The sequence below is a fragment of the Paraburkholderia dioscoreae genome (assembly GCF_902459535.1).
GTDB lineage: Bacteria > Pseudomonadota > Gammaproteobacteria > Burkholderiales > Burkholderiaceae > Paraburkholderia > Paraburkholderia dioscoreae.
Window position 1 is genome coordinate 626,048 of the sequence record NZ_LR699553.1, and the last position, 113,004, is coordinate 739,051.

Annotated in this window: 102 protein-coding genes, 1 tRNA gene, 1 pseudogene and 1 riboswitch (2 of these 105 only partly in view); of the genes and pseudogenes, 54 read left to right on the forward strand and 50 right to left on the reverse strand. The window is 62.1% G+C overall.

The window, feature by feature from the left end:
• From PDMSB3_RS02865 to PDMSB3_RS02910, 10 genes are all read right to left on the reverse strand, one after another.
• Positions 1-429: the 5' end (the start) of a porin gene (locus PDMSB3_RS02865; RefSeq protein ID WP_165184463.1), read on the reverse strand. Its footprint begins 621 nt before the window's first position; only the first 429 of its 1,050 coding nucleotides appear in the window; its start codon is at positions 427-429; the stop codon falls past the left edge of the window.
• Positions 430-496: 67 nt separating this feature from the next.
• The gene (locus PDMSB3_RS02870) at positions 497-1,633 is read right to left on the reverse strand and encodes a branched-chain amino acid ABC transporter substrate-binding protein (protein ID WP_165184466.1); all 1,137 of its coding nucleotides are present in this window, start codon (positions 1,631-1,633) and stop codon (positions 497-499) included.
• Positions 1,634-1,689: 56 nt separating this feature from the next.
• On the reverse strand, positions 1,690-2,448 hold the full coding sequence (locus PDMSB3_RS02875; protein WP_165184468.1) for a maleate cis-trans isomerase family protein: 759 nt from the start codon (positions 2,446-2,448) through the stop codon (positions 1,690-1,692).
• A gap of 12 nt (positions 2,449-2,460) precedes the next feature.
• Positions 2,461-3,375: a fumarylacetoacetate hydrolase family protein gene (locus PDMSB3_RS02880; protein WP_165184470.1), complete on the reverse strand. Its 915-nt coding sequence runs from the start codon at positions 3,373-3,375 to the stop codon at positions 2,461-2,463.
• 20 nt (positions 3,376-3,395) lie between these two features.
• Positions 3,396-4,496 (reverse strand): cupin domain-containing protein, encoded by a 1,101-nt coding sequence (locus PDMSB3_RS02885; protein WP_165184472.1) that lies wholly within the window; start codon positions 4,494-4,496, stop codon positions 3,396-3,398.
• On the reverse strand, positions 4,489-5,556 hold the full coding sequence (locus PDMSB3_RS02890; RefSeq protein ID WP_165184475.1) for a carbon-nitrogen hydrolase family protein: 1,068 nt from the start codon (positions 5,554-5,556) through the stop codon (positions 4,489-4,491). The genes PDMSB3_RS02885 and PDMSB3_RS02890 overlap by 8 nt, the downstream gene beginning before the upstream one ends.
• Entirely contained in the window at positions 5,553-6,956 is a 1,404-nt protein-coding gene (locus PDMSB3_RS02895; protein ID WP_165184477.1) for an amino acid permease, read from the reverse strand. The genes PDMSB3_RS02890 and PDMSB3_RS02895 overlap by 4 nt, the downstream gene beginning before the upstream one ends.
• A gap of 59 nt (positions 6,957-7,015) precedes the next feature.
• A complete protein-coding gene (gene kynU, locus PDMSB3_RS02900; protein WP_232064091.1) occupies positions 7,016-8,278 on the reverse strand; it encodes a kynureninase in 1,263 nt (420 codons plus the stop codon).
• Complete coding sequence (locus tag PDMSB3_RS02905; protein ID WP_165184480.1) at positions 8,248-9,189, reverse strand: tryptophan 2,3-dioxygenase; 942 nt, start codon at positions 9,187-9,189, stop codon at positions 8,248-8,250. The genes kynU and PDMSB3_RS02905 overlap by 31 nt, the downstream gene beginning before the upstream one ends.
• Complete coding sequence (locus PDMSB3_RS02910) at positions 9,186-10,028, reverse strand: alpha/beta hydrolase (RefSeq protein WP_165184482.1); 843 nt, start codon at positions 10,026-10,028, stop codon at positions 9,186-9,188. The genes PDMSB3_RS02905 and PDMSB3_RS02910 overlap by 4 nt, the downstream gene beginning before the upstream one ends.
• A gap of 177 nt (positions 10,029-10,205) precedes the next feature.
• Here PDMSB3_RS02910 and PDMSB3_RS02915 point away from each other — a divergent pair, with 177 nt between their 5' ends.
• Positions 10,206-10,676, forward strand: a complete 471-nt coding sequence (locus PDMSB3_RS02915; protein ID WP_165184485.1) for an Lrp/AsnC family transcriptional regulator — start codon at positions 10,206-10,208, stop codon at positions 10,674-10,676.
• 510 nt (positions 10,677-11,186) lie between these two features.
• Here the strand turns inward: PDMSB3_RS02915 and PDMSB3_RS02920 are convergent.
• The 9 genes from PDMSB3_RS02920 to ydfG form a co-directional block, all read right to left on the reverse strand.
• A tRNA-Lys gene (locus PDMSB3_RS02920) sits at positions 11,187-11,262 on the reverse strand.
• 182 nt (positions 11,263-11,444) lie between these two features.
• Entirely contained in the window at positions 11,445-12,194 is a 750-nt protein-coding gene (gene ybgF / locus PDMSB3_RS02925) for a tol-pal system protein YbgF (protein ID WP_007179124.1), read from the reverse strand.
• A 19-nt stretch (positions 12,195-12,213) separates the two neighbouring features.
• A complete protein-coding gene (gene pal / locus PDMSB3_RS02930; protein ID WP_007179123.1) occupies positions 12,214-12,723 on the reverse strand; it encodes a peptidoglycan-associated lipoprotein Pal in 510 nt (169 codons plus the stop codon).
• A gap of 32 nt (positions 12,724-12,755) precedes the next feature.
• Positions 12,756-14,048, reverse strand: a complete 1,293-nt coding sequence (tolB, locus tag PDMSB3_RS02935) for a Tol-Pal system beta propeller repeat protein TolB (protein ID WP_007179122.1) — start codon at positions 14,046-14,048, stop codon at positions 12,756-12,758.
• Between the two features lie 139 nt (positions 14,049-14,187).
• Positions 14,188-15,207, reverse strand: coding sequence for a cell envelope integrity protein TolA (gene tolA, locus PDMSB3_RS02940; RefSeq protein WP_165184487.1), 1,020 nt, complete (start codon positions 15,205-15,207; stop codon positions 14,188-14,190).
• Complete coding sequence (gene tolR / locus PDMSB3_RS02945) at positions 15,204-15,650, reverse strand: protein TolR (RefSeq protein WP_007179120.1); 447 nt, start codon at positions 15,648-15,650, stop codon at positions 15,204-15,206. The genes tolA and tolR overlap by 4 nt, the downstream gene beginning before the upstream one ends.
• Positions 15,651-15,660: 10 nt before the next feature.
• A complete protein-coding gene (tolQ, locus tag PDMSB3_RS02950; RefSeq protein WP_007179119.1) occupies positions 15,661-16,338 on the reverse strand; it encodes a protein TolQ in 678 nt (225 codons plus the stop codon).
• A gap of 156 nt (positions 16,339-16,494) precedes the next feature.
• On the reverse strand, positions 16,495-16,974 hold the full coding sequence (gene ybgC, locus PDMSB3_RS02955) for a tol-pal system-associated acyl-CoA thioesterase (RefSeq protein WP_165187320.1): 480 nt from the start codon (positions 16,972-16,974) through the stop codon (positions 16,495-16,497).
• A 58-nt stretch (positions 16,975-17,032) separates the two neighbouring features.
• Positions 17,033-17,779: a bifunctional NADP-dependent 3-hydroxy acid dehydrogenase/3-hydroxypropionate dehydrogenase YdfG gene (gene ydfG / locus PDMSB3_RS02960; protein WP_007179117.1), complete on the reverse strand. Its 747-nt coding sequence runs from the start codon at positions 17,777-17,779 to the stop codon at positions 17,033-17,035.
• 241 nt (positions 17,780-18,020) lie between these two features.
• Positions 18,021-18,129, forward strand: a riboswitch (ZMP/ZTP riboswitch).
• A 166-nt stretch (positions 18,130-18,295) separates the two neighbouring features.
• Here ydfG and glyA point away from each other — a divergent pair.
• The 7 genes from glyA to PDMSB3_RS02995 all read left to right on the forward strand — a co-directional run bounded on the left by glyA (position 18,296) and on the right by PDMSB3_RS02995 (position 23,179).
• The gene (gene glyA / locus PDMSB3_RS02965; RefSeq protein WP_165184490.1) at positions 18,296-19,543 is read left to right on the forward strand and encodes a serine hydroxymethyltransferase; all 1,248 of its coding nucleotides are present in this window, start codon (positions 18,296-18,298) and stop codon (positions 19,541-19,543) included.
• Between the two features lie 6 nt (positions 19,544-19,549).
• Positions 19,550-20,032 (forward strand): transcriptional regulator NrdR, encoded by a 483-nt coding sequence (nrdR, locus tag PDMSB3_RS02970; RefSeq protein WP_007179115.1) that lies wholly within the window; start codon positions 19,550-19,552, stop codon positions 20,030-20,032.
• A 197-nt stretch (positions 20,033-20,229) separates the two neighbouring features.
• Entirely contained in the window at positions 20,230-20,796 is a 567-nt protein-coding gene (locus PDMSB3_RS02975) for a GspH/FimT family pseudopilin (protein ID WP_165184492.1), read from the forward strand.
• Positions 20,793-21,239, forward strand: coding sequence for a type IV pilus modification PilV family protein (locus tag PDMSB3_RS02980; RefSeq protein ID WP_165184495.1), 447 nt, complete (start codon positions 20,793-20,795; stop codon positions 21,237-21,239). The genes PDMSB3_RS02975 and PDMSB3_RS02980 overlap by 4 nt, the downstream gene beginning before the upstream one ends.
• The gene (locus PDMSB3_RS02985; RefSeq protein ID WP_197740200.1) at positions 21,236-22,045 is read left to right on the forward strand and encodes a PilW family protein; all 810 of its coding nucleotides are present in this window, start codon (positions 21,236-21,238) and stop codon (positions 22,043-22,045) included. The genes PDMSB3_RS02980 and PDMSB3_RS02985 overlap by 4 nt, the downstream gene beginning before the upstream one ends.
• Entirely contained in the window at positions 22,042-22,659 is a 618-nt protein-coding gene (locus tag PDMSB3_RS02990) for a pilus assembly PilX family protein (RefSeq protein WP_007179112.1), read from the forward strand. Before PDMSB3_RS02985 ends, PDMSB3_RS02990 begins: the two co-directional genes overlap by 4 nt.
• Positions 22,660-22,669: 10 nt before the next feature.
• The gene (locus PDMSB3_RS02995; protein WP_165184497.1) at positions 22,670-23,179 is read left to right on the forward strand and encodes a type IV pilin protein; all 510 of its coding nucleotides are present in this window, start codon (positions 22,670-22,672) and stop codon (positions 23,177-23,179) included.
• Here the strand turns inward: PDMSB3_RS02995 and PDMSB3_RS03000 are convergent.
• From PDMSB3_RS03000 to PDMSB3_RS03010, 3 genes are all read right to left on the reverse strand, one after another.
• Positions 23,173-23,652, reverse strand: a complete 480-nt coding sequence (locus PDMSB3_RS03000; RefSeq protein WP_007179110.1) for a DUF3318 domain-containing protein — start codon at positions 23,650-23,652, stop codon at positions 23,173-23,175. The two genes, PDMSB3_RS02995 and PDMSB3_RS03000, sit on opposite strands and share 7 nt — an antisense overlap.
• Before the next feature lie 99 nt (positions 23,653-23,751).
• Complete coding sequence (locus PDMSB3_RS03005; RefSeq protein ID WP_007179109.1) at positions 23,752-24,138, reverse strand: phage holin family protein; 387 nt, start codon at positions 24,136-24,138, stop codon at positions 23,752-23,754.
• A 132-nt stretch (positions 24,139-24,270) separates the two neighbouring features.
• Positions 24,271-24,573 (reverse strand): DUF883 family protein, encoded by a 303-nt coding sequence (locus tag PDMSB3_RS03010; protein WP_007179108.1) that lies wholly within the window; start codon positions 24,571-24,573, stop codon positions 24,271-24,273.
• Positions 24,574-24,915: 342 nt separating this feature from the next.
• On the opposite strand from PDMSB3_RS03010, the gene PDMSB3_RS03015 reads away from it, so the two are divergent.
• Positions 24,916-25,554, forward strand: a complete 639-nt coding sequence (locus PDMSB3_RS03015) for a peroxiredoxin (protein WP_007179107.1) — start codon at positions 24,916-24,918, stop codon at positions 25,552-25,554.
• A gap of 140 nt (positions 25,555-25,694) precedes the next feature.
• On the opposite strand, the gene PDMSB3_RS03020 is transcribed toward PDMSB3_RS03015, so the two are convergent.
• A complete protein-coding gene (locus PDMSB3_RS03020) occupies positions 25,695-26,885 on the reverse strand; it encodes an acyl-CoA dehydrogenase (RefSeq protein WP_007179106.1) in 1,191 nt (396 codons plus the stop codon).
• 103 nt (positions 26,886-26,988) lie between these two features.
• Here PDMSB3_RS03020 and PDMSB3_RS03025 point away from each other — a divergent pair, with 103 nt between their 5' ends.
• Entirely contained in the window at positions 26,989-27,774 is a 786-nt protein-coding gene (locus PDMSB3_RS03025; protein ID WP_165184499.1) for an IclR family transcriptional regulator, read from the forward strand.
• 48 nt (positions 27,775-27,822) lie between these two features.
• Here PDMSB3_RS03025 and PDMSB3_RS03030 read toward each other — a convergent pair whose 3' ends face one another.
• Positions 27,823-28,656: an EAL domain-containing protein gene (locus PDMSB3_RS03030; RefSeq protein ID WP_007179104.1), complete on the reverse strand. Its 834-nt coding sequence runs from the start codon at positions 28,654-28,656 to the stop codon at positions 27,823-27,825.
• 337 nt (positions 28,657-28,993) lie between these two features.
• On the opposite strand from PDMSB3_RS03030, the gene PDMSB3_RS03035 reads away from it, so the two are divergent.
• The 3 genes from PDMSB3_RS03035 to fahA are packed head-to-tail and all read left to right on the forward strand — an operon-like array spanning position 28,994 to position 33,046.
• Positions 28,994-30,358 carry an MFS transporter gene (locus PDMSB3_RS03035; protein WP_007179103.1) on the forward strand — a complete coding sequence of 455 codons (1,365 nt, stop codon included), beginning with the start codon at positions 28,994-28,996 and terminating at the stop codon, positions 30,356-30,358.
• A 34-nt stretch (positions 30,359-30,392) separates the two neighbouring features.
• Positions 30,393-31,739, forward strand: a complete 1,347-nt coding sequence (hmgA, locus tag PDMSB3_RS03040; protein ID WP_165184502.1) for a homogentisate 1,2-dioxygenase — start codon at positions 30,393-30,395, stop codon at positions 31,737-31,739.
• Positions 31,736-33,046 carry a fumarylacetoacetase gene (gene fahA / locus PDMSB3_RS03045; RefSeq protein ID WP_007179101.1) on the forward strand — a complete coding sequence of 437 codons (1,311 nt, stop codon included), beginning with the start codon at positions 31,736-31,738 and terminating at the stop codon, positions 33,044-33,046. The genes hmgA and fahA overlap by 4 nt, the downstream gene beginning before the upstream one ends.
• Positions 33,047-33,175: 129 nt before the next feature.
• On the opposite strand, the gene PDMSB3_RS03050 is transcribed toward fahA, so the two are convergent.
• The 3 genes from PDMSB3_RS03050 to PDMSB3_RS03060 form a co-directional block, all read right to left on the reverse strand.
• Positions 33,176-34,336: an MFS transporter gene (locus tag PDMSB3_RS03050; protein ID WP_165184504.1), complete on the reverse strand. Its 1,161-nt coding sequence runs from the start codon at positions 34,334-34,336 to the stop codon at positions 33,176-33,178.
• A gap of 64 nt (positions 34,337-34,400) precedes the next feature.
• Positions 34,401-35,567: an MFS transporter gene (locus tag PDMSB3_RS03055; RefSeq protein ID WP_007179099.1), complete on the reverse strand. Its 1,167-nt coding sequence runs from the start codon at positions 35,565-35,567 to the stop codon at positions 34,401-34,403.
• A 191-nt stretch (positions 35,568-35,758) separates the two neighbouring features.
• Entirely contained in the window at positions 35,759-36,583 is an 825-nt protein-coding gene (locus tag PDMSB3_RS03060; protein ID WP_007179098.1) for a crotonase/enoyl-CoA hydratase family protein, read from the reverse strand.
• Positions 36,584-36,671: 88 nt separating this feature from the next.
• Between PDMSB3_RS03060 and PDMSB3_RS03065 the strand changes: the two genes are divergently transcribed.
• Positions 36,672-37,286 (forward strand): plasmid fertility inhibition factor family protein, encoded by a 615-nt coding sequence (locus PDMSB3_RS03065; protein ID WP_007179097.1) that lies wholly within the window; start codon positions 36,672-36,674, stop codon positions 37,284-37,286.
• Here PDMSB3_RS03065 and PDMSB3_RS03070 read toward each other — a convergent pair.
• Positions 37,283-38,281 (reverse strand): 2-hydroxyacid dehydrogenase, encoded by a 999-nt coding sequence (locus tag PDMSB3_RS03070; RefSeq protein WP_007179096.1) that lies wholly within the window; start codon positions 38,279-38,281, stop codon positions 37,283-37,285. The genes PDMSB3_RS03065 and PDMSB3_RS03070 overlap by 4 nt on opposite strands.
• Before the next feature lie 431 nt (positions 38,282-38,712).
• On the opposite strand from PDMSB3_RS03070, the gene aspT (PDMSB3_RS03075) reads away from it, so the two are divergent.
• The 5 genes from aspT (PDMSB3_RS03075) (at position 38,713) to PDMSB3_RS03095 (ending at position 46,329) form a co-directional block, all read left to right on the forward strand.
• Positions 38,713-40,395, forward strand: coding sequence for an aspartate-alanine antiporter (gene aspT / locus PDMSB3_RS03075; protein WP_007179095.1), 1,683 nt, complete (start codon positions 38,713-38,715; stop codon positions 40,393-40,395).
• A 141-nt stretch (positions 40,396-40,536) separates the two neighbouring features.
• Positions 40,537-42,219 (forward strand): aspartate-alanine antiporter, encoded by a 1,683-nt coding sequence (gene aspT / locus PDMSB3_RS03080; RefSeq protein WP_007179094.1) that lies wholly within the window; start codon positions 40,537-40,539, stop codon positions 42,217-42,219.
• A gap of 89 nt (positions 42,220-42,308) precedes the next feature.
• Positions 42,309-43,973: a bifunctional aspartate transaminase/aspartate 4-decarboxylase gene (locus PDMSB3_RS03085; protein WP_165184507.1), complete on the forward strand. Its 1,665-nt coding sequence runs from the start codon at positions 42,309-42,311 to the stop codon at positions 43,971-43,973.
• A gap of 275 nt (positions 43,974-44,248) precedes the next feature.
• A complete protein-coding gene (locus PDMSB3_RS03090) occupies positions 44,249-44,560 on the forward strand; it encodes a hypothetical protein (RefSeq protein ID WP_165184509.1) in 312 nt (103 codons plus the stop codon).
• Positions 44,561-44,664: 104 nt separating this feature from the next.
• Positions 44,665-46,329, forward strand: coding sequence for a P-loop NTPase fold protein (locus tag PDMSB3_RS03095; protein ID WP_165184512.1), 1,665 nt, complete (start codon positions 44,665-44,667; stop codon positions 46,327-46,329).
• A gap of 346 nt (positions 46,330-46,675) precedes the next feature.
• Here PDMSB3_RS03095 and PDMSB3_RS37735 read toward each other — a convergent pair whose 3' ends face one another.
• Positions 46,676-46,975 carry a hypothetical protein gene (locus PDMSB3_RS37735; RefSeq protein WP_232064093.1) on the reverse strand — a complete coding sequence of 100 codons (300 nt, stop codon included), beginning with the start codon at positions 46,973-46,975 and terminating at the stop codon, positions 46,676-46,678.
• A gap of 8 nt (positions 46,976-46,983) precedes the next feature.
• Here PDMSB3_RS37735 and PDMSB3_RS37740 point away from each other — a divergent pair, with 8 nt between their 5' ends.
• The 4 genes from PDMSB3_RS37740 to PDMSB3_RS03120 all read left to right on the forward strand — a co-directional run bounded on the left by PDMSB3_RS37740 (position 46,984) and on the right by PDMSB3_RS03120 (position 49,440).
• A complete protein-coding gene (locus tag PDMSB3_RS37740) occupies positions 46,984-47,307 on the forward strand; it encodes a hypothetical protein (protein WP_165184123.1) in 324 nt (107 codons plus the stop codon).
• A gap of 531 nt (positions 47,308-47,838) precedes the next feature.
• Positions 47,839-48,288 carry a hypothetical protein gene (locus tag PDMSB3_RS03110; protein WP_165184514.1) on the forward strand — a complete coding sequence of 150 codons (450 nt, stop codon included), beginning with the start codon at positions 47,839-47,841 and terminating at the stop codon, positions 48,286-48,288.
• Position 48,289: 1 nt separating this feature from the next.
• A complete protein-coding gene (locus PDMSB3_RS03115) occupies positions 48,290-49,045 on the forward strand; it encodes a hypothetical protein (RefSeq protein ID WP_165184517.1) in 756 nt (251 codons plus the stop codon).
• Entirely contained in the window at positions 49,021-49,440 is a 420-nt protein-coding gene (locus PDMSB3_RS03120) for a hypothetical protein (RefSeq protein WP_165184519.1), read from the forward strand. Before PDMSB3_RS03115 ends, PDMSB3_RS03120 begins: the two co-directional genes overlap by 25 nt.
• A 96-nt stretch (positions 49,441-49,536) precedes the next feature.
• On the opposite strand, the gene PDMSB3_RS03125 is transcribed toward PDMSB3_RS03120, so the two are convergent.
• Positions 49,537-49,998, reverse strand: a complete 462-nt coding sequence (locus PDMSB3_RS03125; RefSeq protein WP_165184522.1) for a hypothetical protein — start codon at positions 49,996-49,998, stop codon at positions 49,537-49,539.
• 848 nt (positions 49,999-50,846) lie between these two features.
• On the opposite strand from PDMSB3_RS03125, the gene PDMSB3_RS03130 reads away from it, so the two are divergent.
• Positions 50,847-51,299 (forward strand): hypothetical protein, encoded by a 453-nt coding sequence (locus PDMSB3_RS03130; protein ID WP_165184525.1) that lies wholly within the window; start codon positions 50,847-50,849, stop codon positions 51,297-51,299.
• 589 nt (positions 51,300-51,888) lie between these two features.
• Here PDMSB3_RS03130 and PDMSB3_RS03135 read toward each other — a convergent pair.
• Positions 51,889-53,100, reverse strand: a complete 1,212-nt coding sequence (locus PDMSB3_RS03135; RefSeq protein WP_165184527.1) for an MFS transporter — start codon at positions 53,098-53,100, stop codon at positions 51,889-51,891.
• A gap of 390 nt (positions 53,101-53,490) precedes the next feature.
• Here PDMSB3_RS03135 and xdhA point away from each other — a divergent pair, with 390 nt between their 5' ends.
• The 3 genes from xdhA to xdhC all read left to right on the forward strand — a co-directional run bounded on the left by xdhA (position 53,491) and on the right by xdhC (position 58,052).
• Positions 53,491-55,014 carry a xanthine dehydrogenase small subunit gene (gene xdhA, locus PDMSB3_RS03140; protein ID WP_165184530.1) on the forward strand — a complete coding sequence of 508 codons (1,524 nt, stop codon included), beginning with the start codon at positions 53,491-53,493 and terminating at the stop codon, positions 55,012-55,014.
• A gap of 29 nt (positions 55,015-55,043) precedes the next feature.
• Positions 55,044-57,416 (forward strand): xanthine dehydrogenase molybdopterin binding subunit, encoded by a 2,373-nt coding sequence (xdhB, locus tag PDMSB3_RS03145; RefSeq protein ID WP_165184532.1) that lies wholly within the window; start codon positions 55,044-55,046, stop codon positions 57,414-57,416.
• Between the two features lie 69 nt (positions 57,417-57,485).
• Positions 57,486-58,052: a xanthine dehydrogenase accessory protein XdhC gene (xdhC, locus tag PDMSB3_RS03150; protein ID WP_165184535.1), complete on the forward strand. Its 567-nt coding sequence runs from the start codon at positions 57,486-57,488 to the stop codon at positions 58,050-58,052.
• Positions 58,053-58,133: 81 nt separating this feature from the next.
• Here xdhC and PDMSB3_RS03155 read toward each other — a convergent pair whose 3' ends face one another.
• The 3 genes from PDMSB3_RS03155 to PDMSB3_RS03165 all read right to left on the reverse strand — a co-directional run bounded on the left by PDMSB3_RS03155 (position 58,134) and on the right by PDMSB3_RS03165 (position 61,597).
• A complete protein-coding gene (locus PDMSB3_RS03155) occupies positions 58,134-59,114 on the reverse strand; it encodes a LysR substrate-binding domain-containing protein (protein WP_007179082.1) in 981 nt (326 codons plus the stop codon).
• 243 nt (positions 59,115-59,357) lie between these two features.
• On the reverse strand, positions 59,358-60,008 hold the full coding sequence (locus tag PDMSB3_RS03160) for a 2-hydroxychromene-2-carboxylate isomerase (RefSeq protein WP_165184537.1): 651 nt from the start codon (positions 60,006-60,008) through the stop codon (positions 59,358-59,360).
• A gap of 92 nt (positions 60,009-60,100) precedes the next feature.
• Complete coding sequence (locus PDMSB3_RS03165) at positions 60,101-61,597, reverse strand: TAXI family TRAP transporter solute-binding subunit (RefSeq protein WP_007179080.1); 1,497 nt, start codon at positions 61,595-61,597, stop codon at positions 60,101-60,103.
• A 585-nt stretch (positions 61,598-62,182) separates the two neighbouring features.
• Between PDMSB3_RS03165 and PDMSB3_RS03170 the strand changes: the two genes are divergently transcribed.
• Together PDMSB3_RS03170 and PDMSB3_RS03175 are read left to right on the forward strand one after the other, a co-directional pair.
• Positions 62,183-62,536 carry a BON domain-containing protein gene (locus tag PDMSB3_RS03170; RefSeq protein WP_165184540.1) on the forward strand — a complete coding sequence of 118 codons (354 nt, stop codon included), beginning with the start codon at positions 62,183-62,185 and terminating at the stop codon, positions 62,534-62,536.
• Positions 62,537-62,786: 250 nt separating this feature from the next.
• Complete coding sequence (locus PDMSB3_RS03175) at positions 62,787-63,035, forward strand: hypothetical protein (RefSeq protein WP_165184542.1); 249 nt, start codon at positions 62,787-62,789, stop codon at positions 63,033-63,035.
• Between the two features lie 45 nt (positions 63,036-63,080).
• Here PDMSB3_RS03175 and PDMSB3_RS03180 read toward each other — a convergent pair whose 3' ends face one another.
• A complete protein-coding gene (locus PDMSB3_RS03180; protein ID WP_165184545.1) occupies positions 63,081-63,869 on the reverse strand; it encodes a sulfite exporter TauE/SafE family protein in 789 nt (262 codons plus the stop codon).
• 203 nt (positions 63,870-64,072) lie between these two features.
• Positions 64,073-64,732 (reverse strand): LysE family translocator, encoded by a 660-nt coding sequence (locus PDMSB3_RS03185; RefSeq protein ID WP_165184548.1) that lies wholly within the window; start codon positions 64,730-64,732, stop codon positions 64,073-64,075.
• Positions 64,733-64,920: 188 nt separating this feature from the next.
• Here PDMSB3_RS03185 and PDMSB3_RS03190 point away from each other — a divergent pair, with 188 nt between their 5' ends.
• A complete protein-coding gene (locus tag PDMSB3_RS03190; protein ID WP_165184551.1) occupies positions 64,921-65,193 on the forward strand; it encodes a hypothetical protein in 273 nt (90 codons plus the stop codon).
• A gap of 40 nt (positions 65,194-65,233) precedes the next feature.
• Here PDMSB3_RS03190 and PDMSB3_RS03195 read toward each other — a convergent pair whose 3' ends face one another.
• The gene (locus PDMSB3_RS03195; protein WP_007179074.1) at positions 65,234-65,374 is read right to left on the reverse strand and encodes a hypothetical protein; all 141 of its coding nucleotides are present in this window, start codon (positions 65,372-65,374) and stop codon (positions 65,234-65,236) included.
• Positions 65,375-65,458: 84 nt separating this feature from the next.
• Positions 65,459-66,436, reverse strand: coding sequence for a helix-turn-helix domain-containing protein (locus tag PDMSB3_RS03200; RefSeq protein ID WP_165184553.1), 978 nt, complete (start codon positions 66,434-66,436; stop codon positions 65,459-65,461).
• A gap of 251 nt (positions 66,437-66,687) precedes the next feature.
• On the opposite strand from PDMSB3_RS03200, the gene PDMSB3_RS03205 reads away from it, so the two are divergent.
• Together PDMSB3_RS03205 and PDMSB3_RS03210 are read left to right on the forward strand one after the other, a co-directional pair.
• Complete coding sequence (locus tag PDMSB3_RS03205; RefSeq protein ID WP_007179072.1) at positions 66,688-67,464, forward strand: SDR family NAD(P)-dependent oxidoreductase; 777 nt, start codon at positions 66,688-66,690, stop codon at positions 67,462-67,464.
• Between the two features lie 85 nt (positions 67,465-67,549).
• The gene (locus tag PDMSB3_RS03210) at positions 67,550-69,088 is read left to right on the forward strand and encodes an amino acid permease (RefSeq protein WP_165184556.1); all 1,539 of its coding nucleotides are present in this window, start codon (positions 67,550-67,552) and stop codon (positions 69,086-69,088) included.
• A gap of 141 nt (positions 69,089-69,229) precedes the next feature.
• Here the strand turns inward: PDMSB3_RS03210 and PDMSB3_RS03215 are convergent, their stop codons facing one another.
• Positions 69,230-71,191, reverse strand: a complete 1,962-nt coding sequence (locus PDMSB3_RS03215; protein ID WP_232064094.1) for a glycoside hydrolase family protein — start codon at positions 71,189-71,191, stop codon at positions 69,230-69,232.
• An 847-nt stretch (positions 71,192-72,038) separates the two neighbouring features.
• Between PDMSB3_RS03215 and PDMSB3_RS03220 the strand changes: the two genes are divergently transcribed.
• Positions 72,039-73,124, forward strand: a complete 1,086-nt coding sequence (locus PDMSB3_RS03220) for a glycosyltransferase family 4 protein (protein ID WP_007179069.1) — start codon at positions 72,039-72,041, stop codon at positions 73,122-73,124.
• Between the two features lie 27 nt (positions 73,125-73,151).
• Here the strand turns inward: PDMSB3_RS03220 and PDMSB3_RS03225 are convergent, their stop codons facing one another.
• The 4 genes from PDMSB3_RS03225 to PDMSB3_RS03240 form a co-directional block, all read right to left on the reverse strand.
• Entirely contained in the window at positions 73,152-75,542 is a 2,391-nt protein-coding gene (locus PDMSB3_RS03225) for a PIG-L family deacetylase (RefSeq protein WP_007179068.1), read from the reverse strand.
• A gap of 131 nt (positions 75,543-75,673) precedes the next feature.
• Entirely contained in the window at positions 75,674-76,126 is a 453-nt protein-coding gene (locus PDMSB3_RS03230; protein WP_007179067.1) for a GDP-mannose mannosyl hydrolase, read from the reverse strand.
• Positions 76,127-76,209: 83 nt separating this feature from the next.
• Complete coding sequence (locus tag PDMSB3_RS03235; protein ID WP_007179066.1) at positions 76,210-76,359, reverse strand: hypothetical protein; 150 nt, start codon at positions 76,357-76,359, stop codon at positions 76,210-76,212.
• A gap of 113 nt (positions 76,360-76,472) precedes the next feature.
• Positions 76,473-78,764, reverse strand: a complete 2,292-nt coding sequence (locus tag PDMSB3_RS03240; RefSeq protein ID WP_165184559.1) for a hypothetical protein — start codon at positions 78,762-78,764, stop codon at positions 76,473-76,475.
• A gap of 804 nt (positions 78,765-79,568) precedes the next feature.
• Here PDMSB3_RS03240 and PDMSB3_RS03245 point away from each other — a divergent pair.
• The 9 genes from PDMSB3_RS03245 (at position 79,569) to PDMSB3_RS03285 (ending at position 91,983) form a co-directional block, all read left to right on the forward strand.
• On the forward strand, positions 79,569-80,552 hold the full coding sequence (locus tag PDMSB3_RS03245; protein ID WP_165187327.1) for a helix-turn-helix domain-containing protein: 984 nt from the start codon (positions 79,569-79,571) through the stop codon (positions 80,550-80,552).
• Positions 80,553-80,640: 88 nt separating this feature from the next.
• A complete protein-coding gene (locus tag PDMSB3_RS03250) occupies positions 80,641-82,209 on the forward strand; it encodes a sugar phosphate nucleotidyltransferase (RefSeq protein ID WP_165184562.1) in 1,569 nt (522 codons plus the stop codon).
• A gap of 53 nt (positions 82,210-82,262) precedes the next feature.
• Complete coding sequence (locus PDMSB3_RS03255; RefSeq protein WP_165184564.1) at positions 82,263-83,648, forward strand: undecaprenyl-phosphate glucose phosphotransferase; 1,386 nt, start codon at positions 82,263-82,265, stop codon at positions 83,646-83,648.
• A 67-nt stretch (positions 83,649-83,715) separates the two neighbouring features.
• Positions 83,716-84,855 carry a polysaccharide biosynthesis/export family protein gene (locus PDMSB3_RS03260; protein WP_197740201.1) on the forward strand — a complete coding sequence of 380 codons (1,140 nt, stop codon included), beginning with the start codon at positions 83,716-83,718 and terminating at the stop codon, positions 84,853-84,855.
• A 50-nt stretch (positions 84,856-84,905) separates the two neighbouring features.
• The gene (locus PDMSB3_RS03265; RefSeq protein ID WP_165184567.1) at positions 84,906-87,140 is read left to right on the forward strand and encodes a polysaccharide biosynthesis tyrosine autokinase; all 2,235 of its coding nucleotides are present in this window, start codon (positions 84,906-84,908) and stop codon (positions 87,138-87,140) included.
• A gap of 83 nt (positions 87,141-87,223) precedes the next feature.
• Positions 87,224-88,342: a GDP-mannose 4,6-dehydratase gene (gene gmd, locus PDMSB3_RS03270; RefSeq protein WP_165184570.1), complete on the forward strand. Its 1,119-nt coding sequence runs from the start codon at positions 87,224-87,226 to the stop codon at positions 88,340-88,342.
• A 6-nt stretch (positions 88,343-88,348) separates the two neighbouring features.
• Entirely contained in the window at positions 88,349-89,308 is a 960-nt protein-coding gene (locus PDMSB3_RS03275; protein ID WP_165184572.1) for a GDP-L-fucose synthase family protein, read from the forward strand.
• Between the two features lie 113 nt (positions 89,309-89,421).
• Complete coding sequence (locus PDMSB3_RS03280; RefSeq protein WP_165184575.1) at positions 89,422-90,564, forward strand: glycosyltransferase family 4 protein; 1,143 nt, start codon at positions 89,422-89,424, stop codon at positions 90,562-90,564.
• A 57-nt stretch (positions 90,565-90,621) separates the two neighbouring features.
• Positions 90,622-91,983, forward strand: a complete 1,362-nt coding sequence (locus PDMSB3_RS03285) for a glycosyltransferase WbuB (RefSeq protein ID WP_165184578.1) — start codon at positions 90,622-90,624, stop codon at positions 91,981-91,983.
• Between the two features lie 31 nt (positions 91,984-92,014).
• Here PDMSB3_RS03285 and PDMSB3_RS03290 read toward each other — a convergent pair whose 3' ends face one another.
• On the reverse strand, positions 92,015-92,515 hold the full coding sequence (locus PDMSB3_RS03290) for a hypothetical protein (RefSeq protein WP_165184580.1): 501 nt from the start codon (positions 92,513-92,515) through the stop codon (positions 92,015-92,017).
• A 185-nt stretch (positions 92,516-92,700) separates the two neighbouring features.
• On the opposite strand from PDMSB3_RS03290, the gene PDMSB3_RS03295 reads away from it, so the two are divergent.
• Positions 92,701-93,321 (forward strand): DapH/DapD/GlmU-related protein, encoded by a 621-nt coding sequence (locus PDMSB3_RS03295; RefSeq protein ID WP_165184583.1) that lies wholly within the window; start codon positions 92,701-92,703, stop codon positions 93,319-93,321.
• A 222-nt stretch (positions 93,322-93,543) separates the two neighbouring features.
• A complete protein-coding gene (locus tag PDMSB3_RS03300) occupies positions 93,544-95,283 on the forward strand; it encodes an FAD-dependent oxidoreductase (RefSeq protein WP_165184585.1) in 1,740 nt (579 codons plus the stop codon).
• 121 nt (positions 95,284-95,404) lie between these two features.
• Here PDMSB3_RS03300 and PDMSB3_RS03305 read toward each other — a convergent pair whose 3' ends face one another.
• Together PDMSB3_RS03305 and PDMSB3_RS03310 are read right to left on the reverse strand one after the other, a co-directional pair.
• Complete coding sequence (locus PDMSB3_RS03305; protein WP_165184587.1) at positions 95,405-96,619, reverse strand: glycosyltransferase; 1,215 nt, start codon at positions 96,617-96,619, stop codon at positions 95,405-95,407.
• On the reverse strand, positions 96,616-98,109 hold the full coding sequence (locus PDMSB3_RS03310) for an O-antigen ligase family protein (protein WP_165184590.1): 1,494 nt from the start codon (positions 98,107-98,109) through the stop codon (positions 96,616-96,618). The genes PDMSB3_RS03305 and PDMSB3_RS03310 overlap by 4 nt, the downstream gene beginning before the upstream one ends.
• 378 nt (positions 98,110-98,487) lie before the next feature.
• Between PDMSB3_RS03310 and PDMSB3_RS03315 the strand changes: the two genes are divergently transcribed.
• A complete protein-coding gene (locus PDMSB3_RS03315) occupies positions 98,488-99,639 on the forward strand; it encodes an acyltransferase family protein (protein WP_165184593.1) in 1,152 nt (383 codons plus the stop codon).
• A 120-nt stretch (positions 99,640-99,759) separates the two neighbouring features.
• On the opposite strand, the gene PDMSB3_RS03320 is transcribed toward PDMSB3_RS03315, so the two are convergent.
• Positions 99,760-100,950, reverse strand: coding sequence for a glycosyltransferase (locus PDMSB3_RS03320; protein WP_405044835.1), 1,191 nt, complete (start codon positions 100,948-100,950; stop codon positions 99,760-99,762).
• A 341-nt stretch (positions 100,951-101,291) separates the two neighbouring features.
• On the opposite strand from PDMSB3_RS03320, the gene PDMSB3_RS03325 reads away from it, so the two are divergent.
• Positions 101,292-102,545 (forward strand): oligosaccharide flippase family protein, encoded by a 1,254-nt coding sequence (locus PDMSB3_RS03325; protein ID WP_165184599.1) that lies wholly within the window; start codon positions 101,292-101,294, stop codon positions 102,543-102,545.
• Positions 102,545-103,618 (forward strand): glycosyltransferase family 4 protein, encoded by a 1,074-nt coding sequence (locus PDMSB3_RS03330; RefSeq protein ID WP_165187331.1) that lies wholly within the window; start codon positions 102,545-102,547, stop codon positions 103,616-103,618. Before PDMSB3_RS03325 ends, PDMSB3_RS03330 begins: the two co-directional genes overlap by 1 nt.
• Positions 103,619-103,673: 55 nt before the next feature.
• On the opposite strand, the gene PDMSB3_RS03335 is transcribed toward PDMSB3_RS03330, so the two are convergent.
• The 3 genes from PDMSB3_RS03335 to PDMSB3_RS03345 all read right to left on the reverse strand — a co-directional run bounded on the left by PDMSB3_RS03335 (position 103,674) and on the right by PDMSB3_RS03345 (position 106,092).
• Complete coding sequence (locus tag PDMSB3_RS03335; protein ID WP_165184601.1) at positions 103,674-104,801, reverse strand: hypothetical protein; 1,128 nt, start codon at positions 104,799-104,801, stop codon at positions 103,674-103,676.
• A 79-nt stretch (positions 104,802-104,880) separates the two neighbouring features.
• The gene (locus PDMSB3_RS03340) at positions 104,881-105,483 is read right to left on the reverse strand and encodes a hypothetical protein (RefSeq protein WP_165184604.1); all 603 of its coding nucleotides are present in this window, start codon (positions 105,481-105,483) and stop codon (positions 104,881-104,883) included.
• 261 nt (positions 105,484-105,744) lie between these two features.
• Positions 105,745-106,092 carry a DUF6566 family protein gene (locus PDMSB3_RS03345; RefSeq protein WP_232064095.1) on the reverse strand — a complete coding sequence of 116 codons (348 nt, stop codon included), beginning with the start codon at positions 106,090-106,092 and terminating at the stop codon, positions 105,745-105,747.
• A gap of 255 nt (positions 106,093-106,347) precedes the next feature.
• Here PDMSB3_RS03345 and PDMSB3_RS03350 point away from each other — a divergent pair, with 255 nt between their 5' ends.
• From PDMSB3_RS03350 to PDMSB3_RS03380, 7 genes and pseudogenes are all read left to right on the forward strand, one after another.
• The gene (locus tag PDMSB3_RS03350) at positions 106,348-106,545 is read left to right on the forward strand and encodes a hypothetical protein (protein ID WP_165184607.1); all 198 of its coding nucleotides are present in this window, start codon (positions 106,348-106,350) and stop codon (positions 106,543-106,545) included.
• A 48-nt stretch (positions 106,546-106,593) separates the two neighbouring features.
• On the forward strand, positions 106,594-106,974 hold the full coding sequence (locus tag PDMSB3_RS03355; protein ID WP_165184610.1) for a TraR/DksA family transcriptional regulator: 381 nt from the start codon (positions 106,594-106,596) through the stop codon (positions 106,972-106,974).
• Positions 106,975-107,158: 184 nt separating this feature from the next.
• Positions 107,159-109,441: an FdhF/YdeP family oxidoreductase gene (locus tag PDMSB3_RS03360; RefSeq protein ID WP_165184613.1), complete on the forward strand. Its 2,283-nt coding sequence runs from the start codon at positions 107,159-107,161 to the stop codon at positions 109,439-109,441.
• A 44-nt stretch (positions 109,442-109,485) separates the two neighbouring features.
• Positions 109,486-110,874: a cytochrome ubiquinol oxidase subunit I gene (locus PDMSB3_RS03365; protein WP_165184616.1), complete on the forward strand. Its 1,389-nt coding sequence runs from the start codon at positions 109,486-109,488 to the stop codon at positions 110,872-110,874.
• A gap of 4 nt (positions 110,875-110,878) precedes the next feature.
• Positions 110,879-111,886: a cytochrome d ubiquinol oxidase subunit II gene (gene cydB, locus PDMSB3_RS03370; RefSeq protein WP_165184619.1), complete on the forward strand. Its 1,008-nt coding sequence runs from the start codon at positions 110,879-110,881 to the stop codon at positions 111,884-111,886.
• Positions 111,887-111,923: 37 nt separating this feature from the next.
• The gene (locus tag PDMSB3_RS03375) at positions 111,924-112,835 is read left to right on the forward strand and encodes a bestrophin family protein (protein ID WP_165184622.1); all 912 of its coding nucleotides are present in this window, start codon (positions 111,924-111,926) and stop codon (positions 112,833-112,835) included.
• 85 nt (positions 112,836-112,920) lie between these two features.
• A pseudogene (locus tag PDMSB3_RS03380) lies at positions 112,921-113,004 on the forward strand (GTP 3',8-cyclase MoaA) (its annotated part continues 132 nt past the right edge of the window); the annotation flags it as partial.

Here is a 113,004-nt window from a genome sequence, read left to right on the forward strand (position 1 = left end):
CAGACTCCATGCGAGAAGACCCGCCGGCGTATTCGACGCGACGGCATAGGCGGGCATCTGGTCGCCGATGAAGTCGTATTGCCGGCCAAGCGTCAATGCGCCCCACGGCCCCGACAATCCTACATAGGCCTGTCTGCCAAATTCCAGGCCACCTTGACCGAGTGCCCCATTTGACAGCTGGAAACCATTTTCCAGCACGAAGTCGACATGCTGTTGTCCGCCGATATCCTCCGTACCTTTCATGCCCCACCGGTCGCCCTGGGCGGATCCAGACACGAACTGCACGTTCGCGCCGTGCGAGCTACCGCTCTGGACGTTGTTGGTGTAGGTGACGCCGGCGTCCACCAGACCATACAAGGTCACGGATGACTGGGCAAAAGCCAGGCCGGAGACTGACGAGAAAAAAAAGATTGTCGCGGTCTTTTTCATAGTATGCCTAAATAAATAGTGCGATTAACGTAATGCGAAATTACCAATACCAATTGGTCGAAGTCGGTTACATCCTTTCGGCTTCAATAAGGGACCGCTTGCTGTCCTTATAACCGTAAAGAGATATCACGCCATGTTTCAGATCGCCCCTTGAGTCGAAGCTGGTTTCCCCTACGACTCCGCGATAGACGACTGACGGCATCGCTGCAACGATTTTGGCCGCATCAACGGAGTTGGCACGCTTCATTGCGTCGACGATGATGTAGACGGCGTCGTAAGTAAACGGGGCGTATAGCTGAATAGGCTGGCCGAAGCGCTTCTGGAACTTCGCCTGGAACGCGCTGCCGCCCGGCATACTCTCGAGGGCGGTGCCGGCTTCCGAACAGATCACGTTATTGACCGCGGCACCGGCGAGATCGGCGAGTTTCTCGCTACAAAGGCCGTCGCCGCCGAGCACTTTGGCCCGCACGCTCAAGTCCTTCGCCTGTTTTGTAAATGGACCGCCAGTCGCGTCCATGCCGCCGTACATCACGGCATCCGGGTTTTCGCCCTTGATTTTTGTCAGGATTGCCCGGAAGTCGATCGCTTTGTCGTTTGTGGCGTCATGCGACAGGACCGTCATACCGGCGGCCTTTGCGGCCTTTTCGAATTCGTTCGCAAGACCTTGACCGTAAGCGGTGCTGTCGTCAACGATCGCCACCGTTGAAACCTTCAGTTTGTTGCGGGCGTACGCTGCGAGCGCCGGACCTTGCTGCGCGTCAGTAGCCACCATCCGATAAGTCGTTTTGAAACCCTGGAGCGTGTAAGTCGGATTGGTTGCCGACGGCGAGATCTGGACAATATTTGCGTCGCTGTAGATCTTCGAAGCCGGGATCGAAGTGCCGGAGTTCATGTGGCCGACAACGGCGACAACGCGATCGTCCACGAGTCGCTGGGCAACCTGTGTTGCGGTACGCGGATCGGCTGCATCGTCTTGCGGATCCAGCTCAAGACGGACAGTCTCGCCGTTGATACGCAGCCCCTTCGCGTTGATCTCTTCGATGGCGAGGCGCGCGCCATTTTCATTGTCTTTTCCAAGATGAGCGATGGCACCGGTGAGCGGGGCAACGTGTCCGATCTTGACGGCGGTGTCCGCGCTAGCGGAGGCTGAGAAGGCAAAAGTGAGCAGGCAGGGGATGCCCGATGCCAGTAAAGGCTTTTTCATGACGTGTCTCCAGATGATATGAATGAGGGGCGTACCGGCCGCCCCTTCAGGTTCTTCTAGTAACGTCCCGACAACAATTCACCTGCGTTAGGGACATATGTGCGCAGGCCAAGCTTCTTCAACATTGCATAGGTAGTGCACACCGACGCTGAAACAACCGGCTTGCCGCATTCCTCCTGTACGGCCTGAATCGCGGCGAGGGAAGGCATTTGCACACACGCGGAAAGAACTACCGCGTCTGCATCTGACAGATCGAGCTGCCTGTAGATGGCCCGTAGTGCGTTCGGGTCGCGGGCTCCAACCTCGAGGTTGTCGGGAATCTCAAGTGCAAGATGGCTCATGACCCGGATGCCTTCCCGTTCGAGATAGTCGACAACCATTTGTGTCAGTGGCTTCATGTACGGCGCGATGAGCGCGATACGCTGAACGCCGAGTGTGCGCAGACCATCCACCAATGCTCCCGCGCTCGTCACGACCGGCGCGTAGCACCCGTTCTTCTCGACGACGCTGGTCAGTCTCTCTTCGGAAACGCGATGGTATCCGTGGCCCATGCTCATGATGGCCACGAGGCAGGCATATCCGAGCACATCGACCTGGGCGTCCGCGAGCTCTGCCGCGCATCGGTCTGAGTCGCGATCCATCGATTCGAGCTCTTCCTTCGTCACCTGCTTCATGCGCATGCGGCTTGAGTGGAACGTGAAGCGTTCTGGTTCGACCAGTTCCCGCGAATGCAGCATGGCCGGAATTTCCCGCTCCATTGTCACGTTCGAACTTGGGACGATCTGGCCAATGCGAAATATTCTGTTTGTTTCCATGAGATCCGGTCCTTAAATCGCCACAACTGGATTGCGGAGCGTGCCGATCCCTTCGACGTAGGCCTCCAGCACGTCACCCGGTACCATCCACTCCTGAGGGGTGCGTCCCGCGCCGACGCCGGCAGGCGTTCCCGTCGCAATGATGTCGCCGGGTTCCAGCGTCATCGCGGATGCAATGTCGGCGATCAGCGCGGGAATCCTGAAATACATCTGGGAGGTGTTGGCCTGCTGCATGACGCGTCCGTTCTTCGTGAGCGACAGCGCAAGGCCATGGGGGTCGGGGATCTCGTCGGCGGTCACAATGCACGGTCCCATCGGACAGTAGGTATCCTGACCTTTCGAGAATATCCATTGCCCCGCGCGACGATTGTCCCGCGCGCTGATGTCGTTAATCACCGTGTAGCCGAAAACGTGCGACATCGCCTGCGCTTCATCGATGCGTTTTGCGCTGCGTCCGATCACCACGGCGAGTTCAACCTCCCAATCCAGCTGCTGGGTAATCCGGCTATCGTGTTCGATCGCATCCCCCTGGCCGATGACACTGGTTGGCGGCTTGCTGAAAACGACCGGTTTGCCGGGCATTTCCCTGGCGGTGTCCAGGCTGCGGCTCGACTCTGCGACATGGTCCACGTAATTCAGTCCGATGCCGAAGATGTTCTTGCGCGGCTTTGGGATAGGAGCCAAAAGCCTCACATTGTCGATCAAGGTGGCGACTCCGACCGGCCACGCGTACCTGTGCATGTCGCAAAGACTTCGGAGAAGCTGGAGCGCGGGCGGCCCTGCGTCGATCAGATCGAGCATGGTCGCCGGAAGATCGGCGTGATCATGGGCGGCGAGTCTGGCAATATCGACGACGTACTCATCGATCAGTACGCCCGCCCGTGCGGCCTGCTCACGAGCTCGATCCTGATAGGTTACTAAACGCATTTGATGTCCTTGCTTGCGGTTTAAATGATCTGGTGCCCGTCGTTTGGAACGTAAGCCTCCTCGCGATAGATCGCGAGTGAGTTCATGACGGGGAAATCGTTAAAGGAGAAGAGACAGGCGTCATCGGAGGAGGACGCGTTCGCGTGTTCGTGCCACGCCCAGGAGGGAACGCAAAAGATGTCGTGCTCCTTCCAGTCGAACCGCTGGCCGCCGATGATCGAATGACCGCGGCCCTTGGCTACGTGGTAGATCACGTTGCCGGTATGCCGGTGAGCGCGCGTTGCTTCTCCGGCCCGAAGCATCTGCATCTGTGCGCCCATTGTCGGCATGACGGCACCACCGGTGAGCGGGTTGATGTATTCCATGACGAGGCCATCGAAAGGAGAGCCCTCCGTTGCCGTCGCATAAAGACGCAGCGCCTCGTAGGTGCTCTCCCAGGTGAATTTGAGCAGTGGCGAATACGATTTGGACCAGTCGGGCTCGAGCGGCTTGAGGGCGATATTGCCGTATTTGAAGTTGGACGCGTTCACTGGCCGCGCGACTTCCTGGTGCAGGTCGGGGTGCACCTGATAGAAATTTGCCTCAAGCGCGTTGATCAAGGGGATGTCTAGCCCATCCTGCCAGATGCATGGGGAGTGTCCGCCGTCGTTGCCGTGCTCGTGCCAGGTTCCATTTGGCGTGATGACAAAGTCGTTCGCCCGTAATGTAAGGCGTTCTCCATCGACGATGGTGTATGCACCGCTGCCCTCGATGATGAAGCGCAGCGCCGAAGCCATGTGGCGATGCGCCGACGCCGCCTCGCCCGGCTTCATCACCTGGATGCCGGTATAGAGCCAGCCAACGGCCGCGCTGACATCGCGACGTTTGGGGTTGGTCAGCATCACCACGCGGCGACCGGCATCCTCGGGTTTCACCAGTTCGAGCGATTTCAGGACGAGGGGTCTCAGGGCCTCGTAGCTCCAATGCATCGGCACTGCGTGCGACCTGGGCTCCCACGGTTCAATATCGTTTGCTACTGTCCACAGTGCGCCGGCTTCGTGCCTGGCCAGCTCGGCGTAGTAAGCGGTAAGTTCCGGCGTGTCGACAACACGGGCGCGGCCGGCAACGTTGTCGTCATGCATGGCGTTCCTCGCGAGTTTGAACGGGTGAGCTGACGTCCGTGAGCGGCGCCGACAGGTCGGCGGTCTCCGCGGCGGCGGTCTTTCGCGAGCCGGCGAGTTCCCGGATATCAATCGGCTGCTTCGGGCGCTTGTCCACGGCGAGATTGAACACGTCAAACCGGTTGTAGTGACCAAGAATGTCATGCATCTGCTTGGGCTGGATGCACCGCATGAGGTCGATTTCCGCGTAGGCAATTCCTTCCCGGTCGATCAGGGGCTCGGTTAGCAACCGCCCGTCCGGTCCGAAGATTCCCGAGAATGCGCTGTGCTCGCGTTCCAGGAGTTCGCGCGCGTGGGCATCGTCTCCGGCAACGCAATCGATGATCTCTTCGGACATGCTGGAGCAGGACACAATGGAGAAGAGCTTTCCCTCGAACGAGTGTGCCGCTGTTCGAACCTTGATTGCTTCGACCATGTCGTAATCCTTCGGGGCAACGGGCAACCCGATGTAGTTGGCGACATGGATCAGTTCACCCTGTGCAAGCAGCGAAAAGCGTGCAAGCGTATTGGTGTTCTCGCCGCAGGCCAGCGCGCCGAGGGGACCAATCTCGGTGTCGTACACGTTGAGCGAACTTCCGTCGCCACCTGTCCATGTCAGCTTTTCCGCCCACGTGGGCACCAGCTTGCGATGGCGGCCCAGCAGGCGTCCATCGGCGCCGATAAACAGAACAGTGTTGTAGAGTGTCCCGTAGCTGTGAGCTCCCCGTTCGTTCACGCCGATCACGACAAAGCAGTTGGCGGCGCGGGCGGCAGCGCACAGCCGGTCGGTGTGGGGGCCCGGAACATCGATTGAGTTCACGTAAAGCCGCTCATACCAGGCGCTCCCCTCGACAGGAGTCATCGTCCAGTTCCAGTACGGGTAACCCGCCACGAAGGCTTCCGGAAAGGCAACGAGGCGAGTTCCTTCTCTCGCCACTTCGGCGATCAGCGAGCATGCAAGCTCGACAGTTGCATCCGCATTGAGAAAAACCGGGGCGGACTGCACGGCTGCCGCGACGAATTTGTTCGGGTAGATTTTCATACGGTATCCTTTGCGAGATTGCGGGAGACGGCGCGTCCTTTAACGAACGGGAACACCACGCTCAGGACGACGAGAAGAGGTATGCCGGTGAGCAACGTCATGCGGAACGCGGGCAGGAGCAGTGTTGTTGCCATCACGCAAAACATCAGCACGCCACCAGCGATGGTCAGGAACGGAAACCCCCAGATCCGGAAGCTGAGTGTCGCGTCGTCTCTATCGGCAATGCGCCGGAAGCGGTAATGCGTGACAAAAATCATGAACCAGGCGAACAGCGCGCCAAACATGGCGATGGACATCATCAGCAGGAACGAGTCTTGGGGAACGACGATGCTGCAAACCGCCGCGAATCCGACGCCGAAGGTCGAGAAAATGAGCGACCTCAAGGGACTACCATTCCTGTTCACCTTGCCGAGAAAAGCTGGAGCGTGGCCTGCGCGGGACAGGCTGAAAATCATGCGCGTTGCCACGTAAAGTTGAGCGTTCATTGCGGATAGGGCCGCGGTCAGAACGACGAAATTCATGATGCTTGCGCCAAAAGGAACGCCAAGCAATTGCATGACCAGAACGAATGGACTTTGGCCCGTACCGGCCGATTGCCAGGGGACAATCGCAACCATCAGCGCGACCGTAAAGATGTAGAAAAAGAACAGTCTGAAAAATGCCGATTTGAATGCGCTGCGCGCTGCCTGTTGAGGATGCGTGGCTTCGCCCGCAGCGACGGCGATGAATTCGATTCCTATGAAGCTGAATATCGCAATGACTACGGCGAACCACGTTCCAGACAGACCTTTAGGGAAGAATCCATTCTGGGAAAGGTAGTTGTGAAAGCCGATGTCGCTATTGGCCGGCGCACGGTAAATCATGTAGCTGCCCACTAGAATGAACGCGACAATAGCGATGACCTTGATAATTGCAAACCAGTACTCGGCCGTTCCGAAGATCTTGACGCTGCTGGCATTTACCAGGATCAGCAACGCGGAGAACAAGGTGACCCAGAGCCACCCAGGCGAACCGGGAAACCAGAATTTCATATAGACGGAAATTGCAGTGACTTCTGCCCCGATGACCAGAACGACCGACACCCAGTAAGCGTAGCGAACCAGAAAACCCATCCATTCGCCGAGATAATGTTCTGCGTAGGCGCCGAATGAACCGGTCGTGGGATGGGCTACTACCATTTCGCCGAGGCAACCCATCAGAAGTAGTGCCACGACTGCGCCGATTGCATAGCTCAGAATGACGCTCGGCCCCGCCATCTGGATCGCAGCACCGCTACCGAGAAAGAGCCCGGTCCCGATTGCACTTCCGATGGCGATCATTGTTAACTGGGGCTGCGTCAGCCGTTTTTCGAGGTCGCCTTCCCGTGTGGCGATCGCACTAAAATTTCGTTGTACTGACATAATGTCTCCGTCCATTTCTCTTCAGATGCCGGCGCGTTCCACGCGCCGGCACGATTGCACTAGGTGAAATCCCGTCTTTGCTGATATTCCGGCTTATCCCACGCACGTTCTTTCATGATTCCGTCGATTGCGTCGACAAGCTGATGAACTTCGTCCTCGGTGTTGTAGAGCGGGGCGAATCCGAATCGCATGTAATCAGGCATGCGGAAGTCGCCAATGATTTTGCGGCGTGAGAGTTCCTGCATGACTGCATAACCCTGCGTGTGGCGCAGCGAAACATGACTGCCCCGAATGGCGGGGTCGCGAGGCGACGCTACGACAAAGCCGTGTGTTGCAAGCTGCCGGTCGGCGCTATCGATAAATAGCTGCGTCAATTGCAGACTCTTGCCGCGGATATCGTCGATTGAGACACCTTCGAAAATGTCCAGTGCGCGCGACAGGACCGAAAGGCCGATGACCGGGTTGGTGCCGCACAGGAAGCGATCAGTGCCTTCAGCCGGTGCGTATTTCTGCGCGAAATCGAACGGGCGGGCGTGGCCGAACCATCCGGCGAGAGGCTGCTCGCAGGCGCTGACATGGCGGGCTGCTACATAGAGGTAAGCAGGGGCGCCGGGGCCGCCATTCAGGTATTTATAGCCGCAGCCGACCGCGAAATCGGCCCCGCTTTTGTCGAGATCGCAGGGTACGGCCCCGGCAGTGTGGGACAGATCCCAGACGATCAGCGCGCCGGCGTCATGCGTGGCACGTGTGAATTCCTCCATGTTGTAGATTTCGGCGCTGCGGTAGTCGACGTGTGTCAGGACTACCGCTGCCACCTGGTCGTCGAGTCGCGAAGGAATCTCCTTGGCGGGAACGGCGTCTACCGTCAGTCCGAACAGGCGCGCCACCTGGTCCACGATGTAGAGATCGGTCGGAAACGCGTCCGCATCCGTGACGATTTTCCTTCTGCCGGGTCTGAGCCGCACCGCGCTTACCAGCACCTTGAACAGGTTGACCGACGTGGAGTCACACGCGACCACTTCGTCGGGGCGTGCACCGATCAGCGCCGCGAGTTTTGCACCAGCCCGCTGCGGCAGCGTCCTCCATTCGGCGCTGTGCCACGAACTGATCAGCCCGTTGCCCCATTCATGGGTAATGACATTTGACGCGTGAAGCTGGACCACCTTCGGCATCAACCCTAATGAGTTGCCGTCGAAATATCGTACGCCGTCGGGGATGTGGAATCGTTCGCGTGTATTGGCGAGCGTATTGTCTTCAGGCATTGCAGACCTGTCTGTAAGAGGGGGGTTCATCAGGCGCCCAGTACGGTCCGGATTGCCCAAAGTTCGGGGAAGAATCGGTGCTCAACCACGTGTTTGAGCCAGCCAACGCCGGCCGATCCGCCGGTCCCGGGCTTGAAGCCAAGAATGCGTTCGACGGACGTAAAGTGGCGCCAGCGATATTGTGAGAAAAGATCGGCAATTTCGATCAACCCTTCGCCGAGTTGGTAGAGGTCGTTGTCCGGTGTGGGGTCCGCATAGACTTCGAGCCACGCCTTTTCGACCTCGGGATTCGAAGCATATGTCTCGGACCAGTTCCGGCTCAGTGCAGCGTCCGGAACGGTAATGCCCCTGCGCTTCAGCAGGGCAAGCACGTCGTCGTACAGGCTGGGCGAGTCGAGTGCCGCCTTGAGCTGAGGGTAGACGTCCGGATTGTTTGCGTGTGCCTGGGAGAGCCGCACCGACTTGTTGCCGAGGATGAATTCGACGTGCCGGTACATGTACGATTGCTGGCCGGAGGAAACGCCGAGGCAGTCACGGAATTCGTTGAATCCGCTCGTTGTGATCGTCGACAGTACATCCCAGGTTTTGACGAGATACTCGAAGAGTCGCTTGATTCGCGGGACGAGCGCGAGCGCACCGGCGACGTCGTCTGCCTTGATGCGCAGTTGCATGTTGTAGGCTTCGTAGTGAAGCGCCTTGAAGGTGAGCTCCTTGCATTGCGTCATCAGAATGAAGACCATTTCATCGTGACCTTCGCTGCGCATGTGCTGGATGCTGAGCAACAGATCGTTGCGGTGGTAATCGATGAACGGATTGCTCTTCCCGCCAAATGCGACCAGCGGTTCGCCTGCCGTTGTCTTGACGGTTTCCTCGCGGCTCTCGTCCGTGGAGATATCCACGTTCCGGACGAGCGACAACTCAAGTACAGGGTCGCGGACCTCGGGGATGACACGCTTGCGCAATGTAGTCATGATTTCTCTCCAAGTAGTAGTTCGATGGTTTCGGCGCCGAGTCGGGTAGCCGGATCTGTCAGATCGAAAAGAATGTCGAAATGGTTTCTGCCGGGCACTTCGTAACAGGACACGGACGCGCCTGCCCGCGTGAGCTGGGAAGCGTATTCGCGGCTTTGACGTTTGAATTCGCCTGTTTCATGTTCGCCCCAGCACACCACGGTGGGAACCGTTGCGTAGGCCGTCGAGAACAGAGGGCTGACGGCCGTGGCGCTCTGAATGTCCAGCCCTAGCGGCTCGTTGATGTACGTCGTTACGAGGGGGCGCAGGTCATAGACGCCGGATAGCAGCACAGCCCCATGGAAGGGTGCGGTCTTCAGTCCGCACCTTTGCCAGTCGGTCGAGATCAGCATTGCCGCCAGATGAGCTCCAGCGGAGCTTCCTGCGATGACAATCCGGGTGTCGGGCCTTGAACTGGCGAGCTTCTTCAGCGCTTTTGCACTTTGCGCGACGATTGTGCCGACGGACGCATGCGGTGCCAGCGTGTAGTTCACGGCGGCGTAAGCAATGCCGCTGGACAGCAGTGAATCAGCGGGAAAACAGGAGTCTTCCGCGGACAGATCCTGCCAGTATCCCCCGTGAAAGAAGACAAGTAGCGAATCGGCAACCCGCCCCGGCGACTCGAACAGAATGACGTATTCGTCAGGTGTCTCGCCATAGTTCAGACGCAGCGACTTTGCGCGGGCCAGCGTACGGTGGCTGCTCTCTCCGTAGTTCGCGACGACCTCGCGATAATTTGCGGCGACTGAACTCGGCGAATACGCTTTGTCCAGATCTTCAGGTGTTAGGGTCTTCCACATTGATCGCTCCTCCAACTGCGATCATTGTAGGTATGCAAAAGAGATTTGTTTTTTCGATTTTTGCTGTCAGGATGTCGAATATCGGCAAGACATTTCAGTGGGTGTCATGTAAAAGGCAAGTTATGCCCGCTTGTGCCGCTAAACACTTAAAACCAACCATCCCGAATAGAGGAATTCATGGACCAGCTTCTGTCTTCTGCGGATCGGGACATCCTTGCCTGCCTGCAGGCGGACCCGCGCATATCGATGTCTGCACTTGCTGAGAAGACGAACAGCTCAGTATCGCCATGCTGGCGGCGTGTGAAGCGCATGGAAGAGGTCGGCATAATTGACGGCTACGGCCTGCTGCTAAACCGCAAGGCCCTTGGCTTGGGCATAGATGCGTTTGTGTTTGTGAAGATAACGTCTCATCACGAGCGAGATGCGGTGGAGTTCGAGCACGCTCTTGACGCCATCGATCAGGTTTTGTCCTGTTACATCCTGTCGGGCGAGGAAGACTATCTGTTACGGGTAGTAGCAACAGATCTTGATGCGTTCGCCAATTTCAGTCGGAAGGTGCTTGCGGCGTTGCCGCATGTGCGGGAGGTCCGCAGCGCATTCGTCATGCATACAATCAAGGAGTCACATCGATTGCCTTTGCCGGGATGACCGTCGCGTGGCGGAAAAACGGGGCGATTGGCGGCGTTACGATCGATCTGCTCGTCAAGGTTGCCGATGAGGGGGATGCGGACGAGCGCTTCGTTTGTGCACAAACTTGGATGGTGGGTTCGGTATGGTTGCCGCGTTGCATAGGCTGCGTAGCTTGTTGCTGGATCTTCTGGCGGTCGATTTGCAGACGTAGTTGAAAAGCGAATCTTTGAAATATGGAATCGCGGGAACATCCGTGCGTCGACGGTGGAATCGCTTGTAGTCTTGCACGTATTCACTGTTTCGCCGGAGAGGCCAAGACCGGATGGACGGGCAAGGAGGCGTGCATTTGCATATTGTTTTTCGTCGCGGCAGTCGTCAGCATGGGCTAGGAAAGACGATGCTGGGCGGAGAGGGGTGGGCAGCCATTTTCACGGGTGCCTCAATGGAATTCGTTTCAGATGGTGGCGACCGCATTCGTAATTACCAAAGAAAAAGGGCCTAGCGCGAACGCTAAGCCCTTGAATCTTTTGGTAGGCCGTACGGGATTCGAACCTGTGACCAACGGATTAAAAGTCCGCTGCTCTACCAGCTGAGCTAACGACCCAAAAGAGAAGCGAAATTATAGCGATAGCCGCAGAGAGATGTCAACCCATCGCGACCTCGGCGCTACCGGCACTTCAGATAGTGAAAAGCCCGGATAGCAATACCCGGGCTTTCCAGCGAGAGGCGCGCGTGGCTATGAATTCGGACACTGCGCGTTACTGCCAACTGCTTAATCGATACCCACTACTTGATCTGCGACAGCTTGCTCTGAGCCGATTGCGCGACGTCCGAGCCGCCGTACTGCGCGACGATCTGCTCCAGCGTCTTGCGGGCCGCGGCCTTCTGACCTTGCTCGAGCTGATTGTTCGCAATCGCGAGCAGCGCTTCCGGCGCACGCGGATGCTGCGGATAGTTCTTCACCACACCTTGCCAGGTCGCCGTCGAGCCCTTGTAGTCGCGCAGCGCGTACAACGCGTTGCCCAGCCAGTACTGCGCGGTCGGCTGGTAAGGGCTGTTCGGGAACTTGGAGATGAAGGTGCGGAACGACGCCGCCGCATTCTTGAAGTCGCCGTTGCGGAACTGCTGCGAAGCCGCGTTGAACGACTCGGTCTCACCCGGCTGCACCTCGCCCTGGACGCCGTCCACCGTTTGCTGCTGCGGCTCGAATTTCTTCAGGCGCGTGTCCAGATCGGTGTAGTAGTCCTTTTGCTGCTTCTGCAGCGTGGCGAGCTGATTGCCCATGTCCTCGTTCTGCCCACGCAGCGTAGCGACCTGCTGATTCAACTGGTCGAGACGGTTGGACTGATCGAGGATCGTGCGTTGCGCGGCCGACAACTGACTCGACAGGCTATCTGTCTTCGAACGCAGATCGAGAATGGCCTGACGGGCCTGATCGTCGTCGAAGATGCCCGCATGCGCGGGCACGGCCGCGAAGGCCATGCCCGCGACGCAGGCCGCTGCGGCAAACCGCAGCCAGGAGAAACGATGCGTCATTCGGCTCATCACCCGTTACTTACTGTTGATACACGAGGTCGGCGCGGCGGTTTTGTGCCCACGACGATTCGTCATGACCCGTAGCTTGCGGCTTTTCCTTGCCGAGGCTCACGGCTTCCATTTGCGAGTCCGTCACGCCCATCAGCGACAGCGAACGGCGCACAGCTTCAGCACGTTTCTGGCCGAGTGCCAGGTTGTACTCGCTGGTGCCGCGTTCGTCGGTGTTGCCCTGGATCAGGACGTGCCGTTGCGGATGGCTCTTCAGGTATTGCGCGTGTTGTTGCAGCAGCGATTGGTAGTCGTCCTTCACCGAGTAGCTGTCGAAGTCGAAGTAGATGCTGCGCTTGGCAAGCGGGCTGTTCGGATCGTTCAGCGGATCGACATTGACCGTCGCGACATCGTTCGGGTTCGGCTGTGCCGAGACCGAACCACCCTTGTTGGCGTTTTCGTCGAGCTTGACGCCCGAATGACATGCGGCCAACGCGCCGACCATCAATACAGCAAATGCGAAACGAAGTTTAGACATCATTTTGTTACTCTCCTTGTGTTATTGCATCAACGTTATTGCATAAACGGGCCCCAGGACGGCTCGCGTACGCTGCCACCCTGAACGGACAGGACCTGCCGAGTGCGACCGTCGGTCGATACTGCGGCCAACACGCCACGGCCGTTCACCTGTGTGGCGTAAAGGATGTACTGACCATTCGCCGCGAAGCTCGGCGATTCGTCATGTGTCGTGTCCGTCAGGCCAGTGGCTGTGTTGCCTTGCAGGTCCTGGATATAAAGCTTGAACCCGCCGCCGACGCGCGAGATATAAGCGAGCTGTTTGCCGTCCGGGCTCACGCGTGGGCTGGTGTTGTAGCTGCCCGTGAACGTGACGCGTTGCGCGGCGCCGGCGTTTTCGCCCTGGGCCGACATCTTGTAGATCTGCGGTTGGCCGCCACGGTCGCTGGTGAAATAGATCGACTGGCCGTCGGGCGAGAAGCACGGTTCGGTGTCGATCGAGCTGCCTTGCGTGAGACGCCGCAGGCCGCTGCCGTCTGCATTGACGGCGAAAATCTGCGTGTTGCCGGTGCGCGAGAGCGCGACGGCCAGCGTGCGTCCATCTGGCGACCAGGCTGGCGCGCTGTTGTTGCCCTTCTGGTCCGAAACCACGATGCGGCGGCCCGTGGGCAGATCGTGGATGTAGACGATCGGCTTTTTCTTCTCGAACGAAACGTAAGCGACCTTGGTGCCGTCAGGCGACCATGCCGGCGAGATGATCGGCTCGGGGCTCGACAGCGCGATATGCGCGTCCTGGCCGTCCGAATCGGAGATCTGCAATTGATAACGGCCGCCCGTCTTGATGACGTACGACAGGCGCGTGGCGAACACGCCGCGGCCGCCCATCAGCTTCGCGTAAATATAGTCCGCGACCTTGTGCGCGCTCATGCGCAAGCCGCTTTCCGGGCTCACCAGCACGAGGCCGCCGAGGCTTTCGCCCTTGACGGTGTCGTACAGCTTGAAGCGCACTTCATACTGGCCGTTCGGCAGGCGGTTCACGCTGCCCGACACGAACGCATTGGCGCCCTTGGCTTTCCAGCTGCCGAGGTCGACGGAATCCGTTTCGGACACTGGCGTTGAGCCCGCGTCGATGTTCGTGAATTTGCCGCTGCGTTGCAGATCCTGACGCACGATCGTGCTGACCTGCTGCGGCGAGTTCGCTTCATTGGCGAAATTCGCCGTTGCGATCGGAAACTGGGTGGACCCGACGCCCGTCACGAGGACGTTGAGTTGTGCGTTGGCGGCACCGCCGACGGCGATCAGGCACGACGCTACAAGTGTCCGCAGGCCTAGCTTGGTCATCAAACTCATGCTGTATGGATTCCCCAAAAACGGTTTTACTAACGCTTCAAGACAGCAGACAGACCCGCAAAGAACTAATTCGTTCCCGAGCGCGCCCCCGTGGGCGGGGCGCCGTGTCTGCTGTCAACTGACTGTCAAACTACTGGAATCAACCGGCCGGGCGCAACGTAATCAGGAAGCTGGTCGGTGTCTTGCCATTAATGTCCTGAGGCATCGGATCAGTACGCTGGACGGCTCGCAGCGCCGCGTCGTCCCATGCCGGGTTGCCGCTGCTGCGCGAAATCGTTGCGCCAAGCAAGGTGCCGGTCGGCGAGCAACGCACGGAGACCACTGTCTCCAGACCACTCGTTTCACCACCCCAGGTGATATTCGGGCGCACCGCACGACGCACCTTGTCGGAATAACCCGCCGATGCTGCAGTACCACCCGAGCCGCTACCCGTGCCGCTCTTTCCAAGCCCATCGCTGGTGGTCGAGCCGGTGCCGGCGGCGGCGAGACCCTGCATCTGCGCGAGCCGCGCGCGGCGCTCCGCATCCAGTTTCTTCGCTTGCGCCGCAGCGTCCGCTTGCGCCTTGGCCTTCGCAGCTTTCTGCGCGTCGGCCTTCTTCTGCGCCTCAGCGTCGGCTTGCTTCTGCTGTTCCTGCTGCTGTTCTTTCAACTGCTGCTGCTTTTGCTGCTCGGCCAATTGCTGTTGTTTCAGCTTGCTGGCCTCCTGCTGCTGTTGCTTCTGTTTGGCTGCCGCAGCCTTCTGCGCGGCAAGTTGCGCTGCCTGGTCCGCGGCCAACTGCTGTTGACGCTTCGCCTCGGCTTCCTGCTGGGCCTGCAGCTTTTGCTGACGCTGCTGTTCGGCCAACTGAGCCTGACGAGCCGCTTCCTGTTGCTGGCGCTTTTTTTCCTGCAACGCGATGTCGGCCTGTTCGTCGCGTACGGGTGGGGCAGGAGCCACGGGCACCGGCGCCGGCGGCGGAACGGGACGCGGGATCGCCGTGTCCGGCACTTCAGTCCACAGCTCCGCTTCCGCGCCTTCGGGCGTACTGTTTTGCCACTGAATGCCGTGATACAGGAAGAACCCGAGCAGCGCGTGCATCACGAGAGCGAACACAAAGGCTCGCCCGGTGCCGCGTTCACGCGGTGGCTGGAGGGGGTATTCGGAATTCTTGCGGATCATTGCGATTTGACGAGCAATCCAACGCGCTTGACGCCGCGCGCTTTCAGCTCGGACATCACATTCATCACGACTTCGTACTTGACGGTCTTGTCGGCGGCGATCACGACGGGCTGATCGGGATGCGATTGCGCGCGCTCGGCGATGAAGCCGTTCAGATCGGCCTTGGTCATGTCTTCCTGCTGCTGCGCACCCGAATCGTCCTTGTATTTGACGCTCATGTTGCCGTCCGCGCGAATGTTCACGATGACGGGCGGCGTTTGCTGCTGGGGCGCCGCGCCGCCGACGGTCGGCAGATTGACGATCGACGGGGCCACGAGCGGCGCGGTCACCATGAAGATCACGAGCAGCACGAGCATCACGTCGATGTACGGCACGACATTGATGTCGGCCATCGCGCGGCGCGAGCGGCTGCCGCGCATGCTGGAGGAGCGAGAGCCTGCCATCGTGGACTCCTTACTGTGCCTGGCGCTGCAGAATGTTCGAGAATTCTTCGATGAAGGTCTCGAAGCGGATCGCCAGACGGTCGATGTCGTGCGCGTAGCGATTGTAGGCAACCACGGCCGGAATCGCAGCGAACAGGCCAATTGCGGTAGCGGTCAGCGCTTCGGCGATGCCCGGTGCGACGTTCGCCAGCGTAGCCTGCTGCACGTTGGCGAGGCCGCGGAACGCGTTCATGATCCCCCACACCGTGCCGAACAGACCGATATACGGGCTGACCGAGCCAACCGAGGCGAGAAACGCGAGATTGGCTTCGAGCACGTCCATTTCACGCTGGAACGCGGCACGCATGGCACGCCGCGCGCCGTCGAGAATTGCACCAGGATCATTAAGGCGTTTTTCCTTGCCTTTCAGGAATTCGCGCATGCCGGACTCGAAAATCCGCTCCAGTGCGCCGATGGTGTGGCGGTTGTTCGCGGCGCTCTGATAAAGCGCCTGCAGGTCGCCACCCGACCAGAAATCGCGTTCGAAACGCTCAGTTTGCGCGCGCGCCCGGCGGATCGCAAACCACTTGCGGAAGATGAAAGTCCACGACAACAGGGACAGCAGCAGCAGCAGAGCCATGACGGCCTGCGCCAGTAGGCTCGCATTGAGTACGAGGGAAACGATCGACAGATCTTGTGTAGTGTTCATAAAGGTTCGTTTTAACGTCCCGGGAAGGGGGCGTCCGGCTGCAAGGCTCATCGAAGCTTGCCGTGGGCAAAACGGAAGCGTCGGCGATATTGCGAGCCGAACCATGCTTTGTGTTGCTGGATCGTTACGAGTTCACTGGCCCCGTAACAACGGGGTTCAGTCATTGTCCGTTGACACACCGCTAGCGCTCGCGCCGGGTCCGCGCCGCAAAGCGGCGAGGACCGGTGGAGGAATCGCGGCCGGCCGCAGTGCAATGCGGTCGACGCAGCCTACCCGGATGGAACCGGTAGCAAGCAGCGTGCCTTCCCGCCATGCCTCCTGCGCGAAATCGACCGACGCCCGGCCCAGACGCTCGATCCGGCAGACTACGCGGACCACGTCGTCGAGCCGGGCCGGCGCCCGGTAATCGACCGCGGTGCTGCGGACGATGAAAATCGCGCCCGTTTCTTCCGCGAGCCGATTCTGGTCGACGCCACATGCGCGCAGCCATTCGGTGCGCGCCCGTTCAAAAAATTTCAGGTAGTTCGCGTAAAACACGATGCCGCCGGCGTCGGTATCTTCGTAATACACGCGGATGGGCCACGTGTAGCCGATTTCCGCGCCGGGCTGGCTGGTCGACATATTCATGCGGCGCATTTTACCGGAACGCACACCCCAAGGTCTGTTTCAAGATGTGCGCCCCGCCTGGCGGGCTTCAGCCGCGATAAACGGACAAACCGGCGAACGCTTGAGCCACCGGCATCAGCTCGATCGTGTTGATATTGACGTGCGCCGGGCGGGTGGCGATCCAGTAGATCGAGTCCGCGATGTCTTCGGGTGTGAGCGGTTGCACGTTTTCGTACACTTTGGCGGCCTTGGCGTCGTCGCCGCGAAAACGTACGTTCGAGAACTCGGTGCCGCCGCACAGGCCCGGCTCGACGTCGGTCACCCGAAGCGCGGTGCCCGCCAGATCGGCGCGCAGATTCAGGCTGAACTGACGCACGAACGCCTTGGTGGCCCCGTAGACGTTGCCGCCCGCGTACGGCCAGTTGGCCGCTGACGAGCCCAGATTGAAAATGTGGCCGCGATTGCGTTCCACCATGCCGGGCAGCAAGGCGTGCGTGACCTGCACGAGGCCTGTGCAGTTGGTCTCGATCATGGTGTTCCAAGCGTCGAGACTCGCTTTTTGCGCCGGCTCCATGCCTAGCGCGAGGCCGGCATTGTTGACCAGCACGTCGATGGCGGCAAAGCCGGCGGGCAGCGCGGCCGGCACGGCTTCGACGGCGGCGCGGTCGCGTACGTCGAGTTCGTACGGCAGAAGCGCGTCGCCGAGCTCGTCGGCGAGTTCCTGCAGACGGCCTTTGCGGCGTGCTGTGGCGACGACACGATGGCCGCCCTTGACGAAGGCGCGAGCGATAGCGGCGCCGAATCCCGCTGACGCTCCGGTGACGAACACGATCATGGCAGTAGTTCCCTGGCTGGTAGGAGAGAAAGATCCCAAGCCTACTTCCATTGCGGCACTGCGGCAAGGATGAACCAGCCGTACGAGAGGCTGCGGCAGGGACGCACAGCGGGCTCTCATCGGGCTTTGGTCAGACCTTTGCGCGCCGCCCAGGAGGGCTCTGCAGGCGGTCCGGCGGGCACCGGCGGCAGCCGCCGGAAGCTGGTTGCCTATTCGATCCGCTTCCAATAAACTAACGCGCTCATCCCTGCGTGACTGGCGATAGAACCGGTTCAAGCAATCGGATTCAAGGTGGAGCAACCCACCGTGAAGCGCAGGGTGCCGTTTTGCCGTTCGCCTGGGCAGCCGTGATCCGCGCGCATTGATCTGCGCTGACGGTGGCTGTCCTGCCTCGCGTGTGCGGCGACTCTCCATCCGCCACGTCAGGGCTGGCCCAGCCGCCAGCAGCGCTGCGTACCCTCTACGCAAGATTCGGCGCACGATCCGGTCAACCTGAACACAATCAACGGAATCCGTATGTTTGACAGAGCCCAAAGCACCATCGCCAACGTCGATCCTGAACTCTGGAAGGTCATCGAGCAGGAAAACCGCCGTCAGGAAGAACACATTGAACTGATCGCGTCGGAAAACTACACGAGCCCGGCTGTCATGGCTGCGCAAGGCTCGCAACTCACGAACAAGTACGCCGAAGGGTATCCGGGCAAGCGCTACTACGGCGGCTGCGAGTACGTAGACGTCGCCGAGCAGCTGGCGATCGACCGCGTGAAGCAACTGTTCGGTGCGGAAGCCGCCAACGTGCAGCCGAACTCGGGCTCGCAGGCCAACCAGGGCGTGTTCTTCGCCGTGCTCAAACCGGGCGACACGATCATGGGCATGAGCCTCGCGCACGGAGGCCACCTGACTCACGGTTCGCCGGTCAACATGTCGGGCAAGTGGTTCAACGTGGTGAGCTACGGCCTGAACGAAGCCGAAGACATCGACTACGAAGCCGCTGAGAAGCTCGCTCAGGAACACAAACCGAAGCTGATCGTGGCGGGCGCCTCCGCGTTTTCGCTGCGTATCGATTTCGAACGCATGTCGAAGATCGCCAAGTCGGTCGGCGCGTATTTCATGGTCGACATGGCGCATTACGCCGGCCTGATCGCCGCGGGCGTCTATCCGAATCCGGTGCCGCACGCAGATTTCGTCACCACCACCACGCACAAGAGCCTGCGCGGCCCGCGCGGCGGCGTGATCCTGATGAAGGCTGAGTTCGAAAAGCAGATCAACTCGGCCATCTTCCCGGGCATTCAAGGTGGACCGTTGATGCACGTGATCGCCGGCAAGGCCGTCGCGTTCAAGGAAGCGCTCTCGCCGGAGTTCAAGGTGTACCAGCAGCAAGTCGTTGAAAACGCGCGTGTGCTGGCGGAAACGCTGGTTAAGCGCGGTCTGCGCATCGTGTCGGGCCGCACTGAAAGCCATGTGATGCTTGTCGACCTGCGTGCGAAGAAGATTACCGGCAAGGCTGCGGAAGCTGCACTGGGTGCTGCTCACATCACGGTCAACAAGAACGCGATTCCGAACGATCCGGAAAAGCCGTTCGTAACGAGCGGCGTGCGCCTCGGCTCGCCGGCCATGACCACGCGCGGCTTCGGCGTGAAGGAAGCGGAGCAGGTGGGTAACCTGATCGCCGACGTGCTGGACAACCCCGAAGACGCAGCCACGATCGAACGTGTGCGCGCGCAGGTCGCCGAGCTGACCCAGCGCTTCCCCGTTTATCGTTAAGCCGCCATGCACTGCCCCTTCTGCCGTCATGCCGATACGCAGGTTGTCGACTCGCGCGTATCCGAAGACGGCGCAACGATTCGCCGGCGCCGCCGCTGCCCGGCCTGCGACAAACGTTTCACCACGTATGAGCGGGTCGAGCTGGCGTTGCCGTCGGTCGTCAAGAAGGATGGCAGCCGCACGGAATTCGACCGCCGCAAGATCGTCGCGAGCATGCAACTGGCGCTGCGCAAGCGCCCAGTGGCGGCAGACGCGATCGAAGCGGCGGTTGCCCGCATCGAGTATCAACTGCTCGGTAGCGGAGAGCGCGAAGTACGCAGCGAGCGCCTCGGCGAACTCGTGATGAACGAGTTGCGTGCGCTCGACACCATTGCCTACGTTCGGTTCGCTTCCGTCTACCGGCGCTTCGAAGACGTCTCCGAATTCGAAGACGTGATCGAAGAATTTCGCCGCGCCTCCTCTCCTCCCAAGCCTTCCCGCAAACGCTGAACGCAGTCGCATCTCGCGTTGCGTTCGAGCAGCCGTTTTTTCCTGCGTAGTTTTTTCGCGCATCCGCATCTCCCCGCCGTTATGGTGTCGCGTGCATTTTTGCGCGGGATAGCGTCTGAGTGCTACCTGGCCGTTCGGCCGATTGTTGAGCGAGTTGCAAGTCGCTAGATTGGCTGCATTCTTCGAATCGATCAGGGATGCAGATGAAGTGGAACGCAGTCCGTCCGCCGCGATACCGCGGCTTCACGCTTGTCGAAACGCTGACCGTAGTGGCACTACTGGCCGTGATTGCCGTAATGGGCACGCCGTCGTTTGTAGCGTGGTACGTGCGCGATCAGGTCGATGCGCGTGCGAAGGCGCTTGCCTCGACGTTCGCTTATGCGCGCAGTGAAGCGCTACGGCAGGGCGCGCGTGTCACTGTGTGCCGGACCGACGCGGCGCGGCGTTGTCTTGCAGCGGGTCAGCCGTGCGGCAGCGGTGTCGCTGACTGGTCCTGTGGCTGGGCTGTCCTGGCCGAACGGGGCGGCGCGTTATCGCTATTGCGTGCGCAGCCGCCGCTTGCGGCCGTCAGCATTACCGGCACGCAGACCAATCTCACGTTCACGCCGCCGGCGGGGCAATTGATCGGCACCTTCCGCAGTTTCGATATTGCGCCGCGCTCGGCGTCCAAGGCTACGCAAGGGGCCGGGTGGCGTCGCTGCATTCGTATCGCAGCGGGCGGTCGTGCGCGGATTATCGAGGGTGCATGCGGAGCGGCATCATGAGCCGGTCTTCGCAGAACCCGCATTCGCGCTGCCGCGAATCGACGTGCGGCGGCAGTTCATTGATCGAGGTCATGCTGGCTGTTGCGTTAATGGCGGTCACGGCGCTGGGCTTGATCGCCGGTCAGTTGTGGACGGCGCGTGAAGCCCGCGCGATGGCTATGCGCGAACACGCCGCATGGATAGCCGATTCAGTAGCGGAAGCGATGTGCGCACCCTCCGCGGGCGACTCCGCAATGAGGCAATGGAGCGCGCGGGCAGCGCTGGTCTTGCCGCAGGGCGAAGCCTCGGTGCGTGACAACGACGGTGTGTCCGCCGCGCGAGTCACGTGGACTGCGTTGCGCGACACGCCGCGTTCCGACGATGGGATCGACAAACCCGCGCCCTGCGGCGGAGCGGATCTTCCCGTGGGCTCGTCATGCGTAGCGCTGGCGTTTGCAAGATGATGCGGCGGTCGAATCCTGCACGCGGTCATACGCTGGTCGAATTCGCGATCGCAATGGCGCTCGGGCTGCTGGTGACAGTGGGGGCCGTCTCGCTCTATACGACGCAGCGGAGCGCATTCGACCACGCGAGCGATGCGATGCGGATCCGCGAAGCCGGTCTGATCGCGCTGACGCTGATTGGCCAGCAATTGCAAATGGCCGGCTTCGTACCCGCGGACGTCTCACGGTACAACAGTCCCGCACCGCTGTTCGGGTGCTCGGGGGGCAGACCGACCGGCGCCGACGATAGTCTCGCCTGCGAGAGCTTGCCCAGTCATTCGGACGGTGTCGCGGTCCGCTATGCCGGTGACAACGTCTCCACCTGGCCATCCGCCAGCGGGCAAACAACGGACTGCCTCGGTCAGGCCGTGACCAGTAGCGGCGCGGCGCTCGGCGAAAAAGGCGTGCCGGTCGTCAACCGGTTTTTCGCCAGAGTCAGCGCTTCGACCGGTGAACCGGAGCTTTACTGCGAGGGCAACGGCAAGACAGGGTCCGCGCAACCGCTTGTGGAGGGTGTCGAGCGCGTGCGGATTCGGTATTGGCTGGCTGGTGCGTCGGCGGCGATCGACGCGTCGGCTGTGACGGCCGATCAATGGGCGAAGATCGTCGCCGTCGATCTCTGTGTGCTCGTGCGTGGCGTGCCGCAGGGGCAGCGTTCGCGCTATGTCGATTGCGACGGCGTAAGCGCTCTCGCCACCGATTCACGGCCGCACCAGGCATTTTCGCGGCGTGTAGCGCTACGCAACCCTACGGAGGACTGGCGGTGACAAATCGACGCATCGAACAGCCGCAGCACCGCGCGGACAGAGAAGGACTGTGCTCTGGGCGCCACGACTACGCGGCAAGCTTTGCACGCATGACTCGAACGGTGTGCAACGGTCCACGCAGCCGGCAACTCGGTGTGGTCCTACCGATCGTCCTGTTGATTTCAACGATGATGCTGGCCACTTCCGCGGCCTGGTTCGAGACATCGCTTGCGGCCGCGCGTGGCGCCACCAACGTTCGCGAGTACCTGCAGGCTTTCCATGCCGCGGATTCGGCGCTGGCTTTGTGCGCCCGCAGTGTCATCGCGGCGGCAACCGTCCAGACCTCGGCACCGCCGCCGATCGCATCCGGCGAGCCCACCCAATGGAAACTTGAAGCCGCGTTCGAAGCCGGCGCCGTCGTGCCCGTGGCGCAATGGCCCGAGTCGCTGCGGCCGCCGCAGTGCCTGGTCGAGGCCTGGCGTCTTGCCAGTCGCGTCGATGCTCGAGCGTACTTATTGACGTCGCGCGGCTTCGGCCGAACGAAGGAGTCTCAGGTGTGGCTGCAGATGGAGTTGGTGATCGATGGAGACAAGATTGAACGTCATTGGCGCCACGTTGCCAGCCGGCCTTTTTGACGGAGGCTTCATGAAGCCGCATACATCCGCCTTCACGCTGCTCGAATTGATGATCACGCTGGCGATCGCCGCCGTGCTGGCCGTGTTCGCCGTGCCTTCGTACCGCAGCCATGTCGCACGAACGCATCGAATCGATGCGGCGTCCGCGCTCTATCGCGCGGCCCAATTCGTCGAAGGAACAACGAGCGGCAGCGTGCCGACATTACCACCGGGCCTCGATCAGGCGCCGCAATTCGGCACGCCTGTCTATCGCCTGCACGTGCTGCCCGCGGACGATGCCAACGGTGGCTACGCGATAGAGGCCGCGCCGAGCGAATCCGGCCCGATGCGCGACGACACATGCGGCATTTTCACGCTCGATGCCACAGGATTGCGTGGCAACAAAAGCGGGACAAGTGGTGGGGCCGGCGGCGGAGCAAACGGTGGGCCAAACGCGTCGACACCTGCCGGCGGCGATTGCTGGAATACAACCTGGCGAACCGGCAGCCCGCAAACGGTAGCCCGCATCAAACCTCAATAACCGCTATCCGCCGAGTCCGCCTTGTCGTCAGACGACGCAGCAGACTCCTGCTTCATCTGCTGCCAGATCCGATACGCTTCCCACCCGGCGAGGCCGAGGCTGCCCCACTTGAGCAAGGGTTTGGCGCCGGCTGCGACCGTTGCGCGCAGTGGCTTGGCGAGGATAAGCGAAGCGATGGAACTGATGATCGGATACTGTTTGAGCAGGGCACCGATGGTCCCCGCGTTGATAAAGCCCGCCTTCGAGCCCTTGCCAACGCGCATGCCGCCGAAGCCCGGCAGTACGAACTTGAGCCAGCTGAAGTGGGTAACCGCCTGCCGCAATTCGATGGTCGCCTGCGCAAGTTCCATACGCTCGACATCCGCGCGCACCAGCAGCAGTTCCTTGCGCAGCGCTCGCAAATGAGGTGCGCTCAGGTCTTTGGCCTGGTGGCGCTTGTTACGGAATGCGGTATCGGAGTGGATCTGGCTCATGGCGTGTCGGCGGCAGTGAAGGTGGGACGATGGAACGGTGCTGCAAAGTCGCGCGAGATTCTTAAGGGAAGACGCAGGGCACGCCGTTGCGCCTCCCGGTCATGGTTTGCGGAACACGTCGCGGTCTTTTTCGAACTCGGCAATGGTCGCTTCGAACACCATCGGCGCGTTGCGCAAACCGCTGCGCGCTTTCAGCGCACAGGCTAATCCTGCGACCGCATAGACCGCGGTGATGCTGGCGAGCGCTTGCCAGCGGTAAGTGTCCCAGAATGCAATGGCGATCAGTGCCGTGAGCGCGATCAAGGCCATGGTGGCGAGCATCATGGCCGCGAGGCCAAGGAACAGCACGCCGAGCAGACGGTCCTTTTCTTCGGCGAGTTCGATGCCAACGAGTTCCAGCCGCGTTTGCAGAATGGCAAACACGGAACCGATTATGCGGCGCAAGGGACTATGTTCTCCGCGCTGCGATTGTGTGTCGATCGTCATGGCTGTGGGCGTTGCGCGTGAAGGCCTGAACGGCGCGCGCGCGCGCCAGGAGAAGCGGACCGGCCAGGCCTGCGCCGGTCAACCCGATTCGCTGGTGGGCCGGGCGGGATACGCCCGGCGCCTTGGCCAGCTTTACTTGCGGTTGATCAACAACCCAAGCAGCACACCGGCGCCCGCGGCGATGCCGATGGATGCCCACGGGTGCTCGTGCACGTAGTCGTCGGTAGCGCGCGCTGCTTTCTTGCCTTTTTCGACCACGACGACCTGAACGTCAGCCGCCTTTTCCTTGGCCTGCTTCAGGCGCGTCAGCGCTGTTTCACGAAGTTCCGAAGCGCGCTCGCCGGTGGCGCTCGCGGCCTGTTTCAGCAGATCTTCAGCGTCCGCGAGGACGGTTTTGATATCCGACATCAATCTCTCCTTGTTGATTTCCGACATTGACAGCTCCCCTTCGTCTCACGCCACGCGTGAATCGTAACCAAAGAAACGGCCGCTGGCGAGCGCAGGGCTCGGTTGGTTCACAACTTCGCACGAACCGTTCCCGGTTGAAGCATAGCCACAAAAAACTCCGCCGCCCGCACTATGTGAGGCGAAGTTTGCCTGAGATGGAGTTGATCTGGCCCGCAAAGTTTCCACTAAATCAGTGAAAATTACAAAAACGCATAAAGTAGTGACGCGATGTTCGTTCGTCATATACCGTCGCTCCCGTATGCTTTATCTTTGCGGGGCGCCGTCGGTGAATGCTCGCGCGGCAATGTCCAAACCTTTAGGAGATACATGATGAGTCTACGTCTTGGCGATATCGCGCCGGATTTCGAGCAACAGTCGAGTGTCGGCCCGATCAAATTCCATGAGTGGCTGGGCGATAGCTGGGGTGTGCTGTTTTCGCATCCCGCTGACTTCACGCCGGTGTGCACGACCGAACTCGGGCTGACCGCGAAGCTCGCCGACGAATTCGAGAAGCGCAACGTGAAGACCATCGCGCTGTCGGTCGACAGCGCCGAGTCGCACAAGGAGTGGATTAAAGACATTAACGAGACTCAAGCGGCCAATGTCGGCTTCCCGATTCTCGCGGACGGCGACCGCAAGGTTTCCGAGCTGTACGACATGATTCACCCGAACGCGAACGAAACGCTGACCGTGCGCTCGCTGTTCGTGATCGACCCGAAGAAGAAGGTGCGTCTCATCATCACCTATCCGGCCAGCACGGGCCGTAACTTCGACGAAGTGCTGCGTGTGATCGATTCGCTGCAACTGACCGACAGTCACTCGGTTGCAACACCGGGCAACTGGAAGCAGGGCGATGACGTGGTGATCGTTCCGTCGCTGAAGGACGAGGAAATCATCAAGCAGAAATTCCCGAAGGGCTATAAGGCGCTGCGTCCGTATCTGCGCATGACGCCGCAGCCGAACAAGTAAGCGGTCGATGAATCGCGAAGCGCGCCGTTAGCTGCGGCGCCGCGTCGAAGGAAAACAAAAAAGCCAGTCCACTTGTGGACTGGCTTTTTTTCGTACTGCGCAAACCAGCCACGACCGGCGGAATCAGCGCATCCCCGGGTTCAGAAGAAAGCCTGAATGCCCGTTTGTGCGCGCCCGAGAATCAGCGCGTGAATGTCATGCGTGCCTTCATAGGTGTTCACCACTTCCAGATTCACCAGGTGCCGCGCGACGCCGAACTCGTCCGAGATGCCGTTGCCGCCGAGCATGTCGCGTGCAAGCCGCGCGATATCCAGCGCCTTGCCGCATGAATTGCGCTTCATGATCGAGGTGATCTCGACAGCCGCGGTGCCTTCGTCCTTCATGCGGCCGAGACGCAGCACGCCTTGCAGCCCGAGCGTGATCTCGGTCTGCATATCGGCGAGCTTCTTCTGGATCAGCTGGTTCGCGGCGAGCGGCCGGCCGAACTGCTTGCGATCCAGCACGTACTGGCGCGCGGTGTGCCAGCATGCTTCGGCCGCGCCCAGCGCGCCCCAGGCAATGCCGTAGCGCGCCGAGTTCAGACAGGTGAACGGACCGCGCAAACCGCTGACTTCGGGGAAACGGTTTTCTTCCGGCACGAACACTTCGTCGAGCACGATCTCACCGGTGATCGACGCGCGCAAACCCACCTTGCTGTGGATGGTCGGCGCCGACAGTCCTTTCCAGCCCTTCTCCAGAATGAAGCCGCGGATCGCGTCCTTGCCGTTTTCTTCGAGCTTCGCCCACACCACGAACACGTCGGCGATCGGTGAGTTGGTGATCCACATCTTCGAGCCCGACAGCGAATAGCCGCCGTCGACCTTTTTGGCCCGCGTGACCATGCTGCCCGGATCGGAGCCGTGGTTCGGCTCGGTCAGGCCGAAGCAGCCGATCCATTCGCCGGTGGCGAGCTTCGGCAGGTATTTCTGCTTCTGCGCTTCCGAGCCGAATTCGTGGATCGGCACCATGACCAGTGACGATTGCACCGACATCATCGACCGGTAGCCGGAATCGACGCGCTCCACTTCGCGCGCGATCAGGCCATAAGCGACGTAGTTCAGGCCGGGGCCGCCGTATTGTTCGGGAATCGTCGGGCCGAGCAGTCCGAGCTCGCCCATCTCGCGAAAGATCTCGATGTCGGTCTTCTCATGACGGAACGCTTCGAGCACGCGCGGCTGCAACTTGTCCTGCGCGTAAGCCGCGGCGGCGTCGCGCACCATGCGTTCGTCTTCGGTGAGCTGCTGATCCAGCAGCAACGGGTCTTCCCAGTGAAACTGCGCGGCCTCGGCCATGACTTATCTCCTGATTCCTTGCTTGACGAAACGTGCGTGAGCTTGACTTAAGTTCCGCTATGCGAAACAATGTTTTGCAAAACACGTCCGAGTGTACCACCCCATGGCGCCTGCATCCACTCTCTCCGAACCGCTCGACGAGCGCAAATTCGTCGTCGCCCTCGCACGCGGGCTGGATTTGCTGCGCGCGTTCAAGCCGGGAGAAACCATGCTCGGCAACCGCGATTTCGTCGAGCGCACGGGTTTGCCGAAGGCGACGGTCAACCGTCTTGCCTACACGCTGACCGTGCTCGGCTATCTGCGGCTGGACGAAACCCTGGGTAAATATGCGCTCGACGCCGGTGTGCTGTCGCTCGGATTCGCGCTGCTCTCGGGCACGGACACGCTCGAACTGGCACGCCCGCATATGCGCACGTTCGCGCGCGAGGTGGGCGCGGCGGTCTCGCTCGGTTGCCGCGACGGGCTCGACATGATCTATCTGGAGACGATCCGCAGTGAAACCGCGCTGACGCTCGGGCTGGCTTCGGGCTCCAAACTATCGATGCTGACGAGTTCGATGGGGCGCGCCTATCTCGCTGTGCAACCGCTCGACGCGCGCGTCGCGTTGCTGGCGGAACTACGGAAGGCCGCCGGTAAGGAAGGCGACGCATTGGTCGCCGACGCGCAGAAAGAAATCGCCGCGTTTACCGCGCAGCGCTGCTGCTATTCGTTCCGCGCGTGGCACGACGATGTCAATGCGGTCGCGGTGCCGTTTCGCGAGCCGCGTGAAGGTCGCTGGCTGGTGCTGAGTTGCAGCGGGCCGGCTTCATCGATGGGCGAAGAGGTGTTTCGTGACAACGTCGCGCCGCGGCTGATGGCGCTTGCGCGGCGGCTAGGCGACACGGGCTGAAGCGGCTGCGCGCGCAGCCGGCTCCGCGCGGGTCAAGCTCCGCGTGGCTCAAACCGCCCGGTCGTGATAATGCGCGTTGAACAGCGGTCCCTGCACGAAGCGCACGTCGTACTGCTGCAAAGCCTCGAACTGCGCTTCATCCACTACGCGATTGAAGATCAACGGAATCCGCAGGCGGCCGGCGTAACCGACTAGCGGTTTGACCGTCGCGTCGCGCAAAGCGGTCCCCGCATCCATCTTGAGGAAGTCGAGCCGCGCGGTTTCCGATACCGACAGAATCTGTCCCGCGTTGGACAGGTTGCCGGCCACCTTGAAGCCATAGTGCTGATAGCTCTTGGTCAGATAGCCGAGAAAGGTCTTGTGCGCGACCGCCGCTGCCGGCAGTTCGATCACCACCCGCGACGGGTTCAATCCGAACGACACCAGCACGGTCGAAAAATGCCGGCCGTGGTCGTACTTCACACTCTTGAGCAGCCGCTCGTGCACACGCAGAAAGAGCAGCCCATGCCGCTGCGCGCCGAAGAAATTGATGGCGTGCAGCGCGCGTGACATGCGGTCGAGCGCGACGAGATCCCGATCGTCGGCGATCCGGTCGAACGGATCGAACACGTCGGACGGCGCGGCGTCGAGCCGGTGCGTGACGGCCTGAAAGCCGAGTTCGTCGCCGAAACGATCCACACCTTCGACCCCCGACGAGAGCGACTGCGCCAACGCATGCACGCTGATATCGAAGATCGGCTCATAGCCGCTGACCAGTTCGAAGCCGTTGAACTGCGCCAGCGCGACGTCGTGATGCAAGCCTTGCCCCATCATCAGATGCGCGCCGAGAAACGGATGATCGGCGGCGCGGGCAATGAGGTCGGGGATGGTCGGCGGAATCATGTAGACGTGTAGATGGCGGTAGAGAGGCGCTCGGCACCGCAATCGTGCCGCACCCAATGATGGTAGCAGTCCGCACCGCGCTCACATGAACAAATTGCTCATAACGTTATCCGTCCGACGCTTGTATCTACGGGCGGTTCTGGGGTTTTGAGACAGTTTTTCAGGGTATACGTTAATTTCACTATGCGTAATTAGTTTTACCATACGTAAATTGTGGCGTGGCTGCGGTGGCGGGAAAGTGTGTGCCGCGCGCACCGTATGCGCAGAACACCGGTGTTCTCCGGGCGTTTGAGCCGCACGCCACTCAACAATCCAGTCAGCAGGAGGGGACGACCCAATGAGCGAGAAACCGGCCACGGCCGCCACCAATGTGATCGAAGTCGAGCGCGTGCTTGCCGAAACGCATCACCCGGCATTCCAGTTGATGCTGCTCGTGCTATGCGGGCTGTGCCTCGTGATCGACGGCTTCGACGCACAGGCTATGGGCTACGTCGCGCCGAGCGTGATCGGCGAATGGCACGTCTCGAAAGCCGCGCTCGGTCCGGTGTTCAGTGCGAGTCTGTTCGGCATGCTGCTCGGCGCGCTCGGGCTGTCAGTACTGGCTGACCGCGTGGGCCGCCGGCCGGTGCTGATCGGCTCGACGTTCTTCTTTGCGCTGGCGATGCTCGCCACGCCTTTCGTCACGACGATCCCCGCCTTGATCGCGTTGCGCTTCATCACCGGTCTCGGGCTCGGCTGCATCATGCCGAACGCAATGGCGCTGGTCGGCGAATTCTCGACGCCCGTGCATCGCGTCAAGCGCATGATGCTGGTGTCGTGCGGCTTTACGGTGGGCGCTGCGCTCGGCGGCTTTATCAGCGCCGCGCTGATTCCGGCCTATGGCTGGCGCTCGGTCTTCTGGGTCGGCGGCGCGGCGCCCTTGCTGCTGGCGCTGGCAATGCTCGTCGTGTTGCCGGAGTCGCTGCAATTCCTGGTTCTCAAAGGCCACAACGAGCGCGCGTTGCGCTGGCTCGCGAAGTTCAACCCGATGCTGCCGATCGACGCGAACACGCGTCTCGTCGTGCGTGAGAAGGGCAATGGCGGCGCGCCGGTCGCCGAGCTGTTTCGCGCCGGCCGTGGCCCGGTGACGTTGATTCTGTGGGCGATCAGTTTCATGAACCTGATCGATCTGTACTTCCTGTCGAACTGGCTGCCCACCGTGATGCGCGACGCCGGCTATTCGCCGAGCACCGCCGTGCTCGTCGGCACAGTGCTGCAGACGGGCGGTGTGGTCGGCACCTTGCTGCTCGGCTGGTTCATCGAACGCTTTGGTTTTGTGCGCGTGCTGTTCGTGTGCTTCGCGGGCGCCGCGCTGGCGGTCGGCACGATCGGCACGGTGGCGCATATGTTGCCGTGGCTGCTGATCGTCGTATTCGCGGGCGGCTTCTGCGTGGTCGGCGGACAGCCGGCGGTCAACGCGCTGGCCGGCCATTTTTATCCAACCTCGCTGCGCTCGACAGGGATTGGCTGGAGCCTTGGTATCGGCCGGATCGGTTCGGTGATCGGACCGCTGATCGGCGGTCAGCTGATCGCGCTCAACTGGTCGAACGCTTCGCTGTTTCATGCGGCGGCGGTGCCGGTGTTGTGTTCCGCGCTGCTGGTGATCGGACTGGCCGCCGCGACGCGCCAGCGCGGCCGGCCGTCCGAGCCGCGCACCGCGTGAGATGACGAGATCGAGTATCAACGGAGAACCTTGCATGGATACCCCAACACGTAAGCCGAACACTGCCAGTTCGCGGCTCGAAATCGAGCCGGGCTATCAGTCGGGTTTCGCGAACGAATTCGCGACAGAGGCCTTGCCGGGCGCATTGCCGGAAGGCCGCAACTCGCCGCAACGCGCGGCCTATGGTCTGTACGCCGAACAGGTGTCGGGCACGGCGTTCACTGCGCCGCGCGCCCACAATCGCCGTTCGTGGCTGTACCGGATTCGTCCGGCGGCCGTGCACAAGCCGTTCACGCCGCTGCCCTCGGAGCGGCTCGTCGCCAACTTCGCCGAGGTGCCGCCGACACCGCCGAACCAGTTGCGCTGGGATCCGTTGCCCATGCCGGCCGAGCCGACCGATTTCATCGACGGCTGGGTGACGATGGCGGGCAACGGCGCGGCGGAAGCGATGAACGGTTGCGCCATTCATCTGTACGCGGCGAACCGCTCGATGCAGGACCGCTTCTTCTATAGCGCCGACGGCGAGTTGCTGATCGTGCCGCAGGAAGGGCGCCTCGATATCGCCACCGAACTGGGCCGGCTCGAAGTCGAGCCGTTCGAGATCGTGGTGATTCCGCGCGGCGTGCGCTTCGCGGTTAGCCTGCCGGAGGGCGCGGCGCGCGGTTACATCTGCGAGAACTTCGGGGCGTTGCTGCGTTTGCCGGACCTCGGCCCGATCGGCTCGAACGGGCTCGCCAACCCGCGCGATTTCCTCACGCCGCATGCGGCCTATGAGGATCGTGAAGGCGACTTCGAACTCGTCGCCAAGCTGAACGGCAACCTGTGGCGCGCGGATATCGGCCATTCGCCGCTCGACGTGGTGGCGTGGCACGGTAACTACGCGCCATACAAATACGACCTGCGGCGCTTCAACACGATCGGCTCGATCAGCTTCGACCATCCGGACCCGTCGATCTTTCTCGTGCTGCAATCGCAAAGCGATACCCCGGGCGTCGATGCGATCGACTTCGTGATCTTCCCGCCGCGCTGGCTGGCTGCGGAAGATACGTTCCGCCCGCCCTGGTTCCATCGCAACGTCGCGAGCGAGTTCATGGGCCTCGTGCACGGCGTGTACGACGCGAAGGCCGAGGGCTTCGTGCCGGGCGGAGGGAGTCTGCATAACTGCATGTCGGGTCACGGCCCGGATGCGGACACGTTCGAAAAAGCCTCGCATATCGATACGTCGAAACCGATGAAAGTCGGCGACACAATGGCCTTCATGGTCGAAACGCGCACGCTGATCAAGCCGACCCGTTTCGCGCTCGAAACCGCGCAATTGCAGGCGCATTACTACGAGTGCTGGCAAGGCCTCAAGAAACATTTCAATCCGGAGCAACGATGAACGCATCGAGCGATCTTCAGGCGACGCTCGATCCGTCGCGTAAAAGCTGGGTCGAGTCGGCCAACCATCCGGCCAACGATTTTTCGATTCAGAATCTGCCGTTCGGCATTTTCAGCGACGGGCTGAATGCGACGCGCCGCGTGGGTGTCGCGATCGGCGACAGCATCGTCGACCTGGCCGCGCTCGAAAGCGCGGGTCTGCTGAGCGTGCCTTCAACGGGCGCGGGCGACAGCGTATTCGTGCGCGACGCGTTGAACGATTTCATCGCCCTCGGCCGTGACGCATGGCGCAGTGTGCGTGTCCAGTTGAGCAGGCTGCTGTCGCGCGATGACGCGACGCTGCGCGACGACGCCGAGCTGCGCGGCCGCGCGCTGATCCGCCAGGCCGACGCGCAATTGCATCTGCCGGTGCAGATTCCGGGCTACACCGATTTCTATTCGTCGAAGGAGCACGCGACGAATGTCGGCTCCATGTTCCGCGATCCGAAGAATGCGCTGCTGCCGAACTGGTCGGAGATGCCGATCGGTTACAACGGACGCGCGTCGTCGGTGGTGGTGAGCGGCACGCCCGTGCGTCGTCCTAATGGGCAGTTGAAGCTGCCGGACCAGGAGCGTCCGGTGTTCGGCGCGTGCCGCAAGCTGGATATCGAACTGGAAACGGGCTTCGTGATCGGCGCGGGCAATGCGTTGGGCGAGCCGGTTGCTTGCGCGGATGCCGAAGCGCATATCTTCGGCATGGTGCTGCTGAACGACTGGAGCGCGCGCGATATCCAGCAGTGGGAATACGTGCCGCTCGGGCCGTTCAACGCGAAGACCTTCGCGACCACGATCTCGCCGTGGATCGTGACGCTCGACGCGCTCGAACCGTTCCGCGTCGCGCAGCCTGTGCAAGATCCGCAGCCGCTCGCTTATCTGCGGCACGACGGCGAACATGCCTTCGACATTACGCTGGAAGTGACGCTGCGCCCGCAGCAGGCAAAGCAGGCGAGCACGATCACGCGGACCAACTTCAAGCACATGTACTGGACGATGGCGCAGCAGCTCGCGCATCACACGGTATCGGGCTGCAACACGCGCGTGGGCGACCTGATGGGCTCGGGCACGATCAGCGGGCCGACGGAGGATTCCTTCGGCAGCCTGCTCGAATTGACGTGGAACGGCAAGAAGCCGCTGGAGTTGCAGGAAGGCGGCACGCGCGGTTTCATCGAAGACGGCGACGAGCTGACGCTTGCCGGCTGGTGCCAGGGCGAGGGTTATCGGGTGGGCTTCGGCGTGTGCGTCGGGGAGATTTTGCCGGCGCCGAAGTGACAGTGACAACGCGCCGTTAGCATCAGCACGGACGGCGCGCGATGAAAAACGGGGAAGCCATTTGGCGTGGCTTTCCTGTTGTTCTATTTGTGGATCGCCATGCAGGGGCGCTGTGACAAAACCTGCCGATCAACCCGCAACCCGCACCGGCGCACGCCGCTTCTCCCACCAAACCGCGGCAAGAAACGCCATCGCCGCCACGAGCAGCACAGCGACCACCGCGTCGTTACCAACGCCCTTCATCAGCGCACCGGCCACCAGCGGGCCGCCGAAACTGGCCGCGCTCCACGACGCGCCCACCAGCGAACTGGCCGACACCAGCGCGACGCCGCGAAAGCGCTCACCGCAGGCCACCAGCGACAGCGTGTAGATCGCGCCCGCCGCCGCGCCGAGCACATAGAGCAGCGGCCAGCAAAGCCACGGCGAAGTGACCGCCCACGGCAGCAATGGCAGCAACGCCACGACGACCACACCGCAACCGATATGTACGCGCTCGCGCCCCAGCCGGTCGGCGAGCCAGCCGATCGGAAATTGCATCGTCGTATCGCCGAGCAGCAGAGCCGAGGCGAACAGCACGGCCACCTCGCTCGCAATGCCGTGCGACATCGCGAAAAGCGGCAGCAACGAGAGCGCGATCGTGTCGAACAACGCGAAGAACCCGGTGCCGATCACGAGCGCCGGCATCTGCGGCAAAACACGACGCCAGCTGCCGTGCGCCGCGTGCTCGTCCCCGGAGGCTTGCGGCGTCGTGCGGATCGTGGCGAGTATCGGCAGCGCCAGCAGGAAGATCGCGCCGCACATCAGGAACCGCCAATGCGTGAAGCCGGCGATCTGACTCACCAGCACGGGCCCGGCCATCTGGAACAGCGTGAAGTTCGTCGCGTAGATGGCGACCACCCGGCCGCGCGAAGCGTCGTCGGCCAACTGGTTGACCCAGGCTTCGCCGATCGTGAAGAGAAGCATCAGTGCCGCGCCGCACAGCACGCGCAACACGGCCCAGAGCCAGAGGTTCGAAGTGAGTTGCATCAGCGCGGTGGCGAACGCCACCACCAGCACCGCGCCGACGATCACCTGGCGGCCGCCGAAGCGCGCCGCGATCCAGCCGGCGAGCGGCACGATGACGAGCCCGCCGCCTGCTTGCGCGGCGGTCAGCAGGCCGACCACGTCGGTGCCATAGCCGGCTTGCGTGAGCGAGAGGGCGGTCAGGGGAAGTGTCGCGCCGCTGCCGAGTCCGACCACGGCGACACTGAGGATCAAAGCGAGGAAATCGCGGGTGAGGGTAACTTTCATCGGCCGAGATGCTACTACGGCCGCGAGTCATGCGCATCCGCGCGGGGCGCGCGGATGAGAGCGGCTAGCCCGCCACGGCGACCCGTTGCGCGCGCCGCTCGATCGACACCGACCACAGCGTCAGCGCCAGCGCGCCGATCGCGGTCGCCACGCCGACCCACGGCAGCGTGGTGAGCGGTGCGCCCGCGCCGATCGCCATGCCGCCTAGCCAGGCGCCCGTTGCGTTGCCGAGGTTGAAGGCGCCCTGGTTCAAGGTCGAAGCCAGATTCGGCGCATGGCTCGCGCGGTCGACGATCAGCATTTGCAGCGGCGGCACGATTGCGAAGGCCAGAACGCCCCACGCGAAAATCGTGATCATCGCCGGGATCTCCGAGTGCATGGTGCCGGCGAAGATGGTCAGAATCACCACGATAGCCAGCAGAAACGCCACCAGCGAAGGCATTAGCCGCCAGTCGGCGAGCTTGCCGCCGAGCGTGCTGCCCACCGTCAGGCCGAGTCCGAATAGCAGCAGCACGAGAGTGACCGAGTGCGGCGTAAACCCGCTCACGTCTTCGAGAATCGGCGTGATGTACGTGAAGGTGGAAAAGAGACTCGCCGACGCGAGCACGCTGATGCCGAGCACCATCAGCACTTGCGGATTCTTCAGCACGCTGAATTCGTGGACGAGGCTCGCCTTCTGCATCTCGATCTTCGCCGGCAGGCACGCGGCGAGCGCGGCGGCCGCGACGAGACCGATGCCCGTCACCGCCCAGAAGGTGGCGCGCCAGCCCACCGCCTGGCCGAGCGCGGTGCCGAGCGGCACGCCCAGCACGTTGGCGAGCGTGAGGCCCGTGAACATCAATGCGATGGCTTGCGCGCGGCGGTTCGGCGCGACGAGGCCTGCAGCCACCACCGAGCCGATGCCGAAAAACGCGCCGTGGCAGAACGCCGTCACGATGCGCGCGGCCATCAGCACCGCATAACCCGGCGCAACCGCGCACAGCAGATTGCCGACGATGAACACGCCGATCAGACTCATCAGCGCCTTCTTCCGCGGCATGTTGGCGACCGCGATCGCGACGATCGGCGCGCCGATGGTGACGCCGAGCGCGTACGCCGACACCAGCATGCCGGCCGCCGGAATCGAAACGGACAGGTCGCGCGCCACGTCGGGCAGCAGTCCCATGATCACGAATTCGGTGGTACCGATTCCAAAAGCGGCAACGGCAAGGGCGAGCAGAGGCAAAGGCATGATGAAGGAGCGTGAATCGGCGCGACGGGAGCGCCGCGCGGCCGGCGCGCGTTTTCGGGGCGAGCACGCGTGCGCCGTACAAAGGAGTGAAACAGTAGGGGATTCTACCTAAGTCAAAACAGGCTTGCTGGTCGTAAGGGCGGTTGTTGTTTTTCGCTGAAAACGGCGGCGTGGCTGGTGCCGGCGGGTGTCTAGCGTGGGTCGCCGCCGGCATCGCGCATGTTGCCGTGACGGCCCGAGCCTTCGGCAAAACGCGCCGCGCCGGCGATACCTTCTTCGAAGACGGCTTGATAGCCCCCCGTGCCTTCACGACGCAGCGCTTCGGGGAGATCGTCGAGCAAGCTGTTTTCCAGCACGGAGCGGCGGTCCGCGAGCAATGCCGCCTGCGGCAAGGCCGCCAGCTCGGCGGCCAACTGTTCGGCTGCGGCGCGCGCCGTGCCTTTGGCTACCACGCGGTTGGCGAGTCCGAAGCCGAGCGCTTCCTGCGCGCTCACCGCGCGGCCGGTCAGAATCAGGTCCAGCGCGCGTGACAGGCCGATCAGACGCGGCAGGCGAATCGTGCCGCCGTCGATCAGCGGAATCCCGACGCGCCGGCAGAACACGCCGAGCACGGCGTCTTCTTCGACCACTCTCAGATCGCACAGCGCAGCCAGCTCCAGACCGCCCGCAACCGCATAGCCCGCGATCGCGGCGACCACCGGCTTGCGGAAGCTCGTGCGCGTCGGTCCCATCGGGCCGGGGCCGCTGCCGTCGGCGTGCAGTTCGTTGCGGCGGGTGTCGTCGGCGAGAGCGGTCAGGTCCGCGCCGGCGCAGAAAGTGCCGCCCGCGCCGAACAGCACCGCCGCGCGCCAGGCCGGCTGGGCTTCGAAGCAGGCGAACGCGGCACTGAGCGCCTGGGCAACCGGCCGATCGACAGCATTGCGGCGCGCGGGCCGCTCAAGGACGATCGTGGCGACGCCGATATCCTCATTAGCTTCGATGCGCACGTGGTCATTGAAATTTTGCGTGGTTACCATCGTTGTCTCCATAGCGGTCCGCGTTTGCCTGTTCATCCGGGTTTTCGCGCAGTGTGCTCATGCAGCGTAGTTAATACCGTGGCCTGTCATGCTTCTTACACAATCGGCTCGTAGCTTTAGCGCTCTTCTAACGCGCTGGCGATTTTTCACCAGCTTATCGAGCCTGCCTTTGCCCTTGTCCAATTCATCGTCAACCGCCGCGCCGGCTTGTGCTGAGACGGTCTGGATCGTGCCGCTGCAAGAGCATTCATGGTACGACCATGTGCGCCTGAAACGCGTCTTCGTCACGGACGGCACGCGGCACCAGGTGGTACTCGTCGACGTGCGCAAGCTGCTCGCCTGCGCCGATCGCGACAACACCGATTATGTTTTAAAGCCGGTCGCCGAATGGCATTCCGGCAAGGTGCGCGGCATTCGCGAGTTTCTCGATCCGGAAAACTCGCGCGTTCCACAGATGCCTTACGTGACCATCTCGACGCGTCGCGCGCCGGGGCTGCTCGGCTGGGTCGGACTGGAGCGCGAAGGCGTGGTGGCGTTCCGCAACGGCCAGCATCGCGCGCGTTATCTGGCCGCGGCGGGCGCGCGCTGGTTTCCGGTGGAAGTACACGAGCGTGAGGCGCTGTTGCTGCGCGAACTCTGCGGCGCGGCGGACGACGCGCGCACGGTGGTCCGCGCCACTTCGCTGAACAGCGGCGGCGCCTAGGCGGGCGCGCCCACCACGTTGAGCGGCGTGCCGTTTCGCCATGCAGCGACATTCGCGAGCGTGGTCTGGGCGATCTCGCTCATCGCCTCGCGGGTGAAGAACGCCTGGTGCGCGGTGACGATCACGTTCGGGAACATCAACAGACGCGCCAGCACGTCGTCCTGTAAGGGCAGGTTCGAATGATCCTCGAAGAACAGGCCGCCTTCTTCCTCGTACACGTCGAGCCCGAGGTGGCCGAGCTGGCCGTCCTTCAAGGCGCCGATCAGCGCATTGCTTTCGACGAGGCCGCCGCGGCCCGTGTTGATCAGCATCGCGCCGCGCTTCATTCTGGCGAGCGCTGGGCCGTCGATCAAATGGTAGGTGCCCGCCACCAGCGGACAATGCAGACTGACTACGTCGGACCCGGCAAGCAGCGTGTCGAGCGGCACATAGCGGGCGCCTAGCGCGAGCAGGTCGTCGGCGGGCGTGCCGGGATCGTGCGCGAGCACCTGCATGCCAAAGCCCGCCATGATGCGACCGAATACGCGACCGATCATGCCGGTGCCGACCACGCCCACGGTCTTGCCGTGCAGGTCGAAGCCGAGCAGTCCGTGCAGCGAAAAATCGCCTTCGCGCGTGCGCGCGGCGGCGCGCGGCAGGCGCCGGTTCAGCGCCAGAATCAGGCCGACCGCATGCTCGGCCACCGCGTGCGGCGAGTAGGCGGGCACACGCGCGACGGTGATGCCGAGACGCGCGGCCGCGTCCAGATCGACATGATTGAAGCCCGCCGAGCGCAACGCGATCATGCGCGTGCCGCCGGTGCGGAGCCGCTCCAGTACCGCCGCATCGACGTTGTCGTTGACGAACGGGCACACCACCTCATAGCCCTGGGCGAGGACGGCTGTCTCGCTGTCGAGGTGCGATTCCTGGAAATGCAGTTCGTAGCGGTGCGACGCATTGGCTTCGGTGAAGGTGTCGCTGTCGTACTGGCGGCTGCTGAACAGAATGATGCGCATATCGGGCTCCGAGGAAAACGTACGGGCGCTAAAGCTCATTTTTTGCGAAGACGAATTGGCAGGGAGTTGAAAATAATATTGACAGCCTTGCCGAACTACCATATTTATTAAAAAGCAGTCCCGAGAAAGCATGTTCACTCATGCTGTAATAATTGGCCATCAGCAGACTATGTCTTTTTCACAGCGTTAGGCAACTTCGCGAGGAAAGCGTGACTGTCGAGCTATCGGAAAGCTGTTCCAGTGCCGCGCTGCAATGCGGCATATCCCCTCGGACGCGACTCGCGTCATTCCATTGCCTTAAATTATGTTTTCACTCAATCGCTATGCCGGTTGAGTGATGTGGGCGTCATACTGGCTGAAATGAATTCGTTGGAATTCTTCGAATTTTTTTTCAGCCTCCTGCTAATAACCCCGTCAATCGGCGAGCCAACATGATCGGTGAATTGCTGAGATCTCAACCCGAGATCGCGCTGTTCGCAAGCCTTGCAATCGGATATTTCATTGGTTCGTTCCGCATTGGGCCCATTCAGCTGGGCGGCGTGTGCGGCACGTTGATCGTGGCGTTGTTACTTGGGCAGACCGGCGCGCGCCTTGCCCCCGACCTGAAGAACATCGCTTTTGCGCTGTTCATCTTTGCGCTGGGCTTCACCGGCGGCCCTCAATTCTTTGCCAACATCGGGCGCGGCTGGCGCTACGGTTTGTTGTCGGTGGTCGAAATCGTTTCGGTGCTGGTGCTGATCATGATCGCGGTGACCGTCATGCGGCTCGACGCCGGCACGGCCGCTGGTCTGCTGGCCGGTGCGGCGACGGAGTCGGCCGTGATCGGCACGGCTTCCGAAGCGATTTCCAAGCTCGGCTTCAGCGAGGTGGAAACGGCGCGCCTGCAGGCCAACATCGTGACCGCATACAGCGTGAGCTACCTGTTCGGCCTTATCACCATCGTGCTCTTCACGAGCCAGTTCGCGCCGCTGCTGCTGCGCATCAATCTGCGCGACGAAGCCGAGCGCGTGTGGCGCAAGCTCGGCGGCGACGGCGCGTACGGCGAGGGTCAACTCGCCGCCGCACCGGCGCTCGTGGGCCGCGCGTTCCACGTCGGCGCGGCGGCCGGCGCGACGATCCGGGCGTTCGAGCAGCAGTACGGCTTCAATCTGACGGTCGAGCGCGTCCGGCGCGACGGCGCGAACGTGCCGGCCGAGCCGCAACTCACGCTCGCGCCCGGCGACGTCATTCTGTTGGGTGGGCGGCGTGAAGCGATCGTGGCGGCTGCGGCCGCTCTCGGCGAAGAAGTGAACGGCACGGACTTCGGCCAGGTGATGGCCGAGAAGCTCGACGTGGTGCTGACGCGCCGCGACCTGCACGGGCTGACGGTCGCGCAGGTACGCGAACAGGCGACGCCCGAAAACGGACGCGGCGTCTACATTGCGGCGGTCACGCGGCTCGAGACCACGGTGCCCGCGCTGCCCGGCACCGAACTCAATCGTGGCGACGTGCTGACGCTGGTGGGCGGCAAGGCCGACGTCGAGCGCGGCGCGAAGCGTCTGGGCTACGTGGTCGTGGCCACGCAGAAGACCGACTTCGTTTATCTCGGGCTCGGCGTGCTGGTCGGCATGGCGATCGGCCATCTCGGCGGGCGGATCGGCGGCGTGTCGGTCGCGCTCGGCACGGGCGGCGGCTGTCTGTTGTCGGGGCTGCTGTTCGGCTGGATCCGTTCGCATTACCCGGTGATCGGTTCGCTGCCTTCGGCGGCGGCGCAAATTCTCAAGGACTTCGGCCTTGCCACTTTCATCGCCGCAGTGGGTTTGTCGGCCGGACCGGACGCGATCAAGCTGGTGCGCGAATACGGTCTGGCGTTGCCGGTTGCCGGGATTCTTATGGTGCTCGTGCCGGGTCTGCTGTCCCTTTGGATCGGTCGCATGTTCCTCAAGCTCGAAGCACCCATGCTGCTCGGCGCGATTGCCGGCCAGCAATGCAGCACGCCCGCTATCAGCGCACTGGTGGGCGTCACAGGCAACTCCACCCCTGTGATCGGCTACACGATCACGTATGCACTCTCGAACATTCTGTTGCCGCTGATGGGGCCGGTGGTAGTTGGTCTCGCCGGGAAATTCCACTAGGCGGGCAGATGTACCGGCCGTGGCGCGCCATGCCACGGCCGGCAGACGCGGCACACGGCATGCGCGAAGCGACACGATTGCGCCACATATGCACAGGCAGCACCCAGTACTCAGTATCGCCAACTATTCAGCGAGGGCACGATGGACTGGCTACATCATATCTTTCAGAAATCACCCGAGATTGCGCTGTTTCTGTCGCTCGCGGCCGGCTACTTCATCGGGCAGATCAACTTCGGCAAATTCCAGTTGGGCGGTGTGGGCGGGTCGTTGCTGGCCGCGGTTGTGATCAGTCAGGCGGGGGTGACGATCGACAACGGCGTGAAGTCGGTCATGTTCGCCGTCTTCATCTACGCGGTCGGCTATGACTCCGGTCCGGGCTTCTTCAACTCGCTGAACCGCAAGACGCTGCGTGAGATCGCAATGGCCGTCTTTCTGGCCGTCACCGCGCTGATCACCGTGGTGGTATGCGCGAAGGTGTTTCACCTCAACAAGGGGCTCGCCGCCGGACTCGCGGGGGGCGCGCTGACGCAGTCGGCGATCATCGGCACGGCGGGCGACGCGATCGCGCGTCTCGGCCTGCCCGCCGATCAGGTCAAGTCGCTGCAATCGGACGTGGCGATTGCCTACGCGGTGACCTACGTGTTCGGCTCGTTGGGCGCGATCATCGTGTGCGTGAATATTCTGCCCAAGTTCATGGGCCAGGGTTTGCGCGAAGCCTCGGTCGAAGTGGAGCGCGAACTGACGGCGGGCGCGGCGGCCGCCGGACCGGGGCAACTTTCTGCGTTGCCCGAGATGGTGGGGCGCGCGTACAAGATCGATGTCAGCGCCGGGAAAACGGTGAAGGCCGTCGAGACTCTGCATCACGACCTGTTGACGATCGAGCGGATCAAGCGCGACGGCCAGCCGCTCGACCCGGCGCCCGACCTGGTGTTGAAACCCGACGACGTGGTCCTCGTGGTCGGCCGCCGCGAGGCGGTGGTCGAATTCGGCGCGGCCGGAGGCGAAGTTGCCACCGTGGAGGACGTAGGCGCCGTCATGCAGACACGCGAAGCCGTGTTCACGCGCAAGGGCATGAATCACACGACGATCGCCGCCGCGCGGGCCGTGGTGGATCGCGATATGCGGCACGGCGTCTATATCCAGAGTATCTCGCGCGTCGGTCAGCCACTGCCGGTCCTGCCGGAGACCAAACTGGAGCACGGCGACGTCATCACCTTCTACGGTTCGCCGAAAGACACCAAGCGCGCCGTCGAGGCAGCCGGCTACGAACTGCCGTATAGCAACAAGACCGATTTCATCTACATGGGTGTCGGCATTGTGCTCGGCTTGTTGATCGGGCTGATCGTCGTCAACGTGGCCGGCATTCCGCTCACCCTCGGTTCGGGTGGCGGCTGCCTGCTGGCCGGGTTGCTGTTCGGCTGGATGCGCGGCAAGCATCCGATGTATGGCGCGATGCCTTCCGCGGCCTCGCAGTTGCTGAAGGACTTCGGCCTTGCGGCCTTCGTCGCGGTGGTCGGTTTGAACTCCGGCTTGCAGGCCGTGGTCACCGTCAAACAGAGCGGCATGACGATCTTCCTGCTTGGCGTGTTCGTCACGTTGTTTCCGCTATTGCTCACCATGCTGTTCGGCCGCTACGTGCTGAAGTACAACAACTCGGCCATCCTGGCCGGCGCGCTGTCCGGCTCGCGCAGTGCGAATCCGGCATTCGGCGGCGTGCTCGACAAGGCCGAAAGCGCTGTGCCGACCGTGCCGTTCGCGATCACGTATGCCATCGCGAACGTCGCGTTGACGCTGCTCGGCCCGCTCGTGGTCGGGCTGGTCTAGCGCACGTCTATCGATCTCTCTTACGCCGGCGTCAATCGGGCGATCATTCGTCGCGCCGGCGTCTTTTACTTGGCTCAGGAGAACGCATCATGGCAAAAGAGAAGGGCGACAAGAAACACGCGGATACGGCAGAGCAGGATTTCTCCGCGCTCAGCCCGTTCGAGTTGAAGGACGAACTGATCAAGGCCGCCGGCGGCAGCGCCGTGGAGCGGCCCGCCAATGCATCCATGCTCAACGCCGGGCGCGGCAATCCGAATTTTCTCGCGACGATCCCGCGCCACGGCTTCTGGCAACTCGGCCTCTTTGCAATGCGCGAATCGGAACGCTCGTTCGCCTACATGCCGGAAGGTGTCGGCGGTTTTCCGAAGCGCGAAGGTTTGACCGAGCGTTTCGAGCTGTTCCTGCGCGAAAACCGGGGCGTGCCCGGGATCGATTTTCTGCGCGGTGCGGTGTCGTATGTACGCGATCAACTGGGATTGTCTGCGGGCGACTTCCTGTATGAAATGTGCGAGGGCATTCTCGCGTCGAACTATCCGGTGCCGGACCGGATGCTGAAGCTGTCGGAGGTGATTGTCGGGCAGTACTTGCGGCGCGAGATGATCGGCAAGCATCCGTTCATCGGCGAGTTCGACATCTTTGCCGTGGAAGGCGGCACGGCCGCGATGACCTATATCTTCAACACGTTGCGCGAGAACCGCCTCATCAAGGCGGGCGATACGATCGCGCTCGGCATGCCGATCTTCACGCCGTACATCGAGATTCCGCGTTTGAACGACTATAAGTTGAACGTCGTCAATCTGAACGCCAGCGTCGAGAATAACTGGCAGTACTCGAAAGCGGAACTCGACAAGCTGCGCGACCCGAAAGTGAAGGCGTTCTTTCTCGTGAATCCGAGCAATCCGCCGTCGGTGCGGATCAGCGATGAAAGCCTCGAACAGATCGCCGATATCGTGAAAGCGCGGCCCGATCTGATCCTGTTGACGGACGATGTGTATGGCACGTTTGCCGACGACTTCGTGTCGCTGTTTGCGCTTGCGCCGAAAAACACGATTCTCGTGTACTCGTACTCGAAGTATTTCGGTGCGACGGGCTGGCGGCTCGGCACGATCGCGACGCATCGGGACAATGTGCTCGACCGGTTGATTGCCGAATTGCCGAAGGATGTGAAGAAGGAACTGCATACGCGTTACGAGTCGATCACGACGGAGCCGGATAAGCTCAAGTTCATCGATCGACTGGTGGCCGATAGCCGGACTGTTGCGTTGAATCACACGGCAGGACTGTCGACGCCCCAGCAGGTGCAGATGGTGTTGTTTTCGCTGTTCTCGCTGATGGATACGCCGGACGCGTACAAGAATGCGTTGAAGCGGTTGATTCGTAGCCGCAAGCGCGCGCTGTATGAAGAGATCGGGATTTCGTTTGAAGACGATGATAAGAACCAGGTGGATTACTACACGATTCTTGATATGGAGTTTCTTGGGGAGCGTGCGTTTGGGCGTGAGTTTGTCGAGTGGCTTTTCAAGAATACGGAGCCTTCGGAACTTTTGTTCCGGCTTGCCAGGGAGGCGCGGGTTGTGTTGTTGCCGGGGAGAGGATTCGGTACTGAACATCCGTCCGGGCGGGTGTCGTTGGCGAATCTTAATGAGTCGGATTATCGGCAGATTGGACGTGCGTTGCGTAGGCTGATCGAGGAGTATGTCGAGCGGTTTAACGCGGCTACTGGGAAGAAGCTTGATAAGGGGAAAGTGGAGTGAGGGTGGGGCTGGCCCCCGGGTGGTTTTTTGGGGGGGCCTTTTCTTGAATTGTTTTTTGGTTTATTAGCGTTGCCCCTGTGCGGGGAATTTGTGTAGTTCGCCTCGGTGTACTAGAGTTCGTTTCGTCAATAGAATCAGCGACTTAAGTTCGTTTGAGGCCGTAACGGTTCGCGGTAGTCCGTTACGGTACTTGTCCGAAATCTGTCCGAAAACGATTCGAAACGAGGTGCCCCGAGGCAAAAGAACGTATCAACCGAGACCTGGTCGCCCGACTCATGAAGGAAGGCGCGACCGACAGGCAGCGCGATATCTACGACGACCAGATTACCGGGTTCGGCGTCCGTGTCATGCCGCGAGGCAAGAAGGCGACGGCTGAGCCCGCGATCAGCTTTATCTACCGGTGGACCCGCCCCGACGGCACCCAGGGGCGCGTGACGGTCGGCAAGGTCGCGGACGGTATGGACGCAAAGCGCGCCCGCGAACGGGTGCTTGACCAGATCAGGCGCACGGACCTGACGACCGATACGCCGGCCGTGCGCGATGCGGTACAGACCTGGGAAAAGGACCACGTGACAGCTTCGCGTTAACCAACTGACTCTGCCGTCTGCGCAGTTTCTGGACTTTTTCGCAAGCACCGTGGCTTGCGCTAGTATCCGTTCACCAGACCAGTCAGATACTAGGAAAAGTACAAATGACCAGGGCCGTCATCGAAAGCGTAATCAACGAATTTCTAGACAGCACGACTCCAGAGGTATTGGCAATCAGCGGCAGATGGGGAGTCGGCAAGACCTACACCTTGCAGAATCTGTTCAACGAATATTCCCGCGAAGGTTCGCTAACCCGTTACGCGTACGTCTCAGCCTTCGGAGCCAAATCGATTGGCGAACTTCGCTCGATGATCCTTATCAAGTCAAGGCGCTTTCCTGTGCAGCGTGACAAGATGGGTCAGGTTGTCGAGGGCGCCGAGCATGTCTTTAGTAAGGGGCGTGGAATGGCTTTTTGGAAAGCTATCACCGCAGCTTCCGAAAAGATCCCCTACGGCGGAAAGCAGATTACGGTGTTGCTCGAAACAGTTGCTGCTTCGTTAGTTAGCAAAACGATCATCTGTATCGATGACATTGAACGTCTCGGCTCCGGCATCGAAATGGATGAACTGATGGGGCTCGTTTCTGAACTTAAGACCGAATCTCAGTGCAAGGTCATTCTGCTCTTTAACGAGGAGATGTTGGGCGAGCGAGCCCAACATTACGAACGAGCCAGTGAAAAAGTCATAGACAAGAAGCTCGCGTTTGTGACAACCCCGACTGAAGCGGTCGAACTGGGCTTGCCCGCCAATACGCCGCTACGAGATTACGCCGTACCGTGCATAGAAAAACTCGGCATCTGTAATATCCGAACCGTCCAGAGAATTGCGAACGGATTGCGCACTATCCATAGTGTTATCCCCGATTGTTCTAGTGCTGTAAAAAAGCAAACGGCTATCGCGGTAACAGTGTTTGCAGGGGCATTGTACGAGACGGGAATTGGCTTTCCGACGACGGAAGAAGTCAAAATCTACAATTGGTATTCCACTGCTATGGGTGTAAGCAAGGACACCATTGAGGAAGAGTGGCGCGAAAAGTTGCATGGCTGCGGATTTCTCTCATGTGATGAATTTGACGCCGAAGTACTGACTGTATTGAGAAACGGCTACGCACACGGGTCTGAACTTGTAAAGTACGCGCGAGCCTTGGACGAGGTTGATGACCGAGCACGGCTCGATGGTATTTTTGAAGGGGTGTGGAAGACATTTCACTACAGAATCGACGGTACCGCCCAGGAACTGATGCGCGCGTTCGTCAATGCTGTCGAAGTAGCCGCGACGGTGATTACCCCACTCAATCTGAACAGTACGGTCAGATTGCTACGGGATCTCGGCTTTAGCGCTGAAGCAGACGGAGTGGTTGACAGATACGTGGCTCTCAACTCCGGACGTCCTGGACTATTCAAGATCGACGATTCTGCGTTTGGCAAGGACATAGATGATGAATATCTGAAGCGACGCTTCGCAGAGGTACTGACCGAAGAAGAAGGTCCACTTGACCTGGCGGCAGCAATGGAGCTGATGATAGAAGAGAACAGTTGGAACAACCGGATCGAAACGGCGTTGCTGAAGGCGACAGAGGATGACTTCATCGCTCTGCTTAAGGACAGTCAAGGAGCGGCAATGCGTACATTGATCGATCGAACCTATCGCGCCGCAGAGTATCGGGGAGCAATAACGGCGCCTATCGCAGTCACAATGACCGCAGCGCTAGACAAGATAGCGAGCGAGTCAGACCTTAATGGAATTCGTATCAGTCGCTGGCGGCAGTAACTGTCGAAAGACAACAGAAAGCCCGCGAGAGTATCGCGAGCTTTCTGCTGGCCGGGGCGCGCCAGGATCGATTTAGGCGGCCTCGGGCAGCGCGGTTGATATACGCCCGTCGGTCGAGGATTGCCAGCGTCTCATGTAGCTTCGTTTCGCGCGCCTTGAGGTAGCGCTGCGTCATACGGCCGTCCGTATCGCCAAGAATCTTCTGGACGTGATAAAAGGAGCAGACCGGCCTCGCCCGCTCCGGGTGTTGCCCTGCGTCATTCGTCGTCGTCGGCCGCCGGGCCTGTTACATCCACCGCATCGTCCGCGTTGAGCGTTGCGGGGATTTCATGCTTGAGCAGCATCATCAACTTCGCCGCCTCTTCAGCGTTTGGCAGGATCTGCACACGCGTAGCGAAGTCCCGCCTTCCTTCAGGACAAATGCGATCTTTCCGAAGTTGGCTTCCGTGAAAAGCAGATCGTCCTGTGGCTTTGCGCCCGTGTGCAGGTGCGGGCTGACCGGCTCGTACTCACCGGCCCATCTGAGCGTGCCAAGCTGCGGGTTCTTGAGGTGCGGCAGGTTCGTTCTGTCCGGCCCGAGCATGTCGGGATCGTTCGCGGCTTCGCACAGTGACGCGCGCAGCGATGGGCTCAGTTTGTCGAGCACGAAGTTCGGTGCATCGAACGTCAGCTTCAGACCACGGCGGTAACTTCCTCGTCGCCATGTATTTCAGTCCTGACGTTGATATGTGCGATCTTGACTGGCTGGCGCTGGAAGTCGAGCATCGTCATTCTCCCTGTTCATCAAATCCGGCAGCCCTACAATATGCCGGTCCGGCTCGGGGGCTTGTCACCCTTGCGGAGAAATTCAGTCGCGTGGCGGACGCGGAAGACATCATGTTCGCGCTGATCGCGACCGACAATCTGATTCTGCTTGACGAAGATGTGCGTGCGACCGTTCTCAGGCCGCCGACGACTGCAACCGCAATCGCGGCCTGAATGACGTCGAGGGACGTTTGACGACAGGGCGCGATTATTCACGCCCTGTCTTTTTGGGAAACCTGCAGGTGCCGGTCCACTGGCATTAGGCCCGCAGGCGGTCAAAGGGAAAAGACCCGCCTGCTCATGCCCGTCCCTGTCGTGGACCAGCAGGTCGATTTAATCACACTTAATTTCACCCAGTGACGTCGTGACGAAATTTGACAGATGAGTCCTGCGTTTTCAGATTCTTGGGTACGAGACGGGCTGGACGGACCGCGCAGCAAACGGAGACAGCCGGCCGCAGCAATAGCGGAGTACGTCGGCAGCGCGGTTTACGCGAGTAAGCACTGGCATGACCACGCGATAGCCACGAAGGTATAAAAAGCGTCCGCCATGCATCATGGCAAATCACGCGTGACCATACAGCACGCATCAATCCCCTTTCTTTTCAGAATTGCCTGATGTGAAGTGATTCGTTTGCGCGATACGTTTCAATCGTAGCCAAGCTACTTTTTGTCGCACAACGATTCACGCTCAATAAGAAAAGCAATGACGAATAGACGATTATTTTTGCATGTCGGTGCACTTTCGCTTGCCGGCATCGCCTCGCGCGTCACACAGGCGGCCCCTGCAACCCCTCAACTTCCAGGGACGGCACGACGTGGTTACGCGCTAACGAACGGCGCAACGGCACTCAAGCGTGATGACGGGGCGTGGATATTCTGGGTGCGTCTCATCAATTTTGATGATCCTAAAAGCGATATATCTGGCAGTTTGCAGATATCAACTGATAGAGCTTTCTCACAGATCGTGGACGTAGTGCCACTGACCTTTTCTCAGTCGAAGTCATTCATCGCGCAGCCGGTTTACCAGCCAAAAACCGGCAATGTACAGCTTTACTATCGCTATGTAGTTGGGGCGGAGCCGTCCGTCGCGCCGTCCGTTAGTTCGGTTGTGAACTCAATTGCTCCCTGGAGTAAAGAATCGAAGGCGGAATGAAATGGCATCAACAGAATTGATTGTGCACTTTATGGAAGCTGGCTCCAATAACATGGGGACGTTTCAGGCCTTCATGGGCATCGCTCAGAATCCGCGTGACTCACTGTCGATCTTGCACACCGGGACAACGGTTGTCGCGACCATAAGCAATGTGGCTCAGATGCTACAACCGATCCGTATCGTTACCAATCAACTAGTTGCGACAACCGCGCTAACCCGGCTCATGGTGGACTGGAAAGACCCGAATAAAAAAGTGGATCCTGGGGATGTTCTAACGCTTGTAAGCGCCTCCGGTACGATTGCTCTCACGGTACTGGCGCTTGCGGAAATCGGCCCTACTGCGGCTATAGCAATTAGCGCTGTCGTATTGGCATCTGACCTTCAATCCGCATTTCAACCGTATCTGAATTCGACGAGCGCTTTGCTCGGCAGGCTTCTTGCGAGCCAGATTCAACTTACGAAGCCCGCATCCACCGCGAGTTGTTCGCTCTATTGGGGGAATACTGTTGTCGGAAGCGGATATGGTTTTTACACATACGATGAAATAATGTCCGCAAAAGGATTGTTTGTCTGCATGACCGATAACGGTGCGTCCGGACAAACCTTTTTTATTAGAGGCTCGCCAGTTCCGGGTAGTCTCACGCCAGTAGGAGAAGACGCATACAAGGATGCGTTCTGCCGGAATCTTGCCAAGGAGCAGGGCTGGAGCGATGTGGAAAGCGGAGTGGCGTTTTGCAAAAGCGTGACATACAAGTGACCATGATGACAATGCCGCGCTCTATCAAGGCTTTGCTAACGGGCTTCGCTGTTGCATTTGGCTGTGAAGCCGTAGTCCTAATAGCGATGCTCTACCACTGTTCTTTACCCTGGGCTGGTTATCTTGCTGCACTGGCAAGCCTGATGGCGAACCCGTTCGCATTGAGTCTCGCGTTAAGGGGGAAAACGCGCGGCTATGCTTTATTAAAATGGACCGCGGCTTTCAGTTTCTTGTGGACGCTTTGGGGCGGCGCGTATCTCTACATGCTTGGAGTGTGGGCTATCGCGTTGATAGCGGCTTGCGTATGGCTTCGCGTGATAGCCTTGCTGATGATGCGCGGCAAGTCGGCAAAGGAGTGGATCAACACCGACATCATCCAATCTTCCAATTGGTGACGTTAAGCGGAGAATTGCTCGACCATTGATGTCCCGGCCCGCTTCGCGCGGCCTTTTCCGTTTCCTCACATACCGCTTGCGATGCTGGCTCGAATTTCAGCGCAACATCCACGGCTTGAGTAGCCGGTAAACAATGAGTGACTTGCGCAGCGCAAGCATCGACCACGCATTACCCCCCACCATGACGGAAATCAGCACCACCATGAAGGCCGTGCTTGTATCCGGACGCAGTGCCCTGAGCAGGAAAACGATTCCGAAAAGGATCGTGAACGCACAAATGGCGCCCCGCTGACCGGGCGAATCCACGCCGCAAATTTCGCCGGTTGCGTGATTGAGCCAACCCGCCAGCGTTTGCCAGTTCTCAGGATCACGCAATACCGCAGTCACGACCATGCCATTGTCCAGCCGGGGATTGCCACGCATCACGACGGCATATTGGCGCTTCCCCGCAATCGTGGCATTGAATGTAACGCCCTGCGTGGTGGAGTTGTACTTGTCTTTCACGACAACGATGCCGCCGATATTTTCAAGCGTGACTGTAACAGCGTGATATGTCATATGCGCAACGTGCCGGGGCGGGTGTGGAAACGCTCAAATATATGTGATGCGCCGCACGGAGGCGTGCCAAGGAAGGACTCGCAGCAGGGGGAACCGAGGGACCGCCTGAGCGCGCGATCCATTGCACCGCGTTGCGCGGGATGCAGATATCGGACCAATCTGATTTCCGCGAGACCGGACCACGTCAGCGTCACATCGTTACGGAGCAGAAGGCATTGCAAGCCTCTCGCCATGAAGCTGTACTCGTCCTGCTCCAGTTCCCACGGCTCCGGCATGCGAGACATGCGCCCATCGTCGTGTGTATTCATTGCAGCGTCTCTCACTGTCGCGTTTTACAACGGCAGCTCATAAGCGGGGCCCTCGCACAGTCGCGGTAGTGGTGCATCTGGAATCCGTGTTCTCGCACATTCGGCGCATGTGACAAGGCCGTCATGCTTCCGTCGCGGTAGTTCGTCTGCACATCGCCGAGGGTTTTTGCAGAAATTTCCTGGGTGGTGTAGTCCTCCGTTCGGGAGGATGTTTGCGAAATATCGGAATTCGTGGCCGCGGACGCGTTTTAGTCCATACGCATAACCACTCGCGGGATGATGTCGCTAAACTTGGTTTGTCGTGCGGTTCACGGCAAACAGGGTTCGCAGCCTGTGTTACGTAGAACCCGCATGCTTGCACAAGCAGGAGTGCGGCTGCCTTCGCACGTCTTTTTCTCATGGGCGGGCCTTGGCGGGGGAGCCTCAAGGCTCACCGGTTGTTGGTTCTACGTGCCGGTCTGCGAATCCCGTCATTGTGCCCGCTCACCAACGTTCAAGTGAGTGTCGGGCGATCCGAGTAAGTTTCAGGGAGATCGCGTCATGAGTAAATCCGTCAAGAATTCACGCACCACGTCGCGCCCGCCGGTTGAGGCGCTTCAATACGAGAAACTCGCTTTGTCTGCATTTGGGCTGGTTGAACGGCAACTGAGCCAACTGGAGAAGCTGATTACGCTTGCGGCCTCAATAGTTAGGAGTCCGGCGGTGACGCGTGAAGAACGGCATCGGCAGAGGAGATTGCTGGAGCTGCTGATCGACACGGGCGAAGATTACCAGAGGGAGGCCGAGATCGACCGTGAGTTGTATCAGGTCATTGCACTGGACGCGAAAGGAGTACCTCAAAGCCGGATCACGGCGCGTCACGCGGCGAACCTTCTGGCCAAGGCGAGTCGGAAGCCATCAGACAATCGCGAACGAATCGGCGCAACCAGGGTAGTGCCGAGCAGGGCGATTCGCTTCAAAACGATGGCGCGACGTATAGCAACGGCGCACTGACACAGAGACACAGCACTTCAGACCAGCCTCGAAAAGAGATACAGAAGAGCGGTACAAACGGAAGACGCAAACAACAGACGCAAACAATAGACGCACCATATGCGTTGTTCGTATCTGAAGGGTACGGCGTTAAAACTTGGAACGCGGGCCGAATTCCTGTGCGGTGAGTGCCGTATGAAACGCATATGCGTTCAAGCGAAACGCGCCTTGAACAAGTGGAAGCTTATTCCGGCGTCTCGCCGAGGCGAAGCCGACGGCCTAACCGCATTTAAACGAAGTCTCTGGTTTTGAGCAGACCGTTCAGACGAGCGCGTAGCGTGAGGCGGGAAGTATGACGGCCTTGTCACTTGCGCCGAATGTGCGAGAGTGCAGATTCCAGATGCACCACTACCGTGGCTGCGCGAGGGCCCCGTTTAAGAACTAGCGGTGTGAGCCGCTTTCTTTGCTTACTTTCTTTGCGGCCGCAAAGAAAGTGAGTGCCGCCCCGCACAGGGGCAACCCTAATAAACCAAAAACAATTCAAAAAAAGGCCAAAACCCGAAGCTCCCCGAAAAAAAGGCCCCACCCCAAACAGCCCCGAAAAAAAACCTCAAAGCGCCGCAGGCAAATTAGTAACCTTAGCATTCCGAAGATAAAGAAAAGCCGAGAGCCCCACAGCCACGGCAGCGGCAACCGCCGCAAAGAGAAACACCGACCCATACCCAAACTCACCTGCAATATACCCAGCCAACGGCCCGGTAATCCCAAGCGAGAGATCAAGAAAAACAGAATAAGCCGACAACGCCGCTCCCCGGCTAGCCGGCGGCACGAGCCCAACAGCCTCGACCCCAAGAGCGGGAAACACCAAAGCAAACCCAAACCCGGTCAAAGCCGCCCCGGCGAGAGCAACATGCGGCTCCGGCGCAAGCCACAACATCAGCAACCCGGCGCATTCAAACGAAAACGAAGCAATCGCGACCCGAAATCCACCATAGGTCTTGATCGTATTGGCGAACAGCAACCGCGCCCCGATAAACAGCGTACCGAACACGGTCAACGAAAGCGCCGCATTCGGCCAATGCTTCGCCGCATAAAATAGCGTAATGAAAGTAGCGATCGACCCAAACCCGGCCGAGCCAAGCGCCAACCCGATCCCATGCGGCAACACGCGAGTAAACACACTTCGGTACGACATGCGCTCGCCGTGCACGATCGGCACCGGTGCAATAGGACGAGCCAGATAAAACCCGAGCGCCGCCAGCAGAATCACCAGAATCCCCAGCGCCGCAAACCCGACCGCGTGCGCAATCGCCACGCCGAGCGGCGCACCGACCGCCAACGCGCCATACGTCGCGATGCCGTTCCACGAAATCACCCGCGCATTGTTGCTTGTGCCCACCCGGCCAATACCCCACAGAATCGCACCCGTGCCGCACAGGCTCTCGCCGAATCCCAGCACGAGTCGGCTGCACACCAGCAACCCGAGGCTCAGCACGGACCAGCGGCCACACAGCACGGCCAGCAACAACAGCACTCCGCTCGCGCCACAACCCAGCAAGCCGATCGTAACGGTCCGTTTCGGCCCCAGCGTATCCGCGGAACGGCCGGCCAGCGGCCGCGATGCCAGCGTAGCCAGGTATTGCACGCTGATCGCCGCACCCGCCAGCACGGCGCTGTACCCCAGGTCGTCGTGGACGTAGCCCGGCAACACCGCCAGCGGAATGCCGATCGTCAGGTAGCAAAGAAAGGTGAAAAAGACGACCGGAATGATCTGGAGAGTGGTCGCAAATTCGCTGTGAGGTGTCGCTGAGTCGGTGGACATGGGGAAAACGAGACTTGAATTCGGCGGGAAGACGTGATTTTCACATGGAACCGATTCTCTTGCAGAACTTGCTTAATAAATCGACCTGCAAAAAGCCATTTCAGGAACCTTATAGTGGGCCGGTTTCGGCCCGTTCAGGCCTGTTTTCCCGGCATGAGCAGCAAAAGCGGTTCACTACAGATTGTCTGCTGAGCAATATAAAAACCAAAAATAAGGCAAAAATTCAAATGCACCATAAGTCAACCGCCCCTCAAACCCATCTCGATATCTTTTTGCGGATATGTCCCTCATGCGATCGGAGCTATGGGTTGTGTTTATTGACGGTGATAGTTTTCAAACCATCCCTGCTGCACGTCCCCGCGGACACAGAACATTCGAGAGTAACGAGACATGACTGAGCCGATTCGCTTCTATCACCGCAACGCGATCCGCGAGATCAAGGACGCGCCCGTCACCCGCACGGTCCTGCAATATCTGCGCGAAGACGCGCATTGCACGGGCACCAAGGAAGGCTGCGCCGAAGGCGACTGCGGCGCATGCACGGTCGTGATCGGCGAGCGCAACGAGGCGGGCGGCGTCGACTTTAAGGCGGTGAATGCCTGCATCCAGTTCGTGCCGACGCTCGACGGCAAAGCGCTCTTCACCGTCGAAGACCTGCGCCAGCCGGACGGCTCGCTGCATCCGGTGCAGGAAGCGATGGTCGAATGTCACGGCTCGCAGTGCGGTTTCTGCACGCCGGGCTTCGTCATGTCGATGTGGTCGCTCTACGAAAAGCACGGCCACGAGCACAGCTGCGCCAACAAAACGGTGCCGTCGCGTGAAGTGATCGGCAACGCGTTGACGGGCAACCTGTGCCGCTGCACGGGCTACCGTCCGATCGTCGACGCGGCGGTGCGCATGTTCGAAGCGCCCGCGCCGAAAGCGCCGGTGAATGTCGAGGCACTCGCCAGTACGCTTGCCACGCTCGAGCGCACGGATACATTCCACTATCAGCACGCCGGCCAGCGGTTCGACGCACCGCGCACGGTCGAGGCACTCGCAAAGATCAAGGAAGCCGAACCGGCCACGCGCATTCTCGCCGGCAGCACGGACATCGGCCTGTGGGTCACCAAGCAGATGCGCGAGCTCGGCAACATCGTCTACGTGGGGCAGATCGCGGGGCTGCAGAAGCTCGAAACCAATGGCGAATGGATCGAGATCGGCGCGGGTGTCAGCGTCGAAAGGGCTTACGCGGAGATCGCGAAGCAATATCCCGAACTGAACGAAATGTGGCAACGCTTCGCGTCGCTGCCGATTCGTAACGCCGGCACGCTCGGCGGCAACATTGCCAACGGCTCGCCGATCGGCGATTCGATGCCGGGCCTGATCGCACTCGGCGCGCGCGTGATCGTGCGCGGCGGCGAGATCGAGCGCGAAATGCCGCTCGAAGACTTGTACCTCGCGTATCAGAAGAAGGACATGGCGGAGCACGAGTTTGTCGTCGGGTTGAAGGTGCCGACGCGCACCGGCGTACGCAAGAACCTGCAGTTCCGCACTTACAAGCTGTCCAAGCGTTTCGATTCAGACATCTCGGCCGTATGTGCCGCGTTCTCGTTCATCGCCGACGGCAACCTGATCCGCGAGCCGCGCATCGCATTCGGTGGCATGGCCGCCACGTCCAAACGGGCGACGCACGCGGAAGCGGTGCTACGCGACGCCGAATGGCACGAAGCCACCGCACGGGCGGCGATGCTCGCGCTCGGCAACGACTATGCGCCGTTGTCCGACATGCGCGCGACCAGCAACTATCGCCTCGAATCGGCGAAGAACACGCTGTACCGCTTCTGGCTCGAAACGCGGCCGAACAATCCGTTGCCGAAGAGCGCGCTGGATGTGCGTGCGGTCGCCGCGGCCTGCGCGCCGGCCGGCGTCTGAGAAGCCCAAAGGATACGGAGAACACAACAATGAATCAGCAAGCCGAACCGTTCCTGAAAGACCTTCAGGATCTCGACGACTTCACCCAGGTCCACATCTCGCGTCCGCACGAATCCGCGCATCTGCACGTGAGCGGCCGCGCCACCTACACCGACGACATTCCGACGGTCGCCGGCACGCTGCACGCGGCGCTCGGCCTGTCGTCGAAAGCGCATGCGAAGATCGTCTCGATGTCGCTCGACAAGGTGCGCGCCACGCCGGGCGTGGTCGCGATTTTCACCGCCGACGATATCCCGGGCGTCAACGACGTCGGCCCGATCATCCACGGCGACGATCCGATTCTCGCCGACGGCCTCGTGCAATACATCGGCCAGCCGATCTTCATCGTGGTCGCGACGTCGCATGAAACGGCGCGTCTCGCGGCACGCCGCGCGGAAATCGTCTACGAGGAACTGCCCGCGATCCTCACCGCGCAGCAGGCGCGCGCCGCGAACCAGCACGTCCTGCCGCCGATGAAACTTGCGCGCGGCGAAGCCGGCACGAAGATCGCCCGCGCCGCGCATCGCGAAGCCGGCGAGATGCTGCTCGGCGGTCAGGAGCAGTTCTACCTGGAAGGCCAGATCTCGTACGCGGTCCCGAAGGACGACGACGGCATGCACGTCTATTGTTCGACGCAGCACCCGACCGAAATGCAGCACATGGTCGCGCATGCATTGGGCGTGGCGTCGCATAACGTGCTGATCGAATGCCGCCGGATGGGTGGCGGCTTCGGCGGCAAGGAATCGCAATCGGGGTTGTTCGCGTGCTGCGCGGCGCTCGCCGCGTGGAAGCTGCTGTGCCCGGTGAAACTGCGTCCGGACCGCGACGACGACATGATGGTCACGGGCAAGCGCCACGATTTCCACTACACGTATGAAGTCGGTTACGACGACAAAGGTGTGATCGACGGCGTGACGGTCGACATGACCTCGCGCTGCGGCTTTTCCGCCGACCTGTCCGGTCCGGTGATGACGCGCGCGCTGTGCCACTTCGACAACGCGTACTGGCTCTCCGACGTAACGATCGACGGTTTCTGCGGCAAGACCAACACACAGTCGAACACCGCGTTCCGCGGCTTTGGCGGCCCACAAGGCGCATTCGCGATCGAATACATCATGGACAACGTGGCGCGTTCGGTGGGTGAAGATTCACTCGACGTGCGCCGCCGCAATCTGTACGGCAAGACCGAGCGCAATCAGACGCCGTACGGCCAGATCGTCGGAGACAACGTGATCCACGAGTTGATCGACGAACTCGAAGTGACCAGCGAATACCGCGCGCGGCGCGCGGCGATCAACGAGTTCAATGCAAACAACGAAATCCTGAAGAAGGGCATGGCGCTGACGCCGGTCAAGTTCGGCATCGCGTTCAACGTGACCCACTTTAATCAGGCCGGCGCGCTCGTGCACATCTATACCGACGGTTCGGTTCTGGTGAACCACGGCGGCACCGAAATGGGCCAGGGTTTGAACACGAAGGTCGCGCAGGTCGTCGCGCATGAACTGGGCATTGGCTTTAACCGCATTCGCGTCACGGCGACCGACACCAGCAAGATCGCCAATACGTCGGCGACGGCGGCCTCGACAGGCTCCGATCTGAACGGCAAGGCCGCGCAGGACGCCGCGCGCCAGTTGCGCGAACGTCTGTCGGCGTTTGCCGCCGGGCGCTTCGGCGCGGGGCAGGTGAGCGCGTCGGAAGTGCGCTTCGTGCATGACCGGGTCGTGGTGGGCGATTCAGTCGTGCCGTTCGAGGAAGTGATCGCGAAGGCTTACCTGGCGCGTATCCAGCTCTGGTCGGACGGTTTCTACGCGACGCCCAAGCTCTACTGGGATCAATCGAAGCTGCAAGGCCGGCCGTTCTACTACTACTCGTACGGCGCGGCCGTGTCGGAAGTGGTGATCGATACGCTGACCGGCGAAATGCGCGTGTTGCGCGCGGATGCGTTGCACGACGTGGGCGCTTCGCTGAATCCGGCGCTCGACGTCGGCCAGGTGGAGGGCGCCTTCATTCAGGGCATGGGCTGGCTCACGACCGAAGAACTGTGGTGGAACGCGGGCGGCAAGCTGATGACGCACGCGCCGTCCACCTACAAGATTCCGACCGTCAACGATACGCCGCCCGACTTTCGCGTGCGACTCTTCAAGAACCGCAACGCCGAGGACAGCATCCATCGTTCGAAGGCGACCGGCGAGCCGCCGCTGCTGCTGCCGTTCTCGGTGTTCTTCGCCGTGCGCGACGCGGTGTCGGCAGTCGGCGACCATAAGGTCAATCCGCCGCTGAACGCACCCGCGACCAGCGAGGAAATCCTCAAGGCAGTCGGCGCGGTGCGTGCCGCCACCGCAGCGCCGCGGCAACAAGCGTAGCCGCAGTGTGCCGATGAGCCGAGAAAGCAACGCGTGGACAACACAGTCACTGGAACTGGAATGATCGCCATGAACGATTTTTCGTCCGTTCAGATTGGGCGGCGCAGCGCCGTGCAGATGCCGCGTCCGGCGCCCATGCATATCGTGCTGTTCGGCGCGGGGCACGTCGGGCATGCGCTTATCAAGCTGCTTGGCAGCTTGCCGTGCGTTGTCCAGTGGGTCGACGAGCGCGGCGAACTGTTCCCCGACGAAACGCCCGCCAACGTGCAGATCGAGGTAACCGATACTCCGGATGTGATCGTCGACACGGCGCCGCCGGGCGCGTATTTTCTCGTGATGACGCACAATCACGCGCTCGATTTCTCGCTCGCCGCACGCATCATGCGGCGGCGCGATTTCACCTACTTCGGCATGATCGGTTCGAAGACGAAGCGCGTGAAATTCGAGCGGCGTTTGCTCGATCGCGGTGTGGATCCGGACCGGCTCGTGGAGATGACGTGTCCGATCGGTGTGGCCGGTATCGTCGATAAGGCGCCTGCGGCGATTGCCGTGGCGGTCTGCGCGGAGTTACTGCAGATTCGTACGCGGCAGGTGGTGGCGCAGGCCGCCACGCAGAAGCTTTGCGCAAGCGTTTGAAGAACAACGGTAGAAATTAGCCGGCCAGCACGAGGCGCTCAACGGGCGCTCCTTGAACTGCAAACCTGAACGTCGACCCGCTCAGCCCGCTGTGGCTGACGTTTCCTTTTGCGGCGCCCGCTTCGTGCGCCGCACCTTCTGCGCGACCAGTCCGTCCGACACCTGGGACATCAGCGCACGCAGCCAGCCGACATCGCTCGGCCGGTCCGGCTGTGGATGCCACAGCTGATAGCACTTGATGCGCGGAAATGGAATCGGCACCTCGACCACCGCGAGCGGCAGCATGTCCGCGTAGTGCATGGCGAAACGGCGTGTCGTCGTGAAGATCAGATCGGATTGCAGCAGCGTCTGCGGCACCAGCCCGAAGTAGGGCAGCGTGGCGACGATGCGGCGTTCGGCGCGTGCCCGCACAAAGCCCATGTCGATGGCGCCGCTGCTCGCGCCGCTGTACGGCGTTGGCGCGAGATGCGGCGCGGCGAGATACGCTTCGCGCGTGAGCGGCACGCGCGTCAACGGATGATCGGCGCGCATCATGCACACGACAGTATCGGAGAACAGGTCGCTGCGTTCGAAGCGCGGCTCGGGCTTCGGCCAATTGCCGATGACCAGATCGAGTTCGCCGGCATCGAGCGCGGCGGAATGATCGAGCATCGGACTCAGCGAATCGATTTCGAGCCGTGCGTGCGGCGCCGCCTCGCGAAACTGCGCGATCACGGTAGGCATGAAGAAGTCGTTCAGATAATCCGGCGCGGCCACGCGAAAGGTGCGGCGCGAGCGGCCCGGATCGAAGTCGCCATGCGGCGTCGCGACGAAATCGACTTCACGCAGCACGCGTTGCGCAGAGGCGAGCAGCGATTCGCCGTATTCAGTGGGCACCATGCCCGACTTGCCGCGCACGAGAATCGGGTCGTTCAGCGTCTCGCGCAGTTTGCGCAGCGCGGTGCTGATGGCCGGCTGGGTCTGATTCAGACGCAGCGCGGTCTGCGTGACACTACGCTCGACCAGCAGCGTGCGCAGCACGCGCACGAGCCAGATATCGAGGGAGGCGGCGGTGTCGTCCATGATTTGAGCGAGGCGGGGCAAGCGGATCGGATCCGGGAAGCGTCGTGCAGAGCCGCCCGCGAGACGGTTCGCGAGAACGGAGCGCCAACGCGCACGGCGCAAAGGTCATAACCTTAGGCCCGATTGCGGTGTAGCGGCATAGCGGGCACGGTATGGCCGGCATCAGCAGGGCTGTTTCGCCGCGACAAACCCGCCAGGGCTCCGTGGGATCCGTCTCGCGCCCGCTTCAGGCTTACGTATCGCCTACGGCTGATTGTCCACGAGCCCGGAGGGTAGCGTGCTGATCCGTTTGACTTCTTTCGATTCGAGCCAGTTCGGCGTGCGTGCGCAGTACAGCACCATAGGCAGCGCGTCTTCGCCCCAGAACAACTGATCGTTCAGACGGAAGGTCGGCACGCCGTAGACACCCAGGCCGATCGCGTCCGCCGTGTTGCGCTGCAGTTGTGCCTTTACTTCCGGGTTCCTGATGAGTTCCGGTCCGTCGGGCAGGCCCACGCGCTCGCACAATTCGGCAAAGGCCTCGTCCGTCGACGGATCGCGGCCTTCGCGCCAGATGAAGCGGAAAATCTCGCGCACGAAATTGACGTCGCCGTTCGCCGCGGTGGCGAGCAACAGCGGTTTCATGGAATCGAAGGGATGAGCCGGCGGCATCTTGTATGGAATGCCGAGCTGTTCCGCGCGAAACAGCGCGTGCCGGTACATGAAGGTGCGCTTCGAGGGCACGCCATAAGCCGGCCGCTGTCCCCAGTGACGATAGAGGTCGTTCAGCACGACCGGCGTGAACACGAAATCGAAGCCCGGCCACTTGTCGTGTTGCTCGAGCAACAGGTACGTGAACGGCGAGACAAAGTCGTAAAACCACAGCGGTTGTCTGGCGTCGATGCCAACGGTCATAAATGTCTCCCGGATTGCTGGTCCGAACGGCGCGTCTGCTGGACCGTCGAAATTGTAATGATCTTACGCGGTGCCGCCCCGGCTTGCACCCGTCAATATGGTTTCGCGGTGCCGTCGTTGGGCGTTTCGTTGGGCGTTTCGCCGATTTCAGCCGCTTCGTTCGCGGCGGACGGCGCGGGCGAGGCGCCGGCTTCGCCGGGTCCGTTGTCCGCGCCTTGCGTTTCATTGCCGGCACCGTCGCGCTGAGTCTCGCGCGGCTGCGTGAGCCGCTGGCGCACGAAGCCGATATGCTCGCGCAGCACGTAAAACTGATCGGCGTAGGCGAGCGGCATCTTCAGACCGTTGACGGATTCTTCGATCGCGTCGAGCCGTTCGAGCAGCGACGCGCGTTCGGTGGGCGAATGGTCGCTGAGCGCGCTGCGTTCGATCGCGATCAGCGCGCCGTACCAGCGATAGATGCGCGATTTCACCCGCCATGCATATAGCGACGGCACGAGACGCAACGCCGGCACCAGCAGCACGATCAGCGGCACCACGACCACCAGCAGCCGGTCGGCGAGACTCGCGAGCCAAAACGGCAAGATCCGGTAGAGGAAGCTCTTGCCCGACTTGTAGTAGCGCGCGGCGTCGTCGCTGATCGGGAAATCGTGTGCGAGCGGCGCGGGGAATTCGCCGGCCCGCTGCAGGATATTCGCCTTGCCGTGCACCTCGCGCGCGGCTTCGATCAACAGATCGGACAGCGCGGGATGCAGCGAGTCGCGCGCCACCAGCTCGGCGGTCGGCGCCACCATATGAATCGGCGCGGACGGCAGATTCTTGCCGAGGTCGAACGCGCCCATCGGCATCGTGAGCTGGGTCAGATAGGGAAAGCGGCGCGTGTAGGCGTCGGCCTGCGAGAAATCGTAGAACTGCACGTTCGGCGTGCGGTAGAGCTTGCCCATTACCGCCGGTTGCGCAGAATCGCCGGCGAGGAACGCCGCGTCGACCTTGCCGGAGACGAGTGCGTCGGCGGCGTCGTCGCCCGAGAGCGGCAGCAGTCTGGTCGCGCCGCCCGGCACGATGCCGTTGGCCTTGAGCAGCGCAAGCGCCAGTTCGCGCGTGCCGCTGCCTTCGGCGCCGACCGCGAGCCGCTCGCCCTTGAATTCGGAGAGCCGCGTGACGGTCGGCCCGTGATAGAAGATCGCCAGCGGCACGTAGGCCACGCTGCCGAGCGACATCAGACCTTCGGCCGCCGGGCCGGGCGCGACGCCGTCCTGCACGAAGCCGACATCCACGTTCGACGTCGGATCGGACAGACGCTTGAGATTCTGCAGCGAGCCTTCCGAAGACAGCACGTTCAGCGTGATGCGGTTGCGCGCCAGAATCTCCTTGTACTTTTGCGCCGCGTTCCAGAAGGTGCTGCCTTCCGGGCCGGCGCTGATCGTCAGCGTGTTGGGCGGGGCCGGCTGGATCAGACGCACGGCGACCCAGATCGCGACGGCGGCGATCAGCAGGATCGGCCCGAACGAGACGGCGAGATCGCGCCAGGAGATCGCGACGAAACGGGCGACGAGACGGGGAGGGCTTTTGCGGCCGGTGGCTGGCTTCATCGGATGACGGTGACGGCTACGGTCGAAAGTGAACAGGGACGGCGCTCTGCGGCGCGCGAACCAGGTGCCGCAGAGCGCCGCGCCGGCTGCCGCGAATGGCGCACGAGCCACGCGGCAGCCGGCGTCGCGCCGATGGTACCTGAGATTGCCCGCACGGCGGCACACGCGGCGGCGGCGCGCACCGACAAACCCGTAACAAATCGTGAACGCCGTGTGACAGCGGTGCGCCCGAACGCGATTCGTGCGTCCCGTTTGACTAAACCCTTTGCGCTTCTGGCCCGGCTAGATTAAATTGTGCATCGCTGCCGCGAACCGACGTTTCGCGCAGCGCGACCCGGCAAGACACACAAGAACTGGGCGCGCTCGCGGACTTCGCGGCTTGCTGGCCTGTCGTACCGCACTGCATGCCCGTCATCGCATGCGGCAACGGCAGCCGGCCTCTCCGCCTCTCGCACACCGTGTCGCAGCCATAGTCGGCCGTCGCTTGGCCGCGCGCCTTGTCGCGCGTGCCCGGCATGGCTGCCGGAAGTCGTACGAAGCCGCTTGTGTATGCGGTCCAATGTGAAGCTAAGGAGAAGAAAAGCTATGAAATCGGTCGGTTTTCTGAAAACGCTGGGCTCGGTTGTGGCAATGGTGGTGGCGTGCAATGTGTACGCTCAGGCAAGCGACGCAACGGCAACCGGCACGACCGCCGCGCCGGCTGCCAGCGCCAAGACGGTTAAGAAGGCGAACAGCCAGCTGGGTCGCAAGGTGCGTAGCGCGCTGGCCAAGGCGCAGGGTATCGACGTGTCGAACATCGCCGTGCGCGCTCGTGGCGGCGCGGTGACGCTCACGGGCTCGGTGCCTGACCAAGGCCAGATCGACGCTGCCGGCGAAGCCGCCAAGGGCGTCGCCGGCGTGACGTCGGTGTCGAACAAGCTGACCGTTGTGCAGCAGTAAGCAGGTTGTGGCGTCTGGCGCGGGCGGCATCATGCCGCCATGCGCCATCGTGATGCAGGTATGCACCAAGGTTCCGGCAAAAAAACCGGAGCCTTTTTTATTTTAATTTGCCGATTTTTGAAGCGGCGATGATAGATCCCGGCAGTCGCAAGCAGCACGGTGGCGCCGCCACGGCGCGACTGTGCGCTGTGACACATTACTGACGCGTTGCGAAGCGTACTGTCATGCGTAGGGAACCGGAGTCAACGCCATGGAAACCTCGCTTTTGCGCTATACCGATCTACCCATCAGCGATCGGGCGGCTTTCGAACTGGTGTGCGCGCGGCACGGTTTTGCCCCGGCGCATTTCGACATCAGTGCTTGCGCGGATCCGGACGATGCCGCGCACGAGCGCCTCATCACCGTGCGGCGCGGCGGTTGGGCGCAGTCTTATCACGACCGTCACGGTCAATGGGTCCGGCAGTTCGAGGCCGACCTGACCTGCCGGTTCTTCAAATAGCCGCCGGCCGGTTGCGCCGGCGCGCCGACACCCCTTCGCGGCGGTTCAGGCCAACACGAGGCGCACGCCGACCAGCGTGAGCGTGGCGGCGAGCAGGTTGCGCAACAGCGCGTCCGGCGCGCGCGAGGACAGATAGCTGCCGATCGCGATGCCCGGCAGCGACCCCGCCAGCAGCGACAGCAGCATCGACCAGTCGATCGAACCCAGCAGCCAATGACCGGCGCCCGCCAGCAGCGTGAGCGGTACTGCATGCGCGATGTCCGAACCCACGATGCGCGTGGTCGGCAAAAGCGGATAGAGCAACAACAACACCGTCACGCCGATGGCGCCCGCACCGACCGACGTCAGCGACACCAGCACCCCGAGCACCGCACCGGTCAGCATGGTCAGCGCGAGCGTGCGTCCCTGGCGCGGCGTGCGTTGTTTGCGGGCGCCGAGCGCCGCGAGTTGCGGACGAAACACCAGCGCCACCGCCGTCACCAGCAGCGCCGCGCCGAGCACGATCTGGATCAGGCGGCCGGCGCCCGGCGTGTCCATGCCGTAACGATGCAGCAGGATCAGCGTGATCGTGGCGGCCGGCACGCTGCCGGCGGCGAGGCGCAGGGTGATCTGCCAGTCGACGGAGCCTTTCAGGCCGTGCACGAGCGTGCCGGTCGCCTTGGTGGCCGCCGCGTACAGCAGGTCGGTGCCGACGGCGGTGGCCGGATGCACGTTGAATAGCAGGACCAGGATCGGCGTCATCAGCGAGCCGCCGCCGACGCCCGTCAGTCCGACCAGAAAGCCGACGAACAGGCCGGAGACGGAGTACAGCAGATCGATGTGGGGAAGAGCCATTGAGCGGACCGCTGACGGTCGGGTGGGTTGGACGGATCAGGCGGCAAAGGCCTGTGCGCCTGCCTTCGACAGTCGATGGAGGGCGGCGGCCAGGCCGCCGCGGCGCGGCGAAAGCCGCTATTGTCGCAAAACTGCCGCGTTCGCGTACGAAGCGACGTGCTGCGCCGCCCGCGAGCGTGATGGCGCCCGCCCCGCCTCCCCGCTCAAAGCGCCCGGCGAATCTCCACGACGCCGAACGCCGCCAGCGTGACCCCCACGATCCGGTCTATGGCGACGCGCAGTTTGCTGCCGATCGCATGGCGCGCGAGCGACACCACGGTGACGAGGAAGCACCACCACGCGATCGAGCCGCAAAATACGCCGCCTACGGTGGTCAGCGCAATGCTCGATGAAAACGCGCCGCGCGGGGCGAGTGTGGTGAACAGCGCGGCGAACATGATGACCGTTTGCGGATTGGTCAGCGTGAGCAGCAACGAACTCGCATAGGCGCGCAGGGCGCCGGCGCGGCCCACCTGCGCGAGCTTGCCGTTGCCGTTTGTTGCGTCGCCTGTCGGGCCATTTGCCGCGTCGGCGGGAGCTTTCTGGAGCAGCGTGCGCACGCCCAGGTACAACAGGAACAACCCGGCGAGCAGATGCAGCGGGCGGTCATACGCGAGCATGAACTGCGAGATGCCGACGAGGCCAAGCGCCGCGATCAAACCATATGCCGCGTCGCCGGTCGCGATGCCGAAGCCGATCGCGAGTCCGGCGCGCGGGCCGCCGGTCAGTGTGCGGCGGGTGCACAGCATGCCCATCGGGCCGACCGGCGCGGCAATGGCGAGCCCGACGCCCGCAGCGGTAAAGAAGAGACTGGTGGTGGACATGGTTATCCCGGCTCGATTGTTCTGGTTCGTCCTGCGCTTCGTGTTTTGCCGACATGCACGCAGCCGGCGAGCCGTTCAGCATAGCGAGAGCGGAAACACCGGGCAAGTGCGCGTATCAGCATCGGCTCAATCGATTCGATCGGGTTTGCGATCCCGCGGTGTTGCTGGTGAGTCTCGGAGTATGTCTCGTGCTAACGGGTAATGCTATTTCGCATAGCCATTACGCGAATCAGGCACAGCGGCATTCAAACACGGGCAAGCGGATTCGTTTATTCGCGGAACCGGATTTCCGCGATATTCTCCGCGAACGCGATCGTGGGATGTGTTCGCCGCTTCATGTGGACGGAGTTCTGTTTTATCTCTGGTCCAACGGCATGACAATGGAGGTAATGACGGTGGCCATCGGAACGCGCTGGCCGAAGATGCAGGATGTGGCACTACAGGAATTTCGTTCTGGATGAATGCCCGCCTCGCTGCGGCGGGCCTGCTCATGCGGTCTTCCTAGTGCTTCTTCGCGGTCGCCGAGGTGCTCGGCGCGACGCGGATCGGCGGCGCGCCCGATGGCGAGGTGGCAGGCGCCGGTTTCTTCGCCTGCTTCGGTTTCTTCACTTCGCGATTACTGCGCATTTGACCTTTTGCCATGATGGACTCCCCAATTGGCGGTTATTGCTCCGCATAGGAGCAGTAAGCTAGTGTGCGCCTCTTTTGTCCGCTCAGGCAAAGAATCTAAACGATCCGACTCCTTCGCCAGGTCTGCGACGGTAATTCGCCGAACTGTCCGCGATACTCGCTGGAGAAATTCCCGAAATGCCAGAACCCCCACCGCGTGGCGACCTCCGTCACCGAACCGGAGCCGCGCAATTCACGGCGCACGTGATCGAGCCGAACAGCTCGCATATAAGCGGACGGATTGACTCCGAGCGTATCTGCGAACGCGTATTGCAAAGTACGTCGGCTCGCGCGAAACCGCGCGCACAACTCCGCGACGGAAAGCGGACAATCCGGCGACTCCTCGATCAGCTCACGAACGCCGCGCACCAATTGCCAGTTCCGCGCAGTGCGTGCCTCGACATTCCCATGCGGATCGGCATCGCACAGATCCTGCAAAACATCGGCGAGACCGAATATCACCGACTTCTCGAACGCCGCGGCCACGCCGGCGTCGTCGAGCAAAGTGGGTGTGGCCGCGACCGTGTCGAGCAACTGCTTCAGCACTTCGCGAAAGCCTTGCAGTTTCGCGGGATCGACATTCAATACGCCAGGCTTCGCACCCAGTAGCAACGTTATTTCGTCGAGTTGCGAACGCACCAGAGGATCGCCGAGCGCAGCCGGCTCGATTTCGAGGTTCACCACGACGTGCCTGTCGGGCGACAGAAACTCGAAACCGCCGTCGCCGGAGAACACGTGCAAGCCGTCGCGGTGACTCGTCTGTCCGCACAACAACGCGTGCCCTTCGAGCTGAAACGGAATGCCCACGGCGACCCTGGATGCGGCTACCTGGCCGCGCTGATAGACCGTGCGGTTCAGGCGCTCGACGAGTACCCGCACGCCGCCCGCGTGGCATGAACTCACCGAGCCGTCGAAGGCGCCGCGCGAGATCTGGCAATAGCTCTGGTTCCACGCGTCGAGCAACATCGCCTGCTCATCGATGTTGCGGCAACAACGAATCTCGACCGCGCCGCTCGTCTGATTGACCGCCTGCATAGTATCTCCCGATTCCGATGGCGCTCCCCGAAAGCCTCGTGCCGACCAGTGTATGCGAAAAAAAAGCCGTGCCGTAGCGTTGACGGGGACCGTCTGCGCCCACGGGCGGGCATCCGGAAACAGTCGTCGCATGGTATTTGCCGGCGGCCGGATTTTTACGGGATTTTTATTTTTTGCCAATTTTGGATAGTCGCCGCTTTTTGCCGCCCCTACTTTGTGCACAACGCAATGCACCAAAAAGGGAGTCACGCATGAGCAGACCGACAGGCAGGCTGGAAGGCAAGATCGCAATCGTGTCGGGCGGTGCAACGGGCGCGGGCGGCGCGGCCTCGTTGCTGTTCGCGCAGGAAGGCGCGCAGGTCGCCGTTGTCGATATCAATACGGATGCCGGCGAGGAAGTGGTGACGCGGATTCGCGCGGCAGGCGGCAGCGCCGAACTGTTCGCCGCCGACGTGTCGAAGCGCGCGGCCGTCGATGCCGCCGTGGCCGGCATCATGGCGCGCTTCGGGCGTATCGACGTGCTGTTCAATCACGCCGGCAGCATCGTCGTGAAGCCGTTCGTCGATACCACCGACGAAGACTACGACTGGCTCATGAACGTGAACGTGAAGAGCATGTTCATGATGACGCGGGCCGTGCTGCCGCACATGCTCGCGGCGGGCGGCGGCTCGATCGTGTGTACGGCGTCGATCTCCTCGGTGGCGGCAACGCCGCTCGAAGTGCTCTATTGCACCACCAAAGGCGCATGTGCGATGTTCGCGCGCGCCATCGCCGTCGAGTATCGCGACCGCGGGATTCGCTGCAATGCCGTGTGCCCCGGCTTTATCGACACGCCGCATGGGCGCCGCGAAATCAGCGCGCTCGCGAAGTACGGCTTCGACGCGAGCGAAGCCGCCTTGTCGGTGCAGCAGGGACGCCTGTGCGCGCCGGAAGAAGTGGCGCGCGCCGCGCTCTTTCTCGCTAGCGACGACGCGAGTTTCGTCAACGGCGCGCACCTGTACGTCGATAACTGCTTCACGGCCGCCTAGTCATCCGCTTTGCTTTGCGCGGCCACGCCGTTGAACCGGCTCGCCGGTTGGCCGCTTCGTCATAACCTGTTCAAAGGATCGCGTCATGGACATCAACACGGCCTTGCCGTCGGCGGAGTCCGCCGACAACGACGTCAAGCTGTTGCACAAGATGGGTTACGCGCAGGAACTGTCCCGGCGCATGGGGGCGTTCTCGAACTTCGCGGTGTCGTTCTCGCTGATCTGCATTCTGTCGGGCGGCATCACGTCGTTCCAGATGGGCCTGTCGGCGGCGGGTGGAGCGTCGATCGGACTCGGCTGGCCGCTCGGCTCGCTGTTCGCGCTGGTGGTAGCCGCGGCGATGGCGCAGATCGCTTCGTCTTATCCGACCGCGGGCGGCCTCTATCACTGGAGTTCGATTCTCGGCGGCAAGACGTGGGGTTGGCTGACCGCCTGGCTGAATCTGCTAGGCCTCGTGTTCGTGGTCGCCGCGATCAACTACGGCACCTATGATCCGTTCTTCCGCACGCTGATCGCGCCGATGTTCGGTGTGAAACCCGAAGCGCTCGGCTGGTGGCAACAAACGCTGTTTCTGACCGTGATCACCGCGTCGCAAGCGTTCCTCAATCATCGCGGCATTCGCATCACGAGCAAGATCACCGACCTGTCGGGCTATCTGATCTTCGCGGTGACAATTCTGCTGGTGGGGGCGCTGCTGTTGTATTCGCCGGTCAGGATCGATCTGTCGCGGCTCTATACGTTCACCAACTTCACCGGCGTGGACGGCGGCGCGTGGCCGAAGCAGACCATGGCGATGGCGTTTCTCTCAGGCCTCCTGCTGACCGCTTATACGATTACCGGCTTCGACGCGTCGGCGCATACCTCGGAGGAGACGAACGAGGCGGCGCGCAACGTGCCGCGCGGGATCGTCGGCTCGGTGTTCTGGTCGACCACCTTCGGTTACGTGATGGTGTGCGCGTTCGTGCTGGTCATGCCGGATATCGGCGCGGCAGTGAAGCAGGGCACGGGTTTCTTCGAAGCGATCCTTGCGCCGATTCCGGGGCCGCTGCGCATTGTGATCGAACTGCTGATGTTCTTCATCAACTACGTATGCGGTCTTGCGGCGGTCACTTCCACGTCGCGCATGATGTTCGCGTTTGCTCGCGACGGCGGCCTGCCCGCGTCGAAGTGGCTGCGTAAAGTGAACGCCGCGCATCGCACGCCGGGCGCCGCGATCTGGACCTCGGCGGTGCTGGCGATCGTCGTCACGCTGTACGGCGATGCCTTCACCGTGCTGAGCGCAGGCAGTGCCGTGTTCCTGTTCATCTCGTACGCCATGCCGATTGCGGCCGGCATTCTCGCCGAAGGCCGCACGTGGAACGAGAAAGGCCCGTTCCAGTTGGGCACGCTCTCGAAGCCTTTCGCGGTGGCGGCGGTGATCGGCGCACTGGTGCTCGCCTACGTCGGCATGCAGCCGCCGAATCAGAAGGTGGTCTATGTGATTGTCGGCTTGCTCGCGGTTCTGCTGACCATCTGGTATGGCGCGGGTGTGCGCAAGAGTTTCGCCGGGCCGCCGATCGGCAAGGTGTCGAAGGAACGCGAAAGCGAACTGCGCGGCATGGAGGGGCAGCTAGGAGAAGGGTGAGAGTGGGGTGAGAGGAGTTGCTGCGAACTCGCAGTTGCCTCGCATGTCCCGAGCGTAAAAAAACGTCAGCCGACCCTCGAGCCGGCTGACGTTCTATCACGTCTGTCGAGTACCCGAATCCGGGTACGTCGGGCGCGTGGCTTACATGCCGACGTATCCCACCGGCGTCGTCGCGTTGGCTCGCGCCACCGACGCGTTGTTCGACACCACATACACCGGCGATTCGGTCAGGTTGAGCTTCAGCACACCGTCGCTGTAATTCGCATTGGTCGCGTTGCCCATCATGTCGATCACCTTGACCGTGCCGTTCGTGCCGGGCCCGTCTACGTTGAGGCTGTACGCGACGCCATAGCTCGAACTGAAGCCCACGCTCGCGCTCCACACGTCGTTGTTGTGCGCCCACAGAGCGGTAATCACCGCGCCGTTGCCCACCTGCTGGAACGCGTAGGCGTAGACGCCGGTCGGCGTGCCGTTCACCGGACCGAGCGTCGTGGTGCCGTCGAGCGTGCGCGTCATCGCGCTGATCGCCATTGCCACCGGCTTCGGACTGATGTTGGTCGCGCCGAATGCGCCTTGCGGATCGCTCAGGTCGAAGAAGGTGCCGTAGCCGACTTCATCCGGATAGTCCGCGCCGTAGAACACGTAGGTTTGATCCGCGCCTTCGCCGAGCGTGATGATGTGCATGCGCGCCGCAACCGCCGCCTGTGCGTACAGCACGTTGGCGGTCGGATAGTTCGGACCGTACGAGGTGCCGAGGTCGTAGCTGATGCCTGCTTCCGTCGAAAACAGATGCATGCCGGTACGGTAGTCGGTGGCCATTTCCGCGCGCAGGTTGCGCATCTGGCCGCGCAGCGAACCGGAGGCGGTGGACGGGTCGCTGTCATAGCGCTCGGGCGGATGCGACGGCGAGGTTCCAGCGTCATAGTAGCCGTGCGTGGCGACCGCGTCGATGTACTGGCCGAAGCCGAGCGGCGCAAGGCGTTTCAGGTGCGAGGTGGTCAGGCTCGGGAAGGCGTCGGCCGGGCCCATCACCATCGCGTGCGGATCGGTCGAATGAATGCCCTGGTAGACGGCCTTGTACAACGCGACGAAGTTCGCGTCGGTGTCGGTCCACATCTGATTCGGCTCCCACGTCACCTGATAGTAGTTCGCCGACTGGGTCGGGAAGTACGCGGCGCGAATCGCGTTCGATTCCGTGCCCACCCGGCTCATGTAGCTCTGGTAGTACGAAATATCTGCGGGCAGCGTGGTGTCGTCCTGGAAGGCGCCGGTGCTGCTGGCCCAGGCCGGAATGCCGTCGAGACGGATCAGCCGCATCACGTTGCTGTTCTTGTAGAACGGATCGAGATTGTCGGCCGACGGGTTGAACGTGTTCGGGCCGCTCGGTTCCATGGTGGAGAGCTGACGGTCGTCGATGGTCGACGAAATGCCGAGCGCGGCAAGCAGCGGACCGTTGTCGTTCGCGCCCTGCATGCCGAAGCGATGCTGCTCCTCGCGCGCATACGTGACGGCCGGCACGGCGCCGGACAGATTCGGCGTGACGCCGAAAGTCGCGATACCCACCGGACGCGTACCGGCCTGCGGCAACTGTCCACCATTTTTGGCCAGCGTGCCCGTTGCCGCGAAATAGCCGGCGAGCGTCGAGGTGCAGTTGAACGTAATGGTCTTCGCGCCGCTCGCCACGGCGGTGGTGCCGCTCGCGGCAACGCGGCCGAGCGTGTCGGTGACGGCCCAGTTCAGCGTATCCGCAGCCGGCGCGTCGGTGTTGAAGGCGAGCTGGAAAGTGCTGCCGGACGCAAAGATGCGCGTGCCGTCCGCACTGGGCGTATCCGCGGAGATCGTCGCGCTGCCCGAGCCTGCCGACGTGGTGGGCGAGGCGCAGCTCATGGCCGCGGTGCCGCCCGTGGCGTTCAGCGCAACGGTGCCGGTGCTGGCGTTCCCTGCGGCAGACGTGCTGGCCGAACTGGCCGGACTGCTGGTGCCGCCGGTGCCGTTGGCCTGATTGGCCGAGGCGCCGCCGGCGCTGTCACCACCACCGCCGCCGCCGCCGCATGCGGCGAGTGCGAGGGACAGTGTCGAAAGTAGGAGTAGTTGCGTTTTCATCAATCCGTAAGCAATGCGTTGGCTGATTATTCGTCCGTGTCCTCGCGCAAAGCGCGTTGGGAGGCGGAGCGAACATCGAGGTTCATTTGCAAGCCAGCCGATGACCGAGGCTTCGACACTGGCGTCCTGGGTGCGCAGCGTTGCAACTGCGCGAAGGTGATGCCTTCCCGGGTTGTCGGCCTCGAACGCGTTTCTCCGCAGAGAAACGTTTGCCGTACGAAGCCGGGCCGCTGACGCGAGCGGGTTTGGCGGAATCGGCCGACCGGCGAAGGTACGACGAAAACGGCCAGCGCGTTGAGGAACAGCGCGATCCAGATCGCAATACCTGAGTTCATGGCGCTAGCCGATGAACTTTTTACTGTCCTGTAAGCTGGAGATGCTCAATTTGGGAAGAATCGACCGCAACAATACGCATTAGTAGGCTTAAAAGAAGTAACGAGTCGTTACGTATGAACATTAATGCAGTACTAATTGCTTTTATCTTATGAAAAGATCTGTCAGGTGAAACCTGTCTTTTTCCGCCATGGCGAATTGGGGTCGTAATTTGTTGAAACGGATACCTAACTATCCAGCTCCGCCAATCCACTGAGAAATGGGCGCTAGCGCTCATTGGCCAGCGGAAAAAGTCTTGGGCTTGGCGTAAAAGTACTTGATCTTGGGTGTAAGGTTTCCTCGCGACATGGACTTCGCGGCGGAACTGTCGCTGTTTTACGGAGGCCATGACGCGTTCCCAAACAGGAGCGCGTCATACACGACGATGGATACCGACGTTATTGGGGGTCTGGAATAACGGGGGCGGCATCCCATCCGCTGCGCAAAAAAAAGCGGTTATGCAGAGAGATCAATCGTGAGGATTCTTCAACTGGTTCATGCACCGCGATTGTCGGGCGCAGAAGTACTCGTAAAAGGGTTGGCCATTCATCATCAGCGCGGCGGCCATGAGGTCTGCATGACGTCGCTGCTCCCACAGCAGGACGATTTCGCCGACATTCGCGCCGAACTTCAGGCCGCGGGCGTCACCTGTCTGTTTCCCGAGGTTCGCTACGGCAGGGTAGGCAAACTGCTGCACCTGTATCGCGTGGTGCGGCGTTTCCGGCCCGACTTCATCGTGGCTCACGCGACGCTTGCGGCGCTGTACGTACGCCTTCTGCCGGTCCACACGCCGATTGCCTGGGTCATGCATTCCGGCGTCAACGACTTCGAGAACGGCGCGCTCAAGCGGGCCGAGCGCCTGCTCTCGCGACGGGCGAGAGCGATCATCGGCGTATCGCAGCAGAATATCGACGACTACCTGCGCGAGATCGGCCGGCATCCGTCCATGGTCGTGATTCCGAATGGCGTGGACGCGCAACTGTTCTCCGGAGCCAACGACGCCTGCACGCCGGATATCGAGGCGCATCCGAAGCAGATCGTTCAGCTCGGCCGGTATATCGAAGGCAAGAGCCAGCTCGACACGATCCGTGCGTTCCAACGCGTGCTGCAAGCGGAGCCGGAGGCTCGCCTGCTATTGTGCGGTGTCGTGGAAGATCTGGACTATCACAGGGCGGTGCTGTCGCTCGTCCGCGAGCTCGGGTTGGAAAGCCGGGTGACCGTGGGCGGACCGCGCTCCGACGTCGCCGCGATTCTGCGCGCCTCGCGCGTCTTTGCCATGCCGTCGCGTTTCGAAGCGCAAAGCATCGGTTTTCTGGAGGCGCTTGCCTCGGGTATTCCTGTCGTGGCGAGCCGGATTCCGTCTTTCGGCTTTGCGAGCGCTTTTGCCGGCGTCGACCTCGTCGATACGACCGACCCGGAAGCCTACGGCGGCGCCCTGCTGAGCGCGCTCGGCACGCCGCGCGCGAACCGGCAACTGGCCGGCTACACGCTGCACGACACGGCGGACCGTTATATGACGATCGCGCGGAAGTTCGTTCAGCCGCTCCAGGTTTCGGCCTGACGCCGGCCGGATCGGCCGGCCCGCACGCTACTGCGCGAGCCGGTCGATGCGCACTGTCTCCGAGAAAAGCCCCGGCAGCTTGCCGAGTTCCTGAGCTTCGCCCAAGACGAGTCCGTTTCCTGACGGATAGCGCGACAACGCTGGCGCACCGCCGGTGAAATAGAAATCGCCGAGGGTGGCGTCGGTGCGTCGAAACAGCACGAGTGCGGTCCCCTGTTTGTCGCGCACGAATTCCGGGAAGACATCCGACCACGACAATCCATGCAATGTCGCCGCCTGAGCCGGTGTACTGCCCGCGCCGCTCATGTCGAGCGTGGCGACGTCGATCATCGCTTCTTCGCTCGATTCGTCGAGATGCGGCGTCAGCAGAATCAATGTGTTGCTGTCGCGGCCATGCACGGCGCCCATCGTCACTTTCACGAAGTCGGGGACGAAACTCGCTGGCAAGACGTTGCGCTCGCCGAGGGTCATGCGTGCACCCTCGTTGGCGACGGGAGTGAGCGCGAGGCGTCCGTTCGCGCTGTCCACCGCGACCAGCGCGGCGCGCGTGCCCGCCGTCTCACGCACCAGCAGGTTGACGTTCTGCGGCAGGCTTCTGGCCTGTGCCCAGAGTGTCGGCGCGGATCCCACCGAGCCTCCCGATCCTTGCGGCGACGCCACCCACAGATCGAGTCCGCTGTCGGTCCGCTTCTGCGCGATCAGCACGCTGGCCCGTCCCGTAGCGGTGAAGTCCGCAGCCACGTATTGCTGCGTCAGTTCCGGCCTGAATGCATTGCTCGTTTGCAGCCACAGGCGCGGTGCCTCGAAGTGGTCGCCAGCACTGCGAAGCAACCAGAACGCGGTCCCGCCCTCGCGTGCCGCGACGATCATCAGGTCCGCCTTGCCGTCGCCGTCGAAATCGCCGAGCAGGAAGCGCACGCTGTCGAAGCACAGTCTGTCGCCGGCGCAACTCGGCGCGGTGGCCTGCGGATCGAACGGCACGACGTTGGCGTACCACAGCGCGGGCGGCGACGCCTTGGCGAGCGACGCGGCATACACGTTAAAGCCCGGGCCGTCGTGTTGCCGCTGGACGTACACCACGGACTGCTCGCCCGAACCGGCGACGTCGCCCGTCATCGCCGTGGCGAGCCTCAGATCGTTCGCCTGGGTGCGTTGCGTGGTGGCCCAGCGGTAGCGCGTGGTGAGCGCGGTGCAGCCGCGCATGGTCAGCTTGCCGTCGTTTTCGCCGAGGCAGTGGCGCATCGGCGTATAGACGAGGCCGAAGTCCCACGGCGTCCAGCGCTGCGCCACGTCCCATTGATCGCAGGTCTCGGCGACCAGATAGCCGTCGCGCTCGGCAATGCATTGCGAAGTCGCGGCGCTCACGAGCGCCGCGTTGCGAGCGTTGCCGGGATAGACGGTTAGCGGATCCCATCGCCATTGCTGAGCCGGCGAACCCGTGCACGCGGCGAGTGTCGGCGCGCGTCCCGGACCGGCGGAGCTGAGGCAGCGGCTCGCCGCCGCGTTGAAGAGTTGAAGCGGATGAGACACGAAATCCGGTACGCGGCGATCGGTGCGATCGGCAAACGCATAGCGGCGCGAAATCCAGTTGCCGTCCCATTGAAACTCACCGAACACATGCGACGATTCGCTGCCGTCGATCGAAAAATAACTGGCGACGATGTCGCGCTTGCGCTGCACTTCGGCCGCGGGAAGGTTGCCCGGCCAGCCGCCGGTCGGATAGGTGACGTGATAGACGATCGGCACGCTCTTGCCGAGCGTCTGGGCGACATGGCGGGTGATACGCGCGGCGTAGATATGATCGGGGTGCTCGATAAACGGTACGGTATCCGGATTGAGCGTATAGATCAGCGTGGCCTGCGCGAGTATCGCTTTCAAGGTGGCCGACAAGGCATCGCGATCGTACTTCACGCGCACGGAGCCGTCCGCGTTCATTGGATAAGTGGAGAGCGTGGCGTGCTGTTCCCACAGCAGGCCGAGCGGTTCGCGGCCGCCGCGCACGCCGCCGCCTGGCAGGCGCAGTTCGAGCAGGCGCACTTGCGGCCTCGCCTTGAGCACCATCTGATGCACGAGCTTGCCGGCAATCGTCACGTTGGATTCGAGCCATTCGTCAGGCACGCCCGCCATGCGCGCGTAAGCGAGACGCGAAGCCCGCTCGCGGGTTTGAACGTAGGCGAAGTCCGCGCCGTTGGCGCCGCCGATCAGATGCACGGTGGTGATGCACCATCCCGCGTCGAGACGCTCGCTGATGGCGGGGTCCACGAAAAGCAGATCGTCATCGAGATGCGCGACCACGGTGACCAGCGTGCCGGCGCCGCAGTCTGCCGCGTGTGCGGATGCTGGCAGGAAGGCGAAGACGAACAGCGCGAAGCATGCAATGAATGAATCGCGAACGAGCCTGATTGCCGATGGTCGCATAGTGATTCGAGTCCTGACGATGAGCTCGAATCATACTGTAGCGGCCATAGCCGCCACGTTACCGAACTCACAATCGGCGTCACATTGCGCTCCGGCATGGACGCAGGCACGCATGCCTGCCTGCTCGCGCGTTAGCGGAAATAGGCTTTGGTGTTGTCGTGGACGTCCGCTCGCGCCAGCAGTTCCTCCGGCGCGAGCCACGCATATTCGCTGTGCTGCTCGGGGCGTCCGAGCGGCGCCGTGCCCGCGAGCGTGAGCGCATAGGCGAGCACAATGTAGTGAGTCGACACGTCCGGCTCGCCCGCGAAGTTGTCGCTGTAGTGATGTTCGAACACGCCTTCGAAGCGCGCCGTCGAGCGCGCCAGATTCGCAATGCCTAACTCCGCATCGGCGATGCGCGCGAAAGCGGCGTCGAGTGTTTCGTCTTTGTGAATGCGGCCGCCGGGAACGAACCAGGTGCCGCGAGCAGGGCGGTTACGGCGGCGGCCGATCAGCACGCGCCCGCGCGTATCGCTGACGATCAGATCGAACGCGACCAGAGGCGTGAGGCGGACCACGTCCAGGAAATCGATCTCGGTCAGCATGTCTTCTCCCGCGGTTGCCGCGCCGCTCGGGCGCGCCTGTTCTGGGCGGCTCCGAAGCGACGTCGGGCGTTCGTCACGATTCGCTAGTAGTCGCGATGGTGATCATCGTTCCGTGTGAGCCGGCCCGACACGTTCGCCAGAAAGAGCGCGAGCAGAATCGCGCCGATCGTCGCGAAGAGAAACGCGCCGATCATCGCGGCCAGTACCAGCATCATCCATGCAAGGCCGTTCATGTTTCGGCTCCGGCGTGTTGACAGCCATGCTATCGTGCCCCCGCCTGCATACTATGTGCGCCAGTAGCCGCAGAGCCTGTCACATCACGCCGAAGTATCGTCACATCGCGCCGCTAACGGGCCACATAACCCTCAGGTGTCGTGACCGCGTCCCTGAAAACGTCGGCGTTGCCGGAGACCACGTAGACCGGCGCCGGCGAGAGTTTCACGCTTGCCACGCCGTCGCGGTACGGCAAGGTCGTCGCGTTGCCCATCATGTCGAACACCGTCACTTCTCCGGTGCTGCCGGGCGCGTCGACGCGCAGCCGATAGTCCACGTTGCGGCTCGCGTCGAAACCGCTCCTGGCGCTCCATGCGTCGTTGTCATGTGTCCAGAGGGCGGTGACGATCTTGCCGCCGCCGAGCCGGCGGAACGCGTACGCGTAGACGCCTTTGGGAACGCCCTTGAGCGGGCCGAGCGTCACGGTGCCGTCGATGATGCGCGTCATCGCCGCCACTGCGAGCGCCGCGGGCTTCGGGCTGATGCGGGTCGGGCCATAAGCGCCCGTGGGATGATCGAGCTCGAAGAAAATGCCGTAGCCCGGCGCGGCGTCCGGCATATCCGCAAGATAGAACACGTAGGTCATGTCGGCGCCTTCGCCGAGCAGGATCAGATGCGTGCGCGCCGTGACCGCCGCCTGGGCATACAACACATTCGCGCCCGGATAGTTCTTGCCATACGATTCGCCGATGTCGTAGCTGATGCCGGTCTCGGTCACGAACAGCGGTGCGCCGGGTTTCAGGTACTGACGCATTTCGTGGCGCAGCGCCCGCATCGCGGCGGGCAGCGCGCCCGGCACCGTGCCCTGATTGCCGGTGTCCGTCACCCGCTCGGGCGGATGCGAGGGCGTCGTGCCGATGTCGTAATAGCCGTGAATCGTCATGCCGTCCATATAGCGGCCGATGCCAAGCGGACCGAGCTTGCGCATCCACGTCACGTTGCCTTGCACCGACGAATACGTCAGGCCCATCACCACCGCATGGGGATCCGTGTGATGGATGCCTTCCCAGACCGCCTTGTACATGGCGATGAAATTCGCGTCGGTGTCGCGCCATGGCAGACCGCCGTCGGCGTCCGGTTCCCACGTCACCTGATAGTAGTTGTCGCGCTGTTTGGGAAAGTAGGTCATGCGCACCCGATTCGACTCGGCGCCGACCCTGGCCATGTAGTCCTTCATCTGCGCGAGCGAAGTCGGCGCATAGCTGTGCGTTTCCTTGCCGGTCGGACTCGCCCACTGGGGGATGCCGTCGAGCTGGATCAGCCGCATGAGGTCGCCGCGCCGGAAAAACGGCGTGAGCTGCTTCGTCGCAGGCTCGAATGTGCCCGGTTTCTTCGGCTCTTCCATATACCAGTTGCGATTGTCGTTGACCCACGACAGGCCGAGCGCGGTGTAGACCGGCCGGTAGCCGTCGCCGTCGCAGCACTGCTGGCCGGGTGCCAGATAGGCGGCGCCCTGGCCGCCGAAGCGGTGCAGATCTTCATACGGAAAACGCACCGCGGGTAAGGCGGCGGAGGGGTCCGGCAGCACGCCGAACGTCACAATGCCCGCGGGACGCGTGCCGCGCGATTCGAGTTGGCCATGTGCGCGTTCCAGCGATGCGGACACGGCGAAGTAACCCGCCACGCTGGACGCGCAACTCAGCGTGGACAGGGTTGCGCCGGCCGCAACGGGGAAGCGTCCACTGGCGCGCACGACATTCCACGTGTCGCGTATTTGCCAGGTAAGCGTGTCGCTTTGTGTGGGGCGTGTAGCGAAAACAAGCGCGAAGGGTTTGGTCACGGCGAACAGACGGGTGCCGTCGCTGGGCGTGTCGGCTTCGAGCAGATCACCGTTCTGCGCTGTGGGCACCTGCAACGAAGGTGCCGAGCAACGCAAGCCTTGTCCGCGCGGCGCCTCCAACTCCGCGGGCGCGGCGGATTGCACCGCAGCGCCCGACGCCTTGTCCGTATTCGCGACAGGCTTCGCTGCGGGCGCTGCCGCTTGCGTCATCGCGCAGCGCTTCTCGACGCCGGGCGCCGGATCGCCGAAGACAGCGTTGTTGCACTCTGCGCTATCCGCAAACGTCTTGACGACGTGCTGCTGCACCGTGCCATACAGCACGTCGCGCGTTCCGCTGAAACGGCAGGTGCCGTATTCCGCCGCACACGGTGTCCACTTCCTGCCGTCCGCGGTGAATTCGCCCTTGCTCGCACTCACGCCATTCGCTTGCGGAGCAGCGTCTGCGGCCGCGCATCGAACGGTTGGAAGACCGAGCAGGATGATGGCTGCCGCCGAGGCAACCAGACTGACTCGCAGTCCTCGACTCACGGCGGAAAAGCCGCCGGCGCGCTTTCGCGGCGCGCGCTGTTCGCGTACATTCGACATGTGTTCCCCGTGCCGTTCGCCGTACTTCCCCCAGACGACAAACACGTCGCCCATTTGCTAGTTCACCAGGTCAGACCCGCCGGGCCGCGTCCCTTCAGCCAATGTGTTGCGGAAACCGCATAGTGTATTTCCGCAAACCGCTGGCGGAAATAGCCCGCTTCTCATCCGACACATTCCGCCACTGGCCCGTCTATTGCCGCGCGGTCTAAAGTTGTCTTATTTCGGTGTTTCACGTTTGAAACATTAATCGCCATGTTTATATTCGCGGGATCCAATAACAACCAATTAAATAATTTTGCCGCGCGCTTAAGTGCTTATATTGGATGTTCGTTTTACTTATTGCCACTCCGGAGATTTATCGTCAGAAGAAACGCGGGCTGGCGCCCGCATGGAGCAGATGCCGGCATAACGAAGCCGGCTGCGCTCATTCTGACGTTCCGGCGGGAAAAAGTCACTTCAAATCGGTTTGGCGAAGGATGGTTCGAGTTGTAACTCGGCCGTTTTCGAGTAGTCGCCGTGTGTGCGGTGCCGTACGAAATGCCAGTTTTATTTGCATTAACATTCGCAGAATGCCAATTCATTCATATGCGGAATCGGCAATTAATCCGTTGAAAAGACAGCGGTAGCGGGGTTGTTCCGAAAATCCCTGGCGGGTCACCCTGTCCATACGCCAACATGTACGCGCTTTCGGTCATGGCGGCTAAATGCTTGATTGGCGGTGACTATGATGCGCTGCACAGAGCCGGCCTCTCTGTGGCCGTCCCGGGTGAAGAGTTAGATCCGTTTTCTGGTGAGAGGATGACTATGACCTGCGCGAGTCTCGAGTCTGCAATGCTGCGCTGGGTGCACGCTCCGAACAAGGGTATGCGTCGCATCGCGATACTGATGTTCAACGACTGCTCGCTGCAGGGAGCCGGGGTCGTTGCCGAGGTGTTTCAGGCCGCGAACGAAATGGCTTCGTCCGGTTCGGGCGGCTGGTTATACGACGTTTCCTTCCTGTCGGCCGACGGCGGCATGGTGACTTCGTCATCCGCGCTGCGGGTCTGGACTGACGGACTCGACGCGCGGCATTACGGCGGTTTCGATGCGTTGTATGTGGCGGGCGGTAAGGGCGCATTCGCCGCCGCAGGCGACGAGCGGCTGATTGCGTGGCTGCGCCGCATACGCCGCAATACCGGCATGATCCGGCCGATCGCGGAAGGCCGCGCGCTGCTCGATGCGGCGTATGTGCCCGACAGCAAGGAAGCTGGCGATTCGCAGGCGCAGCCGATACCCGCGCGCCAACCTGAACAGACCGCCGACGCGGGCGATCGCCTCGAATCGATGAGAAGTGCGCTCGCCATGATCAAGCGCGATCTCGGCAGCGCCACGGCGCGCACGGTGGCCGAGCGCCTGCTGGCCGATTCGTGCTCGAATCTCGCGCCGCTGCTCGGCGAAGACGGCGGCCTGAGCCCCGGCGACAAGGTGCGCGCGGCCGCTCGCTGGCTGCAAGAAAATTGCCAGCAGGCGATTTCGATTGCCGACGCGGCGCAGTTCGCCGCCATGAGCGAGCGCAACTTTCTGCGCCGCTTCAAGATGGAAATGGGCATTACGCCCTCGAGTTTTCTGTTGCACGAGCGCCTTGCGGTGACCTGCAGCCTGTTGACCGAATCCGAATTGCCGGTCGACAAGATCGCGCGGCGTACCGGCATGGGCAATGGCGACCGCCTGGCCAAGGTGTTTCGCAAACGGATGAGAATTTCGCCGACCGAATTTCGGATTCAAAGCCGCCGACTGGTCGGCGAATAGCGCGACGGGGCCCGCCGGAGGTCCGCGCGGCAGCGTGGCATCCGGTCCGTCTTTCCGCCGATCTTTGAGAATTATAAGGATTGCGAATATGTTGACTCAGGGAACTGTGAACGCCGTGTCGATCGACCCGAGCAGTGCGGGCGCCACGATGGCGAACGGGCGCTGCGCGCGCATCGTCCCGGTCATTCTGGCGGGCGGTTCGGGCACCCGGCTGTGGCCGGTGTCGCGCGAGAACTACCCGAAGCAACTGATTGACGTAGTCGGTTCCGACTCGCTGCTGCAGGCTACCGCGCGGCGTATGGACGGGTTTCCCGCCGCCTGGAAAGTGGATGCGTCGCCGGTCATCGTGTGCGGCGAGGAACACCGCTTCGTGATCGCGGAACAGCTTCATGAAAACGGCGTGGAAGCTCGTCTTATTGTCGAGCCGGCGCGACGCGATACGGCGCCGGCGCTCACGCTGGCGGCATCGCTCGCATGCGCGGACGGCGGCGACGCGATTCTCGTCGTCATGCCCGCGGATCATTCGATCGCCGACGTGCCCGCCTTGCAGGCCGCGCTCGAACGCGCGGCGCAGTATGCGGAGCAGGGTTCGATCGCGACGCTGGGCGTGCCGCCCACGCGCCCCGATACCGGCTTTGGTTATATCCGCATCGGCGCGGAACTGGCGGGCGGCGGCCATGCGATCGACGGTTTCGTCGAAAAGCCCGCGGAAGAACTCGCGGCGAAGTATGTCGCGGCGGGCATGTACTGGTGGAACAGCGGCATCTTCATCGTCCGGGCGAGCGTGTGGCTCGATACGTTGAAGCGTCTGCAGCCGGAAATGCACTCGGCCTGCGAACGCGCGTTCACCGGCGGCCGCCAGGACGGCGCGTATTTCCGGCCGCTGGTCGAAGCGTTCCTCAGTGCGCCCGCGAATTCGATCGACTACGCGGTGATGGAGCGCCTGACCGAAACGGCCGAACGGGCCGAACCGGATACGACGGACGGCGCGGCCGCAGGCATCCCGGCGCAGCCGGCCGGCGTCGTGGTCGGGCTGGCTGCCGGCTGGTCGGACCTCGGTTCCTGGGACGCAGTCTGGGCCGCAATGGAGAAAGACGCCAACGGCAACGCAGGCCGCGGCCGAGTGACGTTCGAAGGCGCGGTATCGAGCTACGCGCATTCAGAAGGGCGGCTGGTCGCCTGTGTCGGCACCACCAATGTGGTGGTGGTCGAAACCGCCGACGCGGTGCTGGTGGTCGACCGCTCGCATGTGCAGGACGTGAAGGGCCTGGTATCGCGCATCAAGGCGCAGCATGCGCCGGAGGCCGACGCGCATCGCAAGGTGCGCCGCCCGTGGGGTTTTTACGATTCGATCGACCACGGCGAGCGTTTCCAGGTCAAGCGCATTGTCGTGACGCCGGGCGCGCAACTGTCGTTGCAATTGCATCACCACCGCGCGGAACACTGGGTCGTCGTGCGCGGCACGGCGCTCGTCACGCGCGGCGACGAACAGTTCCTGTTGAGCGAAAACGAATCGACCTACATTCCGCTCGGCACCCGCCACCGGCTTGAAAACCCGGGCAAGGTGCCGCTCGAAATCATTGAAATCCAGTCAGGCGCCTATCTCGGCGAAGACGACATTGTGAGGTTCAACGACAACTACGGCCGCTGCTCCTAAACAGCACGCCGGATTCAACTGCAGACAAGAACGGCAAGAACGAGGTGACCAGAATGCGCAAGTTTCAGGATTTGCTCGCGCGAGTTTTCGATGTTGCATTGGTGTTGGCGGGGGCGGCGGTGGCGTCGCAGATCCGTTTTGATTACCTCGCTCAATCCGGGTTCTATTGGGCGCTCGTGATGTTTTCCGCTGCGTTCGCGCTGGCCATCTTTCCGGCGTTCGGCGTGTACGAATCATGGCGCGGCCGCTCCAAGCTGGTGCTGGCCGGACAGGTTTCGCTCGCGTGGCTGATGGTGCAGGGTAGCGCGCTCGTGCTGATGTATTCGCTGCATCGCATCGACTTCGTGTCGCGCTTATGGTTCTCGTACTGGACGGCGGTGACCGGCGGCCTGCTGATCGCATACCGGCTGATGACGCACGCGGTATTGGCGAGCGCACGCAGCGCCGGGATGAATCTGCACCAGGTCGCCATTGTCGGCAGCGGCTCGCAATGCGACGCGATCATCCGCCGGATCAATGCGGCGCCGACCACCGGTTTTCGCGCCACGGCCGTGTACAACGCGCGTCCCGACGTGTCGCCGGTGATCAGCCAGGGCGTGCCGGTGTTCGAGTCGGTCGAAGCGCTCGCCGTCTACATGCGGACCAACGACGTGCACGAACTGTGGCTGATGCTGTCGCTCTCCGAGGAGCCGCTGATCTGTTCGCTGGTCAGCGAATTCCGCGACGACCTCGTGAACATCCGCTTCATGCCGGACGTGCGCAGCCTCGCGCTCTTCGAGGGCAGCGGCGTGATCGATCTGCTCGGCGTGCCGGCGATCAACCTGGTGGCCTCGCCGCTGTCCGCGAGCTCGATGCTGAAGAAGGAAATCTTCGACCGCCTGTTCGCGTTGACGGCGCTGATCGCCCTTGCACCGCTCATGCTCGCAATCGCGATCGCGGTGAAGCTGTCCTCGCGCGGTCCGGTTCTGTTCAAACAGAAACGCAAAGGCGCGGACGGCCACGTATTCACGATCTACAAATTCCGCTCGATGCGTCTGCACACCGAGCAAAAAGGCACCGTCAGGCAGGCCACGCGCAACGATCCGCGCGTCACCCGGGTGGGCGCGTTCCTGCGCCGCACGAGCCTCGACGAGCTGCCGCAATTCTTCAACGTGTTGCGTGGCGACATGTCGGTCGTTGGACCGCGTCCCCATGCGCTCGAGCACGACGACCTCTATCAGAAAGTGGTCGCGGGCTATATCAATCGCTACCGGATTAAACCGGGGATCACGGGGTGGGCGCAGATCAACGGCTTTCGTGGCGAGACCGACCGCATCGAGAAGATGGAACGTCGGGTGGAACATGACTTGTATTACCTGGGACATTGGTCATTCGCACTCGACATGCGGATTATCGGCGCGACGATAGTCGCCGGACTGGTGCATCGAAACGCTTACTAAGTAGTTAACAAAACGCCAGACGCTACCTCCACCGAGGAAAAACGCCGTGGCGCAAGGAGGAAACATCATGAGCTCGCTTGGTTTACGCACGGGAAGTCTCCTGGTTTTCGCTACTGCCGCACTGCTTTCCGGATGCGGAATCGCACCGGGCCAGCGGATGGTCACGCCCGCCGCAATTCAGGACACGGGTGGTGATTACAGTACTGAAGCGAATACGCAACAGCAGATTCCGATCACCGACATCAACCTCACGTTGCTGCGCAAGATGAACCAGGCGCAGACGACCGCGCCGATGTCGCCGCAGATGCTCGCGCTGTTCGGCAAGCCGACCGCTTACAAGGTCGGCCCCGGCGACGTGCTGCAGATCGTCGTGTGGGATCACCCCGAACTTGCCGCAGCGCTCGGTCAGCCGGCGCAGAACACGAAGACGACGGACGCGGCGCCTGGCTTCCTGATCGATGAAAGCGGCGACGTGCAGTTCCCCTATGCGGGCACGGTGCACGTGGCCGGCAAGGACGTGGCCTCGATCCAGAAGGAACTGTCGCGGCGTCTGAGCAAGGTCTATCAGAAGCCGGAAGTGACGGTGCGGGTGGCGTCGTTCCGCGCGGCGCAGGTGTATGTGGACGGCGAAGTGCGCACGCCCGGCGCCCAGTCGGTCAACGACATTCCGATGTCGCTGACGACCGCGATCAGCCTGAGCGGCGGCCTTAGCCCGAATGCGGACCGCAGCCGCGTGGTGTTGATCCGCAACGGCGTGCCTTATCAGCTCAACATGGACGACCTGATCAAGCGCGGCCGCAATCCGTCGGACATCTATCTGCAACCGGGCGACATGCTGCGGGTGGCATCGCGTGAAGACAGCGGTGTCTACGTGATGGGCGAGGTCAACAAGCCGGCGACCATCCTGCCGATGCGCAACGGCTCGCTGACGCTTTCGCAAGCGATTTCCGATAGCGGCAGCTTCGACTCGAACACGGCCGCGGCCCGGCAACTGTTCGTGATCCGCAATTCGACGAGCGAAGCGCCCGAGGTGTACCACCTCGATGCTACTTCGCCGGTTTCGATGGTGCTCGCCAATCAGTTCGAACTGCAGCCGAAAGACGTGGTGTACGTCGGTCAAGGCGGACTGGTCCGCTTCAACCGTGTGTTGAACCTGCTGCTGCCGGCGATCAACGCGGCTGTAACGGGCGCCGTCCTCGCGAAATAACAACCGCACAAACGTGATCTTGAACCGCCGGGCTTTGTTGGGTGAAGAAAATGGCAATCAACTTCGAAAACCGCTATACCGACGTGTCCGGACCGGACGAGCTTCACCTGTCGGACTATCTGCGTACGATCGTGCGAGGTTGGCGCACGATCGCGATGGTGACGCTGATCGCGCTCGCGCTGGGGTGCGCGTACGCCTTCCTCGCGCCGCCGACCTACCGCGCGGATGTTCTGTTTCACGTCGAGGACAAGACGGCGAATGCCAATGCGAACGGCAAGGACTCCTTGCCGCCGCTCACCGGCATGTTCGACACCAAGCCTTCCACGGCGGCCGAGATCGAGTTGCTGAAGTCGCGGCTCGTCACGGAAGAAACCGTCAAGAAGCTGCACCTCGATATCACGGCGGGGCCGCGTTATTTTCCGATCATCGGCGGAATGATCGCGGGGTTGGTGAACGGGCAATGGGGCTTCAGGCTGCCGCAGTTCATCAACCTGTCCGGCTATGCATGGGGTGACGAGGCCATTACGGTGTCGCAGTTCGACACGTCGAAGGACATGTACGACACCACCTTCACGCTGATTGCCGGCAATGACGGCTCATACGTGCTGCGCGACAAGAACGGTATCGCGATCCTGTCGGGTAAAGTGGGCGAGACCGTGGAAACGGATACCGCCGACGGCCCGATCACGTTGCACGTGGACAAGCTGGTCGGCCCGGCCGGCTCGCGCTTCGAACTGTCGCGCGCTTCCACGCTGAGCACCGTGGACCGGCTGCAAAAGGCCCTGGTGGTGCAGGAAACCACGCTGCAATCCGGCGTGATCCGCGCGAGTCTGGAAGGCGGCGACAGCGCGCTGACCGCGGCGATCGTCAACAGCATGGCGCGCGAGTTCGTGCGCCAGGATGTCGAGAGCCGTTCGACCGAGGCCGAGCACATGCTCGCCTTTCTCGATCAGCAGTTGCCGGGCTTGCGCAAGGAACTCGACGACGCCGAGCAACGCTACAACAAGTTCCGCAACACGCACGGCACCGTCGACCTCGGTGAAGAAAGCCGCTTGCTGCTGCAACAGATCGTCGATAACAAGACCAAGCTGATGGATCTGCAGCAGCAACGCGCGGAGATGTCGCAACGCTTCACCGCGAATCACCCGGCGGTGGCCGCGCTCGACGCACAGATCGCCGCGTTGCAAGGCGCGGCGGCCAACATGAACCGCAGCGTGGCGGTCATGCCGGATACGGAGCAGACCGCATTGCGTCTGCTGCGCGACGTGCACGTCGACACGGAGCTGTACACCAATCTGCTGAACAGCGCGCAGCAACTGCGCGTGGCGAAGGCCGGGCAGGTGGGCAACGTGCGCGTGGTCGACTTCGCCGAAGCGCCCGACGAACCCGTGCGTCCGAAGCGCGTGATCGCGATCCTGATCGCGCTCGGCGGCGGCCTCGTGCTCGGTATTCTGCTGACCTTCTTCAAGCGCGCCATGTACGGCGGCGTGGAACGTCCGGACGAACTCGAAGGCATGCTCGGCGTGCCGGTGTTCGCGGTGGTGCCGCGCAGCCAGACCCAGCTGAAGCTGCAGGAGAACGTCATGCTGCGCCGTCGCGGGCTGCATGTCCTGGCACAGCAGGCGCCGGAAGACATCGCCGTGGAAGGCGTGCGCAATCTGCGCACCTCGCTGCAGCTCTCGCTCGATCACGCCGAGAACAACGTGGTGATGATCACCGGCTCACGGCCCGATTCCGGCAAGTCGTTCCTCTCGGTAAATCTTGCGGCGCTGGTGGCGTCGGCGAACAAGCGCGTGCTGATCATCGACGGCGATATGCGGCGCGGCGACGTGCACTCGCATTTCGGTATCGGTCATCAGCCGGGCCTGTCCGACGTGCTGAGCGGCGGCGACCTGAACGCGATGATCCAGCGCGACGTGCTGCCGGGCCTCGATGTGCTCGCCAAGGGCACGCTGCCTTCGCATCCGGCCGAACTGCTGATGAGCAAGCGCTTCGAAACCATGCTCGAAGAATTGAAGTCGCACTACGACCTCGTGATCGTCGATACGCCGCCGGTTCTGGCGGTGACCGATTCGACGCTGATCGGCAAATACGCGGGCACGACGCTGCTGGTGGTGCGCCACGGCCGCCATCCGCTCAACGAGGTCATGGAAACGGCCAAGCGACTGCGCAACGGCGGCGTGGCGCTCCGGGGCGTGCTGCTGACCGACGTGCCGCAGGAAGGGGCGTTCCTCGGCTCGGGTTATCAAGGCGGTTACTACGGCTACGACAGCATCGCCGGTTGAAATGGCGGCGAACGGCTGGTGGTCAGACAAGGCTCAACGAGGTTGCGGCACCAGGACTGAAAGGTTAACGAGGAGAATGCTCCATGAAACGTAAGGTCGCGCTGATCACCGGCATCACAGGACAGGACGGGTCGTATCTGGCGGAGTTGCTGCTTGCCAAGGATTACGACGTACACGGCATCAAACGCAGGTCATCCCTGTTCAATACAGACCGGATCGATCACCTGTACCGCGATCCTCACGATCCGGACCAGCGGCTCTTTCTGCATCACGCGGATCTGACCGATTCGACCAGCATCCTGCGCGTGATCCAGCGTGTCGAGCCCGACGAGATCTACAACCTCGCCGCGCAGAGCCACGTTGCGGTGTCGTTCGAGGAGCCCGAATACACCGCGAACGCGGACGGCCTCGGCGCGTTGCGGATTCTCGAAGCGATCCGGATTCTCGGGCTGCAGGAAAAGACACGCTTCTATCAGGCTTCGACCTCGGAGCTCTACGGCCTCGTGCAGCAGGTGCCGCAGTCGGAGACCACGCCGTTCTATCCGCGCAGCCCGTATGCCGTCGCCAAGCTGTTCGCGTACTGGACCACGGTCAATTATCGCGAGGCTTACGGTCTCTATGCGTGCAACGGGATTCTGTTCAATCACGAATCGCCGGTGCGCGGCGAGACGTTCGTGACGCGCAAGATTACGCGCGCTGTCGCGCGTATCGCGGTGGGCATGCAGAAGACCTTGTATCTCGGCAATCTGTCGGCGTTGCGCGACTGGGGCCATGCGCGCGATTACGTGGAGATGCAATGGCGCATGCTCCAGCAGGAGCAGCCGGAGGATTACGTGATCGCCACCGGCGTGCAATACAGCGTGCGTCAGTTCGTGCAGCACGCGGCCGCCGAGCTCGGCGTCACCGTGCGCTTCGAGGGCACCGGCGTGGATGAAATCGGCATTGTCGAGAAAGTGGAAGGGCGCGAGATCAAGATGTCGCCCGGAGACGTGATCGTGCGTGTCGATCCGCGCTACTTCCGGCCCGCCGAAGTCGAGACGCTGCTCGGCGATCCGTCCAAGGCGCATGCGAAGCTCGGCTGGCAGCCGACCACGCCGTTCGCCTCGCTGGTCAAGGAAATGGTGCGCGCGGACTATCAGATTGCCCGACGTGACGCGCTCGTCACGCTGGCCGGCTTCACGGCGCTGGAACATCACGAGTAACTTGCGATGAACAAACAAGCACGCATCTTTGTTGCGGGCCACCGGGGCATGGTCGGCTCCGCGCTCGTCAGGCGCCTTGTCGCCGACGGGTATCAGAACGTGATCACCCGTTCGCGTCAGGAGCTCGATCTGACGGATCAGGGGGCCGTGAATCGCTTCTTCGAAAGCGAAAGGATCGACGTAGTGTTGCTCGCGGCCGCGCGCGTGGGCGGCATTCTCGCGAACGCGACCCGGCCGGGTGAGTTCATCTATGAAAACCTGGTGATCGAAACCAACGTGATTCATGCGGCGTACCGCGCCAGGGTCGAGCGACTGGTGTTCTTCGGTTCCTCGTGCATCTATCCGAAGCAATGTCCGCAGCCGATCCGCGAGGAGTATCTGCTGACTTCGCCGCTGGAGCCGACCAACGACGCCTACGCGATCGCGAAGATCGCCGGCGTCAAGCTGTGCGAAGCCTACAACCGCGAGTACAACACCCAGTACGTCGCGTTGATGCCGACCAATCTGTATGGTCCGAATGACAACTACGACCTGAACAGCAGCCACGTGTTGCCGGCGCTGCTGCGCAAGGCGCACGAAGCGAAGCTGAACGGTGACCCCACGTTGTCGGTGTGGGGTTCGGGCACGCCGCGCCGCGAGTTCCTGCACGTCGACGATCTCGCCGCGGCCACGCTGTTCGTGCTCGAACACAACGTGACAGAGGGACTCTTCAACGTCGGCGTGGGTGAGGATCTGTCGATTCGCGAACTGGCCGAATGCATCTGCAAGGTGGCCGGCTTCGACGGTGAACTCGTGTTCGACACCTCGAAACCCGACGGCACACCCCGCAAGCTGCTCGACGTCTCGCGGCTCGTGCAAATGGGCTGGCAGGCAACTATCGCTCTCGAGGACGGTATCGCATCCACGTATCGGGATTTCGTCGAATCACACGCCGGTTCGACGCCCGTTGCCGCCGTCGAGGCTTAGCCGCACGAATTGACGCTTCAGCGCGGGTTTGCCGTAAAGGACCGCCTGGAACGCTATGCATGCGCACCAACGCGCGATGCACGCAGGACGATTTTTCGAGGAGTGGCATAAAAATGACAGCGTCAGTCACGATCTTCCACAACGTGGTGTGGTCGCGCCACAAGGGTGTCGTGTTTTCCGCCTTGCATAACATTTCGGCTTCCGGAGCGATTCGCTATTCGATGGTGCAGATCGCGGATACGGAGCACGACCGCGTCGGTTTTTCCGACGTCGATTATTCGTTTCACCGGTATCCGATGCAAAAGCTCTTCGACGGCTGCTACGAAGACGTGCCGACCATGAAGCTGATCGCGCGGCTCACGTGGGAAGTCTTGCGCACCAAGTCGGATCTGATCGTGCTGCCCGGCTACCACCGGCCCGAATATTGGGCGATGCTCGCAGCCTGCATCGTGACCGGAAAACGGCGCGCGGTGTTCTGCGATTCGACCGCGCGCGACCGGCCCAAGAAGCTGCTGACGTCGATTCCCAAGCGTGTGTTTTTCTCGCTGTGCGACGGCTATTTCGGTTTCGGCGAGCGCAGCCGCGAGTATCTGCTGTCGCTCGGCGCGAAGCGCGACAAGATTTTCGTGCCGTGCCAGGCGGCCGCGCTGCCGGGTTCGTTTTCGCCGGAACGTGCGCTAGTCGAGCGGGTCGCCGCTCGCGCGGGTAATCCACCGGTGTTTCTGTTCGTGGGACGCCTGTCCGAAGAGAAAGGTATTGGCACGCTGATCGAGGCGCTTGCCGGATTGCGGCGACGGATTCCGGCGGCGAAGCTGCGCATTGTCGGCACCGGCCCGATGGCCGACGTGTTGCATGCGAAGGTGGCCGAGCTCGAACTCGGCGACGCGGTGACGTTCGTCGGCAGTTTGCAGGACGAGCCGCTAACACAGGAGTATTACGGCGCAACCTGCATGGTCCTGCCGAGCTACAGCGAACCGTGGGGACTGGTGGTCAACGAAGCGCTCGCGCACGGTTGCCCGGCGGTGGTCAGCGAGAGCTGCGGCTGCGTGCCGGAACTGGTGATCGACGGGGTGAGCGGCTACGCGTTTACAGCGGGCGACGTCGCCGGGCTGCAGCGCACCATGCTCAAGGCAATGGAGGCGTTCGCCGATGCGGGCGGCACCGCGCGACGGTGCATGGATGTGATTCGCCGTTTCGACCCGCCTTCCGCGGCTGCCAATATCGCCCGTGGTTGTGCGTTGATGTTGAGCGATTGAGTCGCCCCGCACAACCGCGTCGCGCGCACGAAGCCCTAACCCGTTCTGGCAGTCACGATGAAGATACTGATCTACGGCATCAACTATGCGCCTGAACTGACGGGGGTGGGCAAGTACACGGCGGAAATGGCCGTGCTGCTGGCTGAGCGCGGGCATGAAGTGCGCGTGGTGTGCGCGCCGCCGTATTACCCCGAGTGGCGCGTTGCAGAGGGCTACGCGTCGTGGCGGTATCAGCACGAGACGCGCGACGGCGTGGCGATCTGGCGCGCACCGCTGTGGGTGCCGTCGCGCCCGAGTGGCCTGAAGCGCATGCTGCATCTGGCCACTTTCGCGGCGACTTCGTTACCGTTGCTCGCATGGCAGGCGCTGTGGCGTCCGCACGCGGTGATGCTGATCGCGCCGACCTTGATGTGTGCGCCGGCCTCGCTGATGCTCGCGCGTATCACACGCGCGAGTGCATGGCTGCATATTCAGGACTACGAGGTCGATGCGGCCTTCGATCTGGGTCTGCTGAAAAGCTCGCGCGCGGCCCGCACGGCACGCTGGATCGAAAGCGCGTTGCTGAAGCGCTTCGATGCGGTGTCGTCGATTACGCGGCAGATGAGTGCGCGCGCGACGGCCAAGGGTGTCGATGCATCGAAGGTGGTCTGCCTGCCGAACTGGGTCGATGTGTCGACTATTTTCCCGCTGGCACGGCCGAGCGAGTTCCGTCGTCTCCTCGGGATTCCCGCGGAGCAGAAAGTGGTGCTGTACTCCGGCAACATGGGCGCTAAGCAGGGCATTGAAACACTCGCCGACGCGGCGGTCGCGCTCGCCGCCCGTCCCGACCTCACCTTCGTGTTCTGTGGCAGTGGCGCCGCGAAAGAGAATCTGCTCGAACGCTGCTCCGGTTTGACGAATTGCGTGTTCATGCCGCTGCAACCGGTGGAACGCCTGAACGAACTGCTCAATCTCGCCGATATTCACGTACTTCCGCAACGCGGCGACGCGGCGGATCTGGTCATGCCGTCCAAGCTCACCGGAATGTTCGCGAGCGGCCGCGCAACCATCGCAATGGCGCGCCGAGGCACGGCACTCTACGAAGCCGTGGCGCCGCGCGGCGTGGTCGTGCCGCCGGGCAACGTGAAAGCGCTGGCGGCGGCGATCACCGTACTGGCCAGCGATGCGGAACGGCGCACGGCGCTCGGCAAGGCCGCGCGCAATCACGCGGAGCGCGCTCTCTCGCCGGAGTCGACGATTCGTACCTTCGAGGAACGGCTCGCGGTGCTGCTGCGTGAGTCGGGGGGGAAAGATGCGAAAGGCGCGAAAGGCGCAACTCGTGCGACGGGCGCGCCATCCTCTTTTGGCCCGCGGCCTTCAGGTGCCGCGGGCCGGCCGCGAGGCAAACCGGCCACGGCGGAGGAAGCCGCGCCGGATTGATCCGGTACGCGGCCTGGTCATGAAGCTGATATCACCACGGAGAGCGATAAACGCCGCGCTTGCCCGCATAGGGATCGGCATAAGCGGCGGTTGCCGCGCCTTCGGGCGTCAGGGTAGCGGGGTTCGGGCGGCCTGGCTGGCCGGCCACGCGCACCTGGCCGTTGGCCGCCGCGGCCGGCGCTTTGCGCTGACTTTTGCCGAGCGCCGGTTGTGCGCCCTGGCCGCCGCCCAGCACCGTCATGCGTTGCGTGTCGAGCAGCGCGTTGCGCTGGGCGTCGTCGGTATTGCCTTGCATGTTGTCCGTGCCGTATGGGTTCGGTGCGCCGAGCAGCGCCTGCTCGCTGTTGCGATGCGCGGCGCGCCGGTTGGCGGGAAGCTGTGCGTTGACGCCATAGTCGTTGGTGGCGGTCGCGGCGGGAGCGGGTGCGGCCGCTGCGGGATTGGGCGCGGCATTCTGCGCGAACGCCGGCAACCCGCACGATGCGATCGCGAAAAACATCCAGGTAGCGGTGTGTCGAAGCGAGGTGGTCATCTTGTTCCCCAGGGAGATGCTGTCGGGATAAAGCTATCGTGCGCCAACCGGTACGCGTGTAGCCGCCAAAACGCTTGCCGGCACGGCCACAGTGCAAAGTCCCGCAAGGCGCCGCAACATAATGTAATGAGTTTGCCTGGCAGGCCTGCGTATGTTTACCACTGTTCGTGGTTCGGAGAAAGCTGATGGGTAACGTTGCCGACGATCCGCAGATCGGACGCGTGCCGCAAGCCGGAGGCGCGTGCGAAAACGGCCGCGTCATCGATCTGGGGCAGGCCGGAAAGGGAAACTATCAGGCAAAGCGCGGCGCGCTCGTCGAACTCATCTGGTTCGTGCTGGAAGCCTGCGTGATCAACAACAAGCTGCTGCCGCTTTCATCCGTGCGCGTTGCGTTGTTGCGCCTGTTCGGCGCGAAGATCGGTACAGGCTGCCGCTTTGTGCATCCGCTGCGCGTGAAGGCACCGTGGAATCTCGAAGTGGGCGACAACTGCTGGTTCGGTGTGGATGTCTGGATCTATAACCAGACGCTGATTCGCATCGGCTCGAACGTGTGCATTTCTCAAGGCACGTTCCTCACCGCCGGCTCACACGATATGAGCACCACGATGGATCTGCACGTCGCGCCGATCGTCATCGAGGACGGCGTCTGGATCACTTCGAAGTGCGTGGTGCAAATGGGCGTGACGATCGGCCGTTCGGCGGTCGTGACACCTTCGTCGGTCGTGCATCGTTCGCTGGAGGCCGAGGGCGTGTACGGCGGAAATCCATGCCGTTTTATCAGGAAACGGTTCGACTCCGTGACCTGAGCCACAGACATAGAACCACAGCGTTCGTACGCTGGGGAGGCCGAGGTCGTATTGCCGGAATGTGGGTTGCCGCAAAGGGATTGTCGCGCTATCTGGCGAGCGGCATCCGCTGGCGGTTGCAAAGCAGGGTCCGGTTGCGACGTTTGCGTGGCCTGGTTGCCAGCGCTGGCTGGCGAACCGTGACGCGCTCAGGAAATGCGTGAAGAAGATGGGGAGTAGGGGATGTTCATCGATACGCGTACTGTTGAACAAAACACGGTCATTGAAACGACGGTCTGCATCATCGGCGCAGGCGTCGCGGGAATTACGCTCGCGCTCGAAATGTCGCGGGCCGGTATCGATGCCTGCGTGCTCGAAAGCGGCGGCTTCGGACCTGACGACGCGACCCGCGATCTTTATCGCGGCGAGAACATCGGGCTTCCCTACACGTTTGCGGACGGCTCGCGCAGCCGGTATTTCGGCGGCAGCAGCAACTGCTGGGGCGGCTGGTGCCGCCCGCTCGACCCCTGGGACTTCGAAAAGCGCGACTGGATCGCGCACAGCGGCTGGCCGTTCGGGCTCGATGAACTGGCGCCTTATTATGCGCGCACGCATGAACTGCTGAAGCTCGGCCCGCAGAATTTCGACCCCGCGTACTGGGAGCGCGAGATTGGGCGCCAGGACGTGCGCCGCCTGCCGCTCGCCACCGGCGATATGCGCGATACCGTCGCGCAGTTCAGCCCGCCGGTGCGCTTCGGCAAGACGTATCGAGAAGAACTGTCGCGCTCCACGCGAGTGCGCGTGTTCCTCCATGCGAACGTGCTCAATATCGACGCCGACGCACAAGGCACGACGATTTCCGCGGTGAAGATAGGCACGATCAGCGGCCGCAGAATCTCGATGACTGCGAGGATTTTCGTGCTGGCTACAGGCGGCATTGAAAACGCGCGTTTGCTGCTCGCGTCGAACAATGTGCAGGCCGCCGGTCTCGGCAATGCCAACGATCTGGTCGGCCGCTATTTCATGGATCATCCGCGCATGATGTCGGGCAAAGTGCGCTTCCGTCCGGGCATTGCGCGTAACAAGCTGTACGACATCAAGTATCACTACCAGAATGCGGCGGTGTCGGCGCACGGCACGAAGATCTCGTCGCAGTTCGCGCCGAAACAGGAATGGATGGAGCGCGAGAAGCTGCTCAATTCACGCGTCTGGCTCTACTCGAAATGGTACGGCGAAGGCAGCGCGGGTTCCGAGGCGCTGATCCGCTGCAAGGAAGCGCTGATGGGCAAGGATCAGCCTGGCCGCAGCCTGAAGCGCGACATCGAAACCATGATTGCGCACCCGCTGCACACCGTCGGTTTCGGTTTGACGCGGCTGTTGCAATGGCCCGCGCTGATCACGGACGTGACGCTGCAGGCTATCGTCGAAGCGGTGCCCAATCCGGATAGCCGCGTGACATTGTCGGCGGACAGGCGCGACCACTTCGGCATGCCGCGCGTGCGGGTGGAGTGGCGCCTCGGCGAACAGGTGCAGCGCACTTTCGACAAGACGTTCCAGTTGCTCGCACAGGAATTGCGGATGGCGAACGTCGCGGACGTCACGCTCGACGAGCCGCTCGAAGGCCGGACGTGGCCGGCGAAACTGGAAGGCACATGGCACCACATGGGCACCACGCGCATGCACGATTCGCCGCGCGAGGGCGTGGTCGATCGCGATTGCAAGGTGCACGGGATCAGCAATCTGTACATTGGCGGCAGTTCGGTGTTTCCGACTGTCGGCGCCAATTTTCCGACCATCACGATTGCGGCGCTGGCGCTGCGTCTCGCCGGTCATCTGAAACGGCAGCTCGATTTGCCGGAGCTCGTCGGCGATACACGGGGCGAAGCGGCGAACAGCGCCGCCATGTCGCTTCAGGCGCCGCCTCAGGTCGATACGTTGCCGATCGCGGCCTCGACCTTGACGCCGTTGATGAAGGAGCAGTGAACGCGCAATGAAGACGGCCGAAGCTGGCGCGTATTGGGCGCGTTAGCTTCGGTTTGAGCGGTAGCGCCGTGAGGTTGTGAGCTTCCGCGCGGTTTGCTGCGCGTGTGATCGACCCCGCGCGTCAGCGGCTTTGCTGGGTCGCTTCGCGCAGCGTGGTGAGCGTGTTTTCGCGCACTTCTTCGTGGCTACCCTTGGACTCCAGCAGGGCAGTCAGTGAACTGACCATAGTCTCGACCCGGAAGCGCGCATTGAATGTGCGGGCCGCCTGCGCACGCATTGCTTCGCGAGCCGTGTCGTCCAGATCGAGCCAGCGTACGAGATTCTTTTCCGTACCGTCGACGGTATCCGCGGCTACCATCCCCGCGCCGTCGGCTTCGATCTCGCGCCATACGTTGACCTTGTCGGAGATCAGCGCCGGCAGTCCGCAGCCGAGCGCCTCGGCCACCGCCACGCCGAAATTCTCCTGATGCGACGGCAGAATGAACACGTCGCTCGCATGAAAAGCGCCCCACTTCAGCTCGCCTTGCAGCATGCCCGGCAGACTCACGCGATGCGCGACACCGGCTGCCTGCGCCCGGGTGCGCAGTGTCGCGCCCCAGCCGGTTTCGTCCGGACCGGCGATCACGAGGTGCAGCGTCTGATCGCGGCTGGCAATGCGTGCGAATGCGTCGATCAGCAGATCGCAGCCTTTCTTCGCGTGCACACGGCCGAGAAACAGCACGATGCGCTTGCCGCGCAAACTCGGTACGGCCTGCAGGAATGCTTGGCGCAGCGGTGCGGCTTCGAGTTGCGGCACGCTCGCGCCGAACGGCACGATGCGTTCATGCGCCTTGTACAGCCAGAACGACTGGCGCGCCCGCGTGCGCTCTTCTTCGGTCGTGAAGATGACGGCGCGCGCATCGCGCAGTACCCGATATTCGGCCCACGGCCAGTACAGCCACTTCTTCAGATGCTTGAGCGGGTAAGCCTCCTTGAACCACGGGTCCAGCATGCCGTGCACGTACACGTAATACGGCACGTCGCTGCCGTGCAGTGCTTTCCATGCCGCGAAGCCGTGGTATTGCCACAAGCCGTGGACGATCACCGCGTCGAAGCGTTTCGCGTTGGCGGCGAGCCAGGGCGCGAGGCGCTCGCTGAAGCTGTAGCGGCCCCTCGTCGGGCCGAACGCGTGGACCGGAAACGGGAAAGCCGCAAGGTAGGCCTCGCTGGGCGCGTCGCAGGTGGCCACTTCGATTTCGTGGCCGGCTTCCTGCATGGCCGCGCCACTGCGGCGAACGCCTTCAACCGGACCGCCGGCGCGTGGATCGACGCTTGCAAGCAGGTGGAGAATTTTCATCGGGCGATATCGGGTCGGTTGGAGCGATGCCTGGGCGGCGTGTGCGAAACGAGGGCGCCGAACTGGCTGGAATCGCGCGCGGTATTGGCCGTGCGCGACATGCCGAGCGTGGACGGCAGATCGGCGCGGCCCATTCCGGGTTGGATCCTGCCGGGCAATTCAGGCATTACGTCCGGACGCACGTATGGCGGGCGGCGCAAGCGCTTCGCGCGCGCCGGCAGTGCACGCTGCAAACGCGCGTGAGTGGCGATCATCAAGCCGAGCGCGACGCCGAATATCAGGCCCGAAAAACGCGGCCCGAGCGGATTGCCGCCGATCGAGGTGGCGGGTAACGCGGCAAACAGCATGATGGCGCGCCCCAGCACCGGCAACATGGGCGCGTCGGGCACAACCGAGCGCCAGTATCGATACGAGAAGAAGCAGATCGCCAGCGCCGCGAGCGTGACCAACGGCATGGCGAGGCCGAACAGCAGGCCGCCGGCGAAGAACTGATAGACCCAGAAGTTGTGTCCCGCGGCCCATTCATTGATCGCATAGAAGTCTTTCTCGCTGATCTGGCCGGCGAGATCCGGCAGATAGACCGGCGAGTAACGATAGTAATGGCCGTAGCCTTCGCCGAACCATAACGCCGCCGGGTCCGCCGTCACCTGATCGTACTGGTCACGCATTTCCGCGAGACGCGTGATGGTGGTCGGATCCTTGCCGGAGCGGGTTTCCTCGGAAGCGAAAATGCGCTGCGTCCAGTGCTCGGCGACGGTCGGGAAACTCAAGGCGGCGACGCCCGCCATGCCGGCGAGCACGGCACCGATGATGATGCTGCGGCTCATGGCGCGCCAGATATGCTGGATCGACGGCGCGCTGAGCGCCACGGCGATCAGGAACAGCAGCACGGTGCCGACCAGCACGCTGCGGGTGACGCTCAGCAGCTCAATCAGGATGCTAAGCGCGAACACGCCCACGGTAAAAAGGGAAAAACGCTTCGCCACCACGAATTCGTGCAGCAACACGCCTTGCAAACCCAGCAGGGTCACGGAGAGGATACGGAAACGCACGTCCTCGAGATCGCCGCCCGTGGCCATACCGTAGACCATGGTGAACACGAGGCTGATCACATTGGCGACGAACAGGGCTTTTTCGAACTGGCCGATGCGAAACTCGCTCCACGGGCGGCACGCCACGAGATAGCCGAGCATGAAGAGGATGAACGGCAGCAGCACCCGCAGATAGTTGCCGGAATCATTGTCCTGAACCAGTTGCGCGACGATGCTGCCGAACACGCACAGCATCATGCTCCACGTAACGGCCGAGCGCAGCCGCGAACGCTCGTGAAAGCGCGGTGCGATGAGAAGCAGAGCAATCCCCGCGGCGATCGCCGGAAGGACGAAGATGAATTGCGCGAAGTGACCTGTATTCGCGTCGGTCGCCTTATAGTCGAACGCAAGCGGTATCAGGAAAATCCATATCCAGGGCGTTGCATACTGATGACGCATTACCGATTCCTCCCCGTCGCGTTCGGTCCGCCGTCGGTCTTTAGCGGACGGTCTCGCATCGGGTTATTTTGAAGGAATCTCCACGCCCGTTAGTTGGCTGGGCCGCATTCGTCGAACATTGCCTGGGTTCTGGCGGCAACGGAAAGCGCATGCTCTGCAAGACGTGCGCAAACTTGCGTATGTTGTCGGCCAATGCCTTGAAGTTGGCGCGCACGCACGCTTGCCGACACCGAATATGCAAAAAGGGCCGTGCCCTGCGAGAGAGACTGCAACCAGCTTGCATGGGACCGGAGCAACGCGCAACTCCGGTCGACAGCATTTGCATAGGACCAGAGTAAGGCGCTGACGCGCCAACTCGGGTCGATAGGGGAGAACAACATGAAATTATTCGGCGGGGCGGGACCCGCAACAGCCGGGCGGGCGGTCGAGTTGGACTTCGTGCGCGGCATTGCCATCATCATGGTGATGGGTTTTCACTTTCATGCTGTTCATACCGGCAATTACCTCATCCAGATTATTGAGTACCCGCTGAAGAATTTCGGCCGCGAAGGTGTGAACCTGTTCTTTACGCTCAGCGGCTTTCTGGTGGGCGGGCTGCTGCTTCGGCAGTACGCCGAAACGGGCCATGTGGATGCGCGCCGTTTTATCATCCGGCGGATTTTCCGTATCTGGCCCGCGTATTACGTGCTGATCATCTTTCATGTGCTGGCCGGAAGGCACCCGTGGAATACCTTCCTGATCCAGAACCTGACTCACCTGCAGAATTATCTGGGTACGTCGATTACGCAGACCTGGAGTCTTGCGGTTGAAGAACACTTTTATCTGGTGCTGCCCGCGCTGCTGCTTCTGTTCGCGCGCTGGCGTCTCGGCGCGTGGACGATCGTCGGCGTGCTCACAGGGATCTGCGCAGTGGTGCTCACCGCGCGGTGCTTCGCCGTCGCGGGCGGCAATCTCGAGGCGGCATTCGCGTACACGCAATACCGTATCGACAGTTTGCTGGTCGGCGTGATCCTTTCCGCGATCTACTGGATGAAGCCGGGCGTCTACCACCAGCTTGCAAAGCGCAAGTGGCTGCTGATCTTCAGCGTCGTCCTGCTTTGCGCATGGCTCGCGTTCGCCACGAAGAATCTCGCACTGGATGAAAGCATCGGCTACACGATCCAGGCAATCGGCTTCGCCGCGCTGATCGTGCTGGTGCTGGAGTACTCCGGATCGCTGCGTACCTTGTGGATCTATCGCGGCGTGGCCTGGATCGGCCTCTATTCGTACGGTATTTACTTGTGGCATTCGCTCGCGCTCGCACCCGGCGACATGCTGATTCGCAAAGCGACCGCAATGGGGCTCGCGCCGAGCCTCATCTGGGTTGTCGCCCTCACGGCGCAGTTTGCGATCGCGATTGCGATCGGCTACGTGACCACGCGTGCGATCGAGTATCCGTTCCTGCTCATGCGCAACGCGCTGTTCCCGGAAAAGCGCAGCAGTTCGGTGCGCGAGGAAGTGCCCGTCGCCGCCGGTGGCCAGTTGTCCTGAGTGCAAGGGAATGTGGCCGGCTACGCGCGTATCCGGCCATTGACTGACGCGCTATGTGCAGAGGCGTCCATCGTATCGATGGACGCCTCGCGTTTTTTTGGAAAGCCCGCTACTGCGTAATCAGGCCATCTGCTGCAGCAGGGTCTGCTTGAACTGGCCGAGCGTATGGCGCGACAGCAGATCGTCGCGTGCGGATGGCGCGGCTTGCGGCGCGTGCGGCCATGAAGTCATCGTTTCATTGATCGCACGGCCGATCGACGCGGAGCTCAGGTCGCTCAGAATCGGCCCCAGTTCGCAACGCCGGCTGAACCAGCCGATCAAACCGTCTTCCGTCGCGATGACGGGCTTGCCGAAGCGGTACGCCTGCACCAGCACGCCGCTCATGCCGTAGTGTCCCTTATAGCCGAGCCAGACCGCGTCGCACGCGGAGAACAGGTCGCGCTCCGTGTCGTTGGAAATGAAGGCGTCGAGTATCAGCGGCGCGGGCGTGAGGCTGCGCACGTGATTGCGCATGAAGTGTCGCGTGCCCGTGTCCTGTTCGCCGGCGACGATCAGCGTAGGCGCATGGTCGAGACGCGTGAGTGCATGCACCAGTTCGTAGATGCCTTTGCGTTCCGTGATCGCGCCGTATACCAGCAGATAGCGCTGATCGGGATCCAGTCCCAGACGCAGGCGGGCCAGCGCGGGGTTTTCCGCCTGTTCGTCGGGAAAGGGGTCGGCCACGTAGGCGATGGCCGCGCTGTGCTTAGACGTACTGCGCGCCGCCCATTCCGGCAACGTGGGGTCGATCGTCAGCAGCGTGCGCAGGCCGGCGGTGCGGATCGCGCGCTTGAAGAGCTGCGCCTTGACCGCGTTGACGAATGGACGATCGGGCGCCTTGATGCCGACCTTGTGATGATGGAACGTCGCGCGCATCGTGATGCCGATCCACGGCGTGTCGCCGAACGGCGAGCCGAGAAACGGCAGCGAGTAAAAGAAGTAATCGACGTAGGGCACCACCACGAGCCGGATTGCCTGCATGCGGCTGATGATCGTGTACACGCGCTTGAAATAGCGGTGGAAACGCCAGTATTCGTTGGGTTCGCGCAGGCGGTTGCGCGGCCGCTCCTCGGGATCGACAAAGGCGATCTGCTGATCCGGGCGGTTGGCGGCGGTGATCTGCCGCGCAAGCCGGTGATCTTCATTCGCGCATTCGGTCACGAGCATGCACGGATAGCCGGCCTCCGCGCAGGCCTGCATGGTCCACTCGACATATCGCCAGCGGTGGCCGGTGAGATTCGGTTCCACAATCAGGACATAGTCTTGTTCCATTGCGTCGGCAGCCATTTGCGTTGTGTGAAAAAGTGCCCGGGCGCCGGTTCCCGCCCGGCCCTGGCTGAGCAACGTTAGCACTGCCGGAATCCGTGGAACCACTAATTTGCCCCGCTTTGTGGGTAAACGTACTAGGGGGCTCCGGCTTCGGCTGAACCAGCCTAGCTGATGGCGGTTGTTAGCGATTCTCTCGCGGTAAGGTCGTGCTTGGAATTCGATGAAAAATTTCGCCAGCTTGCTGGTGCAACCTAACCGATTATGCGCCGGCGGCGTTCGCAGCGATGCATGAAATCGCTGTGCGTGGCCGATTCGATGGCGCTGCGATTCGACGGAGAAACAGCTTGCGGGCGATCAGGCTTCCGGCGTTCTCGATGGCGGGCAGCTTCGGCGCGAGCGCGGCGACGTGGGTCCTGCTGCAACAGTTCGCCGTGCGTGGACTTGTAGCGATCAAATTCCTTGCGATTGGCCGGATGCTCGGGCCGGCGGCGATCGGCAGCGTGAGCGTGGCTTTGCTCGCGGTGGCGATTGCCGAGGCACTCTCCGATACCGGACTCGCGCAGGCGGTCATTCAGGGCGAACATCCGCCGTCGCGCTCGCAACTCGGTGCGGTGTGGACGACATTGACGGCGCGAGGCGTGCTGATCTCGCTGCTGCTGGTCGCGCTCGCGCCGTTGCTGAGCAGCCAGTTCCATCTGAACGGCTCGCTGGTGCTGATCCAGCTCGCGGCGCTGCTGCCGTTGCTGCGCGGTCTTGCTTCGCCTGCGTATTACGTGGTGCAGCGCGAGCGGCGTTTCCAGCACATCGCCGGAGTGGAAGTGGCGGCGGCGTTCACCGATTGCGCGGTCGGACTCGTGCTCGCGTATTCCGGCGCCGGCGCGGCCTCGGTGCTGATCGGTCTCGTGGCCGGCGAAAGCCTGAAAAGCACGCTGACCTGGGCGACCATGAAACCGCGCCCGCCGATCCGTGCCGTATGGTCGGGCATCGGCCACTATGTCGGCTTCAGCCGCTGGATCTGGGCAAGCAGCGTCATCAATCTGCTGCTCAACCAGTTCGACAAGGTGGTGGTCGGCAAATTACTCGGGCCGGCCCAACTGGGCAGCTATCAGATGTCGTCGCGGCTCGCGCAGATGCTGCTCGCGGATGCCGCGATCGCCATGTCGCAATACCTGTTCCCCACTTTCGCGGCGCATTACCGGCGCAATCCGCAGTCGGCCTCGCGCGTCATCAAGATTTACCTGCTGGTGATCGCGATCGGGCTCGCTGCATTCGTCGCGCTGCTCAGGCTGATCGCCGAGCCGCTGTTCTCGCTGATTCTCGGCGCGGCGTGGCTGCCGGCGGTGCCGCTCTTCAGAATCCTCGTGATCAACATGGCGATCGGTGCGTTGATCGCGGTACTGGTGGCTTACCTGCGCGCGGTGGGCGACGCGAAGGCGACCGTGCATGCGTCGGCGATTCAGGTCGTGGTGCTGCTGTTGAGCGCGCCTCCCGCCGTCCACTGGTGGGGCGTGACGGGCATTGCCTGGTCCATGACGCTGGGCCTTGGCTGCGCCGCCGCGTGGATGCTGTTCCGAACGTTGACGGCAAGGACATCATGATGCGTGTTTTTCATCTGGTCCTTGCGCCGCGGTTGTCGGGAGCCGAAGTCCTGGCCAAGGATCTCGCGCTCGACCAGTGTGCCGAGGGCATGGCGGTGTGCGTGGCTTCGCTGTTGCCGGCGCATGCAGAGTTCGCGCCGCTGCAGGACGACTTGCAGCGCCACGGCGTACAGTGCGTGTTTCCGCGGCGGCGGCATCGCGCGCTGGTCAAGTTGTGCCATCTGTTTGGCGCGGTACGGCGCTTTCGTCCGGATGTGATTTTTGCTCATGCGACCATTCCGTCGTTTTATGCGCGCGCGTTGCCGATGCGTGTGCCGGTGGTCTATGTCATGCATTCGGCGACCAACGACTTCGAGCGCCCGCTGTTCAGACGCGTCGAACATATGCTCTCGGGACGCGCCCGCGTGGTGATCGGCGTGTCGGAGCAGGGCGTGACGGACTACGTGCAGGCCATCGGGCCGCATCCTTCAATGACCGTGGTGCCGAACGGCGTGGACCTCGCGCGCTTCTCGTTTACCGACGGCGGGGAGCGCGACGGCCGCACGCCGCAAGTGGTGCAGATTGGCCGATACGCGGCGGTGAAGAATCAACTGGCGACGGTGCGGGCTTTCAGTGAAGTACTCAGAAAGGGGAAAGACGCGCGTCTGGTGTTGTACGGCGTGGTCGAAGATCCCGACTATCAGCGTGCGGTCGTCGCGCTGGCGAAGGAGCTGGGCATTGCGGAACGCGTCGTGGTAGCCGGCCCGCGCACGGATGTTGCAACTGTGCTGTCGGAGTCGAATGTTTTCGTTATGCCGTCGCAATCCGAGGCGCACAGTGTGGCTTTTCTGGAGGCGCTCGCTTCGGGCGTGCCGATCGTGGCGAGCAAGATTCCGGCCTTCGCCTTCGCGAACGGCTTTCCCGGCGTCCAGTTGGTCGATACCGACAATGTGCAATGCTATGCCGAAGCAGTGATCGCCGCGTTGGGGCAGGAGCGGGCGCAACGCTCGCTGACCGGGCTGACGCTCAGGGATACCGCAGACCGCTATCGTGCGATTGCGCGGCAGGTGAGCCTTGCCGTGCCGGCCCGTTAGCGCGCATCAAACACACCTTCGGCTCGCGGCCGGGCCGCGCGAGGCCACTGCATCATCAATGATGACTGGTCAGTTCGCGCGTGTCGGGTGCCGGTTCAGGTGCGGGCTCTGCGGGCGGCGGAATCTGGAGTTGGGTTTCGTGTTGCGCAAGTGTCACGAGGCGCTGGGCTTCCTTGCTGCTCGAATCGATCTGCAGTGCGGTGCCGGCATTGTGCGAGACGCAGTTCCATCGCGCGATATATCCGCAGCCTCGCGCCAGACTCAGCAGCGCATCGCGCTGCTGCTCGCGCGCGCTCAGTGTCGCGCGCATATTCAACGCATCGCGATTATCGGGTTGCACGGAGATCGCCGCCGCAAGGCGCACTCTGGTCGCCGACAGATTGTTCTGCTGCAGATCGGCACGTGCGGCTCTGAGATGCCTGGACACGTCCGCGCGCGGTTTGTCCGGCGGCTTGCCTGACTGGCCGCCCGGATTGCGTTTTGCATCGGGCTCGACGGATGCGACGCGGCGCGACGAAAGCGGCGGCGTAGCGGCGGCTGGCGGAACCGGCGGCGAACGCACGGGCGCGCTACGAATGGCGGCGACGGTCGTGGATTTCTGCGCGGCTGCACTGGTCGCGGGTTTTTGCGGTAGGGCGGCGGGCGGCGCCTGCGCAAGAATCGTTATGGATTTCTGAGGCGCGGCAGTCACGGATCGCTGGGTAGCCGCCGCCGCGGGCTTCTGGGGAACGACGGCAAGCGGCGCGGCATGCTGTGTCTGCACCTTGCCGGAGACCGCGATGGGGGCGCCGACTTTCGAGTCGCTGCTATGGATGAACCCCAGGTACACCGCGGATGTCACCGTCAGCACCGACGCGGCCAGCACGAGGGGTTGCCGCAGTCGCTGATAGGCGGACACGGCGACAGCCGGTTCCTCGACGAACGCATAGGAGTTGACCAGCGCGCGCGAGGACGGATTCCATAGCTTGCGCGCCGGCAGCCGGCTGTCGACCAGCGGCTGCGGATCGTTCAGTGGCTCGTTTAGCGGGACTTTCAGGGAAGAGCGCGCCGCCGCACGTGCGCCAGGTGCATCGACCGGCCGCTGATGACACGAAGGACAGGGCGTGAAACGACCGGCTAGCGGGACACCGCAGTGTCCGCATCGGGGGGAGTCGTGCTGATCGGAGGTCAAGTCGCTAAGCATCGCCGTGTCGCTAAGGGGCGTCGAATGCCGGCGCCACAATCAGAAAAACAGGGCACCGCAACGAGGCTTGCAAGCAAGGTTACTGTGCGACGACGTAACCCCGCGCCTGCATGCACGCGCCATACGCGGCCCAATACTGTGTCATTGGCGGCTCCGGTGCCGGCAGCGGCGGCAGCTTCACGCCGGATGCCGCCGCTACCTGTGCCGCGCTCGCAGCCGCCGTTTCCGAGGCGCCGTTGTCCGCGCTGGTTGCGGATGCACCCGTGGCGGCCGTAGCCGTGGTCGTGGTGCCTGCCTGAGTCGCGCTCGCCGCTTTGGGCGCTGCGGCACCTTTGGCCGTCGCCGCCGTGGTCGCGGCGGGCGCGCTTGCGCCTGTCGCTTCGGCTGCGGCCGGCATGCTCGCGCCGATCGGCGTGCTCGAGAAGGTGCTGGAAGGCAACGGCGGCCGCGACGGCACGCCGGTCGACGACGTTTTGGTGGCAGCCGGCTTGCGCGGCGGAGTCTGCGGTTCCCGGGCGATGTTGACCTTGGTCTGCCTGTTCGCAGTCGCGTAGCACATCGCGGTATCGATGCTGCGCTGATAAGGGCTTTGACTTCGAATCGGATAGGTAAGCGGCTGCCATGCGAAGGCAGCACTGCTAAACACCACTAGCGTCAGTACGGTATATGTTTTGATTTGCATCGCAGTCGCTCCCGCAGCGATGTTTCGCCTCTCGTAGGCAATCGCGCTTCGCGGTATGTTCTTGATAGCTGCTGATTCTGCCGCTGAACGGCGGCTCACTGCCGCGAAGGCTGCTTTCCTGAGCGTAACACCCTGTATTGTCCGCGCAATACACTGACATAGCGCGCGAAACCGCCATCCTGCAGTCGAATCAAGCCAGATGGATGTGAAATGGCGGAAAAGTCAGGGGTATCCCTGGGCGATGCTGCTTTCCTGCGCGATTTATGGATTGGGCTTGGCGCGGCCCGATTGCTCGACGTCGCGGAACCAGTGTTCCGCGCGCGAGCGCTCGGCAACGGAGGATTGAGGCCGTCGCGCGATCAATTCACGATCGATGAACTGATAGCCCCATTCCACCCCGTCCCTGACGGCTTCCTCTTCAGTCAGCCATTCCGGTTGGGTTGTCATCGGACGGTCATAGACTGGCGTTCCAGCACCTCGACTTATGCTCACGCTCGCCACCCACGCGCCGCGCTCGTTGGGCTCAGGCCGTACGACGATCTCAAACTCGCCGTAAGAAACAGTGCATGTTGGCATCGTTTTCTCCTTTGCAGCGTTCGTGATCGGCATCCGCCGGCATTCGGCGCGGGTGCTTCTCGCAAGAAGCCATCATGCCGCAATTCCGTCACCCCGACAGCAGGATATTCAGCCTGAGCGGCAAACCGCTGTGCGTATGCCGTCGACGGTTTCCATCGGAGAGGCGATGCTTCACTTGGCCATGACTTGCTCGTAGACTTCCAGACGGGATTGCGCGTCTTTAACACCTCGCGAGGTCCGCGAGCAGCGCGGTGAGGCGTGATATATGCCTGATGGGAGGCATTGGCCATGCAGGAATTCGATTTCTACCTTAACCTGAAGAAGCCGACGCTCGGGCTATCTGTGCGCAAGGGCGCCGGCTTGCCCGATCTGGTCGATCAAGGCGACTGGCAATTCGAGGGAAGCGTGTCGCAAAACGAACTGACACCGGCACTCCTGAAGGGACTTGAGGCGAACGGCCACGCATTTCAGGAGTTGGGTGAGTGACGCTTCACGCTACCGCGTGTAAAGCGAATCAACGCAAGGGGGAAAATCATGGCGCAGCAACAGAGTGAGTTGAGTGAAGCGTTCATCGCGCAACAGCGCGAGCGTCTCGAGGCGCTTCGCCGGGAAGTGCTGGGCGAAGAGGAGAACACGCTCTCCGACGAGCAGGCGGCTCAGGAGCAGCATGGCGACGAAGCCGAGGAGTACGAGGACGAAGCGCAGACAATGGCACAGAAGGAGGTCAGCCAGGCGTTGCGTGACGTGAACGATCATCGCATTGCGGACATCCAGCGCGCATTGCAGAAGATCGAGCAGGGCACCTACGGTCTGTCTGACGAGAGCGGTCTGCCGATTCCAAAGGCGCGGCTCGAAGCCACGCCGGAGGCGATCTTCACCGTTGAGGAGCAGAGCCGCCGCGAGACCGGCAAGTGACAGCTTCCCCGTGACGCCTCGCGGCCGGATTCGCCAATGCCTGTCATTGGAAAAATCAATATTTCCTTCTTTATGATCCGTTCATAGAATGGCATTGGCGCAATTGTGGGGCCTTGCGCCGTGGGTGGCGTAAGCCCACTTGAGCCAGCCTCCAGGTCCCCTGAAGCAGTTCATGGAGTCTCCTATGACCACGCGACGCGAAGTTCCGGGAATCCGGCCGTATGACGGTCCTGCTGGCGGTTGGGGAGCGCTGCGGGCGACGGCTCAGGCCGTTCGCACGCAGATGGAGAACATCGAGGCGCCAATTACGCTGATGCGGACCAATCAGCCTGATGGCTTCGATTGTCCGGGTTGCGCCTGGCCGGACAAGGAGCACAAATCCACTTTCCAGTTCTGCGAAAACGGCGCCAAGGCGGTGACATGGGAAGCGACCACCAAGCGGGTGGGACCGGAGTTTTTCCAGAACAATACGGTGTCCTCGCTGCTGCAACGCTCGGATTTCGAACTGGAGGATCTCGGCCGGCTGACACATCCTCTCGTCTACGACCGCGCCACCGACAAATTCCGGGCAGTGGAATGGGAGGACGCCTTCGCTCGTATCGGTGAAGTGCTGCGCGGCTTGTCCTCTCCCGACGAAGCCGAGTTCTATACATCGGGCAGGGCGTCGAACGAGGCCGCCTACCTGTTCCAGTTGCTCGCGCGGGAATACGGCACGAACAATTTCCCCGACTGCTCGAACATGTGCCACGAGCCGACCAGCGTCGGCTTGCCGCAGTCGATCGGGATCGGCAAAGGCACGGTGTCGCTGGACGATTTCGACTCGACCGAGCTCATCCTCTCGATCGGTCACAATCCCGGCACGAATCACCCCCGGATGATGGGCACGCTGCACGAATGCTCACGGCGCAATGTGCCGATCATCGTGTTCAATCCGCTGCGCGAGCGCGCACTCGAACGCTTTGCCGATCCGCAGAGCGTTGTTGAAATGGCGACCTTCGGCTCGACCCGGATCGCGTCGACCTATTTTCAGGTCGACGCCGGCGGAGACGCGGCCGCCCTCAAAGGCATCATGAAAGCGCTCGTCGCGATGGACGCGGAACAGGGAAAAACCGTACTGGACCACGAGTTCATCGCGACACATACCCAGGGTTTCGACGCGTTCGCGGCGGATCTGGAAGCGACCTCATGGGACGACATCGAAAAGGCGAGCGGGCTGACCCGTGAAGATCTCGAAGAGGTCGCCATTGCCTATGCAAAATCGAATGCGACGATTGTCACTTACGGAATGGGCGTGACCCAGCATAACAAAGGCACCGCCAATGTCCGGCTGATTGCCGATCTGTTGCTGTTGCGCGGCAATATTGGCAAGCCGGGCGCAGGCATCTGTCCGTTACGCGGACATTCGAACGTGCAGGGCAACCGGACCGTCGGCATTACTGAAAAGCCTTCCGAAGCCTTCCTCAAGCAGATCGAGAACGTGCTCGGGTTCAAGCCACCCGCGGCACACGGACACGACGCCGTCCAGGCGATGCAGGCGATGATCGCCGGCACGGCCAGGGTGCTGATCTGTCTCGGCGGAAACTTCGCTGTTGCGTTGCCGGATTCCGAGCAGTCGTTTCCCGCCATGAGCAAGCTCGATCTGAGCGTTCACCTCGGCACCAAGCTCAATCGTTCTCACCTGCTTGTGGCCAAAGAAACGTATGTGCTGCCCGTGCTCGGCCGCACGGAACTCGACATACAGGCAAACGGCCGGCAATCCATCACTGTGGAAGATTCGATGTCGATGGTCCACGCTTCTTCGGGCAAGCTGAAACCCGCTTCAGAACATCTGCGATCCGAGCCGGCGATCGTCGCGGGTATTGCCACGGCCGCGTTGCCGAACAGCAAGGTTGCATGGTCGGAACTGGTGGCCGACTACGACAGGATCCGGGATCTGATCGAGCAAACCGTGCCGGGATTCGAAGCATTCAATGCACGAATCCGGGTGCCGGGCGGATTCCGTATGCCGCTTCCCCCGACGGAGCGCGCGTGGCCCACGCCGTCGGGAAAAGCAATGTTCTCGGTGTACGGCGGGGTCAGGGAAGATGCCGACGTGCTCGGCGCTGACAATGTGCTGCGTCTCATCACGATCCGCAGCCACGACCAGTACAACACCACCATCTACGCGCTGGACGATCGTTACCGGGGTGTGTTCGGCCGCCGCGACGTGCTGTTCATGAACGAGGACGATCTGGCCGAACGCGGACTCGAACACGGTGATCTGGTCGACATCGAAACCGTTCTGGCGGGCAGACAGCTTCGCCTGAAGAAGATCACTGCAATCGCGTACAACATCGCGCCGGGTTCGGTGGCGGCCTATTATCCGGAAGCCAACGTGCTGGTGCCGCTCGACTTCATCGACAAGGAAAGCGGCACGCCTTCGTACAAGTCTGTTCCGGTTCATGTCATGCGCTCAGCGGAAATCTGATTTCCTACGCAAATGCTGCTATCACCTGGAGCCGTTCACCGATCATGGAAATCTTCGATGCATTCCACCTTGCCAGGTTGCAGTTTGCATTCACGGTTTCGTTTCATATTATTTTCCCCGCCATCAGCATCGGCATGGCCAGCTTCCTGGCCGTGCTGGAATGGCGCTGGCTGCTGACCGGCGACGTCGCCTACAAGGACATGTTCCTGTTCTGGTCGAAGATCTTTGCGGTCGGTTTCGGCATGGGCGTGGTCTCGGGCGTAGTGATGGCCTACGAGTTCGGCACCAACTGGAGCGGTTTTTCCAGTGTAGCCGGCAATATCACGGGGCCGCTCCTGACCTATGAAGTGTTGACGGCATTCTTTCTCGAAGCCGGCTTTCTCGGCGTCATGCTGTTCGGCTGGGAACGGGTCACGCCGCGCTCGCATTTCTTCGCCACGCTCATGGTCGCGGTGGGCACGCTCATTTCCACGTTCTGGATTCTCGCGTCGAACAGCTTCATGCAGACGCCGCAAGGATTCGCTATCGAGGGTGGCCGTATCGTGCCGGTCGACTGGATGAAGGTGATTTTCAACCCGTCGTTTCCGTATCGCCTCGCGCATATGACCATCGCGGCATTCATCGTGGCGGGCTTCATCGTTGCCGCTTGCGGCGCGTGGCATCTGTTGCAGGGGCGGCGCGATAAACCCGTCACGCGTAGTTTTTCGATGGCGCTGTGGATTCTGCTCTTCCTCACGCCGATACAGATCTTCGTCGGCGATGCACATGGTCTGAACACACGCGAATATCAGCCAGCCAAGATCGCCGCGATCGAAGGACTGTGGGAAACCGAGAAGGGCGGCACGGCACTGAACCTGGTCGGGCTGCCCGACATGGATGCCGAAGTGACGCGATATACGCTGCAAGTGCCGCATCTGGGCAGCCTTATCCTGACGCATAGCTGGAACGGAGAAATTCGCGGCTTGAAGGAATTTCCCCCTCAGGACCGCCCGTATTCGCCGATCGTGTTCTGGACATTCCGGATCATGGCGGGTCTCGGCATGTTGATGCTATTGACGGCGCTGCTCGGCCTCGTGCTCAGAGTGCGCGGCAGCCTCTACGAGACGAGGTGGTTTCAGCGTTTCGTTCTGTGCATGGGGCCTTCGGGAATCGTGGCGTTGCTGGCCGGGTGGATAACCACGGAAGTCGGCCGTCAACCCTGGACGGTGTACGGCGTTCTGCGCACAGCGGACTCTCTGTCGCCGATCGGTTCCCAGCAAGCCGGCGTTTCATTGCTGATCTTCGTGATGGTGTACTTCCTGGTATTCGGCATGGGCTTCTACTACATGATGAAAATGATGAAGCGCGGACCGGAAGAGCATGTCGAGCGCCGTGATTCACGCAGGCATCCGGTCCTGCGCAATCGCCCGCTGGATGCCCTGGAAGGGGAGTGACGCCATGCAGATCGATCTTCCTGTCGTATGGGCCGCGATCATCGGACTCGGCGTCTTCATCTACGTGATGCTGGACGGTTTCGATCTCGGCATTGGCCTGCTGTTTCCGTTCTTTGAGGAGAAAGGCGATCGGCAGGTCATGCTCAATACCATCGCACCGGTCTGGGACGGTAACGAGACGTTCCTCGTTCTCGGCGGCGCCGGGCTTTACGGGGCGTTTCCGGTGGTGTATTCGACACTGCTGCCGGCTAACTATCTCCCGCTCATCCTGATGGTGGTGGGCCTGATCTTCCGCGGAGCGGCCTTCGAACTGCGCGGCAAGGCAGTCAGAACCCAGCACGCGTGGGATCTCGCCTTCATGGGCGGTTCCGCGCTCGCGGGGCTCTGCCAGGGCATCGTGCTGGGGTCGCTCCTGCAAGGCATCAAGATCGTCGACGGCCGTTTCGCCGGCGGCCCATTCGACTGGCTCTCGCCGTTCAGCCTGTTCTGCGGAATCGGCGTGCTCACCACGTATGCGGCGCTCGGCTGCGGCTGGCTCATCCTGAAGACGGATGGTGAATTGCAGCGCAAGATGCGCGAGCTGATGCGGCCGCTCGTGAGCGTTCTGCTCGGCGTCATGGCCGTCGTGAGTCTATGGACGGTGATCGGATTGCCGGCAGTCGCACATCGCTGGTTCGGAAGCGGCAATCTCGGCTGGTTTCTGCCGGTGCCGGTTCTCGTGATCGTATGCGTGTGGGGCATCTTCCGCTCGCTGCGGTTGCTGCACGAGGCGACGCCTTTCCTTCTCACGCTCGCGCTATGCTTCCTCGGTTACAGCGGTCTGCTCATCAGCATCTGGCCGAACATCGTTCCGCCTTCCCTGACGATCTGGGAAGCGTCGTCGAGCCACTCGAGCCAGCTGTTTACGCTGGTCGGCACAGTGATCGTGCTGCCGGTCATTCTCGTCTACAACGTCATGCAGTATCGCGTGTTCCGCGGCAAGGTGAGGGAAGGGGACGCCGGTTACCACTGAGGGTGACGGCGCAGGCGGGCGATTACAAGAGCACATCATGATTGTGAGGCCAGGGCAAAACTGGTTCCGGCTGCTGTTTGTCTGGAACGGTTCCGTGTTGCAGTCGATCATTCCCCAGCTGATCTTCATGGCGATTGTCAGCAGTCTCGCCGTCCTGACACAGGGGCGTATTTTCGGCGCGAAGATTCCGCTCAATACGGCACCCTTCACCTTATTCGGCCTTGCTCTGGCGATATTCCTCGCGTTTCGCAACAACGCAAGTTACGAGCGCTTCAACGAGGCGCGTCATCTCTGGGGCAGCCTTCTGATCTCGGCACGCGCGCTGACCTCGCAGATGCTGTGCTATGTCCCGCGCGGCGAAGACAGGATTCGAATGGCTCATGCATTGATTGCGTGTGTGTACGCGCTCAAGCATCAATTGCGCGGGACCGATCCGAATCCCGATCTCATCCGCTTTCTCGGCCGCACCCGAACCGAGGCGTTGCAGCACGCCTGTTACAAACCGGCCGCGCTTCTCAATGAGCTTCGTCGCGACTTCGCCGATCTGCAAGTCCGGGCAGTGGTATCGGAGACCAAGCTGTGGATGTTCGATGCGCAGATCAACGAATTGGGAAGAACCATTGGAGGATGCGAGCGGATCGCCTCCACGCCGATTCCGTTTGCCTACAGTGTGTTGCTTCACCGCACCGTCTATGCCTATTGCGTTTTACTGCCATTCGGTCTCGTCGACTCGACGGAGTTCTTCACGCCTCTTCTTTGTGTTTTCATTTCCTACACGCTGATCGCGCTCGAAGCGATTGCCAGCGAAGTCGCCGAGCCGTTTACTCTCGCGCCGAATGCGCTGGCGCTCGACGCAATGACTCGCAATATCGAACGATCGATTCTCGAACTGTGTGGGTGTGACCTCCCCGACGAGGTCGTGCCGGTGCGCCCGTATCAACTGACGTGAGTCGTCTTCATCGACGCATCCAGTCGGTCCGCTTCGCTGTTACACCAGATGACACCGGATGCGGCGCACAAACTGTAATTCCCATGCCGACGGTCTGTTTTATTCATGTCTGTTCGCCACACATGGCACGGATCTCAGGCCCTGGCTTACCGACACCGCCTCTGCCGGA

Bases quoted from the DNA above. Each gene is read 5' to 3' on its own strand.
- PDMSB3_RS02870 (WP_165184466.1), bottom strand. From the start codon at position 1,633: ATGAAAAAGCCTTTACTGGCATCGGGCATCCCCTGCCTGCTCACTTTT.
- PDMSB3_RS02875 (WP_165184468.1), bottom strand. From the start codon at position 2,448: ATGGAAACAAACAGAATATTTCGCATTGGCCAGATCGTCCCAAGTTCG.
- PDMSB3_RS02880 (WP_165184470.1), bottom strand. From the start codon at position 3,375: ATGCGTTTAGTAACCTATCAGGATCGAGCTCGTGAGCAGGCCGCACGG.
- PDMSB3_RS02885 (WP_165184472.1), bottom strand. From the start codon at position 4,496: ATGCATGACGACAACGTTGCCGGCCGCGCCCGTGTTGTCGACACGCCG.
- PDMSB3_RS02890 (WP_165184475.1), bottom strand. From the start codon at position 5,556: ATGAAAATCTACCCGAACAAATTCGTCGCGGCAGCCGTGCAGTCCGCC.
- PDMSB3_RS02895 (WP_165184477.1), bottom strand. From the start codon at position 6,956: ATGTCAGTACAACGAAATTTTAGTGCGATCGCCACACGGGAAGGCGAC.
- PDMSB3_RS02905 (WP_165184480.1), bottom strand. From the start codon at position 9,189: ATGACTACATTGCGCAAGCGTGTCATCCCCGAGGTCCGCGACCCTGTA.
- PDMSB3_RS02910 (WP_165184482.1), bottom strand. From the start codon at position 10,028: ATGTGGAAGACCCTAACACCTGAAGATCTGGACAAAGCGTATTCGCCG.
- PDMSB3_RS02915 (WP_165184485.1), top strand. From the start codon at position 10,206: ATGGACCAGCTTCTGTCTTCTGCGGATCGGGACATCCTTGCCTGCCTG.
- ybgF (WP_007179124.1), bottom strand. From the start codon at position 12,194: ATGACGCATCGTTTCTCCTGGCTGCGGTTTGCCGCAGCGGCCTGCGTC.
- pal (WP_007179123.1), bottom strand. From the start codon at position 12,723: ATGATGTCTAAACTTCGTTTCGCATTTGCTGTATTGATGGTCGGCGCG.
- tolB (WP_007179122.1), bottom strand. From the start codon at position 14,048: ATGAGTTTGATGACCAAGCTAGGCCTGCGGACACTTGTAGCGTCGTGC.
- tolA (WP_165184487.1), bottom strand. From the start codon at position 15,207: ATGATCCGCAAGAATTCCGAATACCCCCTCCAGCCACCGCGTGAACGC.
- tolR (WP_007179120.1), bottom strand. From the start codon at position 15,650: ATGGCAGGCTCTCGCTCCTCCAGCATGCGCGGCAGCCGCTCGCGCCGC.
- tolQ (WP_007179119.1), bottom strand. From the start codon at position 16,338: ATGAACACTACACAAGATCTGTCGATCGTTTCCCTCGTACTCAATGCG.
- ybgC (WP_165187320.1), bottom strand. From the start codon at position 16,974: ATGCGCCGCATGAATATGTCGACCAGCCAGCCCGGCGCGGAAATCGGC.
- ydfG (WP_007179117.1), bottom strand. From the start codon at position 17,779: ATGATCGTGTTCGTCACCGGAGCGTCAGCGGGATTCGGCGCCGCTATC.
- glyA (WP_165184490.1), top strand. From the start codon at position 18,296: ATGTTTGACAGAGCCCAAAGCACCATCGCCAACGTCGATCCTGAACTC.
- nrdR (WP_007179115.1), top strand. From the start codon at position 19,550: ATGCACTGCCCCTTCTGCCGTCATGCCGATACGCAGGTTGTCGACTCG.
- PDMSB3_RS02975 (WP_165184492.1), top strand. From the start codon at position 20,230: ATGCAGATGAAGTGGAACGCAGTCCGTCCGCCGCGATACCGCGGCTTC.
- PDMSB3_RS02980 (WP_165184495.1), top strand. From the start codon at position 20,793: ATGAGCCGGTCTTCGCAGAACCCGCATTCGCGCTGCCGCGAATCGACG.
- PDMSB3_RS02985 (WP_197740200.1), top strand. From the start codon at position 21,236: ATGATGCGGCGGTCGAATCCTGCACGCGGTCATACGCTGGTCGAATTC.
- PDMSB3_RS02995 (WP_165184497.1), top strand. From the start codon at position 22,670: ATGAAGCCGCATACATCCGCCTTCACGCTGCTCGAATTGATGATCACG.
- PDMSB3_RS03000 (WP_007179110.1), bottom strand. From the start codon at position 23,652: ATGAGCCAGATCCACTCCGATACCGCATTCCGTAACAAGCGCCACCAG.
- PDMSB3_RS03005 (WP_007179109.1), bottom strand. From the start codon at position 24,138: ATGACGATCGACACACAATCGCAGCGCGGAGAACATAGTCCCTTGCGC.
- PDMSB3_RS03010 (WP_007179108.1), bottom strand. From the start codon at position 24,573: ATGTCGGAAATCAACAAGGAGAGATTGATGTCGGATATCAAAACCGTC.
- PDMSB3_RS03015 (WP_007179107.1), top strand. From the start codon at position 24,916: ATGAGTCTACGTCTTGGCGATATCGCGCCGGATTTCGAGCAACAGTCG.
- PDMSB3_RS03020 (WP_007179106.1), bottom strand. From the start codon at position 26,885: ATGGCCGAGGCCGCGCAGTTTCACTGGGAAGACCCGTTGCTGCTGGAT.
- PDMSB3_RS03025 (WP_165184499.1), top strand. From the start codon at position 26,989: ATGGCGCCTGCATCCACTCTCTCCGAACCGCTCGACGAGCGCAAATTC.
- PDMSB3_RS03030 (WP_007179104.1), bottom strand. From the start codon at position 28,656: ATGATTCCGCCGACCATCCCCGACCTCATTGCCCGCGCCGCCGATCAT.
- PDMSB3_RS03035 (WP_007179103.1), top strand. From the start codon at position 28,994: ATGAGCGAGAAACCGGCCACGGCCGCCACCAATGTGATCGAAGTCGAG.
- hmgA (WP_165184502.1), top strand. From the start codon at position 30,393: ATGGATACCCCAACACGTAAGCCGAACACTGCCAGTTCGCGGCTCGAA.
- fahA (WP_007179101.1), top strand. From the start codon at position 31,736: ATGAACGCATCGAGCGATCTTCAGGCGACGCTCGATCCGTCGCGTAAA.
- PDMSB3_RS03050 (WP_165184504.1), bottom strand. From the start codon at position 34,336: ATGAAAGTTACCCTCACCCGCGATTTCCTCGCTTTGATCCTCAGTGTC.
- PDMSB3_RS03055 (WP_007179099.1), bottom strand. From the start codon at position 35,567: ATGCCTTTGCCTCTGCTCGCCCTTGCCGTTGCCGCTTTTGGAATCGGT.
- PDMSB3_RS03060 (WP_007179098.1), bottom strand. From the start codon at position 36,583: ATGGTAACCACGCAAAATTTCAATGACCACGTGCGCATCGAAGCTAAT.
- PDMSB3_RS03065 (WP_007179097.1), top strand. From the start codon at position 36,672: ATGCTTCTTACACAATCGGCTCGTAGCTTTAGCGCTCTTCTAACGCGC.
- PDMSB3_RS03070 (WP_007179096.1), bottom strand. From the start codon at position 38,281: ATGCGCATCATTCTGTTCAGCAGCCGCCAGTACGACAGCGACACCTTC.
- aspT (WP_007179095.1), top strand. From the start codon at position 38,713: ATGATCGGTGAATTGCTGAGATCTCAACCCGAGATCGCGCTGTTCGCA.
- aspT (WP_007179094.1), top strand. From the start codon at position 40,537: ATGGACTGGCTACATCATATCTTTCAGAAATCACCCGAGATTGCGCTG.
- PDMSB3_RS03085 (WP_165184507.1), top strand. From the start codon at position 42,309: ATGGCAAAAGAGAAGGGCGACAAGAAACACGCGGATACGGCAGAGCAG.
- PDMSB3_RS03090 (WP_165184509.1), top strand. From the start codon at position 44,249: ATGAAGGAAGGCGCGACCGACAGGCAGCGCGATATCTACGACGACCAG.
- PDMSB3_RS03095 (WP_165184512.1), top strand. From the start codon at position 44,665: ATGACCAGGGCCGTCATCGAAAGCGTAATCAACGAATTTCTAGACAGC.
- PDMSB3_RS03110 (WP_165184514.1), top strand. From the start codon at position 47,839: ATGACGAATAGACGATTATTTTTGCATGTCGGTGCACTTTCGCTTGCC.
- PDMSB3_RS03115 (WP_165184517.1), top strand. From the start codon at position 48,290: ATGGCATCAACAGAATTGATTGTGCACTTTATGGAAGCTGGCTCCAAT.
- PDMSB3_RS03125 (WP_165184522.1), bottom strand. From the start codon at position 49,998: ATGACATATCACGCTGTTACAGTCACGCTTGAAAATATCGGCGGCATC.
- PDMSB3_RS03130 (WP_165184525.1), top strand. From the start codon at position 50,847: ATGAGTAAATCCGTCAAGAATTCACGCACCACGTCGCGCCCGCCGGTT.
- PDMSB3_RS03135 (WP_165184527.1), bottom strand. From the start codon at position 53,100: ATGTCCACCGACTCAGCGACACCTCACAGCGAATTTGCGACCACTCTC.
- xdhA (WP_165184530.1), top strand. From the start codon at position 53,491: ATGACTGAGCCGATTCGCTTCTATCACCGCAACGCGATCCGCGAGATC.
- xdhB (WP_165184532.1), top strand. From the start codon at position 55,044: ATGAATCAGCAAGCCGAACCGTTCCTGAAAGACCTTCAGGATCTCGAC.
- xdhC (WP_165184535.1), top strand. From the start codon at position 57,486: ATGAACGATTTTTCGTCCGTTCAGATTGGGCGGCGCAGCGCCGTGCAG.
- PDMSB3_RS03155 (WP_007179082.1), bottom strand. From the start codon at position 59,114: ATGGACGACACCGCCGCCTCCCTCGATATCTGGCTCGTGCGCGTGCTG.
- PDMSB3_RS03160 (WP_165184537.1), bottom strand. From the start codon at position 60,008: ATGACCGTTGGCATCGACGCCAGACAACCGCTGTGGTTTTACGACTTT.
- PDMSB3_RS03165 (WP_007179080.1), bottom strand. From the start codon at position 61,597: ATGAAGCCAGCCACCGGCCGCAAAAGCCCTCCCCGTCTCGTCGCCCGT.
- PDMSB3_RS03170 (WP_165184540.1), top strand. From the start codon at position 62,183: ATGAAATCGGTCGGTTTTCTGAAAACGCTGGGCTCGGTTGTGGCAATG.
- PDMSB3_RS03175 (WP_165184542.1), top strand. From the start codon at position 62,787: ATGGAAACCTCGCTTTTGCGCTATACCGATCTACCCATCAGCGATCGG.
- PDMSB3_RS03180 (WP_165184545.1), bottom strand. From the start codon at position 63,869: ATGGCTCTTCCCCACATCGATCTGCTGTACTCCGTCTCCGGCCTGTTC.
- PDMSB3_RS03185 (WP_165184548.1), bottom strand. From the start codon at position 64,732: ATGTCCACCACCAGTCTCTTCTTTACCGCTGCGGGCGTCGGGCTCGCC.
- PDMSB3_RS03195 (WP_007179074.1), bottom strand. From the start codon at position 65,374: ATGGCAAAAGGTCAAATGCGCAGTAATCGCGAAGTGAAGAAACCGAAG.
- PDMSB3_RS03200 (WP_165184553.1), bottom strand. From the start codon at position 66,436: ATGCAGGCGGTCAATCAGACGAGCGGCGCGGTCGAGATTCGTTGTTGC.
- PDMSB3_RS03205 (WP_007179072.1), top strand. From the start codon at position 66,688: ATGAGCAGACCGACAGGCAGGCTGGAAGGCAAGATCGCAATCGTGTCG.
- PDMSB3_RS03210 (WP_165184556.1), top strand. From the start codon at position 67,550: ATGGACATCAACACGGCCTTGCCGTCGGCGGAGTCCGCCGACAACGAC.
- PDMSB3_RS03215 (WP_232064094.1), bottom strand. From the start codon at position 71,191: ATGAAAACGCAACTACTCCTACTTTCGACACTGTCCCTCGCACTCGCC.
- PDMSB3_RS03225 (WP_007179068.1), bottom strand. From the start codon at position 75,542: ATGCGACCATCGGCAATCAGGCTCGTTCGCGATTCATTCATTGCATGC.
- PDMSB3_RS03230 (WP_007179067.1), bottom strand. From the start codon at position 76,126: ATGCTGACCGAGATCGATTTCCTGGACGTGGTCCGCCTCACGCCTCTG.
- PDMSB3_RS03235 (WP_007179066.1), bottom strand. From the start codon at position 76,359: ATGAACGGCCTTGCATGGATGATGCTGGTACTGGCCGCGATGATCGGC.
- PDMSB3_RS03240 (WP_165184559.1), bottom strand. From the start codon at position 78,764: ATGTCGAATGTACGCGAACAGCGCGCGCCGCGAAAGCGCGCCGGCGGC.
- PDMSB3_RS03245 (WP_165187327.1), top strand. From the start codon at position 79,569: ATGACCTGCGCGAGTCTCGAGTCTGCAATGCTGCGCTGGGTGCACGCT.
- PDMSB3_RS03250 (WP_165184562.1), top strand. From the start codon at position 80,641: ATGTTGACTCAGGGAACTGTGAACGCCGTGTCGATCGACCCGAGCAGT.
- PDMSB3_RS03255 (WP_165184564.1), top strand. From the start codon at position 82,263: ATGCGCAAGTTTCAGGATTTGCTCGCGCGAGTTTTCGATGTTGCATTG.
- PDMSB3_RS03260 (WP_197740201.1), top strand. From the start codon at position 83,716: ATGAGCTCGCTTGGTTTACGCACGGGAAGTCTCCTGGTTTTCGCTACT.
- PDMSB3_RS03265 (WP_165184567.1), top strand. From the start codon at position 84,906: ATGGCAATCAACTTCGAAAACCGCTATACCGACGTGTCCGGACCGGAC.
- gmd (WP_165184570.1), top strand. From the start codon at position 87,224: ATGAAACGTAAGGTCGCGCTGATCACCGGCATCACAGGACAGGACGGG.
- PDMSB3_RS03275 (WP_165184572.1), top strand. From the start codon at position 88,349: ATGAACAAACAAGCACGCATCTTTGTTGCGGGCCACCGGGGCATGGTC.
- PDMSB3_RS03280 (WP_165184575.1), top strand. From the start codon at position 89,422: ATGACAGCGTCAGTCACGATCTTCCACAACGTGGTGTGGTCGCGCCAC.
- PDMSB3_RS03285 (WP_165184578.1), top strand. From the start codon at position 90,622: ATGAAGATACTGATCTACGGCATCAACTATGCGCCTGAACTGACGGGG.
- PDMSB3_RS03290 (WP_165184580.1), bottom strand. From the start codon at position 92,515: ATGACCACCTCGCTTCGACACACCGCTACCTGGATGTTTTTCGCGATC.
- PDMSB3_RS03295 (WP_165184583.1), top strand. From the start codon at position 92,701: ATGGGTAACGTTGCCGACGATCCGCAGATCGGACGCGTGCCGCAAGCC.
- PDMSB3_RS03300 (WP_165184585.1), top strand. From the start codon at position 93,544: ATGTTCATCGATACGCGTACTGTTGAACAAAACACGGTCATTGAAACG.
- PDMSB3_RS03305 (WP_165184587.1), bottom strand. From the start codon at position 96,619: ATGAAAATTCTCCACCTGCTTGCAAGCGTCGATCCACGCGCCGGCGGT.
- PDMSB3_RS03310 (WP_165184590.1), bottom strand. From the start codon at position 98,109: ATGCGTCATCAGTATGCAACGCCCTGGATATGGATTTTCCTGATACCG.
- PDMSB3_RS03315 (WP_165184593.1), top strand. From the start codon at position 98,488: ATGAAATTATTCGGCGGGGCGGGACCCGCAACAGCCGGGCGGGCGGTC.
- PDMSB3_RS03320 (WP_405044835.1), bottom strand. From the start codon at position 100,950: ATGGAACAAGACTATGTCCTGATTGTGGAACCGAATCTCACCGGCCAC.
- PDMSB3_RS03330 (WP_165187331.1), top strand. From the start codon at position 102,545: ATGCGTGTTTTTCATCTGGTCCTTGCGCCGCGGTTGTCGGGAGCCGAA.
- PDMSB3_RS03335 (WP_165184601.1), bottom strand. From the start codon at position 104,801: ATGCTTAGCGACTTGACCTCCGATCAGCACGACTCCCCCCGATGCGGA.
- PDMSB3_RS03340 (WP_165184604.1), bottom strand. From the start codon at position 105,483: ATGCAAATCAAAACATATACCGTACTGACGCTAGTGGTGTTTAGCAGT.
- PDMSB3_RS03345 (WP_232064095.1), bottom strand. From the start codon at position 106,092: ATGCCGATCACGAACGCTGCAAAGGAGAAAACGATGCCAACATGCACT.
- PDMSB3_RS03350 (WP_165184607.1), top strand. From the start codon at position 106,348: ATGCAGGAATTCGATTTCTACCTTAACCTGAAGAAGCCGACGCTCGGG.
- PDMSB3_RS03355 (WP_165184610.1), top strand. From the start codon at position 106,594: ATGGCGCAGCAACAGAGTGAGTTGAGTGAAGCGTTCATCGCGCAACAG.
- PDMSB3_RS03360 (WP_165184613.1), top strand. From the start codon at position 107,159: ATGACCACGCGACGCGAAGTTCCGGGAATCCGGCCGTATGACGGTCCT.
- PDMSB3_RS03365 (WP_165184616.1), top strand. From the start codon at position 109,486: ATGGAAATCTTCGATGCATTCCACCTTGCCAGGTTGCAGTTTGCATTC.
- cydB (WP_165184619.1), top strand. From the start codon at position 110,879: ATGCAGATCGATCTTCCTGTCGTATGGGCCGCGATCATCGGACTCGGC.
- PDMSB3_RS03375 (WP_165184622.1), top strand. From the start codon at position 111,924: ATGATTGTGAGGCCAGGGCAAAACTGGTTCCGGCTGCTGTTTGTCTGG.